Source organism: Brevibacterium sp. S111 (assembly GCF_004745075.1).
Taxonomy (GTDB): Bacteria; Actinomycetota; Actinomycetes; order Actinomycetales; family Brevibacteriaceae; genus Brevibacterium.
Genome location: NZ_RHFH01000013.1, coordinates 1 through 101,844, shown reverse-complemented (window position 1 = coordinate 101,844; position 101,844 = coordinate 1). Strand labels below are relative to the sequence as shown.

The following is a 101,844-nucleotide window of genomic DNA, read 5'->3' as shown; positions in this document are numbered from 1 at the left end:
GCACCTGAGAGGTGCCCCTTTCTTGAACGGGAATGTTGACGTTAGACATCATCATTTTCCCAGTTCAGGAGGGGCATTTCCATTTCACACGCGGCTTTGAACAGCTACCCGCATCGGTGGATCAAGGGTAAGGGCCCCGGCGCGGGTGCGAGCACGGGCACGGGGACGGACCCCAGCACGGGCACGAGCACGGACACGGGCACGGGTAAGGGTCCCGGCACGGGCGCGGACCCCAGCACGGACCCCAGCACGGGTACGGGCACGTTAGATTGGTGGCATGGCCGAAAGCGCACACGATCGTCCCGAAACGCTCACGCATCCCCTCTCACCGAGGTGGCTGGAGCGACCCGACGGCTACCGCCATTTCGAGACCGCGTACTTCGTCGGGCACGGGAAGGACACCTTCGAACGCTGCGCCGAGGAGCTGCTGCATTGGGAGGTCAAGATCCGCAGCGGCTTCGACATCGACATCGGTGAGCGCGAGGCCGGCAGAGCAGGCGTCGGTGAGTGCGGAGACAGTGGGGGAATCGGTGGTGGCTGTGTAGATCGGGCAGGCAACAGCAGAAGTGCGCCGCCGCGGGTCGAGGCAGGACAGGAACCGACGATCCGAGTCCGCTTGGGCCCTTTCCGGCTGCCCGAGCCCTCCCGTGTCCTCGATGTGTTCGAGGCGACCGATCGGTGCGGTTTCACCTACGGCACGAAGCCGGGTCATCCGGTCACCGGGGAGGAGTCCTTCATCCTCGTGCGCACCCCCGATGACAGGGTGTTCCTCGTGCTGCGCTCGGTCTCACGGGCCGGAGCGGGCATCTGGCGCCTCGGCGAACCGTTCGTCAGGTTCGCGCAGGTGATCTATAGGCGCCGCTACGGCAGAGCACTGCTGCGAGGCTGAGCCGGGTGCGCGTCACGGCTGAAGCGCGGGCGCAGGGGCGGGCGTCCCGGCCGGGCCGGGTGGCCCGCTTCCAGGGGTTCGTGCCGCGGGTCAGTTGTCCTTGATCGACTGGCGGGCCGGGGTGTACTCCCAATGCCAGGGCTCGTACATACTCGACTTCGCCCAGTCAGGATTCTCCCAACCGTATTCGTCACCGTGCTCGACGAGCCAGCTCCAGGCGCCGGACTTCGATTCGACTCCGCCGCCGAGGTCGAGGGCGATTCCCCAACCGTGCAGCGATGTCCCCGGCTTCGCAGCCAGCCCCGGCTTCCGGCCGGCCACCGAAAGCTGCCCGGCCATGTCGCGGTAGGAGTCGGTGATCTGGAATTCCTTGCCGGTGTCCTTCTTGTAGGCGGCGTTCATCTTCGCGAAGGAGACCGCGGCATCGGCACGCAGGCGGTGGTCTTCCTTGCCGAGGTCGCACAGCCATTCCTCGGGCAGTTCGCCGTTGCCGGCGGATCGGTTGAAGTTCTGCTTCGCATCGCAGCCGGGCAGAGCGCTCTTCTCGACGGCGCGGGAAGCGGCTTCGACGTTCTTCTGCTTCGCGCTCGGGGCGCCGATCTCGACCGACGACTTCCCCTTCGACTCGGGGATCTCGGCATCGACTTTCTCCGGGCTGACCGCCGCAGGCTCTCCGGCGGCCGTGGGGTCGGTCTTGACCTCGGCACCACCGTTGAGATTGGTGACCAGCATCGTCACCGCAGTGGCGGCTCCGGCGACGGAGACGGCTGCCAGGGTCGAAACCGTCCGCACCTTCCGTCTGCGCACGGACTTGAGCAGGACACCGTCCGAACCGCGATGTTCTGCGGCTCCTGCGCTGACTCGACGAGCGGCAGGAGTCGTGGACGAGCCGAGGCTCGTGTGTGCTGCAGCGGATTCGCGGGCCCTGGCGGCCCGGCGCGGAGAGACGCCGGCAGCCTGAGCCTCTGCGGCCATTGCCGCACGGCGTGAGGGCAGGGGTGCGGAAGACGCACGGTGCTCGGCGGTCGTCGGGGTCGTGGCGGCCGTGTGCGTCGACGCCGCTGCCGTCGAGGTTTCGGTCAGGTCGGCCGGCGCCGAGACGCTGCGAGCGCTGGCGCGTCCGCGTGAGAACCGGGACTTCCGCCGGTGCAGATCGCGTCGACGCAATGGTGCCTCTGCGCTCGAGGGTGACTCTGACATAACTCTCCGTATGTGTCGCTGACTCGTCGAAGGCTGTCGGCCGATCCGACCGCTTCAACACAACATCACAAAAGTGTAACGGTCATGTATAGAAACTGTCATATATTCGTGATGAGTCGCACTCATGGTGATCGAGGCGACTGCGCGAAAATCCGGCAGGAACAGGGCGTCATCCCTGGTGAGCAGCTCAGAAGCGGGGGAGGGCCGCCTCGGCGAGGTTATTCTCCTGTGCTGTCGATGTACTGTCTCAGCGCGCGATCCTGGGCCTCTTCGTCGGGGAAGATCGCTTCGGTGCGGGCGCCGCCGGTGACGGAATCGTTGCTGAAGATCAGCGTGATGCCGAGCAGGCGGGCCTGGCCCTGAGCGATGACGAGGCCGAGGCCCATGCCGCCGCCTCCGGCAGAGACGAAGCGGGTCGGGCCGGTGTTGACGATGTCGGGCGGATAGCCGGGGCCGGAGTCGGTGATGACGATGCTGCGGGTGGAGGTCTCGAGGCGGATCGGGTCGCCGCCGTGCTTGATGGCGTTGACGAGCAGGTTCGAGATGATGCGTTCGAAGCGGCGCACATCGGTGACCAGCGTCGAGTTCAGCGCCGCCAGGTGGGTGTCGATCGTGTGCCCGGCCAGGGCTCCGGAAGCGTCCATCGTGCCGAGCAGGGAGCGGATCGCCTGATCGACGTCGACGCGGGTGAACTCGGGGTTCGCCCGCCCTGCGTCGAGTCGGGAGACCTCGAGGAGATCCTCGACGAGGACCTGCATCCGCTGCACTCGGTCCTTGACCAGTTCGGCCGGGCGGGAGTCCTCCTCGAGCAGGTTCGCGGCATTGACGAGCCCGGTCAGCGGGGTGCGCATCTCGTGCGCGAGGTCGGCGGTGAAGCGCTGTTCGGAGTCGATGCGTTCGGTCAGCCGGGCCACCGCGGTGTCGACGGCCGTGGCGAAGGCCCACACCTCCTGATCGGATTCGTCGATGACATCGGCGATGCGGGTCGAGGTGTCACCGCCGGCGATCTTGCGGGCGGCCTGCGCGCCGAGGGTGAGCCTGCGCGAGATGCGGCCGGCGACGATCGAGCCGACGCCGCCGACGACGAGGGCCGAACCGATCATGCCCACCAACAGCGCCTGGTCGATGCGACCGATGAGCACCTGGCTGTCTTTCGTCGAGGCACGCACGGAGATCACTTCGGTGTAGGAGCCGACCTCGATGGGGGCGGCCGCCCACACGATCTCCTCGCCGTCGACCTCGGACCGGATCGTCACGCTCTGGCCCTTGAGCGCCGAGCTGCGGGCGTCTTTGGGCAGCTGCGGGTCATCGATGCGGGCGTTGAGGGTGAGCACCCCGGTCTCGGAGAAGATGGCCGTCGCATTCGTCAGCTGCTCGGTCACGGTCGAGCGCATCCGGTCGTCCTCGGCGCGGGCCGCAGACTGGCGGAGCACGATCGAACAGGACAGGACGGCGATGATCACCGAGGCGACGATGAGCAGAGAGATTTTCCAGCGCAGCGACATGCGATCAGCCTGCGAAGCGGTAGCCGAATCCGCGAACGGTTTCGATCATGCTCGCCCCGATCTTCTTCCTCAGCCGCTGGATGTGGACGTCGACGACGCGGGAATCGCCGGCCCATTCGTAGCCCCACACTGTGAACGCGATCTTCTCGCGGGAGTAGACGTGTTCGGGCTGTTCGGTCAGCAGCAGGAGGACGCGCAGCTCGGTGGGAGTGAGGTGGACCTCCTCGCCGTCGATCTCCACGGTCAGGCGGCCGGTGTCGAGGACGAGGGAGCCCAGCCGGGTCCGGAACGGGCCCAGCCCGTCGTCACCGGTCGATCCGGGCTGCACGGACGGAGCGTCGCTGGGCCGCGGAGGAACCCCGGCGTCACCGCCGATGGCCTCTGCGTCCTCAGCCGCCTCGGGGGCGGTGGTGAATTTCCCGCCGGCGCCGAGGTAGGTGTCATCGGATTCGAGCTGCGCCCGCAGCCGATCCCGGGTGTCCATTCCGGGGCTGGCGCCGAGGACCTCGGGGATGCCGTCGCCGGTGACCATGCCGCCGGGACCGATCACGGTCTCCTCGGGTTCGTCCGCCTCGGGGGAGGGGGAGTAGCCGAACCGGTCTGTGCCGGTGGTGATGAAACGGCGCACGACGGCGCGGATCCGAGCGTTGAGGACCTGCATGTCGAAGGGTTTGGTGAGGTAGTCATCGGCTCCGGCTTCGAGGGCCTGGACGATGTCGATGGCATCGGAGCGGGCGGAGATGATGATGATCGGGATCGTCGAGCGCTCACGCACGGCGCGGCAGATGGAGGCGCCGTTCATCGTCGGCAGCATGAGGTCGAGGAGGAGGACGTCGGCACCGTGAGCGGAGACGAATTCGTACCCCTCGCGGCCGTCGGCAAACGCCGAGACCGTGTAATCGAAGCGTTCGAGCCCGATCTGGGTCGTTTCCCGGATGACCTCGTCATCCTCGACCAGAACTATATGCATTACGTTTCTCCATTAAGCCGCGTGAAGCGTTGACCTGGTTCAAACCTACCGTCGTGCAGGCGGAACACCTGCACCGACCAGCCTGACGGGCAGCAGGCGTCGTCCCCGTCTGCGAACATCGCCTCCTGCACCACCAGTGTCCCATTCTTGCCGGGACTGAGTTTGAGCTGATTTCCGGTGGCGATGAGTTCGAGCCGGGGTTTGCCGTTGTGTTTGCTGATGACCGCGCCCGCGATGAGCTCGTCGCGCTGCTGAGGGTTCGCCACCGTCACCACCTGGAACTTCTGATCGTCGCGGTGGAACGGAGTGGAGAACTTCAAGCACTCCTCGCAGTCGGCGACGACCTTCGCCGTCTCGGCGGCGCTGCCGGTGACCGCGACTCCCGAGGCGTCGACGATGGTCTTGCGGATCGTCTTGAGGGAGAACGGTTTGTTCGGCGGTCCGGCATCGGCGCTGTCGGGGGCGAAGAGGGACGGGGAGGGATTGCCCTCGGGTGAGACCTTGAGGCCGCGGTCGGGCCCGCATGCGGTGAGGGTGACCGCCATGACTGCGACGAGCATGATGGCGGCGAAGGCGCGAAGGGCGGTGCGGGGGCGCGGGGTGACGGCGATGTTCGGGGCGCCGGAGGAGTTCGTGTGGGGGATGTCCGGGGCGTGGGGGATGTCAGGGGTGCCGGTGACGCTCGATGTGCCGGTGTGCGCGCAGAACTCGAGACCAGGCCGGGCCTGGCCGGAGTGAAATGGGCGCAACGCCTCCCCGGAGGCGTGTCTGGAGGGGACGGACACATGCCTATTTTTGCCTGTTCTGAACTCGTAGTCCACCTGATCGTCTGGACAGGCGAGTCGGACCCGGCCGGGATGACCAGCGGTGGGACTGCTCTCGCACGGTTCAAGGTGTCTTGAAGCAACCTCGGTGAGGGTGGGAAGGGCGGTCGCGGTCCACCGCCCCGGGGCGGGAGCGGAGTGAGGGCGAGAGGGTGCCGCTCCGGGGCGGGAGCGGAGTGAGGGCGAGAAGTCGCGTGGGGATGACCTCGGTTCCGGGTGGGGTCGACTCTCAGGTCGGGCGGGTAGAATAGAGGGCATGGCGCCAACGAACACCCCGAAGAAGAAGTCCACAGGCGGCAAGCCGACGAGCACCGTGTCGTATAAGGACGCGATCAAGGTCGGCGTCGTCTGCGGGATTGCGACTCTGATCCTCGCGATCATCGTCACCCGATCCTGGCAGGACCCTCGTGCCTTCGGCTACGCATTCATCTACGCCGGTGCCGCATTCGTGGTGGTCGCCGGCTTCGCGAGCTACCTCAACTGGGTGATGCGCAAGGACACGCAGAACCAGAATCAGTCCTACCCGGTCCTCAAGTAGGACTCCTCAACTCGACGTCAGACAGGTCGGTCGGTGTTGGAAGCTTCACGGCTTCGACACCGACCGACCTGTCTGCATGTGTCGGGCGACTGAGCCGACGGCGTGTGCCGGACGACTGACCAGCCTGCGTGTGTCGGGCGACTGCGGCGGGAGCATCCCTCACCGTTAGCGGCTTGTCCTACGGTTGCTCCCGACTCGAACCGTCAGCGCCTCAACCACCCGGTGCTGCAGGAGGTTGTGACGCTGACGGTGACTGATGCCGCCTGAGGCCTGCGTCCGGCCACTCGCCACCCGGTGCGGTAGGAGGTTGTGACGCTAATGGTGACTGATGCCGCCCGCCCAGCCACCCGCTGCCCGCCTCGCCGCCCGGCCACCTGCCGCACAGCCCCTCGGGATCATTTGAAGCGGAGGAGGCGGAGACTGTTGAGGACGACGAAGACTGACGAGAACGCCATCGCGGCACCGGCGATCATCGGATCGAGCAGACCGAGGGCCGCGATCGGGATCGCCGCCGTATTGTAGGCGAAGGCCCAGAACAGGTTGCCCTTGATGAGCCCCAAGGTTCTGCGCGAGAGCCGGATCGCCTGCGGGATCTGGCGCGGATCGGATTTGACCATGGTGATGTCCGAAGCCGCCATGGCGGCATCGGTGCCCGAGCCCATCGCGATGCCGAGGTCGGCCCCGGCCAGAGCCGCGGCATCGTTGATCCCGTCGCCGACCATCGCCACGGCTCGGCCCCGTTCCTGGAGTTCGGCGACCACAGCGACCTTGCCTTCGGGGCGGACGTCGGCGCGCACCTCGTCGATCCCGAGGGACTCGGCGACCACCTGGGCGGCCTGCTCGTTGTCACCGGTGAGCAGCACGGTGTCGAGACCGAGCGAGTGCAGCTCGGCGATGGCATCGGCGGCCGAGGGCTTGGCCACGTCGGAGACGAAGCTCAGGCCCCGGAAGTCACCGTCGATGGCGAGCGCGACGATCGTGGCACCGCGCGGGACGGACTCGGCTGAGTAGTCGAGGCTGATGCCGTGCTCGCGGAGCAGCCCCGGGCGACCGGCGAGGACATCGGAGCCGTCGATCGTGGCCCGCAGGCCGCCGCCGGGAATGTTCTCGAAGTCCGTGACCGCACCACCGGATGTGACTGCACCACCGGATGTGACCGTGCTACCGGATGCGGCTGCCGCACCGGGCGTGGCTGCCGCATCGGACGTGACCGGATCATCGGACGCGACTGCCGCGCTCGCCGAGGCGGCCGCATCCGTCGCGCTGTATGTTTCCGTCCCGCCGGACGCCTCCGTGCCGGCAGCTTCGGATGAGGCCCCGACGGCCTCGGATGAGACATCAACGGCCTCGGGTGAGGCCCCGACGACCTCAGGTGAGGCAGCGACGATGGCACGCGCAATCGGATGCTCGCTGCGCGATTCCAGTCGCGCGAGGACCTCGAAGTCCGCCGGCGACAGGTCGGTTCCGACCAGACTCATCACGCCGGTGGTCAGGGTTCCGGTCTTGTCGAGGACGACCGTATCGATCCCGCGCGTGGACTCGAGCGCTTCGGGGCCGGAGACGAGGATGCCCAACTGCGACCCGCGCCCGGAGGACACGGCCAACGCGGTCGGGGTGGCCAGGCCCAGGGCGCAGGGACAGGCGATGATGAGGACGGTGAGCCCGGCGTGCAGGCCCGCGGCCCAATCGCCGGTGGTCAGTCCCCAGGTGAGTAGGGTGAGCACGGCGATGCCGAAGACGATCGGCACGAACACCGCTGAGATCCGATCCGCCAGACGCTGCACGGCCGGTTTGCCGGTCTGCGCGCGGCTGACGAGGTCGGCCATGGCTGCCAGGGTCGTGTCCGAACCGACTCGCGTGGCCCGCACCTCGAGTACCCCCGAGGTGTTGATCGTGGCTCCGGTGACGCTGTCGCCGGGCGCGACCTCGACCGGTACGGATTCGCCGCTGAGCATCGCCTCGTCGATGGCTGAATGTCCGGCGAGGACCTCACCGTCGGTGGCGATCTTCTCGCCGGGACGGGCGAGGAACACATCGCCGACGGCGAGTTCGTCGATCGGCACCTGTTCCTCGGTGCGGGTGCCGCCCGTCCTCTCGCGCAGCACCGTCGCCGACTTTGCGCCGAGGTCGAGCAGGGCCTTCAGCGCGGCGGTGGCCCGGGACTTCGCCCGATCCTCGGTGAGCTTGCCGATGAGCAGGAACACCGTGATCGCCGCGGCGGCTTCGAACCACACATGGTATTCGCCGGGCACATTCCAGCCGTGGCCGTCGGCCACCGCCCGCCCGAGCGTGAAATAGGAGTACAGGCTGGCCACGGTGATGCCGACGCTGACGAGGGTGTCCATCGTCGTCGACCCTCCGCGGGCGGCCTTGAACGCCGCCGAGTGGAACGGCCACGCACCCCACGTGACCACCGGCAGGGCCAGCAGACCGGCCACCCACTGCCAACCGGCGAAGTGCCAGCTCATGACCATCGAGATCGCCACGATCGGTGCGGCCAGGACGAGCGAGCCGAAGAATCGCGGCCGCAGGTGCCGCGGGTCGTAATCGACGATCTCGGGACCGGACCCGCCCGACGGGGAGCGCACCGTGGCACCGTATCCGGCCTTTTCGACGGCGGCGGTGATGTCGTCGTCGCGCAGCTCGGATTCGATGATCACGTGCGCGGTCTCCAGCGGCAGGTTGACCTCCGCGGTGACCCCGTCGAGGCGGGTGAGCTTCTTCTCGATGCGGGCCGAACAGGATGCGCAGGTCATCCCCGTGATGTCGAGATCGACCTCGCGTGACATCACTTCACCTCGTAGCCGGCCTCATCGACGGCGGCACGGATCGCCGCATCGTCGAGGGCATCCGCCGAGGTGATCGTGACCGGGGAATCGCCCCCGGCGTTGAGTTCGATGGAGACGTCGCTCACGCCCGCAAGGGCCCCGAGCTCTTCCTTGACAGCGGCTTCGCAGTGTCCGCAGGTCATGCCCGAGACGGTGATGTTCGTGGTCGTCATCTTTTCTCCTATCAGCGGTGAATGGTGCCCGAAGCCTGCAGCTTTCGGCGTCGTCCGGCTCCCGAGGAGCGGACGCGGCCCAGAGGCTCAGCTCTTGATGAGTCGGGCGATTGCGGCTGATGCCTCCTCGACCTTCTTCCGCGCGGCTTCGTCGTCGCCGGATGAGGCGGCGTCGACCACGCAGTGAGCGATGTGCTCTTCGAGGAGGTTGATGGAGACCGCGTGCAGCGCGGCTGTCGCGGCGGAGACCTGGGTGAGGATGTCGATGCAGTACTTGTCGTCATCGATCATCTTCCCGATGCCGCGGACCTGTCCTTCGATCCGCTTCATCCTCCGCGCGAGAGCGTCCTTCTGCGGGGTGTATCCATGGTGCTCAGTCATGCTCACACCGTATACCCCTATAGGGTATAAATCAACGGCACCCCTCGCCGAAGCGGCCCCGCCGTCCCACCCCGCCCCGTGCCGGCCGGGTGGGCGGAGTCCTACAATCGAAGACATGCGAGTTGCCAGACTGTTCCGTTTCCCCGTCAAGGGATTCCCCGCCGAAGAGCTCACCGAAGCCCGTGTGGTCAAGGGACACGGAATCCGCGGCGACCGCGTCACCGCGTTCACCAACGGCAGCCTCGACGTTCCCGATGACGCCTGGCACTCCTATTCCGCCTTCACGGTGCTCAAGAACGACCCCGAACTGCAGAAGTGGGGCGTGAGTGCCACCCTCGCCGAGGAGGCTGCCGGCGATTCCGCGAACGCCGATGACTCCGAGGGCGGCGGTCGCGCGGAAGAATCCGCGACCGTGACGCTGACGTCGCCGGCCGGGGAGGCGACGACGTTCGCCACGGACGACGCGGACAGCCGTGCCGCCTCGGCGGAATTCCTCTCGAAGCGCATACCCCCTCAGGGTACATTTCCGCGGTCTCTGGCGGTCGCGGAACAGGGGATGTTCGACTCGCAGAAGTCGGGGATCTCGATCATCAATCCGGCCTCGGTGGAGGCGATCTCCGCGACCGAGGAGGGAATCGAGGGCCTCGACCTCGATCCGCTGCGCTTCCGCGGCAACGTCCTCGTCGAGGGCCTCGCCCCGTTCGAGGAGTTCGCGCTCATCGGCTCGATCGTCCGCCTCGGCGGGGTGCGACTGGCGATCCGCTCGTCGATCGAACGGTGCCCGGCGACGACGGTCAACCCCGTGACGAAGGCCGTCGACGTCAACGTCCCGCGGCTGCTCAACTCCGCGTGCGGTCACCTGCACTGCGGCGTCTACGGCGAGATCCTCGACACCGGCGATGTCGCGGTCGGCGATGAGATCGGCGTCGAGGGCCGGGCCCCGCGCGAACTCGTCAAGACCGCGCGCACCCCGCGATTCATGACGGTGGTCGGCAAGCAGCAGATCTGCAATGACATCGTCGAGGTCTCCCTGCGCGATGATCTCGGCTGGATCCGCGAATTCGACGAACCGGGCATGAACCTGCGCGTCCACCTCGAACTCGGTGCGCCGTTCTGGCGCACGTACACGATCACCGACGTCGTCGACGACATCGTGCGCATCGCCGTGCGCACCCAGGGGCGGGGATCCCGCGCGGTCGCCTCCCTCGAGGACGGGGAGCGCATCCTCACCTCCGGTCCGCACGGAACCATGACCGCCTCCCGCGTCTTCGGAGGGACGACGGCCCTGGTCACCGCCGGAATCGGGATCACCCCGAGCCTCGGACTGCTGCGCGTTGAGGGGCATGGCGAACTGCCCGAGACCGACCGGATCAAACTCTTCCACATCGACCGCGACCACCGCACCGCGTGCCTGTGGAACCGACTGCAGGACCGCGCCACCGGCGGTCGGATCCCCGTCGAAGCCCACCACCGCGACACCGCGACCGCCGGGCGACCGAGCCACCGCGAACTCGTCGACTGGGTGGCCGGATGCGACAACGTCATGGTCTGCGGGCCCCGCGACTTCACCGCCGCCGTGCTCGCGGCAAGCGACGAAGCGGGAGTCCCCGCCGTCCACCAGGAGACCTTCGCCTCCCCGAACACGGGCATGAGCGAGACCATCGCCGCCTGCCCGCCCGCCGAGGTGACGCTGGAGAATTCCGGCACGAGCTTCATGTGGCAACCGCAGGAGGGCACCCTGCTCGAATCCCTGGAAGCCCGCGGGTTCCAATCCGCGAGCTCCTGCCGCGGTGGATCCTGCGGAACCTGCGCGGTGTCCCTGACCGCCGGTTCCGTGCTCTACCCCATCGAACCGGTCGCCCAGGTCGACACCGACGAAGTGCTCGTGTGCTCCGCGATCCCGGCCGGACCGATCAGCCTCCGCCTCTGAGCCCGAACTCGGACGGCCGCCTCGGCGAGGCGGTTCCGCCTTCTTCGCCCCACCGGACGGCGGTGAGACGGGTGGCACAATGGTTTCCATGCCCAGAAAGAAGCGCTCCGTCCTGACGACGGCCACCACCGGACCGGTGGGCCGTCTGAGTCGGTGGGTCCGCCTTTCCGCGGCCGGACGGATCATGTTCGCGAACTCGATCATGCTCGTGGGCATCATGGTGCTCACGACGAGTCTGCTCTACCTCCAGCTCTCCCAGCTGAACACGAAGCGCGAACAGGACCTGCTGCGCTCGGCCGCCGACAACATGTCGCTGTCGCTCGGGCTCGTCGGCACCGGTGAGGCCGGCAGCGACGACTTCCTCGACGCGGAGTCCCGCGCCGATGTCGAGACGATGCTCGGCAACGTCATCAGCCAATACGGGTTCGACATCGCCGCCGTCGTGCCCATCGACTTCCTCCTCACCCCGCCGACCCTGGGCTCTCCTGACCGACAGCAGGCGCTGGAGAAGAAGGCCGCCTCGGCGAATTCCGGCACGATCCCCGAGGACTCGATCGATCAGCTGGCCCAATCCGTCGACGAGGAGTCTCTCGAGAAGGGGCGGACGACTGTGCGCTTCATCGACGACGGCGGGCCCGGCGACGGCACCATGTACGTCGTCACCCCGGTCTATGCCGAACACCTCGGCGCCGACGGCGTGGGACCGGACACCGTGGTCGGGGCTGTGATCGTCGGCAGCTCCGCCGACTCGGTCCGCGAAGGCTTCCTCGCGCAGGGCAAATGGCTCATCGGCATCGCGGTGCTCACTCTGCTCCTGGGCATCGGCTCGTCATGGGTGACCTCCCGCGGGCTGCGCCGGGTCACCGGCGACTACGGAGCCGACGAACTGCGCAGCATGCTCGACTTCTACTCCTCCGTACTCAAAGCGGTCTCCGAGGGCCTGCTCCTCGTCGACCGGCTGCGGGGGATCGTGCTCATCAACGCCGAAGCCCGCGAGCTGCTCGGCCTGCCGGCGGCCGCAGACGATGCCGACCCGGCCCGCGCCTCGACGGAGGAGATGCCCTTGAACGGCGTCGACCTGCCCGAGGCCCTGCATGACCTGCTCGCTTCCGGCCGCTGGGCCCGCGACGAGATCCACTACACCGATGACCGGGTGCTCGTGGTCAATCAGCAGCCCACCGAGGCGGCCAGCGACACCTGGGTCGTGACCATGCGCGACCACACGGAGCTGGCCGAACTCTCCGGCGAACTCGTCTCCGTGCGCTCATTCTCCGATTCCCTGCGGGCCCAGACCCACGAATACGCGAACCGGCTGCACATGGTCGTGTCCCTGCTCGAGACCGGGCACGTCGACGAGGCCATCGACTTCGCCGCCAAAGACCTCGACGACCTCAACCGCGTCAACGGAGACGGGTCGATGACCTTCGACCACCCCGTCCTGTCCGCCCTGCTGCTGTCGAAGATCGCCCAAGCCGCCGAGGTGGGGATCGAGATGACGGTGGACACCGCGGGTCTCACGGGCCGCCTCAGCGGGGACGACCGGGATCTCGCGACGATCCTCGGCAACCTCATCGACAATGCCTTCGACGCGCTGGGCAGGCAGGACGTGCTGCCCGAGGACAAGCGAGTCCACGTCGAACTGTCCGGCTCGGGTGGATCCGGAGGGTTCACGATCGAGGTCAGCGACGATGGTCCCGGCATCGACGAGGAGCACCTCGATGCGATCTTCGAACGCGGATGGTCGACGAAGCACGACGGCGTCGAGACCGACCAGGGGCAGGGACGTCAGCAGACGGGCACCCGCGGAGTCGGGCTCTCGCTGGTCGTGCAGGCGATCCGCCGCCTCGGGGGAGCCGTGGACGTGCAGGGCCGGGGTGAGGACTGCGACCGATTCAAGGGCGCCGTGCTCACGGTGTGGCTGCCGGACCGCCTCGGCGCCGTGGCCGCGGCGGGGGCCGCAGCGGACGCAGGCACTCATCCTGACCGGGAGTGAGCCCGAGCCTGTGGCCGTCATGGAACAGCGATGTGCCCGGACTGCAACACGATCGGGGTCGCTGTCAAACGGCTGAAGCTAGACTGACAGCATGTCGGATACAACTGCCCCAGGGTCGAGCATCGGTGTGCTCGTCGTCGAGGACGAGATGGTCGCCGCCCGTGCCCACGCGAAGTACGTCGACCGCCTCGACGGCTATCACGTTGCGGGGGTGGCGAAGAACGCCACCCAGGCGATGGCCGCTCTGACCGGACAGATCTGCGGTCTCGACCCCGCCGGCATCCACCTCGTACTCCTCGATATGAACCTGCCCGACGGCCACGGGCTCCAGGTCTGCCGAGCCATCCGCGGCCAACGTGTCGACGTGGACATCATCGCCGTCACCGCCGCCAGGGACATGCAGATCGTGCAGGAGGCCCTGTCCTACGGGGTCGCCCAGTACATCATCAAGCCCTTCACGTTCCCCGTCTTCAAATCCAAACTCGAGGCGTACTCCTCATTCCGCAACCGCCTCGGCGGTGATTCGAATGACGGCGAAGTCACGCAGACCGAGGTCGACAAGGCGATCTCGGCACTGCGCACCCACACCGTGGCCGCGACCGCGAAGGGCGTGCCCGATGCGGTGCAGGACGAAGTCCGCGTCCTGCTGAATGAGAATCCCGGACAGTCCGCCGCCGAGGTGGCCGAAGGCCTCGGAGTCTCGCGTGTCACCGCTCGCCGCTACCTCGAATCCATGGCCGACGCGGGCATGCTCGAACGTCGTCCCCGCTACGGGGCGACCGGCCGCCCCGTCCTCGAATACACCGTCGTTTTCGACGCCACCTGACCGCACCGTCGCGGCGGGCGAGGGGATCAGCCGACCGCGACGCTTCGGGGTCCGGCGATGGACATCGCGAACACCTCGGTGGAGGATGGTTCCATGTCGAAGAAGTCGCAGGTCTGGTTGGCCACCGTCCTTGTCCTCATCCTGCTTCTCGGTGCTGGTGCCTTCGCGATCTTCCGACTCCCCATGCTCAAGTCCACCGCGGCGCAGGCCGCCGCCCACGATCTCGCCGAGGGGCAGCTGACCTCGGACATCTGGCATGAGAAGGACCTCGCTCAGGGCCTGTTCGACCGGGTCACGAAATCCTTGGGCAAGCGGGTCGATCTGCGCTCGGTCACCGTCGAGGACATCACCGAATCCGAGGGCCGGACCGTGGCGAGACTCGACTGGACTTGGGCGAACCTCGACGGTGAGGCCTGGAAGTACAGTTCCGAACTGCCGCTGGAGAAGAAGGGCCTCTTCTGGTGGGCGGGCCTCACCGAGAAGTCCATCCACCCGAAACTCGCTCGTGGCGGCAGCTTCGCACTGCGCGCGAACCCGGGCAGACGAGGAAAGATCCTCGGCGCCGACGACGCAGTGCTCATGGAGGAAGGGAAGGTCGTCGATATCGGCCTCCACCCGAACCGCTTGGAGCCCGACACCCTCGGCAGACTCGTCGACGCGCTCAACAAGGACGTCGACTCCCTCGACCTCGACGTCGGGGACCTCGAAGACGCGGTCGACGAGGCGGAGGGCAACCGACTCGTCCCCGTCGTGACCCTGCGCGAAGACGACTACGCACGGGTCAAGGACGCCATCCACGACCTGCCGGGGGTCCTCTTCTCCGAAGACAGTCAGACGCTCACGCGAAGCCGCGGATTCGCACAGGCCACCCTCGGCTCGGCCGGGCCCGCCAGCGCCGAAGACATCAAGAGTTCCGACGGTGAGGTCATCGCCGGAGACATCGTCGGACGCACCGGTTTGCAGAAGACCTTCAACACCCGACTCAGCGGCCCCGGCAGCGTCGAAGTCTTCGCCAAAGGCGATGCGACCGATGACAAAGGCGGCACGACGAAGCTGACGAGCCTGCACGCCTTCGAGCAGAAGGACGGCGAGGACGTCGAGACCACCCTCGATGTGAAGACCCAGAACGCCGCAGACAAGGCAGCCGCCACGGGGAAGAAGCCGACCGCCGTCGTCGTCATCCGGCCCAGTGACGGTCGCGTGCTGGCCGTGGCCAACCACGATCCGAAGGGCGCGGCCTGGGACCGGGCGCTGAGCGGGCAATACGCTCCCGGTTCGGTGTTCAAGATCGCCTCGGGACTCGCGCTCCTCGAATCCGGGGTGAAGCTCAGCGACGATATCGCCTGCCCGCAGACCGTGACGGTCGGTGGGAAGAAGTTCAAGAACGCCGAGGATGAGGTCCTCGGGAAGGTCACCTTCGCCGAGGATTTCGCCCACTCCTGCAACACCGCCTTCGTGTCCTCGGGAGAGAAGGTCAGTGGCGATGACGTGGCGGACGCGGCCGCCCAGCTCGGCATGACGCCCGGGGTCGGGACGGAGGAAAGCGGCTCCGGCAAGGACGCAGACGACTTCAGGAAGAACACAGCCGGTGCGGGAGCCCTGGGCATCGGCGCGAAGATGGCCTCGGTGCCGGCCGACGGCGACGAGGTCACGCACGCCGCGCAGATGATCGGCCAGGGCAAGGTTCAGGCGAGCCCGCTGGCAGTGGCGACGATGGCCGCCTCGGTGACGGCCGGCGAGACTGTGGCCCCGCAGCTCATCGGCGGCGATGCCCGCGATGATGCGAACGCGGACGACGAGGGCACAGATGGTGCCGCCGAGGACGCTCCCACACTCGATGGGGACGCGGCGAAGGAGCTCTCGGACATGATGCGCGAAGCTGTCACCGACGGCACCGCCACCGCGCTCAAGGACGTTCCCGGCGATCCCGTTCACGGCAAGACCGGCACCGCCGAATACGGTGACGAGACCCCGCCGCGCACACACTCGTGGTTCGCCGGATTCCAAGGGGACCTGGCCGTGGCGGTCCTCGTCGAGGACGGCGGATTCGGCGCCGAGGCGGCCGTGCCCGTCGCGCACGAATTCTTCGACCGCATCAACTGAGTTTGCACCGACCGAGCTCTACCGGGCCAGCTTGGGCCGAAACATAGGTCGCAATCGGACAACCGGGCAAAAACATAGGTCGCAATCGGACATTTTCTGACGACAGAAATGTCCGATTGCGACCTGGATTTGGGGAAGTGTCCGATCGCGACCACATCTGGCCGAGCGCGGCGGCGAAGAGTGCTCCGAAGTCGCAGCGGCGAGGCGCGGGTCGCTTCGCCGCCGGTGGTGCTGCTCCCCCGGCTGCCGCTACTTCATGCGCAGGGCCCGCATCGCCGTGAGCGCACCGGTCATCGCCTTCGCGAACGTCCTCTGATCCACGGGGCCGGCCGGGGCGATCGGGTGCAGCCGCTGTTCGGCGATCGTGTGCGTGTGCATGAACTGGTGGATGCCTTCGGCTCCATGCCGGTGGCCCAGCCCCGAGGCTCTGACCCCGCCGGCCGGGGCGTCGACGGACCCCCAGCTGGCCGGGTAGACCTCGTTGACGTTGATCATTCCCGCTTGGAGCTGCCGGGCGTACTCGCGTCCGTGGGAGCGGGAGTACAAGGCGGCCGAGAGTCCGTATTCGCTGTCATTGGCCGCCGTGACCGCCTCGGCGTCGGAGGAGACCGGGTAGACGGCGACGACGGGACCGAAAGTCTCCTCACGATGCAGATCCGCCTCGGGGGGAACATCGGTGAGCACGGTCGGGGCGTAGAAGTACGGTCCGCGTTCGGGCACCGCGTGGCCGCCGGCGATGACCGCGGCACCGACGCTGCGCGCCTGCTCGACGTGGGCGCTGACCCGCTCGAACTGCTTCGGCCCGGCCAGGGACCCCATTCCCGGGCCGTACTCGAAGTCGGCGCTCAAGGTCACGGCACGGGCCGCCTCGGCGAAGTGGGCGCAGAAGGCGGGGTAGAGGTCCTTGTGGACGTAGATGCGTTCGATCGAGATGCACAGCTGCCCGGCCGAGGAGAACGACCCGCGCACGGCCCCCTCGACGGCCTTCGGCAGGTCGGCATCCGAGAGCACGACCAGGGGGTTCTTGCCGCCGAGCTCGAGCGCGGTCGGCAGCAGACGGCGTCCCGCTTCGGAGGCAATCGACCGTCCCGCGGCCGTCGAACCGGTGAATGACAGGCCGTCGGCGCCGCTGAGCAGCGCGGGTCCGACCGCGTCGACGGTGCCGGGCACGAGCTGCCACACCTCGGGAGGCAGTCCGGCTGCGATCGCCAGGCGACGCATGAAGATCGCGGTCAGGGTGGTCGTCGAGTCGGGTTTGTGGACGACGGCGTTGCCGGCGGTCAGGGCCGCGAACAGGTCGGTCGCCCCCAAGGTCAGCGGGTAGTTCCACGGCGTGATGAACCCGATCACGCCCAGCGGTGTGCGCGTGACCTCGGTGCGGGTGAGGCCGGGAATCGCCCCGCGCCGACGTTCGGGGCGCAGGTAGCGGGCAGCCATCACCCCGTAGTGGCGCAGCACATTGAAGGTGTCGAGAACCTCGTCATAAGCGTGGATGCGAGCCTTGCCGGTCTCGAACTGGACGATGTCGAGCAGCAGATCCTCGTGCCGACGCAGCGAGGCATGCAGGCGCGTGAGCACCTTCGACCGGTGTTCGACGGATTGGGCGGCCCAGGCGGAGGCGGCGATGCGGGCGGTGGTGTAGGCGGCTTCGACATCGGCGGCGGTGTTCCGGGCGAACCGGTCGACGGCCTCACCCGTGAACGGTTCGACGCCGCGCTCGCGCTCACCCGACCCCGAGGCTTCGGCGTACGGATCGGTGTCGAGGAACTCACGCAGAGCCGCTGTGACGTGGTCAGATGCGGCTTGGTTGGAGATTGTGACGGCGGTTTCTGATCTCATCGGCTGCCTTCTCATGTGACGTGGGTCATCTGCGGGATACAATACCGGTCATGGTATCGAGTGATCTTCGGCGTGCGCTGAACGGAACCGGAGACCCCACTGCAGTGATCGACCTCGACGCCTTCGACGCGAACCTCGACGCCTTGGCCGAGCGTGCTCGCGGGCTGCCGATCCGGGTCGCCACGAAATCGCTGCGGGTGCCCGCGGCCATCGATCGGGCTCTGGCCCATCCCGCCTGCGCCGGGGTGCTCTCCTATTCCGTGCCCGAGGCGCTCATCCTCCACTCCCGCGGCGTCCGCGACATCGTCATCGGCTATCCGAGTCTCGACCGTCAGGCGCTGGCCCGGATGTTCGCCGAGGCGGGAGCGCTGGACCAGATCACCGTGATGATCGACTCCGTGACCCACCTCGACATCATCGACGAGGTGAGACGATCCGTCGCCGAGGCGTCCGCTGCCTCGGTGCGGGTGTGCATCGACGTCGACTCCTCCTTCCGTCCGGCCGAGGCCTGGTTGGGCGACCGGATCCATATCGGGGCCAGGCGATCACCGGTCCGCGATGTCGACACCGCCGTGACCCTGGCCCGGCAGGTCGCCGCTCGACCGGGATTCGAGCTCGTCGGGCTGATGTTCTACGAAGGGCAGATCGCCGGCACCGCCGACGCCGGACGCTCGGCCAGACAGGTCGTCGTCCGCGCCATGCAGAAGGCTTCGATCGCCGAACTCGCCGAGCGCCGGGCGGCCGTCATCGCCGCCGTGCGGGAGATCGCCGACCTCGAATTCGTCAACGGAGGCGGCACCGGTTCCTTCGAATCGAGTGCCGTCGAGGGCACGCTGACCGATCTTGCCGCCGGCTCCGGACTCTTCTCCCCGGGACTCTTCGACGGCTACACGCACTTCCGGCACCGTCCCGCCGCCTTCTTCGTCACCCCCGTCGTGCGCAGGCCAGCACCCGGCTGGGTGACGGTGTTCAAGGGCGGCTTCATCGCCTCCGGCGTGCCCGGGCCCGACCGTCTGCCGACCATCGCCTGGCCGCCCGGGCTCGAATACTCGAGTCTCGAAGGTCCCGGTGAGGTGCAGACACCGCTGACCGGACCCGGTGCCGACGATGTGGGCATCGGCGACCTCGTCTGGTTCCGTCATGCGAAGGCGGGAGAACTGGCCGAACATTTCAACGAATTCACCGTCGTCTCCCACGGCCGGATCACCGACAGATGGGCGACGTACAGGGGAGAGGGGCTGGTGCTGTGAGCGCAGCGAAGATCGTCCGCGGTCGACAGACGGGACGGGCCCCGACGCGGGGCTCGGGTCGGGGCCGGCAGCCGTTCCGGAACTGGTCCGGGCATGTCCACGCTCATCCGCACACCTACTCGAGTCCCGCCTCGGCGGACGAACTGTCCGGAATCGTCGCCTCCGCGGCCGCAGAGGGGGAGCGGCTGCGCGTCGTCGGGGCCGGACATTCCTTCACGCCCGTCGCCGCGGGCAACGATGTCATGGTCAACCTCGATGCGCTGTCCGGGATCGTCGCCGTCGACGAATCCCGCAGGCGGGTGCGCTTCGGGGCGGGAACCCGGCTGCGGGACATCCCCGCCCTGCTCGAACCCTTCGGCCTGGCGCTGGAGAACCAGGGCGACGTCAACCCGCAGTCCCTGGCCGGGGCGATCTCGACGAGCACCCACGGCACCGGACTCGGATTCACCGGATTCGCCGGCACCGTCACGGGGCTGAGTCTCATGGGGCCCGACGGGCGGGTCCGGGAGCTCTCCGCTGACGCCGAACCGGAGACCTTCGACCTCGCCCGGGTCAGCCTCGGCGTGCTCGGAGTCATCACCGAGATCGAACTCCGCTGTGTGCCCGCCTTCGATCTCATCGCCGAGGAGAAGGTCGCGGGATTCGATGAACTCCTCGACGGGCTCGAGGAGCGGATGCGCGGTGCCGACCACTTCGAGTTCTACTGGTTTCCGCACACCGAAACGGTGCTGACGAAGACGAACACCCGTGTCGACCCGGGGGCGGCCGGGACCGGGAATCTCGCCGAGGCGGGGGTGCGCAACCGTTGGGCGACCCTCCTCGACAAGGAGATCGTCGAGAACGGGGCCCTGCGCCTGGCCGTCGAGCTCGGGGCCAAGGTGCCGGGCATGGTGCCCTCGATCAACCGCATCGCCCAGTCCGTGGTCGCGGATCGGATGTACCGGGCACCGGGCTATGACGTGTTCGTCACTCCGCGCCGAGTGAGATTCAATGAGATGGAGTATGCGCTGCCCTTCGCCGCCGGCACCGAGGCGATCCGGGAGATCCGAGAGACGATCGAGTCCAAAGGGTGGCAGATCTCGTTCCCCCTCGAGGTTCGGTGCGCGGCCGCCGATGATGTGCCGCTGTCGACGGCGACGGGACGCGAGTCGATGTACATCGCCGTCCACCGGTTCATCAAAGAGGACTTCGCCGAATACTTCCGGGTCGTCGAGCAGATCCTGTGCCGCCACGGGGGACGACCGCACTGGGGCAAGATCCATACGCGCACAACCGCTGATCTGCGCGGACTCTACCCGCGGTTCGATGACTTCTGCGAGCTGCGCGCTCGCCTCGACCCGCAGGCGATGTTCGGCAACCGCTTCACCGACTCGCTGTTCGGGCTCGACGCCCGGTGAAGATTCGGGTGCGGTGACGTCTGAAGTGCGGTGACGTCGGGCGGGATGGGGTGGTCCATCGAGCGGTCGGCCGAGTCGCAGGAAGCGGAGCGTGCCGTGTTCGAGCCGTCAGTGCGGACCGCTGGCCGCCGTTTCGAGCCAGTCGAGGATCTCCGGCCAGGCCGCCTGACCGAGTGACCGGCGGAGGAGGCCGTGATGGCCGATGCGCTCGACGCCGAGCTCGGTCGGGGTGAAGGTGCGGCGAGTCACCGGTGCCAGTCGCAGACGATCGACGAGTTCATCGATCTGCGCGGGATCGGCCCACGGGTCATCGGAGGCGCCGACTGCGAACACGGGCGTGGCCAACCGGGCCACGCGCGCTCCGGCCCCCAGTGTCGGGTCGTCGAAGAAGTACTCGGGCAGACGCAGCCACCGCGTCCACTCGAACAGCGCGGCCTGGGGAATGTCCTCGCCGAGGCCGAGCGCCCTGCCGGGCATGTACCCGAGCACCCGGGTGGCCAGGGTGCCGAGACCGCCGAGACCGAGTCCCACGCGCAGCCGCTCGCTGCGCGACACGATGTCCCGTGTCGATGCCCGGTGTGAGGCGACGGTGACGATGCCGGCCAGCGCCTCACCGCCGTAGCCCTGGACGAGGGCATGCCCGCCGATGCTGTGGCCCATCGCGACATGGGGCAGATCGGGGAAGGCGGTCGCCGCCCACTGTGCCGCGGCGGGCATGTCCTCGGCCATCCAGTCGCGCATGCGCACCCGCCGGTGCGCCCGAGCCTCGGCTCGGTCGCCGACTCCGCGCAGACCATAGGTGAGCACGATGAATCCCCGGGCGGCGGCCGCCTCGGCGAAGGAGAAGTAGAAGCGTTCGGGGGTCGCGGTGGCGGGGTGGATCGTCAGCACCGCCAGCGGTGTCCCAGCGGGGTGGAGGACGTGGCCGTCGATCTCGCTCGGGCCGTATCGGCTCGGCACTGGGATGCGCAGCTGTTCGTGGAGGGGAGTGTCCATAGGAGTCAGCGTAATCAGCAGAACACCGATTCGCTACCGATCGGTAATACAGATTTCAGGTGCGGTCGAGTCGAAAGCTGATGTCCGGGACGGCGTCCGGGTGGACTGGTACGCTCGGCGCATGACCGAGTCCGATCGGAACAGTCCCGCCACACCTTCTGAGGCAGCCAGCCGAGACCGGGAGAGAGGCCGCCGCCGGTCGATGTTCGTTGCGGCGTTCGGCACCGTCGTCGAATGGTACGACTTCTCCATCTTCTTCTATGTCGCCACGACCCTGACCAAGGAATTCTTCGGCGATCAGACGGATTCGCTGCTGCTCACCCTCGGGGTGGGGGCCGCCGGCTTCCTCTTCCGGCCCTTGGGTGCGATGGTCTTCGGCCACCTCGGCGATCGGATCGGACGCCGGTCGACGCTCATCATCTCTGCGGTCCTCATGGCGATCTCGATGCTCGGGATCGCCGTCATCCCGAACTACGAGACGATCGGCATCTGGGCGGGTGTCCTCATGGTCACCCTGCGGTGCCTGTCCGGGTTCTCCGTCGGCGCCGAATACACCGGCATCATGGTCTTCCTCATGGAATCGGCGGCACCGGGCAAACGGGGACTGGCGGCGAGCTGGGCTGCGGCCAACAGTGAAGTCGGCGCCCTGCTGGCGGTGGGCTCCGGTGCCCTGCTGGCGAATACGCTCAGCCCCGAGGCGATGGATTCCTGGGGCTGGCGGCTGCTGTTCGTCCTCGGCGCGGTGCTCGCCATCCTCATGGTGCCGCTGCGATCGATGATGGAGGAGACCGAGACCTTCAAGCGGCTGCAGCAGGCGGAGAAGGAATCGAAGGACGTCGCGCTCAAACGCTCCCCGCTCATCACCGCCGTCCTCGAGCAGCCGCGGGCGATCCTCGTCGCCTTCCTCATCTCCTCGATCGGTTCGGTCAGCTACTTCCTCAACATCACCTATGTGCCGACCTATATCGAAGAGGTGGCGAAGGTCCCGAACTCCGGCTCCCTGGCCCTGGGCACCGTGGCCGCCGTCGTCGCCATCATCGTCACCCCGTTCTTCGGGCTCGCCTCGGACAGGTTCGGGCGGAAGCCGGCCCTGGCAGCGCTCATGGTCGTCTTCGTCTTCACGACGATTCCCGCCTATGTGCTGCTGAGCAATCAGTCCGCGGGCATCGCGGTCGCCGGTTCCGCCTTCCTCGCCATCCCGGCGGCCGGGTGGAGCGCAGTAGCTGCGGCGATGGTGCCCGAACAGTTCACCGGCACGAGCCGCTTCTCCGGCATGGCGATCGGCTACAACGTGGCCACCGTCCTCTTCGGCGGACTCTCCCCGCTCATCGCCACGGCGCTCATGTCGTCGACGGGCGTCACCCTGGCCCCGGCGATCTATGCGACCGTCGTCATCGTCGTGGCCGGCGTTCCGACGCTCATCCTCGCCCGGAGCATGGGAAAGAAGACCCTCGCCGAGGTGGACGCGGACAGGCATCTCGTCCCCGCTTGACGAGTCGGGGCGGGTATCTCATCCCCGGCCGACGGACGGTCCCCACCTTAAGGGGCAGGGCAGATATTTCGTTCCACCTTAAGGGGCAGGGCAGATATTTCGTTCCGCCTTAAGGGGCAGGGCAGATGTTTCGTTCCGCCTTAAGGGGCAGGGCAGATGTTTCGTTCCGCCTGAGGGGAGGGCAGATGTTTCGTTCCGCCTGAGGGGAGGGCAGATGTTTCGTTCTGTCTGAAGGGCCAGGATGGGCGCGTGCGCCCGATTGATGACAGTCGTGTCCGATCTGCCACACGCAGGACATATCTGGAGGCCGCGGCACCCATAAGTTGGTTTCATGACAGGCATTCGGGCACACAGATCCCGGGTGCGAGAATCCGAACAGGGGATCACCATGAAACGCCTGAACCGCGCCACACTCACCGCCGCAGCCCTTCTCACCTGCACACTCGCCTTCTCCGGATGTTCGCTCATCGACCAGGTCACACCATTCGATCAGGACGGACAGTCCGGTGAACAGGCCGGGGCCGATGGCCAGCAGCCGCCGGGGTCGGGCAATACCGACCAGGAGTCGGGAACCGATGACAACACAGCCGATCAGGGATCCTCGGCTTCTTCGGACAGCGGAGCATCCTCGAACGGCGGTTCGTCGGACAGCGGCACCACGGGCACCGACGACGGCACCACGGGCAGCGGAACCTCGGGTACAGATGGCGGCTCGTCGGATTCGGGTGCGGCGGCCTCGTCGGGGAACCAGGCTGAAGTCTCGGTCGGGAAGAGCTTCACGGACCCGCAGATGGATGACGACATCGAGGTGCTCTCTGCCGTGCGCAACTTCGAATCCAGCAAGAAGGCCACCACGATCGAGCTCGGCGGTGAGGTTGTGCTCCTCGAGGTCAAGATCACTCCGGGAAAGAAGTACAGCGGCCTTATCCAATCCGGAGCCTTCAAGATCTCCAATGACGGCGGTGCCGACTATCGCTATGACCAGACCACCGGAGTCGAGGCCGAGATGGAGGCCGCCGGGTACGAACCCTTTGAAAACGTCACCCGCCGTGACGGTGGAACTCACACGGGGTGGATCGCCTATGTCCCCGATAAAAAGAAGGACACGTACACGATCCGCTACGAACGCGGAGCCGGCAAGGTCATGGGCACCGACGAGAAGATCCCCGAGTACACGAAGACCTTCGATATCCCCGCAGCCTGAACGACGCATCGAGGCCGGTTTCCGAATTCGGAAACCGGCCTCGATGATGTCTCGTGACAGCGGCGTGAATCAGGCTTCGCTGTAGGCCATCCAGTCGGAGACCGCGGACTCGGCGAGCTGGGCGGCCACACCGGTGTAGGTCGCGGGGGTCAGCGCCTTGAGCAGCTCGGCGCGGTCCTCGGGCAGCCCGAGGCCGTCGACGAACTCCTGCAGATCGGCCTGGTCGATGCGCTTGCCGCGGGTGAGTTCCTTGAGCGTTTCGTACGGATTCTCCATGCCGGGCACGCCCTGGAGACCCGCGGCACGCATCACCGACTGGATCGCCTCGCCGAGCACCTCCCAGTTCGCATCGAGATCGGCGGCCAGCGCCTCCTCGTTGATGGCGAGGGCGCCGAGGCCCTTGACGAGGTTGTTCAGCGCCAGCACCGAGTGGCCGAAGGCGACGCCGATGTTGCGCTGCGAGGTCGAGTCGGTGAGGTCGCGCTGCATCCGGGAGGTGACCAGGGTGGAGGCGAGCGAATCGAGCAGGGCACAGGAGAGCTCGAGGTTCGCCTCGGCGTTCTCGAAGCGGATCGGGTTGACCTTGTGCGGCATCGTCGACGACCCGGTCGCCCCCGCCACGGGGATCTGTTTGAAGTAGTTCATCGAGATGTAGGTCCACATATCGGTGGCGAGGTTGTGCGCGATCCGGTTGAACCGGGCGACGTCGGCGAAGAGCTCGGCATCCCAGTCGTGGGACTCGATCTGCGTGGTCAGGGCGTTGAAGCTCAGGTCGAGACGGTCTTCGACGAAGGTCTGCGCGATCTGCGGCCAGTCCGCTCCGGGTACGGCGGCCAGGTGCGCCGAATAGGTGCCGGTGGCGCCGTTGATCTTGCCGAGGAACTCGGTGGCAGCGATGCGCTCATACTGGCGGCGCAGCCGGTGGATGAAGACGGCGAGCTCTTTGCCCATCGTCGTCGGCGTCGCCGGCTGACCGTGGGTGTGCGCGAGCATCGGAACATCGGCCAGCGCCGAGGCGGATTCGGCGAGGGCGTCGATGAGTGCCTTCGCGCGGGGCAGCCACACCTGTTCGGTGGCACCTTTGATCCCGAGCGCCCAGGACAGGTTGTTGATGTCTTCGGAGGTGCAGCAGAAGTGGACGAGTTCGCTGAGATCCTCGGCCCCGATCTTCACTAGGGCCTCTTTGATTGTGTATTCGACGGCCTTGACGTCGTGGACGGTCACGGCCTCGTGGGCGGCGAGCGTCGCGATGGTCTCGGCATCGAAGTCGGCGGCGAAGTCCCGCAGACCGTCGACCTCCTCATCGGTGAGGCGTCGCACCCCCTCGATCACGGAGCTCTGTGCGAGGTGGATGAACCACTCGACCTCAACGGTGATGCGGTTGCGGTTGAGTGCCGCCTCGGAGAGGTGATCGACGAGGTCAGCGGTGTCTTTGCGGTAGCGACCATCAAGCGGTCCGAGGGCGATGGCGGGCGAGATTTCGGCAAGGGAAACAGTCGGCATACCCCTATTTTCTCATGAGCGCCCGCGCGGGGCGGAACCCGACCGTCTGGAACGGACGCCTGCCCGCGGCGAGATCGCCGGGCGGAGGTGACTCGGACACGGGCGCCTGTGGATCCGGAGGTGACTTCGACGCCGGAGGCCTGTGGGTGCTCGAGGCTCGTCCCCAAGCCGACGAGCGGGGGTTCCCTGGCCCGTTCGGAGCTCCCTACAGTCAGGCAGACAGTCAGGCAGATCGAGCGTGGAGCCGATGCGACGAGTGGGAGGAGACACGGATGATCACGGACGAGTTGGCGCGCAATCGCGACCAATGGCTGCGGCGAGGTGATCTGCTGCGTTCGGTGGCTCAGTGCTGTCGGCAGATCGACAGTTGGGACTCGCCGGCCGGGCACCTCTTCGAGGACCGGGTGACGTCGAGCGCGACGTCGATCGACCGGCTCGCGGAGTGCGCGGACGAACTCGCCGAGGCCTACGACCTCCACCTGCAGGTCGTCTCGGCGGGAGGGCGGATCCAACTGTGAACGCTGATTCCGCCACGGGCGCCGTTGAACAGTGGATCCTTGTCGACCTCGAGCGGATCCTGCGTCTGCCCGATCGGCTGCGGCGACTGTGGCCGCCCGAGCTGCTGCCGCACCGAAAGGGCGAGGGCCCGCCCCTCGCCCCCGCGGCAGTGACGGACCTTGACCCGGCGGCCGAGACGGGCCCGGGCACCGCCTCGGCGGGCGAGGGCACGCGCGACCCCCTCTCAACGGGAGACGCGAAGGCGGGCACCGCCTCGGCGGGAGGGAGCAGCGACGGCGCTGTCGGGACGGAGCGGGAGCTCGATGTTCTCACGGCGTGGGTGCACGGGTTCGCCTCCGAACTTGACCAGACGAGCACCCGCATCACCGTCGTGCTGTCCTCGGGCGTCGAAACCGTCCACCTTGCGCTCTGCCTCGGGGCGGGTGGCAGCCATGCGGTGGTGGCACTGGCGGGCGAAGGCCTTGAGGACTTCGCCGGCCATCAGCTTCTGCGCCGGATCGGTCCGGGCCAGGTCGGACGGGTCGTCGAAGCCCTCGCCGAACTCGTCGAACACGACTGCGTGCTCACCCTCAGCTGGGCCGGTCGGGGAGGAGCCGCCGGGTTGGAGTTCCTCCACCGCCGAGGCGGGACCTGGTTCCGCCCGGTTCTCGACCGCCGCGGCGACCGCGTCACCGTCGACGCCGATGTCGAAGCCGGGGACACGGCAGTACGGAAGCTGCTGAGCGCCGTACTCACCCGCACGCTGACGATGGGGCTCCGGTGATGGTCGACTCGACCACCCGCGGCGGTGGACGCATCACCGTCGACGAGCGCGCCGAGGGCAGCGGAGACGCACTGCAGACCGTGATGGGCGAGGTCGGCGATCTGGCTGTGGAAGGGAGCATCGCCGACTTCGACCTCGCGACCCTGCTCACCCAGGTGCCCGCCCCGATCACGGCGCTCAACCTCGACGCCCGCCGGGCCGCGTTCCACCGGCAGTTAGCCGCCGTGCTCATCGAACTCGAAGCCACACTGCTCGGCGTGCGGGCCGCCGCATTCGCCTACCGGCAGGCGGAGAAGGGCATCAGCGAAGTCTTCGGAGGACTCCTCGACGCCCTCGGCTGGGCCGCCGGACGGGCGCTGGCGATGAGCCTGCCCGTCCTCATCCCGGTCGCCCTCGTCATCGGCGGCCAGGTCATCGCGGTGGCGAAGATCCTCGACGCCACCGGACTCGATGACCTCATCGTCAGACACTGGGGCATCGACCTCGGCAAGACCAAAGCACAGGCGAAGGAAGCCCTGATCAAGCTCGTGTTCGAGAACTCCGATGCGTCCGGAGCCGTCATCGAACATGTGCTGCCGGGCATCGTCGTCGGCTTCATGGGCCTGCCGCCCGGAGCGTTGGATTCGAAAACCGGTCACGCCTTCTGGCCGCACGATTCGCAGTCGATGACGATCTGGGTGCTCGCCGGGGCCAACCGGTTCGGCCTGCTGCTGCCCTCCGACGTCGAGGTGTGGAGGGCGAAGGGACTGACCCCGCCGCATACGGAACCGCCCCGAGACGTCGAAGACCTCTATATCCGCGAGGCGAACTGCCACCTCGGTGCGGACTCCGGGCAGGTGCGCATCGAAGAGATCGTCGGCCCCGACGGCACCGTCCGCTACATCGTCTACGTTCCCGCCACCACCGACTGGTCGCCGAAGTCCGGAGACAACACGACCGATCTGACGACGAACGTCCAGGGTATGGCCGGAAACGACACCGTGATGCGCGAAATGGTGCGGCAGGCCATCGCCGATGCCGGAATCGGCCGGAGAGCGGAGGTCATGCTCGTCGGCTATTCGCAGGGAGGGATCACCGCCGGTTCGCTGGCTGCGGACCCGGCGTTCCTCGGCGATGTCAACGTCACCGCGCTCATGACGGTCGGTGCCCCGGTCTCCGACTTCCCCATCGACTCCAACATCGACGTACTCTCCATCGAACACGAACAGGACCTTGTACCCGACCTCGACGGAGGCGAGAATCCGGCAGCTGACAACTGGTCGACGATCACCGTCGACTACGACCCCGACGAACTGCGCAAGGCCCCCGGCCTGGCGAACAAGACCGATGCCGAACTCGATGAGATGTTCGCCTCGGCCGGTGCCGCGCACTCGTCCACGGCCTACGCGGCCTCGATCGCGCTGCTGCTGCGGGCAGGACATCCGAGTCTCAACCGCTTCACCGCGAAGAATTCAGGGTTCTTCACCGGCGATCTCAAACAGACCCGCGACTATCAGGGCAAGCGCCGGCGCACCTGAGCTCGCCTACCTCGTTCACGGGCCGTCCCGGTTCGGAAGCCCCGCTGCCGGCGCTGCTGAAGACGATCAGCAGTGCTCGGGGGCGCGCTGAAGACGATCAGCAGCGTTTGGGAGCGCGCTGAAGACGGGCAGCAGCGCTCGCAGGCGCGCTTGAGACGGGCGGCAGCGCTCGCCGGCGCGGGCGCCTCGGTGCTCGGACGTGCGTTTGTCGGACGATGAAGCTTCTCTGCGGAGATCGACAATTGTCCGTCGCAGGCTTTGAAACTGAGCCACATGTGTTCAAGTTTGCCCATAGTCTGTTCCTGACCTGCACTTTTGATACTCGAACCACATGGTGAGAGTGGCAAGCAGTGAGTGGATTCGGTATCGTTGGATCACCTGTGAATCAGATCACTCGAGGGCGAGTTCTCACACCCGAGGGCCTGCCCGACGGACTCGGTCCACCACTGGTCACCTCCGGTGAAGATGGACCTCGAACAAAGGAGAACTGAAATGACCTCCAACATTTCAGTGGGAACCGGCGCTGCCCACAGTCAGTCTTCGGAACCCAGAATGATCCAGATGCTCACCGAAGACGGCAACCGCGTCGAATCCGGTGAATACGATGCCTTCGCGGCAGAACTCACCGATGAGGATCTGCGCGGCTTCTACCGGGACATGGTCCTTGTGCGCCGCATCGATGCCGAAGGCGCCGCACTCCAGCGTCAGGGACAGTTGGGCCTGTGGGCACCGCTGCTCGGACAGGAAGCGGCCCAGATCGGCATGGGCCGAGCCGCCCGCCCCCAAGACTTCGTCTTCCCCACCTACCGCGAGCACGGCCTCGCCTACACCCGAGGCGTCGAACCCGAAACCCTGCTGAGCATCTTCCGTGGTCAGAACCACGGCGGTTGGGACCCGCAGGAACACCGGTTCCACACCTACACCATCGTCATCGGTTCGCAGGCCCTGCATGCCACCGGCTACGCCATGGGTGTGAGCATGGACGGCGACGTCGGCACGGGCGACATCGACCGCGACACCGTGTCCATCGCCTGCTTCGGCGACGGCGCCACCTCGCAGGGTGATGTCTCCGAAGCGCTGACCTTCGCCGGGGCCTTCCACGCCCCCGTGCTCTTCTTCTGCCAGAACAACCAGTGGGCCATCTCCGAACCCACCCATGTCCAGACCGCCGCACCTCTGTGCAAGCGCGGCGAGGGCTTCGGAGTCCCCGGTATCCGCGTCGACGGCAACGACATCATCGCGATGTACTCCGTCGCCCGTGCCAGCCTCGATTCCGTGCGTGCCGGTCACGGCCCGATGCTCATCGAAGCCTTCACCTACCGCCGCGGCGCGCATACCACGGCCGATGATCCGACGAAGTACCGTGACAAGGCCGAAGAGGAGATCTGGGAGGACCGTGACCCGATCACCCGCCTCAAGGCCTACCTCGACAAGCACACCGAGACCAGCGAAGAGTTCTTCACCGAGGTGGACGCCGAAGCCGACACCCTGGCCGCCCGCATCCGCCACAACTGCATGACGATGGAGAACCCCGACGGCATCGAGATGTTCGCCCATGTCACCTCAGAACCCCACTCCCTCGTCGACGAGGAACGCGAAGAATTCTTGGCGTATCAGGCCTCGTTCGCCGATGCGGGTGAGGCCTGATGGAGAAGCTTCCCCTCTCGAAGGCGATCACCGCCGGAATGCGCAAGGCCATGGAGGACGACCCGAAGGTCGTCCTCATCGGTGAGGACATCGGCAAGCTCGGAGGCGTCTTCCGCGTCACCGAGGGCCTGCAGAAGGACTTCGGTCCGCAGCGCGTCATCGATGCCCCGTTGGCCGAATCCGGCATCGTCGGCACCTCGATCGGCATGGCCATCCGCGGCTACCGCCCGGTCATCGAGATCCAGTTCGATGCGTTCATCTTCCCGGCCTATGACCAGATCGTCACCCAGGTTGCGAAGCTGTACAACCGCACTCTCGGCAAAGAGCGCATGCCATTGGTCATCCGCGTGCCCTACGGCGGCGGCATCGGCTCACCCGAACACCATTCGGAGAGCCCGGAGACCGTCTTCGCCCACCACGCCGGACTGCGCCTGATCACCCCGTCGAACGCCCACGACGCGTACTGGATGATCCAGGATGCGATCAAGAGCGACGATCCGGTGATGTTCTTCGAACCCAAGCGCCGCTACTGGCAGCGCGGGGACGTCGACACCACCGACCGCGGTGGTCTGGGCATGAACGACGCCCGCGTCGTCTCCGAAGGCACCGATGTCACCCTCGTCGCCTACGGACCTCTCATGCCGACCGCGCAGGACGTCGTCGCTGCGGCCGCCGACGAAGGCAAGAGCGTCGAACTCATCGACCTGCGAGGGCTCAGCCCGATCGACTTCACCACGGTCGAGAAGTCCGTGAAGAAGACCGGTCGCCTCGTCGTGACCCATGAGGCGCCGACCTTCCTGGGCCTGGGCTCGGAGATCGCCGCGCGCATCACCGAACGCTGCTTCTTCAACCTCGAAGCCCCGGTCATCCGCGTCGGCGGATACCACACCCCGTATCCCGGCTCGCGGATGGAAGAGCATTACCTGCCCGATCTCGATCGCATCTTCGACGGTGTCGACCGAGCCCTGTCCTACTGATCTCGAGGAGAGTCAAGAATGTCATTCGAATTTCCTCTTCCCGACGTCGGTGAGGGCCTGACCGAGGCCGATATCGTCGCATGGAAGGTCGCCCCCGGCGACACCGTCACTGTCAACCAGATCCTCGTTGAGATCGAGACGGCGAAATCACTCGTCGAGCTGCCCAGCCCGCAGGCCGGCACCGTCGGCGCCCTGCTCGTCGAAGAGGGGCAGACCATCGAGGTCGGCACCCCCATCATCCGCTTCGGTGACGCCGATTCCGGCGCCGAGGCGGGCTCCGCCTCCGGAGGAGCCGATGAGTCCGCATCCGGTGCCGGAGCGACCGAGGCTTCCGCCGAGGCGTCTCCCGCCTCGGCTGAGGACGCCGACGCTGGCGCCACCCTCGTCGGCTACGGCGCCAAAGCGGCATCATCGAAGCGCCGTCCCCGCAAGGGCGGACCTGTTCCCGCACCGGCATCGGCCTCTGTCGAGGCACCCGCTCCGGCAGGCTCGCCGACCCCACCCGCTCCGCCAGCTCCGGCGACCCCACCCGCTCCGCCAGCTCCGGCGGCGGCAGCACCGGCGGAGCCGGCACCCGCGTCTCCGGGCAAACCCCTGGCGAAGCCGCCCGTGCGGAAGCTCGCGAAGGACCTCGGCGTCGACCTCTCACAGGTTGTGCCCACCGGACCCCACGGGGACGTGACGCGCGAGGATGTGCATGCCGCGGCCAACCCGACCGCTGCCTCTTCGGCGGATGCGACCACACCCGCGGCCGCCTCGGCGAGTGCCTCCGGCGAACTCGAGGAGCGGATCCCGTTCAAGGGTGTGACGAAGATGATGGCCAAGGCCATGGTCGATTCGGCATTCACAATGCCGCATGTCACCGAGTTCCTCGACGTCGACGTCACCGAGACGATGGCGATGGTCCGCAGGCTGAAGTCCTCGAAGTTCCTCGGCGAGGACGTCAAGGTCTCGCCGCTGCTCATCGTGGCCAAGGCCGTGGCCTGGGCCGTGGGTCGCAACCCGCGGATCAACTCGTGCCTCGACGGCGATGACATCGTCGTGAAGAAGTACGTCAACCTCGGGATCGCTGCGGCCACCCCGCGCGGACTCATCGTGCCGAACATCAAGAACGCGCAGGCCATGGGGCTGGGAGAGCTCGCTCAGGGCATTCAGGCCCTCACCGCTCTGGCGCGATCGGGCAAGACGCCGCCGGCCGATCAGGCTGGGGGAACGATCACGATCACGAACGTCGGCGTCTTCGGCGTCGATGCGGGGACGCCGATCATCAACCCGGGTGAAGCAGCGATCCTCGCCTTCGGGCAGGTTCGGAAGAAGCCGTGGGTCGTCGGCGACGAGATCGTGCCGCGTGAGATCACCACGCTCTCGGTCAGCGCCGACCATCGTGTCGTCGATGGGGAGATCATCTCGAAGTTCCTCGCCGATGTCGGCCGCGGCTTGGAGGACCCGACCCTCCTGCTCGCCTGAGGGGCAGACATTCGGTCGCCGTTCGGAACCGTCTGTGGTCACCGAGCCGAGTGAGAATCGCCGCATCGGCTGTTTTCACCCGGTTCTGTGACCACAGATCATCGAGTGCACCGGCGCGGCCGTTCAGCTGCTCAAATCGTGTGAGGTTCCCAGGGGCGGAGACGCCGTCTCGTCACTCGTCCAGGTAGGCGCTGTTGTCCTTCGGACTGCCGTCCTTGACGAGCCGTTTGGCCAGGCAGTGGTCGCGGTCGAGGCCCCAGGACCGGCACTGATCGAGGGCCGGTTCCGGGTCGCTGTAGCCGGTGCCGATGATCGTCACCCAATAGCTGCCGTCTTTGTATGAGGCCCAGTCGCCGCTGTGGATGAGGATCGCTCCGGGATATTTGACCTTGTTGGCTTCGTACTCATTGAGGATGTCCGGAGCGGTCCAGGTCTTCCCGTCGGCTTCGAGTCCGACATTCTTTGCGCTGACCTGAGTCACCCACTGTCCCTCGAGGTCAGCGGCCTTCGCCGTGCCCTTCTCCGTGTAGGAGTCGAGCTTCTCCTCCGGGGTCTGCGAGGGCTGCACGAGATCCTCGGTGGGACTGGGCGAAGGCGTCGACGGCTCCCCGCTGCCGACGTCGACGGGCACGGTGCCCGAAGACGGAGCGAGCCACCGGATACCGAAGAACGCGACGAGCGCGAGCACGAGGACCAGGGCGATGATGACTCCCGCGGCCTTGAGGCCATTGCGGGGCCTCGAACCTCCCTGCGGAGGAACAGTCGGCGGAAACTGTGGGGGAGGGGGTGTCTGCGGAGCGTTCCCGGCGGCGAGACCGGCATCACGCCCGGAGCCCTCACCGCGCATACCGCCTGCATATGCGGATTGCTGAGGCTGCGAGGCCTGCGCGTCTCGGTCGAAGGGGGACCGGCCGGCAGGCGCGAAGACATTGCCGGAGTGCGCTTTCGAGATCGACTGTTCCCCGGTGTGCCGTTCGAGATACTCGTAGTAGGTTGAGTTGTCGAAATCGGCAGGCAAACGCCCCGCTTCATTCCCGTACGACGGGTTCTGACCAGCAGGATCGCTGTGATCCTTCTGCCAGTCATCGCTGGTCGCCGGACGAATGCGCGGCCTCTGTGGAACGTCGCTCATCAGCCCTCCGGAGTGCCAGGTGTGGTGGCAATCATCTTCTTACCTTGGCACGAGTCAAGCAGGCGTTCAACACGATCGCCGGCAGGACGCGTTGCCGACGAAAGCCTACTGTGCTTTTCCCCGAGTAGGCTTGGCCCCCGCTGGGAAAGTCCCCGCAGGCACCGATGCGCCCGGAGGCGGGCCTCACGCGCTCCCGACGGTGAGCCCTGATTCAGCCCTGACCGGAGTGACGAAGACCCCCAGGTGAACACCGGGGATGAATTTGCTCTCTGCCGTCCGATCTCAGTAGGATAGATTCTTGTTGTGTCGTACCGGAGAGGTCGATGACCGATCTGCTAAGACCAACATGGTGCTCACCCACCGCTGCACTCCAGCTTCGGCCATCTCTCACAGGCTACGGCTTCAGCGCTGGTGAGACATCTCGCCCGAACGGGCAAACCTGTTTTGGCGTACACAATTTTCACAGCGGACGTCGCGCATCGGGCCACCACTCGAGGCGGGTCGGAGCAGAATCGGTTGAGGCCGATTCGACTGCCACTGTGGTCGGGCACGCTCGACCAGGCGGCATTCGCGAGAATTTGTTGATGTCTTCCGACATCGGCGCAAGCGAGCGGGGAGAACGCGCAAGCGGTATCCCGCCTGAGCTTGTTTCGAGAGTCGGTAACTTGTGAACTGGAGGAGAGACATGGCAGCAACCTGCCAAGTGACCGGGTCAGTCCCCGGTTTCGGACACAATGTGTCCCACTCGAAGCGCCGCACGAAGCGTCGCTTCAACCCGAATATTCAGAAGAAGCGGTACTACGTTCCGTCTCTGCGCCGCAGCGTCACCCTGACCGTGTCCGCCAAGGGCATCAAGGTCATCGACGCGCGTGGAATCGACGCCGTGGTCAACGAACTGATTGCTAAGGGAGTGAAGCTCTGATGGCGAAGGCCCAGGATATTCGTCCCATTATCAAGCTCAAGTCGACCGCCGGCACCGGGTACACCTACGTGACCCGTAAGAACCGCCGCAACAGCCCGGACCGCATCGTGCTCAAGAAGTACGATCCCGTTGTCCGTAAGCACGTCGATTTCCGAGAGGAGCGCTGAGCGCACATGGCTAAGAAGTCAAAGATCGCCCGCGACAAGCAGCGTCGCGTCATCGTCGAGCGCTATGCAGAGCGCCGCGCCGCTCTCAAGCGTCAGCTGACCCACCCCGATTCCACCGACGAGCAGCGCGAAGAGGCACGCCTCGGCCTGCAGAAGCTTCCTCGCGACGCTTCGCCGGTCCGCGTTCGCAACCGTGACCAGGTCGATGGCCGTCCGCGTGGCTACCTCCGGAAGTTCGGACTCTCCCGAGTTCGCTTCCGCAACATGGCACACAACGGCGAGTTGCCCGGCGTCACGAAGTCGAGCTGGTAATCTCGAGGAAGTTCGTCATCGGAAAAACGGACCGGTGACCGACCGACTTGTCCTAAGGAGGACACTTTTATGGCTAAGAACCGCAGTGAGCTCGTTGCAGAAGTTGCCGAGAAGTCCGGCCTGACCCAGAAGCAGGTCTCGGATGTGCTCGATGGTGTTTTCGATGTCTTCTCCGACGTCGTTGCCAAGGGCGAAAAGCTCACCATCCCCGGCTGGCTCTCCGTTGAGCGCACCGAACGTGCCGCTCGCAAGGGTCGTAACCCGCAGACCGGTGAAGAGATCCAGATCAAGGCCGGCTACTCCGTCAAGCTGTCCGCTGGTTCGAAGCTGAAGGGTGCCGCCGGCAGCCCGAAGTGATCCACGCACCTGCGTCGAATGGCCCGGACCGTTTGGTCCGGGCCATTTGCTGTCACCGCGCAGGGGCGGTGCAGCTGTTTCGTGGGCGTATCCGCCCCCGTGCCGACGGCGTCCACCCTCGCCGAGGCGGCTCCCCCAAGATCTCGGCCACGGAGGACTCTCCCGGTTCGCTGAGTCTCAAGATCGAGAGATAAACTGAAGGCATGTCAGAAGGGGCGGTCCGCGCGCAGTGAGTTCTCCAATCTTCGAACCGATCACTCGGTTCGTCCAACGTGCCGCGGTCCCCATCGTGGTCTTCCTCGGTCTCATCATCGGTGTGGCCGCGCTGTTCTTCACCGGAGCCGCGAACCCCACGCTGCTCAACGACCCCGGCTCCGTCGTCCGCTTCGGCCTGCCTGCGGCGAAGTTCGTCTTCAACATCGCGATGTCCCTGACCGTCGGGGCCCTCATGTTCGCCGTGCTCATCCTCCCGCGCACAGCAGGCGGTCGCCGTCGACACAAACAGGCCGCCGAGGAGGCCCCCCTCGACCCGCTGTGGACGAAGACTCTGCGCATCGCCGAGTTCTCCTCGGTCGTGTGGACGCTTTCGGCCGTCGCCGTGCTCGTGTTCTCCTTCGTCGACACCGTCGGTGCGCAGGCCTACCTCGACTTCTCGAACCAGCTCGGCGTCTTCGTCACGCAGATCGCCTACGGGCAGCTGTGGGTGCTCATCGTCGTCCTCATCGCCATCGCCTCCACGCTGTGCTTCGGCACCCGCTCCCATATCGGCATCGCCGCCGCCGGGGTGCTCAGCGTCGGTGTGATGATCCCCTTGGCGCTCATGGGCCACTCGGCTGAGGCGTCCGGGCACACGCAGGCCGTCAACAGCCTCGGTCTGCACATCCTCGGTGCGGCCATCTGGCTCGGTGGACTCTTCGTCATCGCCCTCCTCGGTGCCGGACTGGCGAAATCCGATGGTCTTCGCGCAGTCATCCAACGGTATTCGACGATCGCGCTCATCGCCTTCGGCCTCGTCGTCTTCTCCGGCGTCGTCAACGCGCTGCTGCGCGTGCACAGCTTCGACGACCTCATGACCCCGTACGGGGAAGTCATCCTGGCGAAGGCGTTCGCGACGGTTCTGCTGGGTCTCATCGGATTCTGGCACCGTCAGTTCGTCATCGCACGATTGGGCACAGCCGCCTCGGCGACGGTGGAATTCTGGCGTCTCATCGCCGTCGAATTCATCATCTTCGGTGCCACCATGGGACTGGCCGTGGCCCTGGCGCGGTCGCAGCCGCCGGTGCCGCAGGAACCGGTCGGTGACCCCACCCCGGCCGAGATCCTCACCGGCGATCCGCTCCCGCCGAAGCCGAACCTGGAGCACTACTTCACTCAGTGGGCGATCGATCCGCTGTGGATCGCGATCGCGGTGGGCACCTCGGTCGCCTACGTCATCGCTTTCATCAACCTCCGCCGTCGCGGCGACAAGTGGCCGGTGCTGCGCCTGATCAGCTGGCTGATCGGCATGGTCTTCCTTGTCTACGTCACCTCCGCAGGGCCCCGCGTCTACGGGGAGGTGCAGTTCTCTGCGCACATGATCGAGCACATGCTGCTCGTCATGGTGGTGCCGCTGCCGATGGTCCTCGGTGCGCCGATCACAATGCTCATGCGCGGAACGAAGGCCCGACGGGACGGCTCCGTCGGTGTGCGCGAATGGGTGCTGTGGCTGGTCAACACGCCGTATCTGCGTTTCCTCGCGCACCCGATCGTGGCGAGCGTGAACTTCGCCGGCTCCCTCGTGGTCTTCTACTACTCGGGAATCATGTACTACGCGCTCGATACGCACATCGGGCACGAACTGATGATCGCGCACTTCCTCGGTGCCGGGTACCTGTTCGGGCAGGCGCTCATCGGCATCGACCCGGGCGTGAAGCGTCCGCCGTACCCTCTGCGGCTGGTGATGCTGCTGGTGACGATGGCCTTCCACGCCTTCTTCGGGATCTCGATCATGAGTTCGAGTGTCCTCATCGCCGGTGACTGGTTCGGCAACATCGGCGCCGGATGGGGCTACACCGCGATCGATGACCAACAGCTCGGCGGGGCCATCGCATGGGGAATCGGCGAGTTCCCGACCCTGTTCGTCGCGATCACGGTCGCCCTGCAGTGGGCGAAGTCCTCAGACAGGGAAGCCAAACGCATCGACCGCAACGAGGACCGCACCGATGACGCCGAGCTGCGCGCGTACAACGCGATGCTCGCCTCGATGGCCGAACGTGACGCCCAGATCGGCCAACGGCGACGTTGAGCTCAGTCGCCCCGAGGCGAAGCAGTGAGCGGCGCGGCCCAGCGCACGATTCGCCGCTGTTCATCGGAGTGCTTGCCCTCGCCGCTGTTCATCGACGTACTTGCCGTCGACGCTGACGGTGCACATCGGGTGTGCACGAATGGGCATCGGAAATTCTCGGATTCCTTCCAGGAGATTGTCCAAAAGTCTGTAACGTGACGCACACTGTTGCTTGGATGAGAAATATCCGAGCGCCGATGTGCCTGGGCTCCGACGCCATCGACAACCGCAGAGAAGCGGTCGGCGAAGACCGGACCGGTCGGGCACAGGTGCCAGTGGAAGTCGATTCGCGCATTCAACGGTGACGCGGATCGTGGAAATAAGGAGAGTCATGAGTTCTCAGAACAACACCGAGAGGAAGTCGATCCGCGCACAGCTGCGCAAGGTCGTCGTCGCCTCGATGGCCGGAACGGTTGTCGAATGGTACGAATTCTTCCTCTATGCCACCGCAGCCACACTTGTGTTCCACGTTCTGTTCCCGCCTTCGGATGATCCTCTGACTCCGATCCTGGCCGGCTTCGCCACCTATGCGGTCGGCTTCATCGCCCGTCCCGTCGGCGGCATCGTCTTCGGCCACTTCGGGGACAAATACGGACGCAAGAAGCTGCTGCAGCTCTCGATCGTCCTCGTCGGCGTGGCCACGTTCCTCATGGGCTGCCTGCCGACCTATGCGGCGATCGGCGCCCTGGCCCCGATCCTGCTCGTGCTGCTGCGCGTCGTCCAGGGCTTCGCCGTCGGCGGTGAGTGGGGCGGTGCCGTCCTGCTCGTCGCCGAGCACTCACCGAACAAGGAACGCGGGTTCTGGGCGTCCTTCCCGCAGTCCGGTGTCCCGCTGGGCAACCTGTTGGCCACGGGCGTGCTCCTTGCGCTCAATGCCGGCCTCAGCGAGGCTCAGTTCGAGTCGTGGGGATGGCGAGTGGCCTTCTGGCTCTCGGCCGTCATCGTCATCATCGGCTACTACATCCGCACCCGCGTCTCCGATGCCCCGATCTTCGACGAGGTCCAGGCCGAAGAGATCGAGGAAGGCGTGGACTACGGCGTCAAGGCCGTGTTCAAGCGCTACCCGCGTGAGGTCTTCGCCGCCATGGGGCTGCGCTTCGTGGAGAACATCCACTACTATCTCGTCGTCACCTTCTCGATCACCTACCTGTCGACCCAAGCGCATATCGAATCGGGCGAGATCCTCGGTCTGCTGCTCGGCGCACACGCGATCCATGCGGTCCTCGTTCCGCTCGTCGGTGCGGCCACCGACCGGTTCGGGCGGAAGATGCCCTACGGTGTGGGCATCGTGCTCACCGCGACCTGGGGATTCTTCGCCTTCCCGATGTACGACACCGGCAACGCGGTGATGATCTTCGTCGCCCTGCTCCTGGGCCTGGTCTTCCACGCCCTCATGTATGCCGGCCAGCCGGCGATCATGGCGGAGATGTTCCCGACCCGGATGCGCAACTCCGGCGTCTCGACCGGCTACCAGGTGACCGCGATCGTCGCGGGATCGTTCGCACCCTTCATCGCGACGGCTCTGCTCAAGGGATTCGGCTCGTCGGTTCCGATCGCGCTCTACCTTCTCGCCGCAGCGATCGTGTCGTTCATCGCGCTCCTCTACACCCGTGAGACGAAGGGCATCGACCTGCGCTCGCTCGACACCGCGGACAAGGTGCGTCGCGGAGTCGCCTGAGACAGGACCCGCCGGGGTCAGCGGCCCCACGGCACATCGACGACGAAGGAAGGACAGGCAGATGGTTGAACTCACAGGCAGACGCGCACTCGTCACCGGGGGCGCGTCGGGACTGGGCAAGGCGATCAGCGAGGCCCTCGCCGAGGCCGGAGCCGAGGTCACCGTCGCCGATCTCGATGCGGAGGCCGCGGAAACCGTGGCCTCCGGCATCGGCGGTCGAGCGTGGGCCGTCGACCTGGCCGACACCTCGGCGCTGGAGACGATCGATGTCGACACCGACATCCTCGTCAACAATGCGGGCATCCAGCGGATCCACCCGATCACGGAGTTCCCGCTCGAGGAGTGGCGGCTGATCAGCACCCTCATGCTCGAAGCTCCCTTCGTGCTGACGAAGGCCGTGCTGCCGGGGATGTACCGGCGCGGCTGGGGGCGGATCATCAACCTGTCCTCGGTCCACGGCCTGCGGGCCTCGGCGAACAAGTCCGCCTACGTCGCCGCCAAGCACGGACTCATGGGGCTGACGAAGACCACCGCCCTCGAGGGTGGGCCGCACGGTGTGACCTGCAATGCGATCAACCCCGGCTATGTGCTCACACCGCTGGTCAAGGGGCAGATCGCCGACCAGGCGAAGACGAATGGGATCAGTGAGAAGGAAGTCCTCGAGCAGGTCTTCCTCGGCCACTCGGCGGTGCCCCGGCTCGCCGAGCCCGAGGAGGTCGCGGCCATCGCACTCTTCCTCGCCGGCGATGCCGCCGCCGTCATCAACGGCAGCGCCCACAGCATCGACGGAGGCTGGACCGCCGCCTGACCCTCCCCAATTGCTACGTGACGGCGGCCCAGCAACCTCGCGCGAGGTTGCTGGGCCGCCGTCACGTAGCAATTGGGGTCAGAGGACTTCTAGGACGCTGCGGACTCCGGAATTGCGGAGGGATTCGTGGCGGACCGAGGCCCAATAGGAGACCCGTTTCGAGAACTGATCGGGCAGCACCTGCCGCAGCCGAGAGTTATGGCGGGCCAGGAAGTCCGGCAGAATCCCGATCCCGACTCCGTTGGACGTGGCGAGCACGTGTGCGTGCACCGAGGTGGAGCGGAAGAATCCGTTGCCGCGCGGCAGCGCATCGGCGGCCTCGTCGAGGTCGTCGACCTGCAGGGAGTTCTCGATGTAGTAGATCATCCGGTGCCGGGCCAGTTCGTCGAGGCTGCGGGGACGGCCATGCTCGGCGAGGTAGTCCTGCGAAGCGTAGAGCTGGAGCCGATAGTCGCGGATGTGCTTGGCGATCGACCGCGGTGCGTCCGGGCGGCCGACGACGATCTCGATGTCGACTCCGGACCGATACTGGCGCACCCGTTGGGTGGCCGTGATGAGTTCGATCTGCAGCCCCGGGTGGCTCTGCTGGAGCGCGGTGAGCGCAGGCACCGCGTACTCGAGGGCGAAGGCCTGCGGGCAGGCCAACCGGATCGTTCCGGACAGCGCCGAACTCGTGTGCGCGTCGATCCGCCCCAGGGCGGCCTCGATGTCCTCGGCGATCGGCAGCAGCTGACGTCCGGCCGCGCTGAGCTCCCATCCGTCGGGAGAGGCCACGAGCACTCGTTCGCCGTAGGCCTTCTCCAGCGCTGCGATCCGGCGAGAGACGGTCGTGTGGTTGAGGCCGAGGCTGTGTGCCGCGGCGGTGAACTTCCCCAATCGAGCGACAGCGAGCAGAGTCAGCAGATCCTCGGGGGCGATCTGCTGGCCGGAACCGCTGGGTGCATAGGTGGCCATAGTCCGTCCATTCTATCTGCGTGTACGCACATATCCGGTGCGGAAGAGGTGAGCGTTCGGACCGGGCGTGCGCCGACCGACTGGCGTACTGTGAGAGGGAACACTGCATACCAGAAGAACATGATGCGAGGAGGCATATTATGTCGACGATTGGATGGGTGGGCCTGGGAAATATGGGCCGCCCGATGACTGCGAACCTGGTCAAGGCCGGTCACACCGTCAATGGTTACGATCTCGTCCCCGGAGCCGTGGCTGCAGCCGCGGAGCACGGTGTCAACCCCGTGAATTCGATCGCCGAGGCGGTCGCCGGTGCCGATATCGTGTTCACGATGCTGCCCAAGGGTGAGCATGCCCGCACCGCGTACCTCGAGCCCGACGGTGTCCTGGCCAACGCGGATGCGAAGACCCTCCTCGTCGATTCCTCGACGATCGACTTCGACTCCGCACGCGTCCTCCACGCGGAGGCGGCCAAGGCCGGTTTCCGTCTCGTCGACGGCCCGGTCTCCGGTGGTGTCACCGGCGCCGAGGCGGGCACCCTGACCTTCATGCTCGGCGGCGCCGACGCCGATGTCGAAGAGGCCCGCCCCTTCATCGAGGCGATGGCCGGCAACATCTTCCACGCCGGTGGCGACGCCGCCGGTCAGGCCGCGAAGATCGTCAACAACATGATGCTCTCGATCAGCCTGCAGGGTGTCGTCGAGGGCGCTGTCCTCGCCGAGCGCTTCGGCCTCGACCCGAAGGTCTTCTACGACATCGCGAAGGTGTCCTCGGGCGACTCCTGGCCGCTGCGCACCTGGTACCCGGTGCCCGGTGTGACGACGACGTCGGCGGCGAACAACGACTTCAAGCCCGGCTTCGCCACCGCGCTCATGCACAAGGACGTCGGCCTGGCTCTTGCCGGCGCCGAGACTCAGGGCGTCGACCTCCCCGCTGCGTCACTCGTCCACGCACAGCTGCAGAAGCTCATGGATGAGGATCTCGGCGGCCTCGACACCACGGCCCTGATCAAGAACATCGACCCCAACGCCGAGGGACTGCCGAAGTAAGGCCGAAGAACCGGCGCCGAGGCGGCAGCGCCGTCCGCATCGAGGCACCAGCGCCGAGACCCTGGGGTCCGCACCGCCTCGGCGACCTGAAACTTCGTGCGGCTCGTGGAAGACTGGAGGCATGAGTACGACTGATTCATCCTCCTCGCTGTCCCCGGACGTCATCGCCGGAATCACCGGCAACCTCGACGAGGTGGCCGAGCGTGCCCGCGCCGCCGCCGTATCGGCGGGCCGCAGCGGTGATGAGGTGCGGGTGCTCCTGGCGACGAAGACCCAGCCGGCCGAGAAGATCCGAGTCGCCCTCGAGCACGGGTTCACTCTCATCGGGGAGAACAAGGTTCAGGAGATCACCGGCAAGGCGGAAGCGATCGCTGACCTCAACCCCGAGACCCACCTCATCGGTCCTCTGCAGCGGAACAAGGTCAACCACACGCTGCGGCATGCCAGCTGCATCCAGTCCGTCGACAACCTCCCCTTGGCTGAGAAGATCAACAATCGTCTTGGCGTGCTCGACGAAACCCTCGACTACTTCGTTCAGGTCAACACCTCCCGGGAGGATTCGAAGTTCGGTGTCGCTCCCGAGGACGCCGAGGCGCTGATCACCGAGACGAGGACGCTCGACCGGATGCGGCTGCGCGGCCTGATGACCATCGGTCTTCCCGGCAGCAGCCCCGACGTGATCCGTCCCAGCTACTCCGACCTGCGCGAACTCAGCGAACGCCTGCGGGAGTCCGGTGTCATGCCCGCCGAGGCGACCGAACTGTCGATGGGAATGAGCGGTGACTTCGAGCTCGCGATCTCCGAGGGGGCGACGATCGTGCGCGTCGGCTCGAGCATCTTCGGTGCTCGCGACTACTCCTGAGTATTTGAGCCGACCCGCGTCTCACCATCGGCGGGGCGCGAGGGGGACGGTTCGAACGCGTGGCGCAGACCGGCGATGAGTTCCACACGCCAACAGGCGAAATCGTGTCCGCCGGAGTAGACCGACAGCGAGGTGCGGCATCCGAGGTCGTGAAGAACCTCGGCCATCCGCCGGGCGCGATCGACCATGGGACCTTCACGATCTCCGACGGCGAGGTGGACCTGCTCAGCGCCCACCCCGGCCCTGGCCGTCCGTGAACCTGCTCCGGACCCGTCTGTTCGCGCACCCACTCCGGCGGCGGCATCCGGCCCCGCCCCTTCAGCCGCCCTCGCCGTATGCACATTCGCACCTGAACCCGAGGCGAGGAAACGCGCTGCCGTCCAGTCGTCCCCGGTCATCTCGGCGAGATCCGCTGGCGTCGCCGACCCGCCGGGACGCCACCACAGCGACGGAGAATGGGCGAGCACGGCGTCGAAGGTGCCGGGGCTGACCTGGGCCATGAGCAGCGCCGACAGCCCGCCGAGGCTCTGACCGCAGATGATTCGGCGGGCGTCCTCGGGCACAGGACATCCGTGTGCGGCCGCTTCGGCTTCGATCGCGGGCACCAGCTCATCGGCCACGCTGCGCAGAAACGCGTCATTGCCGGCCAGGGTGTGCGATCGCTGTTCCACCGTGCGGGTGCCGATGCCGATGATGATGAGGTCCGGCAGTCCGGCCGCGGCCACGGCCCGATCCACCCGGAGATGGTCGAACCACTGAAGCCCGTCGAAGAGCACGAGGACACCGGCCGGGGCAGCGCCGCTCGGCAGAGACACTCGCACGGGGCAGCTGACATCGCCGATCTCACGGTCGCCCGCCACGAAGAGTCGGCTGTCGCAGTCTTCGCCGAGGCGGCTGCCCGCCACCGCATCACGATCCGTATCGATGGGCGCCGGTCCCGCGTCGAAGAGCCACGTCCCGTGGTCGGGGGCGTGCGGGCCGGAGAACACCGACGAGCCCTCGCCCGGTCCCGGCTGGTCCGGGCGCGTCAGCGGCGGATCGAGGTTGAGCGGGTCGACGAGGACGGCCGGCCCGGGCCGTTGCGGAGAACCCAGAGGCTCGGGAGTCTCGGAGGCCGAGGGGCTGAAACCGTAGGAGCACCGGAGGTCGGCCGGCAGTCGCAGCGTCACGCCCCAGATCCCGGTGCCCGGGACCGGAGTCATCACGCCGGCATCCTGCCGGTGCTTATCGGTCACCCGATTGGCCGAAAGTCTCACACTGCGGATAGTGGGATCGACTGCGCGGTAGAGGAACGTGACATCGCACTGACCGGGGTCATCTTCGCAGGCGTCGACGAGAGGTGTGCCGGAGCGCGTGACCTCCTCCCAGAACAATGCCTCTCGACTTCCGAGGTCGGCGCTCTGGCCAGCATTGATGGTGGAGAACTCGGTGAGAATCTCGCTGAATCGCACGAAGCTCTCCTTCTCTGCGGCGGCTCTCTGACGGCGGTCATCCGTCCGCCTGTCCGGCCCCGCCTCGCCGCCCACATTGTGAGCAACTGTGACGGCGAGTGGACAAGCCGACTGGCAACGTTGCTAGTCTAGTCGATTAGGTTAGCCTTGCCAATGTAGGTGTCCTGGTCGCTGCTGAGATCTCCGACCCGGATCGTTGCCCGACGGCGCGCTGACTGCGACAGACGATGACGTTGCCCGCGGCGGACGGTCGTCGGGCATGACAGCGCCGGTCCACACCGTGGCCGACGTCCCTCTTGAGGAGAGCAATGAGAACAGGACTTTCGATCATCGGCGCCGTGTGCGCATTGGCACTCGCCGGCTGCGGCGGCACCGGATCCGAGGCCGCAGACGATACCCCGGCAGAAGCGGCGGGTTCCGAACTTTCGGTTCCACTTCCCGAAGGGTGGTCCCAGGTCGGCGGTACGAGCGACTTCTCCGGCATCGAGGCGGAACCGAAACTGCCTGCCACGGTCACCGACGGCACCGGCACCGAGGTGGAGGTCAAGGACATCGACAAGATCATCGTCGCCGGCGACGGCGTCGCATCGACGCTCGGCGCGCTGGGCCTGGCCGACAACATCGAGGCCGCGCCCGAGAACTCGGCGGCGCCCGAGGGGATCGATGCCCCGCAGCACTTCGAGTTCAGTAAGAGCACCGGGGTCGAAGGCCTGCTGGCGATGGACGGCGCCCTGTTCATCGGCGACAACACGAAGCGCCACGGTGACGTCGCCGGTCAGTTCCGGGACGCCGGCACCGATGCGGTGGTCATGGACGATCAGCAGTCCCAATCGGACAAACTCAAGGCCGTGGCCTCCTACGTCGGTGCCGATGAGGCGGGTGAAGAGCTCGCGAAGACCGTCGACGACCAGCTCGCCGATGCCGCGAAGACCGCGAAGGACTCGGGCAAGCAGGATCTGTCGATCATCGAGGTCACTGCCACGGGAGCCGGCGGGCAGAACGCGGTCGCCGGCACTGGGACTCCGGGCAATGAGATGATCGAGACCCTCGGCTACACGAGTGTGGGCGCGGAGTCGAAGCTGCGCGGCTACTCCCGTGAGTTCAGCAATGAGGGCATCGTCGCCTCGGCGCCGGATGTCATCGTCATGGCCGAATCCGACTACGAGAAGTGGGGCGGCGAGGACGGCCTGTGGAAGGCGTTCCCGACGCTCGATCAGACTCCTGCAGGCCAGAACTCCGCGGTCTTCGTCATGCTCGATGCTCAGCTGAAGTACTCGAGCCCTGAGATCGGAGTCGGGGCTCAGGCCCTCGCCGAGGCTGTCGCGAAGCTCCCGTGACCCCGAAGGCTCCGACTCGCACCGCCGCCCCGGGCACCGCAGGCGCCCCGGCCGGACCGGATGCCACCGAGAACGCGGACGCCACCGGCGCCTCGGCGGCGTTCGGGCGTTCGGTCGATCCTGCGGCCCCGACCGGCTCCGCTGGGCGAGGCCGCAGGGCCGGCTCGGGCACCGAGGCGCGCCACACCGTCCGCCGACTCCCGCTGCTCACCTGCGTGATCATCGGCCTGGCGGTGCTTGCGGTGCTCATGGCCGTCTCTGCTTCGGTCGGTCCGCTGCGGATCCCCCTCGCCGAGGTCGCGCGCATCGTCGGGGCCCAACTGGGTGTCGTCGACGGTGCCGACCTCAGCCAGCGCGACGTCTCCGTCGTCTGGCAGCTGCGCGTGCCCCGCGTGCTCATGGGAGTGCTCGTCGGCGCGGCCCTCGCGATCTCGGGCGCGGCGCTGCAGAGCCTGTTCAACAACCCCCTCGCCGACCCCGGGATCATCGGGGTCAGCGGCGGAGCCTCGGCGGGTGCTGTGAGCGTCATCGTGCTCGCGGGCAGCAGCATCACCTGGCTGCTGCCCATCGGGGCCTTCCTCGCCGGCCTCGCCGTCACCGGACTCATCTATGTGCTGGCGCGTCCCGGACGCAACACGGGCACCTCGCGGATGCTGCTCGTCGGCATCGCCGTGGGGTCGGGCTGTCAGGCGCTGACCGGGTTCTTCACCTTCATCGCCGACGACCAGCAGCTCCAGACGCTGACCTTCTGGCAGATGGGGTCGCTGGCGAAGGTGATCTGGCCGCACTTCTGGGCGACCCTGCCGATCTTCCTCATCGGTCTTGCCATCGTCCTGGTCAACTCGCGTGCCCTCGATGTCCTCACGCTCGGCGAACGCGAAGCCCAACACCTCGGCCTCAATGTCCGACGCAGCCGTCTGATCATCATCATCGCCACCGCACTGCTCACGGGTGCCGCAGTCGCCTTCGCCGGCGCGATCGGATTCGTCGGCCTCGTCGTTCCGCACATCGTGCGCATCATCGTCGGCCCCGGCCACCGCGGCCTGCTGCCGATCTCCGCGATCGCCGGGGCGATCCTCATCGTCGCCGCCGACTGCGCCTCCCGCGTCGTCGCCCCGCCCTCGGAGGTCCCGATCGGCCTGTTCACCGCGGCCGTCGGCGCCCCGTTCTTCCTGTTCCTCGTCGTCCGGATGAAGAAGAGCTCATGGTGAAGACTCAACACAGCCGCACCCCCGATGCCCACGGCTCCGGCCCTCAGCCGCAGGCGACCACGTCCGCCGAGGCGGTCGTCCGGGCCCAGGATGTCACCTTCTGCGTGGATGGACGGGAACTCGTCTCCGGGATCTCGTTCAGTCTCCGCCACGGTGAGGTCGTCGCGCTCGTCGGCCCGAACGGAGCGGGAAAATCGACGATGCTCTCCCTTCTGGCCGGCGACATCGCTCCGACCCGGGGCACCGTCGAGATCGCCGGCACGGAGGTGAGGTCATGGAAGTCCGGGCCGCTGGCCCGCAGGCGCTCGGTGATGCTTCAGCACAACAGTGCGAACTTCGCCTTCAGCGTCGAGGAGGCCGTCCACATGGGGCGCCTGCCCTGGGACGTCGACGTCGACCGCGATGACCGCCTCGTTGCCGAGTCGATCGCCGATTCGGACCTGTGCGGCTTCGAGGATCGTGACATCACCACGCTCTCCGGTGGGGAGGCCGCCCGCGTGTCCTATGCGCGCACGAGGGTGCAGACGACGCCGATCATCTTCCTCGACGAGCCCACCGCCGCGCTCGACCTCAGGCATCAGGAGTCACTCCTGCGCTCGGTCAGACGCCTGCGCGACGAAGGGGCGGCAGTCATCGTCGTCCTCCACGATCTCAACCTCGCTCTGCGCTACGCCGATCGGGTGCTCGTCTTCGGCGACGGTCGCCTCGTCGCCGATGGTCCCCCGGGACAGGCGCTGAGCGAGGAACTCGTCGAAGCGGTCTACGGCCAGCGCGTGCGCCGCCTCGAAGCCGAAGGGATCGACACTCCCATCCTCGTCCCCGTCTGAACCGGTCCGTGTCTGACCGGTCCGTCTGAACCGGTCCCTCGGAACCTGTCCGTCTGACCGGCCCGTCTGACCGGTCACATCGTGACACCCGGACTGCCACCTCGGCGCCGGATCTGTGAAGATGGAGGCATGAACTCCACTCCGCAGACCGCCGCCTCGCACGCCGTGAAGGTCCGGGCCCCCGAACTCGTCGGGCGCCGATGGATGAACTCCGGCGGCAAGGAGCTGACCCTGGCCGACCTGCGCGGCAAGGTCGTCCTCCTCGACTTCTGGACCTTCTGCTGCATCAACTGCCTCCACGTCCTCGACGAGTTGCGTCCCCTCGAGGAGAAGTACGCGAAGGAACTCGTCATCATCGGCGTCCACTCGCCGAAGTTCGAGTTCGAACGCACCGTCGAGGCCGTCGACCAGGCCGTGGAACGCTACCAGGTCGAACACCTCGTCCTCGATGACCCGGACCTCGTCACCTGGCAGGCCTACACCGCTCGCGCCTGGCCGACCCTGGCCGTCATCGACCCTGAGGGCTACCTCGTGGCGACGATGTCCGGAGAGGGCCACGCCGCTGGGCTCACCGAGATCATCGAAGGCCTCATCGACGAGCATTCGGCCAAGGGAACGCTGCATTCCGGTGACGGCCCCTACGTTCCGCCGCCGGCACCCGAAACAGACCTGTTCTACCCCGGCAAGGTCACTCGTCTGCCCTCCGGGCATCTCCTCGTCGCTGACTCCGGCCACCACGGCCTCGTCGAATACGATGCCGACGGCACCACGATCATCCGCCGCATCGGCACGGGAGAGCGCGGGGCCGCGGACGGCGACTTCGCTTCGGCGTCGTTCAGCGAGCCCGGCGGCATCACCGTGCTGCCCGACGACCTCGCCGCCGAGGTCGGGTACGGTATCGTCGTCGCCGACACCGTCAACCACACCCTGCGCGGGATCGATCTCGAATCCGAAACCGTGACGACCATCGCCGGCACCGGGCAGCAGCACATGGTCGGCGCCATCGACAATGTCCGCGGCAAACACGGTGAACTGGGACGATACGACGGCCCCGGGCTCGACGTGAAGCTCTCGTCGCCGTGGGACGTCCTCTTCGTCCCCTCCACCGCCGAGGTGGTCGTGGCGATGGCCGGCAACCACACGATCTGGTCGTTCGATCCGAAGGACGGAGCGATCCGCATCCTCTCGGGCACGATGAATGAGGGGCTGAGCGACGGAGACGCCGAATCCGCGTGGTTCGCCCAGTCCTCGGGCCTCGACCTCGACGCCGACGGTCAGGTGCTCATCGCCGATTCCGAGACTTCGGCGATTCGTCGCCTCGACCCCGTCACCGGTGAAGTCACCACGCTCGTGGGAGTCGGCCTCTTCGACTTCGGATTCCGCGACGGCCCCGCCGCCGAGGCGCGCCTGCAGCATCCGCTGGGAGTGCGCGCCCTGCCCGATGGGTCCATCGCGATCGCCGACACCTACAACGGGGCCATCCGCCGCTACGACCCGCACACCGAGGAAGTGACGACCCTGGCCCGCGGTCTGCGTGAACCCTCGGACATCCTCGTCGTCGACTCAGCAGCCGGCGACGGCGACTCCTCCGGCCGAGGTGATGACCCCGACGGCGGCTCCGAGTCCTCGAGTGAGGCCGAGCTCCTCGTCGTCGAGTCCGCCTCCCACGCGCTGACGAGGGTGAGACTGCCCAAGGACGCCCAGACGGTCGACGAGGGGGCGCTGACGACGAAGCGACCGTCGACCGAAATCGCCTCCGGCCCGGTGTCGCTGAGCGTGAGCTTCACGGTGCCCGCGGGGCAGAAGCTCGACGACCGGTGGGGAGATCCCACGTTCCTGCAGGTCTCAGCGACCCCGCCCGAGCTCATCGTCTCCGGCGATGGAGGAGCCGAGGGGCTCAACCGCGAGATCGTCATCAACCCGGATCTCGACGGGGGAGTGCTCCATGTGACCGCTCGAGCCGCCGCCTGTGACGGCGAGCCCGGGGGAGAGATCCCCCTGCACGCGGCCTGCCACCTCTATCAGCAGGACTGGGGCATTCCGGTCGATCTCGCGGACTCGGCACCGAACGAACTCAACCTCGATCTGCGCGGCACCTGAGACGCTCGGCCCAGCGCCGTTGGTTCAAGTGCCGTTCGCTCGGCAGCATGCGCTCAGCGCGGTACGCATCGGACGACGCCATCCGCATGAGACGACGCCGCACGCATCAGACCACGGAGACGTCACCGAGGCGGCGCGGCTCGTAGCTGACCCGGGACGACTTCACGACCACGGAGCCGCCGAGGACGAAGGAGAGCTTCTCGTCGAGGTCGTGTTCGGCCGCGGTGACGATGTCTCGATAGCGGCCCTTGACCCGCACCTCGACCGTCGACGGGGTGAGTTCGAGGTCGTTGCCCGACGAGGTCAGGCCGATCTGCGGGCTGCGTTCGAGTGACCAGGTGATGTCGCCGATGATCGTGTTGTCCGTGTCGTAGCCGAAGACGCAGCCCGAGGGCATGAGGGTCTTCGACTTCATGCAGTCCTTGAGATGGTCGGTGACCTGCTGTTCGACGGTCTCTTCGAGCTTGGCCGTCGGTTCGGGCGACAGCGTGACGGTGGGAGAGTCGCCGGGAGCGGTCACCTCGGCGCGTTCGGACTTCGACTTCAGATACGTCGCATCGAAGCCGACGAGGTAGCTGGCCGGAAACAGCACGGGCACCTTTCCGGTGCTGACCCCATAGCCGTTGATCGTCGCCGTCGACGAACCGGAGACGTTGAGTGACAGCGTCGGCCACTCCTTCTGTTCGATGGCCCACCGGTCGAAGAGCCCCGCGCTCGCGGGCAGCCGGACCATCGTCAGATCGATCGTCTGCTCCTGCGAGGAGAGGTTGAAGCTGAGGCGGACCTTCGCGTGATCGCCGTCGACGGACAGAGTCTTCGCTTCGGCTTCCCGCGGCAGATCGGGGGCCGCCGAAAGCACCTCATCGCTGAGCGCCAACGTCGAGTTCGGAGTCGGCGCGGAGAGATAGGAGAAAGCACGATTCGCGTCACCCTGTTCGAGCGCACCGATATAGGCTTCGGCGGCGCGGGCGGGTGTGTAGAGGGTGAAGTTGAGGAGAGGAACGGCGGCGACCGTGAGGACGACGACCGTCAGCGCCGAGATCAGAAGTCTGCGCGAGGTTCGCATGTCGTTCCTGATTCGATTGGGGACTGAGCGGGGACTGAGCAGGTCTCAGTCTATCTGCCGAGCCTCATTCCACCGGGTAGGCATGCAGTGCGGAGGTGTCGACCTCGACGAAGACGTGGGTGCCGACCCTGACGTTTTCACGCAGTTCGGTGATCGTGGCGCCGAGGCCGGGGTGGATGATGCCGAAACCGGCCGAGGACCGGCCGTCTGCGGTCGCGTCTCCCGCAGCCGATGGCTCCTCGTCCCCGTCCGGGGCGTCCTCCGCATCATCGGTGCCCGCAGGCCTTCGGTCCGGCACACCGGCGAGGTCGGCCAGGTCGACGTCGAGGGCGAGCCCCATCTCGGTGTCGACCGGCGAGAGCTTCGCCTGCAGGCAGGTACCGCGATCACGCAATCCGGTGACGATGGCTTCGAACACCGTCGCCGAGGTGAACGCCGGGTCGTGTTCGTCCAGTGACAGGAGGGCGGCACGCCACCCGAGGGTGACGAAGACCTTCCCGTCGAGTTCGGTGCGGGCGCGCACGGCCGAATGGCCGATGAACAGCCATCCTTTGCGGGCCAGGCCCGAATAGACGTTGACTCCGCTGAGCTCGGCAGGCAGTGAGCCCCTGGGCTCGCTGACGATCTGCTCCAGGGATCCGAATGCGACGAGCTGGTCCTTTTCGATATCGGCCACCCCCGCCTCGGCGATGGTGTGGTCGGTGAGCGAATTGGAGCTGAACACGACTCCGCGCCCCTCGTGGGCGACGAGTTCGGCGAAGCGGTTGCGCAGTCCCGTGCGCAGGTGGCTCGGGACCGAAGCGAAGGGATCGATGAACGTCAGCCACTTCGCGCCGCTCGCCCAGGCCGCGGCCAGGGCGAGGCGGGCACGATCGGTCGCTTCGAGATCCGTGATCCGGCGGCGCAGGACCTCCGGACGCAGACCGAATGCTGTCAGTGCAGCGGATTGAGACGCTGCCGATGCCGCCTCCCCAGATCCGGCATCGGCTTCACGCAGGTACTTCTTCATCCAGCTGCGCACACGCGAACGACCCGACCGGGATCCGGTCGGGAAGCGTGGCGGTGGTGCGACGTGGGGCAGGGTCGCCGCGGACAGCACCACCGCAGTGGTGCTGTCCGGGCTGCCCATGAGTCCGAGCATTGTCCCTGCTCGCAGACGTCCTAGATCGATCTCGCGTCCGTCGAGCTGCAGCCCCGCGAGGGACAATTCATCGTTCAACTGTGTTTAGAACTCCGCTGGATCATCGGAGGCGTTCATCCGCCGACGGGTGATGATGACGGCTGCGGCACCGACGGCGAGCAGGCCGACGCCCAGCGCCAGTCCGGTCATCTCGGCACCGGTGCGCGGCAGATCGCTGCCGGCAGCGCCCGAGTCGCTTCCGCCTTCGTCGACAGCCGTGCCGTTGGTCAGCACCGTGAAGCTTCCGCCCTGAGGCTCATCGAAGCTCTCGGCCTGGGCACGGACGTTGTAGGTGCCGAGCACAGCCTTGACCTTGGCCTGGACACCGAACGTGGCCTTGCCTTCGGAGTCGGCCTGCTTGGTCATCGTGTAGCGGTCGACCTTGCCCTGGGCGTGCTCGACCGTGATGGTGACCTTCTCGCCGGGCTGCGCTCCGCTGACGCCGAGCTTGATGCCCTTGTCGAGGAAGTCCTCGGAGCTGATCTCGGTCGGGTCGATGGAGAGCGACTGCTTGGCAGCGGCCGGAGCTTCCTTCTCCTCGGTTCCGGGGCTGGCCGGTCCGGTGGATTCGGATTCCTTGTCCTCGGACTTCTCGTCCTTCGGGGCCGCGGAGGACTCGTCGCCGTCGGTTTCGGTCGGCTTCGGAGCCTCGGACGTGGGTTCGTCGCTCTCGGCCTCGTCCGTCTCGGTCGGGGCCTGGGCCGGAGCCTCATCCGTCTTGTCGGTTTCGGTCGGTTCCGGCGCCTTGGTCGTGGGCTCGTCGGTCTTCGTCTCCGACGGTTCCGGAGCCTTGGTAGACGGCTCGTCGGTCTTCGTCTCCGACGGTTCCGGAGCCTCGGTGGAGGGCTCGTCGGTCTTCGTCTCCGACGGCTCGTCGGTCTCACTGGGATCCTTGATCGGACCGGTGGCCGATTCGCAGTTGTCACCGGTCGGGTCGGAATCGTCGACATCGGAATCCGAAGCGACGACCTCGAAGGTCACCTTCGACGACTTCTTCTCCGATTTGAGATCCGTGAGGTAGAGCGAGTATTCGCCGACAGGCACCTGTGCGTCTTCGGTCGCGGTGAAGAAGTAGGTGCCGGACACCTGACCCTTCTCGTCGACCGTGAGCTTCTTGGGTGGGGTGTAGTCGGTGCCATCGGTGCCGATGACGGTCACGGTGGCCTTCTCATCTGCGGTGAATCCGGTTCCGGAGAAGCCGATTCCCTTCTTGCTGTTCGCGATATCGGCCCGGGTGACCTGCGCGTGCGCAAGGGTCGCCTGAGGATCCGACTCTTCGGGTACCGAGGAGTCGGCTTCGGAGTCGCTCGATGACTGCTGGTCGCCCTGGGCGCACAGCGGTTGCTGAGGTACCGAAGCGGTGGACTCTGTCGCTGCGAACGCCGGGGCGCCAGCAAGACCTGTCAAAGCAACGGCTACTGCGGGGGCAAGCACAAGACGCGAGGTCTTCACAGTAATGCCTTTCGATTGTTGTCTACCCACGAAAGGCGATGGGACTCCCGGCATTCCTTGGCTTAAGAAGGGGAAGGCACCATCGTGCGCGGGTCCGTACAGCTCATAACTCTAAAGCATTCATCAGCGCCTATGGGGAGACACACGGGGAAAAACCAGCATAAATTGGAGTAATCGTTATCGGTTTGTGACCTACGTGCGGCGTGTCGCGCAGAGTCGGAGGGAAATTCTGAGCTGGCGAGCCGTCGGATCTCGAGCGTGAAGGGGCCGGAACGACTACCATCGGATACGTGACTCTGCTTTCCGACCGCGACATCCGCGCCGAGCTCGACTCCGGCCGCATCGCCCTCGACCCCTACGACCCTTCGCTGATCCAACCGGCCAGTGTCGATGTTTGCCTCGACCGGTACTTCCGGCTCTTCGACAACCACAAATATCCGGTCATCGATCCGAGCCTCGAACAGCCCGAACTCACCCGCTTCCTCGAGGCTGCACCGGGAGAGCCCTTCGTACTGCACCCCGGCGAGTTCGTCCTCGCCTCCACGCACGAACTCGTGACTCTGCCCGACGATGTCGCGGCACGGCTCGAAGGGAAGTCCTCGCTGGGCCGGCTCGGCCTGCTCACGCACTCGACGGCCGGATTCATCGACCCCGGATTCAGCGGTCACGTCACCCTGGAACTGTCCAATGTCGCAACCCTGCCGATCACGCTGTGGCCGGGTATGAAGATCGGGCAGCTGTGCTTCTTCCGCCTCAGCTCCTCTGCCGTCAACCCCTACGGCTCCGCTGCCACCGGCAACCGGTACCAGGGCCAGCGCGGCCCGACCGCATCCCGTTCGCACCTGAACTTCTACCGGAGGGACATGTGATCACCCGCCGCGAACTGCGGCGCCAACGCGAAGCCGCCGAACGGGCCGAACGCGAGCGTGCCGACGCCGCGCGCTACCAGGGCGGTCTCGCCGCGTCCGCGGACACCGGCCCGGCGCGCTCCGTCTCGGATGGGTCGCCGGGGCCCGCGCCCTCCGTCTCGGCTGAGGCGCCGGGGCCCGGAGCCTCCGCCCCGGCTCGGCGCCGGACCGGGATGCCCTCGACCGGTCGCCCCGGGTACGGTGATCACCGCGCATCCGCGCCGGTCGACACTCCCACCTCGGTGGATCTGCGGGGTTTCCACCTTCTCCTCCTCGACGATGCCGTCGAGATCTCCGACGTCCTCGCACTCGTCCACAACAAGCTGCCGGACCTGCACCCGCAGCTCGACGAACACGGACAGATGAGGCTGAGTCGGCATTCGCGGCTCAGCTCCGGCACGGTCCTCGAACCCGCGGATGCCGCCGCCCTCGAAGTCCCCGACTGGGCCCACCACGCGATCGTCGTCGACTGTCCCCGCGACCGTCAGCCCTCCCCGCCACCGGACTGGTTCGCCGATGCCGACGGCCTCCATGCGGCTTTCCCCGAGGGCATGCCCGACCGGGAGGAGGAGCGGGTGCTCAGCCTCCTGCTCGCCATCGCCTCCCGCCTGCACACGGGAGTCCGCCTGGCCGACGAGCCCGGACTGCCGACGCGAGTGATCATCCCCGACCCCGAGGCGAAGGTCGACCTCTACCTGTACTCGCCCTACTGGCTGGAACCGCAGGTGGCCCTGGAGTTCGTGCGCCGCCACGCCCCGCACGCCTTCCAACAGTCGCTGCCCACCCCCGACGAAGATGTGCTCGCGCAGGCGAACATCGACGACCCGCTCTTCGATCCTTCGGCCCCCGTCATCCTCGACGGCTACGCCCTGCTCGTCCCGCTCGGAGACATCGATGAGGCCGCCGGCGGCCTCGAGATCCGGGTGATGGAGGCCGAGTGGGTGCCGCCGATCATCGCCGCCCACACGGATGCCCCGCAGATCGAATACCACGTGCACTGGATGGACACCGAGTCCCGGCGCCACCAACCGAATCCGCGGCGTCGATTCCGCAGCATGCGCGCCGAGGTGGCCCGACTGACCGACGCGATCGGAGCGGAGCTCCTCGTCGGCTGCGATGGGGTGGGAGTCGACGAGAACGGTTTCCTCGTGACCAGCCGCCAGCTGCGCGAGTGAGCGTCGACGGGGCCACGGCACCCGATGGGGCCGTCGGCGCCGTCTGCGACCGTCCTGGGAGTGCGAGCGAGGACCCCGCCGGTGACTACCCCGAGGACCTCGCGAAGGACCTCGCCGATGACTGCGCCGAGGACCTCGCCGATGACTGCGAGGGCGGGCGAGAAACGGGTTCGGCCGAGTGCACGCAATTGGGGAAACTTCGTCTGTCCGTGCAAAAATAAACTCACGAACCTTTCTCACAAACAGGCATATGACGGAGGTGGCTGCCGGTGATAGCCATGACAGGTGCCTTCTTCGGCGCGTCTGTCATCGCCTACCCCCTGGTTCGTCTCCTCGGCCGCAACGCCTTCTTCTACCTCGCGCTCGTCCCCTTCGCCGGACTGGTGCTGAGCCTCTCGAAAGTTCACGACCTCTTCGGCCCCGGCGCCCATCCGCTCGTCGAAAGCATGAACTGGCTCCCGGAGCTCGGGCTCGAAGGTGTGTTCCGCCTCGACGTGCTCTCATGGATCATGACGCTGCTCGTCACCGGAGTCGGGGCGCTCGTCTTCGTCTACTGCGCCCGCTACTTCCCGCCCGACGAACCCGGACTGGCCCGGTTCGCCGGCATCTTCATGGCCTTCGCAGGCATGATGTACGGACTCGTCATCGCCGACGACCTCCTCATGCTCTACCTGTTCTGGGAAGGCACCACGGTCTTCTCCTACCTGCTCATCGGACACAGCCAGTCCCGGCGCCGCTCGCGTCAGGCGGCCCTGCAGGCGCTCATCGTCACCACCGCCGGCGGTCTGGCCATGCTCGTGGGCATGGTCCTACTCATCACCGCCACCGGCACCGGCCGGATCTCGACCCTGATCGACCGGGCACAGCTGGGCATGGACACCGGCGGAGTCATCATCTCCGCGATCATCCTCATCCTCATCGGCGCGATCTCGAAGTCCGCGCTCATGCCCTTCCACTTCTGGCTGCCCGGCGCCATGGCCGCCCCCACCCCGGTCAGTGCGTACCTGCACGCTGCGGCCATGGTCAAGGCCGGCATCTACCTCGTGCTGCGCCTGGCCCCCGGCTACAACAACATCCCCGGCTGGTCCGAAGTGCTGCTCACCCTGGGCCTGCTGACGATGTTCATCGGCGGCTGGCAGGCGCTGAAGCAGACCGACCTCAAACTGCTGCTGGCCTTCGGCACGGTCTCCCAGCTGGGCTTCCTCACGACGATGGCCTCCTTCGGCACTCCGGACATCACGAAGGCGGCACTCGGGCTGCTCATCGCCCACGCCCTGTTCAAGTCCTGCCTGTTCCTGTGCGTCGGCATCATCGACCACCGTGCCGGCACCCGTGACCTCACGAAGCTCTCCGGCGGCTGGAAGGCATTCCCCGTCGTCGCCGTGTGCGCGACGATCGCCGCCGCCTCGATGGCGGGACTGCCCCCGCTGCTCGGCTTCGCCGCCAAGGAAGCCGCCTACTCGACCCTCCTGTCCTCACCGGACAAGGCCTCGGTCATCGGCTTCATCGGCATCATGATCGGCTCGATCCTCACCGTCGCCTATTCCGCCCGCTTCGTCTGGGGCGCTTTCTCCTCGAAGCCCGGCGTCGACGACATCGCCCGCCGCGATGAGAAGCTCGGCCTCGTCTTCTCCCCGATCATCCTCACCGCGCTCACCTTGGCGCTGGGCCCGGGCGCCGGACTACTTGACGGATACTTCTCCGCCTGGACCGCCGAGCTGCCGATCGTGGCCGCCGAGGACGGGCACTACCACCTGGCGCTGTGGCACGGCTTCGAACCGGCGCTCGCCTTCACCGCCGTGACGGTCGCCGTCGGCGCGGCCCTGTTCTTCCTCCGCCACCCGTTCGCGAGAGTGCAGTCGACTCTGCCCTCGGGCATCGATTTCCACGAGCTCTACCGGCGGCTCATCAGCTGGATGGAAGCACTGGCGCTGTGGGTCACCGCCCGCACGCAACGCGGTTCGCTGCCGTTCTACCAGGGTGTGGTCTACCTCGTCCTCGTCGCCGGAGTGGGCCTGGCCATCATCGCCAACGACACCTGGAACATCGACTTCCGCCTCTCCGACACCCCTCTCGACTTCATCGTCGCCACCGTCCTCATCGTCGTCGCGATCGGTGCCACCCGGGCGAAGAAGCGCTTCACGGCCGTCGTCGTCACCGGCATCTCCGGCTATGCGATGGTCGCGTACTTCGCGTTCGTCGGCGCCCCCGACCTGGCCCTGACCCAGGTGCTGGTGGAGACCATCACGATCGTCGTCTTCGTCCTCGTCCTCCGCCGTCTGCCGGCCCGGATCGGCGAATCCACGGGGCGTCTCACTCCCGCCTGGCGGGCGATCATCGGCGGTGCCGTGGGCATCACGGTGATGCTCGTGGTCCTCATCGCCGCCGGGGTGCGCGTGGCCGACCCGGTCTCGACGGACTTCGGTCAGCTCGCCTACGAACTCGGCCACGGCCAGAACATCGTCAACGTCACCCTCGTCGACATCCGCGCCTGGGACACGATGGGTGAGATCTCCGTGCTCGTGGCGGCGGGAACCGGTGTCGCCGGACTCATCTTCGTCCGCGGCCGCGAAGGCCACCTGCACCGGTTCGAGAGGAAGAAGGACGGCACCGAGGCGGCCGGCCGGATCCGCTTCCAACCCGTGTCCGAGGACGTCGTCGACCTCCACCATCCCGGGCGGGAGGACCTGTCCCAGAAACGTGTGTCCTGGCTCATCGCCGGCCGCACCCTGGCTCCGCGCAACCGGTCGATCATTCTCGAGGTCACCGCGCGACTGATCTTCCACGCCGTCTTCGTCTTCTCCGTCTACCTCCTCTTCGCCGGCCATAACGAACCCGGCGGCGGTTTCGCCGGCGGCCTCGTCGCCGGTCTCGCTCTCGTCGTGCGCTACCTCGCCGGAGGCAAGTACGAACTCGCCGAGGCGGCCCCCTTCACTCCCTCGGGAATGCTCGGCACCGGTCTCGTCACCGCGATCCTCACCGTCGTCGGCGGTTGGGTGTGGGGCGATACCGTCTTCGACTCCGTCTACCTCGAAGGCGATCTGCCGTTGCTGGGTCATCTGTCCTTCGGCACGTCGACGTTCTTCGACATCGGCGTCTACCTCATCGTCATCGGCCTCATGCTCGACATCCTCCGCTCGCTCGGAGCCGAGGTCGACCTGCACCAGGAACGTGACGAAGCGATGCTCACCCACCGCATCCACGACAACGTCAACTTCTCCGAGAACATGGGATCGACCGCCGAACACCGCGCCGTGTCCGAGATCATCCACCGGGTCAATGAGCTCGACGTCGACAACGGTGCGGAAGGAGGCCGCCTATGAGCATGCCCTTCATCATGGTCCTGGCCATGGGTGTCCTCTTCGCCTCCGGCATCTACCTCATGCTCGAACGCTCCCTGACCCGCGTCCTGCTCGGCTTCATCCTGCTCGGCAACGGGGTCAACCTGCTCATCATCCTCACCGCCGGACGCGGTTCGCCGCCCCTGACCGACGGGAAGGACCTGTCGACCGAGGGCATGTCCGATCCGCTGCCGCAGGCGCTCATCCTCACCGCCATCGTCATCACCTTCGCCGTGACCGCGTTCCTGCTGGCGATGATCTACCGCTCCTGGAGGCTCATGCGCGCCGATTCGCTGCAGGACGACGACACCGACCTCCAGGTCGCGATCACGAAGGTCATCGACTCCGAAGCCGAGGCGAGCACGGACTACGACGACACCGAGTTCGGTGACGAGGCCGAATCGCCGATCGTCGGCGCCGTCGACCTCGATGACGACGGCACTCCCGAAGAGCGGGAGGAGATCGCCGAGGAGATCGAGGACGCGGAGACCCCGACTGAAGCCGATGACATCGCCGAGGCGGTCGTGGAGTCCCAGACGCAAGCGCACAGCGCCGCTGAAGCGGAGGCCGCAGAAGCGGCCCGAGAAGAGACAGCGCCGGATGACGAGTCCGGGAACACGGAGCCGGATGACGAGCACGGGAAGGGGGACCGGCCATGATCGATCTGCTGCCCGTCCTCGTCCCGCTGCCGGTGCTGCTGCCGCTGCTCGGCGCCGGCATCGCCCTCATCCTGTCCAAGCACACACGGATGCAGAACCTCGTGTCGGTCGCGATCCTCGTGGCCGTCATGGTCATCGCCACGATCATCCTCTTCGGCGTCGACATGCACGGTCCGCAGGTCGTGGCGATCGGCGGTTGGCAGCCGCCGGCGGGCATCGTGCTCGTGGCCGACCGGCTCTCCGCCCTCATGCTCATCGTGTCCTCGCTGGTCACTCTGTGCGTGCTCGTGTACGCGCTGAGCCAGGACGCCAACGACGATTCGAACGAGACCCCGATCTCCGTGTTCAACCCCAGTTACCTGGTGCTGTGCGCGGGCATTGCGAACTCGTTCCTCGCCGGGGACCTGTTCAACCTCTACGTCGGCTTCGAGATGTTCCTCGTCGCCTCCTATGTGCTGCTCACCCTCGGAGCCACGGCCGAGCGCATCCGGGCCGGAGTCACCTATGTGATCATCTCGCTCGTCTCCTCGGTGATCTTCCTCGCCGCGATCGGCATCATCTACGCAGCGTGCGGAACCGTGAACATGGCGCAGCTGTCGCAGAGGCTCTCCGAGCTGCCTGCCGATGTGCAGATGATCCTCCACGTGATGCTGCTGCTCGGCTTCGGCATCAAGGCCGCGATCTTCCCGCTGTCCTTCTGGCTGCCCGACTCCTACCCGACCGCTCCGGCCCCGGTGACCGCAGTGTTCGCGGGTCTGCTGACGAAGGTCGGCATCTATGCGATCATCCGCACGGAGACCCTGCTCTTCGCCGAATCCTCGCTGCGGGTGCCGCTGCTCATCGCGGCGGGGCTGACGATGCTCGTGGGCATCCTCGGCGCCATCGCGCAGTCGGAGATCAAGAGGATCGTGTCCTTCACCTTGGTCTCCCACATCGGCTACATGCTCTTCGGCGTGGCCTTGGGCACCAGTGTCGGTCTGTCCGCGGCGATCTACTACACGGTCCACCACATCATCGTCCAGACCGCGCTGTTCCTGGCGATCGGGCTCGTGGAAATGCGCGGCGGGTCCACCTCGACGCGGTCCCTGGGTGGTCTCATGGTGCTCTCGCCGGTGCTGACGATCATCTTCTTCATTCCCGCGCTCAATCTCTCGGGCATTCCTCCGTTCTCCGGATTCATCGGCAAGGTCGCCCTGTTCCTCGCCGGATTCGACGATCAGGCGTGGCTGCCCACCGTCCTCATCGTCGCGGGCACCGTGACGAGCCTGCTCACGCTCTACGTCATCGGCCGTACCTTCAACCTCGCGTTCTGGCGTGATCCGGCCGATGTGGAAGAGCCCAACGAGGACCTCGTCGAGGAATTCGCCGACCGGAAGAAGACGCTGCTGGCGGGGAAGAAGTGGCAGTCTCAGATCGGCGTGCCCCCTGCTATGGTGGTGGCCACCTCGGTGGTCGTCATCGCCTCCCTCATCCTCACGGTCGCGGCCGAACCCCTGTGGGTTATGGCGAACCGCGCCGCCGAGAATCTGCAGACGCCGATCGACTATGTCACGAACGTGCTCGGAGGTGACGACTGATGAGTCCGAACCGGGCACGGATGAGCCGGGGCCGCGGAATCGTCCAGCAGTTCGTGCTGCTCGTCTCGCTGGTCCTGCTGTGGCTGATGCTGTGGGATTCGATCACCGTACTCACCGTGGTCTCCGGGATCGTCCTCGCCTTCCTCGTCACCCGTATCTTCTACCTCCCGCCCGTCGTGCTCTCCGGTCGGTTCAACGTCTGGCACGGCGCGGTGTTCGCCCTGTGGTTCCTCTACTCGGTCCTCCACGCCTCGATCGAGGTCGCCTGGTATGCGTTCCGTCGCCGTGCCGTCGGCGCCGGTTCGGTCATCGCCTGCGATCTGCGCACGAGCTCCGATCTCGTGCTCACCCTCATCGCCGACACCGCCAGCCTCATCCCGGGATCGATCATCATCGACAGTGATCGCGCGATGGGCATCCTCTACCTGCACTTCCTCGACTGCGATTCCGAGGAGAAGCTGCATCAGGCGAAGGCGCAGGTCTACCACATCGAGGAGCTGCTCATCCGCACCCTCGGTTCGGCCCGCGACCTCGGGGCACTGCGTGCCCGCCCGGATCCGCTGGGCGAAGTCGAGGGAGGACGCGCATGAGTCAGATCGTCTTCGACCTCCTCGTCATCGCCGGGTCGGTGCTGTTGGCCGCCTCGGTGTTCATCGCGCTCTACCGGATCGTCCGCGGCCCCTCGATCCTCGACCGGATGATCGGCACCGATGTCGTGCTCGCCTCGATCATGTGCGGACTCGGCGGGTACATGGCCCTGGCCGACCGCACGGATCTGCTGCCCGTTCTCATCGTGCTCGCGATGCTCGGCTTCGTCGGCTCCGTGAGCGTGTCGCGATACGTATCGAAATCCGATTCGATGACGCCCGGCTCCGAGTCGGGAGCGCTGTCGGACTTCTCGGCATCGGATTGGCACATGTCCCAAGATGCTCAGGACGACGATTCCGCCGAGGCTGCTGCCCGGAGAGCAGCGCCAGGGCCCGGTTCGGTCCCGGTCTCCGATGAGGTCACCGAGATCTCGGACCCGACTTTCGACGCACACGCTGATGCCGGCGGGGAAGGCGAGGGCACCGGACCCGATCCCGGACCCGACGACGCCGAGCATATGTTCACGGGCCGCGGTGATTCTGCCCCTGGCCGAGACGATTCCGCCCCTGGCCGCAATGATTCCGCCCCCGGCCGCGGCGAAGGGAGCACCCATGGTTCTTGACATCATCTCGGCCGTGCTCATCCTCCTCGGCGCTGTGCTGTCCCTGGCTGCGGCGCTCGGTCTCGTGCGGTTCGGGGATCTCCTCTCACGCATGCACGCGAGTGCGAAGCCCCAGGTCCTGGGGCTGATGCTCGTGGCCGTGGCGGTCGCCATCCAGTTCCCGACCTGGGCGACGGTGACGACGCTGGCGATCGTCATCTCCTTCCAGCTCGTGACGATCCCCGTCGCCACCCATATGGTCGGCCGCGCCGGCTATCGCACCAAACACCTGCGTCGTTCTATGCTGTATCGAGATGAACTCGCCGAGGCGGTCGACCGTGCCGAGGCCCGAGAAGTTGCCTGGGAACGCCAGAGAGGAACCGGAACTGAGCACCATGACGGCTGACAATCACACCGAGCCCCAACCACTCGTCTTGGTTGCCGACGACGAGCCGGATGTGCTCGGTGCGGTGGTGCCCTTCCTCGAGCGTTCCGGATTCCGGGTCCTGCCGGCCAGTGACGGCCTGCTGGCACTCGACGAGATCCACCGCCACAAACCCGATGTCTGCGTGCTCGACGTGCTCATGCCCGGAGCCGATGGCCGGCAGGTGCTCCGACGCCTGCGGCAGGAGGAGAACTGGGTCCCGGTGCTGCTGCTGACGCAGGTCGGTGAGGGTGTGGAACGGGCGATGGCGCTGGAAGAGGGCGCCGACGACTACCTCAACAAACCCTTCGATCCGCACGAACTCGTCGCCCGCATCCGGGCGGTGCTGCGCCGGACCCGCAATGACGGGCCGCCCTTGGCCACCGCACCGGTACTCGTCTCGAGCTTCGGCCTGCGCGTGGACCGGGTGGGGCGGCGTGCCTGGCTGGGACAGCGCGAACTCGTCATCACCCCGAAGGGCTTCACCCTGCTCGAATACCTCATGGTACACAAGGACGAACTCATCGAACGCTCCCGCCTGCTCGAGGTGCTGTGGGGGTTCGAAGAGGCCGTGGGTACCCGTGCCGTCGATTCGCGCGTTGCCGAACTGCGACGCGTCCTCGGAGAAGACGCTGCCGAACCGCGGTGGATCGCGACCGTCCAGGGGCGCGGATACCGCTTCGTCGGTGAGGTCCGCGGTGAGGACGGGCAGAGGCGTCTATGACGAACTTCCTCGTCGTCGAGATCCAGGTCTGGCTGTTCCTGCTCCTGCTCGTCCTCGTGCTCGCGGGGCTGGCTGTCGGCGCCTGGTTCGGATGGCGGTATCTCAAGAGGCGCGAGGCGCAGCTGCGGGAATCCATCGAGACGGCCGCGGCAGAGGACTCGATGACCAAGCGCAACCGCATGCTCATCCGCCTCGACCATGAGCTGAAGAACCCTTTGACCGCGCTGCGCACATCCGCGGCGAGCATCCGCGAAGTCGTCCGCGACGGAGGCACCCTCACCGAGGTCGAGCCCGCCGCCAAACAGGTCGACGTGTCCTCCCGTAGGGTCGCCCGACTGCTCGCTGACCTGCGCAAACTCGCCGATGTCGAAACGCGCATCATCGAATATGCCCGCGTCGACCTCGACGCGCTCATCCATCAGGCGGTCGAGGACGCCTCGACCGCGCCCGGCGCCGAGGATCGGATGATCGTGGCCACGGTCGCCCGTGCTCCGTGGCGGCTGCCCGATGTCGCCGGGGAGGAGGATCTGCTGCTCACCGCGATCCTCAACCTGTTGGGCAATGCGCTCAAATACTCTTCGCAGGCCGAGGTCGTCGAGCTGCGCGCGAACGAGCAGATCATCGATGGACACCGGTGGGTCGTCGTCGAGGTCGCCGACACCGGCAGCGGCATTCCGCTGGCCGAACAGGAAGCCGTCTGGGACGAACTCTCCCGCGGTTCCCGGGTGCGGGCGGTCGCCGGTTCGGGGATGGGACTCTCGCTTGTCCGGGCCATCGTCACCCGGCACGGCGGTTCCGTGCAGCTGTTCAGCCAGGAGGGTGTGGGCACCTCGGTGCGCATCGTCCTGCCGGTGCTCGCCGATGCCGCGCCCGTCACGGTTCCGCAGATGTCGGAGCATATGGATCGGGTCGCCGCCGGTTCGCACCCGGTGCAGCCGATGCAGCAGGCGGATTCGCGGCGGTCTCCCGGGTTCCTTCCCCCGAGACAGCCGAACGAGGCCGAACTGCAGGGCCGGATCCTCGGCACCCCGCGGCGGACTTCGAAGCGTCGCCTCGAACGGGTCGACGGAGCTTTGGTCAACCGCACCACCGGAGAGTCCGTCTCCGGTGGATTCCCACCCGATTCCGGGCAGCATTCCCAGTTCAAGCCGCCGCGGTCAGGGCCGGGCGCACAGAATCTTCCTGAGGGCGGACCGCCCGTCGGCAGCCAGCCGGGCCAGCAGCACGGGGGCCAGCAGAACTTCGGCCAGCCGGACAGCGGACCCCAGAATTTCGGGCAGTCGAACTCCGGGCCGCACGGGTACCAGCAGCCGAACGGCGGGCCCCAGAATTTCGGGCAGTCGAACTCCGGGTCGCAGGGGTATCAGCAGCCGGACAGCGGGCCCCAGAATTTCGGACAGTCGAGCAGCGGGCCGCAGGCAAACAGTGGCCCCCAGCAACCGAACAGTGGACCCCACGGGCCCCAGCAGCCGAACAGCGGACCGCAGCCGCCGTACCGCCGAGACAACGGTGAGCAGCCGTGAGCTCGGTGTCACCGCTGCGCCTCGCGGCAGCCGGGACGCTCGCGCTGACCGTTCTCCTCAGTGGCTGCTCGGTCCTGCAGATCCGCACCGAGGACAAGGACGCCGGCCCCGTGCGCGTGGGCGTGCAGAAGACACCGGGCCCCGAACCCACGGACAAGCCCACCGATGCGGGCATCCCCGAGGGGATGTCGAAGAAGACGATCTCGCTCGGCGATTCCTGTCCTGTGACCATCTCCTTCGCTCTCGGCGACGACTGGACGGGCGGCGCCGGAGACACCGACAAGTTCCGGGTGTTCCATCGCGGTTCCGACAGTCGGGATTCCGACGTCATCCTCATCAACTGCTCCGAGGACTTCGGCGGCAGCGCGCAGGCGATCATCGATTCGAAGCGCAAATACACCTTCGACGGCAAGGGCTCCCAGGTTCTGTCGGAGACGACCGGTTCCCTCAACGCCGGCGAGTATTGGAGCTTCCAAGGCGAGCTGGGGTCGTCTGAGATCCTCGCGATCAACAGCCAGCCCACACTCATGTACGGGGTGCAGACCGGATACACGATCAACGGCAGACTGGTGAATCTCTCCATCGAGATGCGCGCTGTGAAGGAACACGCGAACGCGGACGAGGACTTCAAGAAGATGCTGCCGACGGTGACGATCGGCGGGCAGAAGGTCCCGGCTCCGACCTTCCGCTAGAGGCGGTCGCGCTCAAGCGATTCTCCTTTCAGCGCCCCCTTGTCCGAGTTGCGAACTAGGATGAGGCCATGACGACCCACGACGCAGTGACCCGACTCCTCGACGCCCGCCGCCTGCAAGGCCTCCTGACGAATCAGAGCGGCCGCGTCATCGCCCAGTACTCGTTCCTCAACTCCGAGGGCAGCTCCTCCCTCAGCCACCTCGCCGATATCAGCGGCGAAGTGCCCCGCCGCATCACTCGCGGAGACCAGTCCATCGGCCCGGCCGCTCTGAGCGATAACGGGACGATCGTCTTCGCCGCCAAACGCAAGGGCGAGGACGGCAAGGACGCCGAGAGCCCGAGCCTGTGGGCGCTTCCCGACAACGGAGAGGCCCGCAAACTCGCCGACCATGAGGGCGGGTTCACCCGGATCGAGATCAAGGGGGAGACCCTCATCGTCGAGTTCCCCGTCCACACCTGGGCCGCCGATGAGAACGACCATCAGGAATTCAGTGCCGAACGCAGCGATGCCAAGATCAGCGGCATCCTCCACACGGGGTTCCCGATCCGGCGGTGGAATCAGGATCTGGGGCCGGGCCGGCAGACCCTGGCGGTAGCGAAACTCGACGAGGCTGCCGCCGACTTCCCCGAGGTCGCCGATGAGCTCAGCGCTCCGGCGGGCCTGGACTTCCGCTACCTGTCGCTGCCGTCCGGCCGCCTCATCGACTGGGCCGTCGACGACGATGCCCGGTTCGCCCTCGTCCAGCTCGAGAGGCCGATCCCCGGCCAGCTCGAAGCCAGTGAGATCTGGCGCGTCGACCTGGAGGGTGAGCCCGAGCTGCATCGGCTGACGAAGCCGGCCGCCGATCACTGCTTCGGCATCGAAGCCATCAGCCCGGACGGGACGAAGGCCCTGGTCAGCCGCGAACAGTTCTGGACTCCGCAGGCAAACCTCGCCGTCGACCTCATGGTCCTCGACCTCGAGACGGCCGAATTCGCTCCCGTGTGGCCGGACGCCGATTTCTGGTTCTCACCGATCTGGGTCGACGACTCGACGATCGCGGCGGCCGCCGACGATCACGGTCGCGGCAGCGTCTTCATCGGCGATCTGGCCGATGCGCAGCCTCGGCGCCTCGTCGGCGGTGTCGAGCAGAAGTATTCGTTCTCCGGTCTCGCACTGCGCGGGGACACGGTGGTCGCGACCGCCTCGGCGATCGATGTCGCGCCCATGCCGATCTCGATCGATCTTGCTACCGGGGTCATCAGCGAACTCGCGAACCCGGCGACGGCGCTCGACGAGGAGGGCACCCTCACCGAGGTGGAAGCCACGGCCGAGGACGGCACCCCGATCCGCGCGTGGCTGGTTCTGCCGGAGGGCGAGGGGCCGCACCCGCTCGTCGTGTTCGCCCACGGCGGCCCGTGGGGGTCGTGGAACGCATGGACATACCGGTGGAACCCTGCGCCCTTCGCCGCTGCCGGCTATGCGGTGCTGCTGCCGGATCCGGCGATCTCGACCGGGTACGGTCAGGCGATGATCGATCGCGGTCAGCAGCAGCTGGGTGGGACCCCGTTCACCGACATCATGACGCTCACCGAGACGGCCGGGGCGCGGGCGGACATCGACGCCGAACATGTCGCGTTGGCCGGAGGTTCCTACGGCGGCTACATGGCCAACTGGGTCGCCGGACACACGGGAAGCACGTTCAAGTGCATCGTCACCCACGCCTCCCTGTGGAACACCACGTCGATGGGGCGGACGACGGACAACTCCTCGTGGGACGAGGCGATGCGCGAACAGTCGGCGGAATACTCGCCACACCTCTTCGCCGATCAGATCGAAGTGCCCATGCTCGTCATCCACGGCGACAAGGACTACCGGGTGCCGATCGGGCAGGGACAGGAGCTGTGGCTCGACCTGCTCACGCAGTCGAAGACTCCGCTCAACGCCGACGGCGACACACAGCACCGATTCCTGTACTACCCGGATGAGGGGCACTGGATCCTCGGCCGCGGCAATGCCGAGGTCTGGTACCGCACGGTGCTGGCATTCCTCGACACGCATGTGCTCGGCATCGACGCGAACCGGGTCCGCACCCTGGGGTGAGCGAGAGCAGAGCGATGGAAGGACCTCGATGACACAGACCGAGCAGATCCCCGCCGAGGCGGTCATCCACAATGCGTGCATCCTCGACGGCGATCGGGCGACGTTCGCCGAGGAGACCGCGGACACGTGGATCGCGATCGCGCAGGGATCGGTCACTGCACGGGGCCGCGGGGACGGCTGGAAGGACAGGGCCGCCTCGGCCAGCGGTGACGTCATCGACGCGGCCGGCGGATTCGTGGCTCCCGCGTTCGTCGATATCCACTGCCACGGTGCCGGCGGAGCGAGCGCCGAGGACGGAGCAGGCGCTGAGGACGAAGCAAGCGCCGAGGACGGAGCAAGCGCTGAGGACGGAGCCGACGCGATCGACGCGATCCTCGACGTGCATCGTGATCACGGCACCGGCAGGCTCGCCCTGTCATTCGTCTCGGACACGATCGACGGGCTGTGCCGGTCTCTGCGTGCCGGGGCCGGGATCGTCCGCGATCGGGCCATGGTCACGGGCCTGCATGCCGAAGGTCCCTTCCTGTCCCCGGATTTCAAGGGTGCGCATGCACCCGAGGTGCTCACGTCGCCGACTCCTGAGGCGGTCGAGGCGCTCCTTGAGGCGGCCGCTGGAACGCTTGCGCAGGTCACCATCGCCCCCGAGCTGCCCGGTGCCCTCGACGCGATCAACCGGTTCACCGCGGCCGGGGTGCGTGTGGCCATCGGGCACACGGCCGCTGACTTCGAATTGGCCGCTGCGGCGTTCGACGCCGGGGCGAGTATCCTCACTCACGCGTTCAATGCGATGCCGGGCATCCACCACCGTGCTCCGGGGCCGGTTCTTGCCGCGGCCGAGGCCGAGCATGTCACCGTCGAACTCATCAATGACGGTGTCCACGTCGTGGCTCCGGTCGCACGCATGCTCCACGAACTCGTGCCCGGGCGCCTCGCGCTCATCACCGATGCCATGGCGGCAACCGGTCTGCGCGATGGAAATTATCACCTCGGTTCGCTCCCCGTCGAGGTCACGGATTCGGTAGCTCGCCTGGTCACCTCGGACGGCTCTCCCGGTGCCATCGCAGGGTCCACGTTGACGATGGACGAGGCCGTGCAGCGGGCCGTCGCCGAGGTGGGTCTCAGCCCGTTCGACGCTGTGCAGGCCGCGAGCCTCGTTCCTCTGCGAGCAGTGGGCGGTGCCGATGCAAACAACCTGCTGGCGATCGGGATGCCGGCGGACCTTCTGCTGCTCGATGACGATATGAACATCCGAGGCTCGCAGATGGGCGGTTGAACTCGGCTGAGCCCTGATGGCTGCTGGAAGCGATCGTCCTCGCACAGCGGCTGGACCAAACCGATCTCGGACGGCGGCTGGGCGAGACCATGCCGGGAACACGGCCGTACTCGGCTCTGCCCGGAAAATGGGCACAGTCGTCTCCTGCAAGCTGGGGGAGCTATTCGTCGAACAGAGAGTCGACGATGTCGTCTGCGATGAAGCGGGCGTGGAGGATCGGCGTGCGAGAGGGGTCTTTTGCGGCGGGCGGAATGTACGCCGGCCGTCCGTCGAGGAGCATCAAGGTGTCCCAATCGGAGCGATCGAGCAGGTGGTGATGATAGCTGCAGAGCAGTGCGAGATTGTTGACCTTGGTCTTGCCGCCGCGTGCCCAGGGCACCACATGGTTGGCGTCGCACCAACCGGGAGGAGCGTCACAGCCTGGGAAGGTACACCCTCGATCGCGAGCGGTGATCACTGACAGCTGTTTCCGATTGGCGAAGCGCTGCTCGGTTGCCACCTGCATGGTCTTGGCCTTGTCGCTCATGAGATGGAAGAACACCGAGCCGTTGAGGCCGTCAGCCATGAGTTCTTCGATGGGAATGGGGTTGTCAGCGCCTGTGGTGCCGTGCCCCTTGCCGCTGGCCAGATCCTCGGCCTTGGCGGTGACGACGAGGGCATACGGCGCTCCCGCGGTCGTACGCTGCTTGTCGATCGTAGAGACCAAACCGGCGAATCGCTCATAGATCCATTCCCGTGCTGAGGGCTGCTCGGCACTGACGTCGACGATCTCGCCGTTCTCGCGGACACCGACGCCTGGGGTATCGGACGGATTTCCGGCCGAGCGAACTGCAGCGAGGTTGGGCTCCGGTACGCGCTTGGCGTCATACCGCTCGCCGGAGAGCACCGCGTCGACGATCTCGAGCAGCTCTTCATCGGGAAGCGGAGCAGCTGTTCCCTCGGGTTCAAAGCCTTCGGTGTCGGATGCCAGATGCCCATCGGCAGCACACGAAGCACCTGCGATACCGGCCGCCGAGTCAGCCCCGTCAGTGTCAGGAGCATCGATGGCAGTCTTGTCGCCTTCACCGGCGGACTGAATCCGAGAGGTCAGCAGCCCGTTGAGGGTGCCGCCGGTGACGGGATCGAGCAGTCCCCGCACCTCCCAGTCGCCATTGGCCTTGGCGCGCATCGACATGCAGTACGCAGCGCGGTCAGTCGAGTCTTTCGGCTCCTCGCCGTCCGGGTCGATGTATCCCATGAGCTTGCCGAAGATCTCCCGCAGGTCCTTGAGGCGGACCTTGGGCGCGTTGCGGACCAGGCGCGACTCGACATCGGTGCGGATCTCTTGGCTGACCCAGTTGGGCAGCTTCCGCATGCAGTCTTCGATGACGGATGCCTGGGCGGCGGAGATGGTGCCGGCATGGAGCGCATCCGCGACGAGAGGGTAGAGCGGCGGCAGTGCCTGTCCGGCCATGTCGACGCGTCCGCCGAGGTTCTTGGCCATCTCGGTCCGGCGATTGGCCTCTGCGCCGGTGAGGTTGAACCGATTCTCGATGAGCGATTTCGTCGATTTGGCGCCGAAGTCACTGGGGGTGCCGACACGTTCGCAGACGGAAAGCGCAAGCGTCGACAGCGCTTCATTGATGCGTGTGATCGCCTCGACTCCGTCGGCGAGCATGATGGCCTGATCCGGTCCCATGGGGCGATCGAAGGTGCGCAGCTCATCCTTGAGGCTCATCAGCTGGGTGATGGCGGAGGTGACTTCCGGAGCGAAGCGACTGAGATCTGCCCACTCTTCGTCGGCCAGCAGGGGGTGACCGCTGGTCTGAGGGGAGTTGTCGGCATTCCGATCGGAATGATCGGAGCTGCGTTCGGGAGTGAGGGTCATGGGGATGATTTCCGTTCACCAACATCGTTGTTGTTGAAGTCCAGTGTACTCTCATCGCTCAGAGAACGCCATAGAGAATCGAAAAATATTTCGAACAATCTTCTGATGTTCGCAGATGTTCGGCGATAACGGCAGGTAAGTTTGTGTTATAAATTTGAGCCTGCTGTCAGTGGTGATCGATGGGGCCATCGCCCGCTCGCTGTCTGTGGTGATCGGCACGGCTACCGCCCGCTCGGCCGCTGTGCGAGCCGTACTGCCAGCCGCTGTGCGGGTGGCAGTGCCGGCCGCCGGGCCAGCCGAGTGCACCTGTTCGACTCGCCGGCCCACCCGCCGTCGGCCCGCCGCCGAGATCCCTGCCGCCACGCCGCGGCTTTCGCAGTCGCGAACTCGGCAGTCCGGTCCCGGCTTCGAATGCGTCACCCGGACGTGGCACGATTGGGGGTATGGATGCCCTGCTCCTCATCGACACCGACGACGCCAGCTATCCCAGTGATGACGCCATGGAGACCCTCGGCGACATCGTCACTCGCACCCGAGCCGTGGGCGGTGTACTCATCTTCGCCTCCACGAAGGAGGGCCTCGCCGACACTCCGGACGAGGAGGTGAGCATCTTCGTCCCCGACGAGGAGGATCTGGTGCTCCGCTCGAATGGTCCCGATGTCTTCGAAGGTGTCGACGATCTCGCGGCCGGTCTGCACGATATGGCCGTCGACCGGATCATCATCGCCGGCGCCGACGACACCGCGGAAGCTCCCAGCGCCAGCGCCAGCGCCAGCGCCAGCGCCGATACCGATGCCGATGCTCCCGCCGATGCTGATGCCGATGCCGATGCTCCCGGTGCGGTGTACGCCTCGGCGATGGCCGCGCTCGTGTGCAACTTCGATGTCATCGTCCTCTCCGATTCCACCACCGATCCTCACGGCGAACTCGTCACCTGGACCGATGCCGCCGAGTCGGCCGGAGCCATGATCAAGAAGACCGCCGACACCTGGCTGCGGATGTAGCTTTCGTCGCGCCCATGTTCACGGGGTCGATGAAGCGCCATCCGAGGTCACAGCGCTGCGAAGAAGAGCCGTGGTGCCGATTCGAGGCTCCCGCCGCCCGCAAGTTTCTACTTTGAGTAGAATGTGTGAATGGGTTGGGAATTCCACCTTCGTCCAGGCACCGATGGCACACGCATGTCGGTGCAGAGAGGCGAACTCGGGGCTGCATCAGAGGAGGAGCCATGACCGGATGGACGAAGTCCGTTCGCGCGCTCTTCGCTGCCCTCATCACGACCCTGCTGGCCCTGCTCATGCACCTCGGTGCCGGCGGCAGCGCCTCGCTCCTGGGCACCGGCGTCGTGTTCGTCCTGGTGCTCTGGGCGGCGATGATCCTCGCCGGCCGACGCCTCGGGTATCTCACTCTCACCGCTCTCCTCGGCCTCGGACAGGTGCTCATGCACCTGACGATGAGCTGGTCGGTGAACGCACACTCCGGAGCCCATGCGGGCGCACCTCCCGCCTCGGCGGGGGAGGGATCCGCCGGAGCCGCGATGAGTGCTCATGCGGGACACATCGTCCCTGCCCCGGGCACCCTCGACCTCGGATCGGCCGCCGCGGCCGCTTCTCATGCGCACGGCGGCACTTCGCCCGGGATGATCCTTGCCCACATCGCCGCGGTTCTCATCACCGCCGTGATCCTCAAACACGGTGAGGACATCGTCCTCACCATTCTGCAGCTGGCTCTGGGTCCGGTCGCCGGTGCACTGCGGGCCCTCGCCGAGGCGGCCGGCATTCTGGCCGACCATCCCTACCGGTCCGTGCTCGTTGCGTTCCGGCTGCCGCAGCCGATCGCTTCGGCCGTGGTCGGACCGAACTATCGCCGCGGCCCTCCTGCCCTCGTCTGACACCTCACTGCGACGGCGAAAACCGCCGTCACACCAACCCACCGAATGGTGGCAGTCGAAGACACCCGCGAACCAACACCGCTGCGAACCGGAACTGCCGCAACCCGGCACCGATGCGCCCCGATTCTGCCGCGGTTCGCCGCACCTGCACGACCAGCAGCGCACTCGATTGCACGAGCGGCCGCACACTCAATCGGACGTGCAGCCGCGAGCTCGAGCGCGTCAGCGGTGCCCCGATCGGACCGTGCACGCAGCGGCCCGTACGCGGCGGTATTCGACTGCACCGAAACACGAAAGTGCAGACATCATGCGAAAGAACATCACCCTGGCTATGGCCCTGCCCATCGCCGTCGTCATCGGCCTCTCCGGCTGCGGCCAGTCCGGCAGCCAGGCCGCCGATTCCTCGCAGCCTGAAGCGAGCGACTCGGCGTCGAACAGCCCCGCCTCCTCGCAGGTCGACGCCGATGCGCTCAGCCTCGACGACGCCTGGGTCAAGGCCGCTGAGGACGGAATGACCGCGGTCTTCGGCGAAGTCCGCAACAACACCGATCACGACATCAACCTCATCGAGGCGAAGTACCCGGACGCAAAGATGGTCGAACTCCACGAAACCTCTGAGGACGGCTCCGGCGGAATGTCGATGCAGGAGAAGGAAGGCGGCTTCGACATTCCGGCCGGGGAGAGCCTCAGCCTCGAACCCGGCGGCGATCACATCATGATCATGGGCTTGAAGAAGGCGATCCGACCCGGCGAGGAGATCACTCTCGACCTTGTCACCGCCGATCATCAGAGCATTGAGGTCACAGCAGTGGCGAAGGAGTACTCCGGGGCCGAGGAGAACTACGCCCCCGGGGAAGCCGAGGGCGCCGAATCCGGCGACGACCACGGCGATCATGGAGACCACGGCGACCACGGAGACCACGGCGACCACGGCGACCACGGAGACCACGAGGACTCCGATCATGGAGACCACGGTGACCACTGAGCAGTCTCCCTCCGGGTTCAGCCGCCGAGGTCTCATCACCTCGGCGGCCGCCGCCGGCAGTGCCGGTCTCCTCGGCGCAACCGCGGGATTCGGGCTCGGCCGGACCGGTCTTGGGTCGTCGGCGGCCGACGACAGCGGAGGATCGCCTCGGCGAGACCTGGACGGAGCGAACGGGGCACAGGTCGAACCGTTCTACGGCACTCACCAATCCGGCATCGAAACCCCGCCGCAGGCGTATGCGCATTTCCTTGCGTTCACGATGCGACCGGAGATCACCGCCGCCGAGGCGGTCCGCTGGCTGCGTCTGCTCACCGCGGATGCGGCCGCACTCACCCAGGGCACGGCCCCGCTGGCCGATTCCGAAGCCGAACTGGCTGCCGATCCGGCCCGTCTGACGGTGACCTTCGGGTTCGGTCCCGGGCTCGTCGCGCTGGCGGGCAAGGAGCACGTCCCGGACTGGCTGAAGCCCTTGGAGAAGTTCGGCATCGATCGCCTCGACCCGAATCGCTGCAAGGGTGACCTGCTCCTGCAGATCTGCGGCGACGACCCGCTGACCTTGGCCCATGCCCGGCGCATGCTGTTCAAGGATTCGCGATCGTTTGCAGAGGTGACGTGGCAGAGGGACGGGTTCCGTCGCGCCTACGGCAGCGCGGGGGAGGGGACGACGCAGCGCAACCTCTTCGGTCAGCTCGACGGCACGGCGAACCCCGGCCCGGGGTCCGAGGACTTCGCGCGGATCATCTGGGGTGCCGGAACCGATACGACCGAACCGGTGTTCTCGGCACGGGGAGAGCCTCCGGCCGACCTCGGCGCGCACCTGCCCGGATGGCTGCGTGGAGGCACGACGCTGGTGCTGCGCGACATCGCTATGAACCTCGACACGTGGGACAAGGCCGACCGTCCGGCTCGGGAGTTCTCGACGGGACGGACCTTGGACACCGGGGCCCCGCTGTCGGGAACCGACGAGTTCGACGTTCCGGACTTCGCCGCCGTCGACAAGCGTGGGCTGACGAAGATCTCGAAGGCCTCGCATGTGGCTCGGGCCCGTGACGGGCTGGGACCCGAAGTGCAGATCCACCGGCGCACGTTCAACTACGAAACCGGTGCCGGAGAGGATTCGGGGCTGCTGTTCGCGTCCTTCCAAGCCGACATCGAGCGTCAGTTCCTGCCGATCCAGCGCCGACTCGCCGAGGTGGATCTGCTCAACGAATGGACGACGCCGATCGGGTCGACGGTGTGGGCGATCCCGCCCGGAGCCGAGGAGGGAGGATACGTCGGGCAGTCGCTGTTCGAGGGGTGAAGCTCAGCCGGTGAGTGCGGTCCGCGTCAGAACAGCGGCTGCGGCAGCGCATCCTCGAATTCGAGCAGGCGACGTTTCGTGTCGAGTTCGTGCCCGGGCAGTCCGCCCGAATAGCCGCCGAGTCCGCTTCCCGCGACGACTCGGTGGCAGGGCACGATGATCGGGATCGGATTCAGTCCCATGATGCCGCCGACGGCACGCGCGGGGATTCCGGTCCCACTGGCCTCGGCGAGCTGCCCGTAGGTCACGGTGGCCCCCGCCGGCACGTCCTGGGCCAGTGTTGTGAGCACCGTGCGAGCGACGTCGGAGACCTCACCGAAGTCGACGGGCAGATCGAAATCGGTCCGACGGCCGTGAAAGTACGCACGCAGCTGGGCGACCGCCTCGGCGAGGAGTCGATCGTCGGGTTCGGGGGTGGGCACGGTCGCCTCGGTGCGGGTGAGCCACTCGAGACCGACGACAGACCGGCCGTCGCCGGTCACAGCGAGGGGACCGACGAAGGTGTCGATGATCGCCGAACTGTTCGTCATCTGGTGTCCTCCGGTCGGCCGAGTCTCTCAGACCACAGCCAGCCTATGACAAAGGCCCGGTCGAAGACTCGACCGGGCCAACGTCATCAGGCAATCACTTGGCGAGTTCGCCCTTCTTCAACTGATCGACGAAGTCCGGGTTGTCCTTCAGCCATTCAGCGACAGCCTTCTCATGATCGTCGCCTCCGTAGTGCTCATCGGAGAACATGAGGTTCTCGAGGCTGGCCAGGTGGTCATCGTCGAGAACGAGGTTCTGCAGCAGCTGCGAGACGTAAGGATGCTCATCTGCAGCTTCCTTGCCTGAGAAGCTGAAGATGCGCTCGGCATCGCCCATGGCACCCTTGGGGTCTTCGAGGTCGCGGACCGGGAAGGCGTCATAGGCCCAGTGCGGACGCCACAGAGTCACTGCAATGTTCTCATCGGCATCGGTCGACTTCTTCAGCTGCGCGAGCATCGCCGGGGTCGAAGAGATCTTGAAGTCGAGGTTGTCGAGCCCGTACTCCGGGATCGCCTTCTCCTTCGTGGTCTTCGTCAGACCGGCACCGGCGTCGATCCCGTACAGGATGTTGTTGTACTCGTCACCCATGTCCTTGAGATCGCCGATGGACTTGGCCGGGGAATCCTCGTTGACGGCGATGGTCAGCTTCGCATTGTCGTACCAGCAGCCGTGGTCGACGAGATCGTCGCCGTACTGTTCGAGGTAGCTCTCGTGAGTCAGCGGCAGCCAGCCGTCGGTGAAGAAGTCGATGTCGCCCTTGGCCACACCGGTGAACATCGGACCGGCATCGAGCTCCTTGGTGTCGACTTCATAGCCGTCTTCCTCGAGAATGTTCTTCAAGAGGTAGATGGTGGCGTACGACTCGTCCCAGCCGCTGAAGATGCCGAGAGAGACCTTCTTCTCGTCGTCCTCGGTGTCGGCGACGTCCTTCGAACCCTCACCGGGCTTGCACGAGGACCAGTCCTGTCCGCCGGCATTGGTCTCATCGTCACCGCCGCCGGCGGGCTCGCCACCGGAGTTGGACGCGCCGCATGCCGAGAGGACAAGCGCGCTGGCGGCGAGGATGCCGCCCAACTTGGTCAGAACTGACGTTTTCATATGACTCTCCTTTGGTAGTCGTTTCGGTTAGTTGAAGATTAGGCGGCCGCGGCCTTGCGAGCTCGCTCGATCGGGGTCTTCCTGCCCAGAGCAGCTGTGACGCGATCGAGGAAGATTGCGATGACCACGACGGCCAGACCGGCTTCGACGGCCAGTGGCACATCGACGTTCTGAATGCCGCCGACGACAGCACCACCGAGGCCGCCTGCGCCGACCATACCGGCGAGGACGACCATCGACAGGGCCAGCATGATGACCTGGTTGACACCCGCCATGATGGTCGGCATCGCCAGCGGGATCTGGATCTTCGAAAGAATGTGACCCGAGCTGGCCCCGAAGGCCTGACCGGCCTCGACGACTTCGGTGTTGACCTGACGGATCGCGAGTTCCGTCAGTCGCACTCCTGGAGGCAGAGCGAAGATGATCGTCGCCACTGCACCCGGCGTCTGGCCGATGCTGAACATGAGGATGGCCGGGACCAGGTAGGCCAGAGCCGGCATCGACTGCATGAAGTCGAGAACGGGTTTGACGACAGTCGAGACCCAACTCACCTTGGCAGCGAGGATGCCGAGTGGGATCGCAATGATGAGCGCGACGAGCACTGCCACGATGACAAGAGCCAAGGTCGACATCGTGTTGTCCCATTGGTCGAGGGCACGCACGAAGTAGAACCCGATGAGGGTGAATAGAGCGACCTTCCACCCCGCGGCGAAGAACGCGATCGCGGCCAGGATGATGATCATGACCAGATAGATCGGCGAGGAGAAGACGAGATAGAGAACCTCGTAGAGGCCGCTGAGAATGAAATTGATGATGTCCAGCAGCCACTGGAACGCTCCGATGAACCAGGTGAGGAAGTCGTTGACCCAGTCACCGACCGGAAGGCGCGGATTCATGAAGTCCATCAGTGCTTACCCCTTTCAGCGTCGGTGGCGCCTCGTGTGGCGGCACCGGTTCCCTCATCCGCACTGCCGGCGGCGGATTCGACGTCAGCCGAAGCGTCCGCCACTTCCGTCGGAGTCGCCTGTTCGTCGGTGAAAGCGGCGCCGTCTTCGCTGTCCGACTCAGCGGCACTCGGCGAGACGACGACCGGTTCCGAGGCTTCCTGCACAGGCGGGATCTCCCCGGTTGCGGGACCCGGATCGGCCATCGAGTTCAGCAGCGCCACGCGCGGCACGATGCCGAGCAGTCGCTGATTCTCATCGATGACGGTCAACGGAACCTTGGCCGCGGAGCTGGGCGCGAAGAGCTCCGAGATCGGAGTCTCGGGACGAACCGTGAACAGGTCTGTCTTCTCCACGATGTCGGCGATCGTCTGCTGCCCTTCGCGGGCGGCTCTGACCACGTTGCGGTCGCTGACCATGCCGAGCACGGTGCGATTGTCGTCGAGGACGAGCAGGCCCGAGGAGTTGCTGTCCTCGAGCGTGCGCATCGCCAGACGAGGGCCCGCTTCGATGCTGATCGTGGCCTTGGTCTCGCGCATGATCGAGGCGGCTGTGAGCACACGAGTGCGGTCGACGTCCTGAACGAACTCGGCGATGTAGTCATCGGCGGGCTGAGTCAGGATCTCCTCGGAGGTGCCGATCTGGACGATGCGTCCGTCACGCATCACCGCGATGCGATCGCCGAGGAACATCGCCTCGTTGAGGTCGTGCGTGATGAAGATGATGGTCTTGTTGAGCTTGGACTGAAGCTCCACGAGCTGTTCCTGCATCTCGCGGCGGATCAGCGGGTCGAGTGCGGAGAACGCCTCATCCATGAGCAGGATGTCGGTCTCCGCAGCGAGTGCGCGTGCCAGGCCGACACGCTGCTGCATTCCGCCGGAGAGCTGTTGCGGATATTTGTCGCCCCAGCCGTCGAGCCCGACGGCCTTGAGCCACTCCTCCGCCTTCTCCAGGCGCTGATTCTTCGGCATTCCCTGGATCTCCAGGGAATAGGCTGCGTTCTCACGCACCGTGCGGTGCGGCAGCAGAGCGAAGTGCTGGAACACCATCGACACGTGTTTGCCGCGGACCTTCCGCAGGGTCGACGAGTCCGCCGTCGAAATGTCCGTGCCGAGCACTTCGACGGACCCCCCGCTCGTATCCCAGAGTCCGTTGAGAGTACGGATCAGCGTCGACTTTCCCGAGCCCGACAGGCCCATGACGACGAAGATCTCGCCTTCCTCGACTTCGAAGCTCGCATCGATGACGGCAGCCGTGCCGAGCTTCGTGAGGTCCTTCCGGTCGGCCCCTTCTTCGAGCCGTTTGATCACTTCATTCGGCCGCTTGCCAAAGACTTTGTAGACATGTGATGCCTTGACGACAACGCTCATGTGCTTCCTCCTTGCATTCTTGGCTCTCCGCAAGAACGAGAGGCTTCACCCCCGTTTGCACGGTTCGGTGCTCGCAGATCCGATTGGTTCAATTGCGAACACGCCTCACCGCACACGGATATCTGATCCACCATTGTAGTTTTGTTCAGGAATTTCGGTAGATCTTTTATTGTCAATACTCGGTGTGGCGGCCTTGACTAGTGCTCTGACCTGGGGAAACGCAGGGTGCGACGTTACTTGATTGTTATAATCGGCAGTTGAGGCAGGTAGTTGTGACCTAAATGGATTTGCTGGCGAATGTGATTTCTTGATGGTGAAACGGAGCTTGCTCTTTCGCCTCGCCGGCGGCGAAGTCAGGAACGAGGCAGCGATTCGCTGAGGAAGCGGACGACAGCAGGCGTGACCACCTCGGCGAATTCCTCGAAGAATCCGTGCCTGCCTTCGGGGAGGATGAGCATCTGCGAACCGGCGATCCGCTCGTGGAGGATGTGCGCGTTGTCGACCGGGTTCATTCGGTCGTCGTCGCCGTGGACGATGAGCGTGGGCGCACTGATTTCGGGCAAGCGGTCCCAGGCATTGTGACCGGCGCTGATGCGCAGGTGGGCCGCCGATTCGGCAGGCGTCATCGTGTCATCGCCGAGCAGCTTGCTGTACTCCGACGGCACCGTCCATGCCGGAGTGTAGAAGAGATCGAAGAGGTAGCGGGTGTGCTCCTGGCCGCGCAGACGGGCGAGTGACTGTCCGACCTTGCGGGGGCGCTTGACCGAATGTGGGCCGCCCGGAGTCGTGCACCCGAGCACAAGCGCGCTGACCCGTTCGGGGAAGTCCAGGGCCAGCATCTGTGCGATCCGCCCGCCCATCGACGTGCCGTAGGCGGCGGCGCGCTCGACACCGAGGCGGTCGAGCACCTCGGCGGCATCGGCGGCGAAGCTTGTGGTGGAGAGTTCGCCGAGTTCACCCCGGCTGCCGCCGGTGCCCCGGTAGTCGAAGGTGATGGTGCGGAACTGCGGGGAGAAGTCCTCGCGCAGCTCAGCCCACCATTCGTGCGAGTTCGACTGGCCTTGCAGCAGGAGCAGCGCGGGGCCGTCTTCGGGCCCGCTGACCTGGATCGCGAGCGGAAATCCATCGCGTGTGCGGATCGTGTGCTCCCGCATCGTCTCCACTCGTGTCCTCCTGCCCGCGGGCGTGAGGTGAACGCCTACGCTTGAATCATGAAACCACTGCCGTTCCTCAATCCTGCCGCAGGATCGCCCGCCGTGCGCAATCCCGTCCGGCCGGCCGTGATCGTGCCGACCCAGGCCGTCGACGCCGAAGAGCTGACCGCGCAGTGCGCTGCGGCCGCGGCGACGGGCGCCGTCGATGCCATCGAATGGCGCATCGATCCCCTGCTCGCGCAGACGGCTGTTGCCGAGGCGGCGATCGGTGACGGTGCACACCCCGAGGACCTCTTCGCCGAGGCGGCCACCCGCACCGAGGAGGTGCTGCGGCTGCTGCCGCACGCGGCCGCGGCGGGGCTGCCGATACTTCTCACCGTGCGCACCGCGTTCGAAGGAGGCCTGGTCGAGATCACCGAGGGCGCCTACGCCGAGGTGCTGCGGCGTCTCATCACCGGTGTGACCGGAGCGGAGGCGGGCCCCGGCGGTTCCGCAGCAGCAGATGGGGCCGGAAACGCAACTGTGCCCGTGGCGATCGATGTGGAGATCGACCGGGCGGAGTCGCGTGCGCTCATCGCCGCGGCGAAGGAGAACGGCGTGCCCATCGTCGCGTCCCACCACAACTTCACGGCCACCGACCCGCTTGAAGAGCTGCGCGCGACATTTCGCACCATGGCCGAGGCCGGAGCCGATGTGGCGAAGGTGGCGATGATGCCGCAGACTCCTGCCGATGTGCTGCGTCTGTTGGACGCGACCGCCGAGGCGGCTGCGTCCTCGAGTCACCCCGTGCTCGGGATCTCGATGGGCCCATTGGGGCGGACCAGCCGAATCATGGGGTCAGACTTCGGCAGCTGCGCCTCGTTCGCGCAGCTGGGCACGGCTTCAGCGCCCGGTCAGATCGATGCGGTGGATCTCGCCGAGGTCTATGACCGGATCTACCGCTGAAGGGTCAGTCGAAGCTCTCTTCGATCTGCTTGCGGAACTTCTTCGGCAGGGCCTCCTCGCCGAAGTTGTTGCGCACGGTGTTCGCGGCGATGCGCTGCACCACGAGCTGTGCCACGGCCACACCGACACCGGAGACGATCGTCCAGGCGAGAGCTTCGGACATCGAGATCTCGTCATCGACGGGGTTCGACGGCGCCGGACGCTTCGTCGACTTCTCCCAGGCGACGGTCAGGGTCTTGCGAGCGACGAATGCGGCTGCGATGGGTGCTCCCACGCCGATGATCTGCCAAGCGAGCTTTCCCATGCTCGTGTCCTTTCCTTGAAGCTCAAACCCACGGCGACGCTGCGCCGTGTGAACGAAGTCCGTCCGAGACAACACTAACGCAGGACGGTGCCGGCGAAGCCAGGCGGCACGTCCCCCGATCGCGCAACATCACCGACTCGGGTGCGCGAGACCGATGTTCTCGGAAGCAGAACCCCTCCTTCTCGAGGGCCTCGGGGTCTCCGCCGCCTCGCGACAACGGCGCTGATCGCAGAAAGTCTCTCCATCTCATACTTTTGGGGGATGTGCGAATGACCTCGGCCGGGATAGCTTGAGATGACGATTCGGTGGGACGCGGGAAGGTCCGTGCCGAATCGTGACGAGAAAGGCGCATGATGCTGAGGAAGTGGAAGACGAGGATCGTCACCGCACTGTTCGTCTGTGGTGGCCTCGGATTCCTGCTGGTGCTGCTGCCCGGCCTGTCCGGTGTTTTCTGGCCGTTGTGGTTGGCCAGCTGCACCGTCTGCATCCTCGGGCTCGTGCTCGCCTTCACCCTCCCCTCGTCGGCACCCGCCGACACCCTGCCCCGGGCCTGAGGGTCCGGGGCAGCGCATCCCTGCTTGCCTCCCACCCGCAATGCCGACCGGCGAGACCCGCGGATCATACGAACCGTCGGCCGAGAGTCTCAGCCGAAGAGCCTCGCCGAACTGCCGGCTTCAGCCCGCGCGGACGATCGCTTGGAACCTCGCGGTGAGCTCCTCGTCGACGGGAATCGCATTCCCATCGAGTTCGCGCAGTGCCACGGCCGTGCGCATCGACGAGACGAACCACGCCGCATCGGCGGTCTTGACGTCTTCGAGGCGCAGATCGGCGTACTCGGCGCGCAGCCCCACCTCTTCGGCGCGATCGAAGATCAGCCTCTGCGTCGTACCGGCGAGCAGACCCGCTTCGGGGTCCGGGGTGAGGAGGCGGTCGCCTCGGCGGATGATGAGATTCGCGGTCGGGCCCTCGAGGACGATGCCGTCATGGGAGACGAAGAGCGCCTCTTCGGCGCCATGCGCCGCGGCATAGCGGCCGGCTGCCTGGTTGACGGCATAGGACAGGGTCTTCGCCCCGATGAGCAGCCACGGGGCCTTGCTGCCGATATACGCGTCGAAGCCGCGGTCGAGGCTCACTGCCGTGACGCCCTGCGCCCGTGCGGAGCGGATGTGGTCGTCCACGGGCACCGGGAACGCCCACCCGCGGGGCCGGAACTGTCCGTCAGCGCCCTGCTGGCCGCGGGACATCGCGTAGCGGATCCCGAACTCGCTGATTCCCGGCTCGGCGTCGGCCACCTCGGCGATGATCGCGTCGATGACCCGATCCCACAGCCCCTCGTCGGGATCCGGCAGCTCCAGCGCCGAGGCGGAGCTGCGGAACCGTGTGAAGTGCCGTTCGCGATTGACGACGGTGGCACCGTCGACGCCCATGCTGACGAGGACGGTTTCGAAGATTCCGTCCCCGCGATGGGCGGAGTGATCGGTGACCGGCAGCTGCGCGGCGGCCAGGTCGGCGAATTCGAAACTCGCGGTGGTGGGATCGACGAGGACGAGCGGATCGCTCATGCGGTACCTCCGAAGAACAGGCCGAGGATGTAGGTGATGGCGGCGGCCCCGAAGCCGATTCCGAGCTGACGCAGCGCGCGCGGTCCGGGGGACTTGCCCGAAAGCAGACCGACGATGCCGCCGGTGAACAGCAGGGCGATGCCGACGAGGCCGGCGGACAGGAATACGGCGGGCAGCCCGGACATGCCGAAGATATAGGGCAGGATCGGGATGAGGGCACCGGAGGAGAAGAAGCAGAAACTTGAGACGGCGGCGCCGAGGCCGGTGCCGAGTTCGTCGCGATCGACCCCGGAGTCGACGGTCGGCAGCTTCGGCGCCCGCTTGTTCTTCGCTGCCGCGATCGTGCGGTTCGCGCGCGCTTCGGCCTCCCGGGCGTCCATGCCGCGAGCACGGAAGACGAGGGCGAGCTCATTGGCGTCGATGTTGAGGTCGGCCAGAGCGTGCCGCGACTCGGGATCCGGGGTCGAGGCTTCGAGGAGTTCGCGTTGAGAGCGCACGGAGATGTACTCACCGGCACCCATCGACAGGGCTCCGGCGAGCAGACCGGAGGCGCCGGTGAGCAGGATGACCGTGTTCGACACGCCGGCCGCGCCGACGCCGAGGACGAGCGCGAGGTTCGAGACCAGCCCGTCGTTGGCGCCGAAGACGGCGGCACGGAAGTTGCCGGACAGGCGGGCTCGGGAGCGGGCGGCCAGGGCCCGGACCACCTCGGCGTGGATGCGTTCGTCGGCCGCCATCTCCGCCGAAGCCGCCTCGTCGTCCTCATAGGGAGAGCTCGTCTCGGACTGCTGTGCCAAGGCGAGGACGAAGACCGAACCGAACATCCGGCCGAGGAAGGCGAGGCAGCGGGTGACGAGGTCGGCGGAGCGACGCTTCTCCGCATGTTCGCCCAACAGCGTGATCCAGTGCTCCTGGTGGCGGGATTCGGCGGTGGCGAGGCTGAGGAGGATCTCGCGGTCTTCGCCCGTGCGGCGTTCGGCGAGGTCGCGGTACACGCGTTCCTCGAGCCGTTCGTTGGCGAGGTAGCGCTGCCAGCGGCGAATGGTCCGTCTGTCAGGTGAGGCGGGCTGCTGGGCCCCACCGACGGAGTCGTTGGTCGTCACTGGCCCGAGTCTAATCCGGCGCGCGGGGTTCGGTACAGGCGGGTGCCGGCGGGCTGCGTGGTCGCGCTCCAGTGCGCATGAAATCAACGAGTGACCGGTTGTTATCAATTCGTGACATTAAACCCGGCGAATGTCGACTAGATTAAAGCCCAATGTGAGTTGTGTCACCGTTTCGTTATAGAAGAATGTGATTCGTTACCAACGGCGAGTCATGACGGAACGTCAGAATCGAGCTTCCCCGCAAGCGCAGTCGTGGAGGCCGCCACCGATATGGACAGCCATGTCGGAGCGGTCGATTCCGGCGCGCCTTCCCCAGCGATTCCTCGGGCACAGACGAAGGAGCGAAAGGAACTCCATGAAGTTGCGCACGAAGAGCTGGCTGGCGATCACCGCCTCGGCCGGCCTGATTCTGGGCGGGGTGAGTCCGGCGCTGGCCGCAGGCCCCGCCGGCCCGACCGAACACACCGACATGGGCGTCAACGGTGACGCCGTGATGGATCATCTGCAGAAGCTCTCCGACATCTCGACCTCGCATACGGACGAAGGATTCCGTGCGTTGGGCACCCCCGGCTACGAAGAGGCCGTGGAATACGTCGAGGACACCCTCGAGGCCACAGGCGCCTTCGACGTCACTCGTCAGGCCTTCCAGCATGATCAGCAGAAGTTCCCCACTGTCGCGGTCAGCGTCGACGGGGAGGAGCTCGAGGTCGTACCCGCCGAGTACACCGAGGGCACGACCGAACCGCTGACCGACCTGCCCATCGTGCTGCCGGTCGATGACGACTACAGCGACCTGGCAGGCGGACAGCTCGGCTGTGAGGCCGGCGACTACGACGACAGTGCCGAAGGTGCGCTCGTGCTCGTCGTCCGCGGGGAATGCGCCTTCGGGGAGAAGACCCAGGCCGCCACCGATGCCGGAGCCGCCGCAGTCCTGCTCTACAACAACGACGAAGAGAACCCCGACGATGCGCTCAACGCCACCCTCGGCGAGCGCACGGAGGGCAATGCTCCCACTGTGGGGGCGAGCTTCAACATCGGCAACGATGTCCTCACCCAGGTCCAAGAGGCCGCCGAAGACGAGGCCCCGACCGCGGACTTCACCCTGGAGACCGAGTTCACCACCTCGACGACCTGGAACGTCATCGCCGAGACCAAGGCGGGCGATCACGACAACGTCCAGATGCTCGGTGCTCATCTCGACAGCGTCGAAGAGGGCCCCGGAGTCAACGACAACGGTTCCGGCTCCGCAGCCCTCCTGGCCAGCGCCGAGGCGCTCGCTCAGCAGCCGTCCGACGTCGACAACGCCATCCGCTTCGGGTGGTGGGGAGCTGAGGAGGAAGGCCTCGTCGGCTCGACCCACTACGTCGAGAGCCTCGACGATGCGGAACTGGGCAAGATCCAGTCGTACATGAACTTCGACATGATCGGCTCGGACAACTTCATCGTCGGCACCCTCGACTCCGACGGCTCCGATGTGCCGATTCCCGACGACGTCAACGTCCCCGAAGGCTCGGCCGAACTCGAGAAGATCTTCACCGACTACTTCGCGGACATCGACCAGCCGAACGTCGGCACCGATTTCTCCGGACGCTCGGACTACCAGGCGTTCATCGACAACGGCATTCCTGCCAGCGGCCTGTTCTCCGGCGCAGACGGCACGAAGACCGCCGAAGAAGCCGAGATGTTCGGCGGCACGGTCGGGGCGAAGCACGACACGAACTACCACCAGCCCACCGACACGATCGAGAACGTGAGCAAGGAGTCGATCGACATCTTCGCTCCGGCGATCGGATTCGCCGTGCACACGCTGGCCTACGAGCTCGTCGACGCCCCGACGACCCCGCCGACGGATCCGCCGACGGATCCGACCGATCCTCCGACCCAGACCCCGACCGACACGCCTGCCGAGCGGGCGCTGAGCATCGATCCGACGACGATCGAGGCCGAGGCCTTCGTCGGTGACAAGGGAGTCCAGGTCACGGCCACCGGCTGCACCGCCGACACCACGGCGACGATGAACGTCGACCCGCAGAACGGGAAGATCGAGAAGTTCGAGCAGACCGCGACGGTCGACGCGGACAGCACGGCACGCTTCGGAGTGCGCGGACTCGATGACTCGATGGTCGACAGCTACATCGGCACCTATGCCGTCACCGTCGACTGCGACGGGGGCGAGCCGCTGACCGGATCCTTCGAAGTCGTCGCCGCCGAAGACGGCTCCGGTGGCGGTGGCGGGGGAGACCTGCCCCGCACCGGCAACGAGGCCATGCCGCTGATCATCTCGGCCGGAGCGCTCATCGTGCTCGGTGTCCTGATGACTCTGGGCTCGCGTCGTCGCCGCGACTGAGAATCACACACCCACGGGTCGGTGACCGATGAGGTCGCCGACCCGTGTGGTCATTCACCCGGCGGAGCTGCGGGCATTCGACTCGCTGGCGTGGGGTCGCCGCCGTACGGATGCTCGTTTCGCCGCCGCGGGGTCGTTCGCTCCGCTGAGACGAATCCGCTCGGTCGGCGGTCTTCAGCTCACGTCCAACCCGACCAGGGACAATGGACTTCTGTGACTCCAAAACGTTTCTTCACATTCTTCGCAGTGGCCGAGACCGTCACCTGGTCTCTGCTCATCATCGGCATGATCCTCAAGTACGTCACGCACACCACCGAGGTGGGGGTGCGGATCGGCGGGGGCATCCACGGCTTCATCTTCATCTGCTTCGTCATCGCCGTCATCGGCGTCGGAACCTCGCAGCAGTGGAGCAAGCGGCGCATCGCCACGGGGCTCGGCTCGGCGATCATCCCCTACGCCACCATCCCGTTCGAGCGATCCGTCGAGAAGACCGGATCCCTCGAGGGCGAGTGGGGGCTCGGCCGCCGCGGTCGCGCGCCGGTCGGCTGGTTCGAGAAGCTCACCTCGTGGTGCATTCGGTACCCGTGGTGGGCCATCGGCATCGGCGTGGTCTTCGTCATCGTCGTCTTCTCGGGTCTGCTCGTGGCGGGCCCGCCCTGGGAATGGGGCAGATGATCGGCAGGTCCGCCCTGTTCTGTGTCGGTGGGCTCGCTTAGGATGAGTGGGGTCGGCCGGTGATCGGCCGACGGCACACCCCACTGCGATGAAAGGCCCACTGATGGACCTGCTACTCGGCGCCGGAGGAATCGGCGTCCTCGTCCTCGTCATTCTGATCGCACTGTTCGTGATCCTCCGCTCCTACAAGATCGCCTCCCCGTCCGAGGCGCTCATCATCACCGGGCGGAACGCATCGGGCGCTTCGGGCACCGGTCGCATCGTCATCGGCGGTCGCTCTGTCGTCTATCCGATCGTGCAGAAGGCGTTCATCCTCTCGCTGTCCTCGCGGCAGATCTCCGTCGAGATCGACGGCATCTCCATCAACGGCATCGCGCTGCGGCTGCGCGGCGTGGCGCAAGTCAAGGTCGGCGGCACCGAGGACGATGTGCGCAGGGCCGCGCAGCGCTTCCTCGACCAGCAGGATCAGATCGACCACTATTCGAAAGAGATCCTCTCCGGCACGCTGCGCGCCGTGGTCGGCACGCTCACGGTCGAGCAGATCATCCAGGACCGGGCCTCCTTCGCCGCTCAGGTGCAGGAGGAATCTGCGCACTCGATGAACAACCAGGGCCTCATCATCGACACCTTCCAGATCTCGGCGGTCGAGGATGAAGGCAGCTACCTGCGCGACTGGGGCCGTCCGCAGGCCGCCGAGGTGGCGAAGAACGCCGCCATCGCCGAGGCGAACGCCGGCCGCGCCTCCGCTGTTGAGGAAGCGCAGCAGAACGAAGAGACGCAGAAGCAGCAGGCGCTGACCGACCAGGCGATCGCCGAACAGCAGCAGCAGCTCGCGCTGCGTCGTGCCGCTCTGAAGGAAGAAGCCGATCAGCGTCAGGCCACTGCCGACAACGCCGGCCCCTTGGCCGCTGCGGCGGAGAAGCAGAAGCTGCTCGAACGCGATCGCGTGGTGGCCAAGGAGGCCGCAGAGCTGCGCGCCGAACAGCTCGACGCCGAAGTGCGTCGTCCAGCCGATGCCGAGCGCTATCGGCAGCAGGCGACCGCCGATGCCAGGGCCTACGAGATCGAGGCGCAGGGTCGGGCTGAAGCCGCGGCCGAGCTGCACCGTCGGTCGAAGGACGCCGAGGCGATCCGGCTCGAGGGCGAAGCCGAAGCCGATGCGATCCGGGCGCGCGGTGAAGCCGAAGCCGAGGCGCTGCAGGCGCAGGCCGAGGCGTACAAGCAGTTCAACGATGCGGCCGTGCTGTCGAAGGTGCTCGAAGTGCTGCCGACCGTGGCCGGCGAGCTCGTGGCGCCGTACGCGAACATCAAGGATCTTTCGATCGTGTCCACCGACGGAGAGTCGAAGCTGGCGAACTCCGTGTCGAACAACCTCGCGCAGGTGCTCGAAGTGGTGCGGGGCACGACCGGTGTCGACCTCACCGATCTCGTGGCCAAGGCGAAGGGCTCCGGCGGGGCGGGTTCGGCAGGATCGGACGATTCCTCGTCGCCCGAGGGCGGAGGACCGGCCGATTCGTCTGCGTCCTCGGGCGAGGGAACAGATGAGGTTGTCGATGGGGTCGTCGCGGACGGTCCGGCGTCTGCTGGGCCGCGGGCGAACCGCACGAGCTTCGACCCGAAGTCGTTCCTCGATGACAGCGGCGTCGACCTCGACCGGATCGGCGATGAGGTGAAGAAGGCGACCGGCTTCGATGTGCAGTCCTATATCGACGAGGCGAAGCGCCGCCTCGACGAGCGTGGAGCGGCCGGCGGCTCCGGAGAGGATTCGGATTCAGACACGGATTCGGGCTCGGACTCGGATCCGGACTCGGACGAGGGCGATACGCGTTCCGAGGACTGACTGGCTCAGCGGACCCTGTTGTTGATTCAGCGGGCCCCGGTGTACGCGGCACGGGCACCGATCAGACGATCTGGTCGGTGCCCGCTGCCGTTCCCGGCCCCTTCTGTGCGGGTGAGCAACGTCACCGCAGGCACTGTATATAAACGCATGTGCATATGTTAATGTGTTGAGTCGGGAGGTTCATATGGCTCATGATCATTCGCATGGTTCGGGATCGCGGCGTCAGCTGGGAATCGTTTTCGGCATCGTCGCTGCGATCTTCGTCTTCCAGCTCATCGGCTCCGTCATCACCGGCAGTCTCGCGCTGCTCGTCGACACCGGCCACAATGCCGTCGACCTCATCGGCATCGGCATCGCACTCTTCGCGGCGACGCTGGTCAACAAACCGGCCGGTGGGCAGAAGACCTGGGGATTCAAGCGTGCCGAAGTGCTTGCCGCGGGTGCGCAGGCGACTCTGCTGTTGGGCCTCGGCGTCTACAGCCTCATCGAGGGCGTCCGCCGATTCTTCGCCCCGCCTGAGGTGCCCGGGCCGGGCCTGCTGCTCTTCGGGGCCATCGGTCTGGTCGGCAATCTCGTTTCGATCGCCATCCTCAGTTCCTCGAGGGAGAATTCGCTCAACCTCAAAGCGGCATTCCTGGAAGTCATCGCCGATGCGCTCGGGTCCGTGGCCGTCATTCTCGCGGCGCTGTCGATCTGGCTCTTCGGCTGGGAGCGCGCCGACGCGGTGGCGGCGCTGGTCATCGCGGCCCTCATCGTTCCCCGGGCCTTTTCGATCCTCCGAGAGACCGGGTCGATCCTCCTCGAGGTCGCTCCGAAGGAACTCGACCTGGACAAGGTTCGGGAGCATCTCGAATCGGTCGAGCACGTGCAGGAGGTCCACGATCTCCACGTCACCCGCATCGATTCGAACCTGCCGGTGCTCACGGCTCATGTGGTGCTCGCCGACGAATGCTTCTACGACGGACATGCTCCGCGCATCCTCAAGGCTCTCCAGGAGTGCCTGGCCGAGCACCACAAGATTGCGATCGAACACTCGACCTTCCAGTTCGACCGCGCGAAGGATGCCGCTGAGGAGATCCACACCCACGAGTGAGGCGGGGTTCCTTGCCAGCGGTGTCTTGTGGGTGCGAGGACCGCTTTCGACTGCCTGCTCAGGCTGCCACGGTCTCTTCGGCGTTGATGGCTTCGAGCTGAGCAACGATCGCCTCGGTCATCTCGACCGTATTCGACTCGCCGCCCGGGCCCCGAAGCAAGATCCCGGCCCCGGTTGCGTTCTCAGTAGCCCGGCCTACGCGGTCGGCCTCTGCTGCCAGGCCGAACTGGTCGAGCATGAGCGCGGCTGGGTCGCCTTCGACTTCACCGGAACCGTCCTCATCGTGGCACTGGTGCGGGTGATGATCGGAGTCGTGGGTCTCGGGCAGTAGGCAAGGGGCCCGGGGCATCAAACGTTGCTGAAGCGGGTCGTCATTTTGGGTCATACTCGAAATTCATAGTGAAAAAAGACAGAACACTTGTAGGATCAAAGTCACTGGCGACGTAGTTGATCAATCGGGAGACTCCATCGATGCACACCACGAGACTTGCTCCGAACGAGGCCGCAAATGCTGCGGATGGCCTTCAGAATCGTTTTTTGAAGGGGTCTTCGGACGCCAGCAGGAAATTGGCCGCCTTGAAACGTGCACGATCGCAGTGGAACGACGCCGAGAACGACTTGTCTGGATCCGCCGCGCGTACACGATCTGTTCTCAATGCGCACGCGACGCTCGCCGAAGATCTCAAATTTTGGCTACAAGAGAGGCTGTCGGGATCCGATCGGGCATGGTCCGTCCTGACGAAGCTTCATCAGGACGGAAACATACAACCCCTTGAGGTGCCTTACAGACAGAGCGGGCAAGGCGGCATCGATTTCGACTTCTCCAGGATCGACCAGTTGAAGGATGACATCGTCCTGCTCCGTCGAAATCTTGACTTGGCTCGAATTTTCACCGGTGGCGTAAGCCGACGTCTCACGCTCAGCCTTTCATCGTTCGAGGGTGCCCGATTGCACTGCATCGCTATGGCACACGAAACCGCGGAGATGCTCGCTTCGGAGATGGGGCACTTCGACGCTGTCACAAATGAAAACCTTTCGAAGTACCGAGCGCAATTGGCGGCTATCGGCGCAGAACTCAGCAACGAGGTCGACGACGTCCACGGATCTTTTCAGACAGTGATCCGGTCAGTCGGTCCTGGAGCAGTCGGATCTTGGGAAGATGCGGAGCTGCAGAAATGGGAACCACCGGAAAGCGTCGTCCCTCAACACATAGCTCAACTGCGGTATGACAATCCGGAGTTGTCGGAGATCACCAGAACTTCCTTGCAAGTGCCCCTTCTCAAAGACATCAGGAAACTGGGCAATGTTCTTCACCCCTATTCGGGAAAGGCGACTGACCGAGAAGCGTTGGACGCAGTCGTTCGGAACTTCCTCGCTCGAACTATGTGCTCATTTCCTCCGAAGAATCTCAGGGTCGGTGTGATCGACCCGCTGGGCATGGGAAACGCTGTCTCACGATTCATTCGATTGGGCGATTACAATCCGGAGCTCATCTCGGGCAAGGTACGCAGCAATACTGAGTCAATCAAAGACCTGCTCAATACGTTGACTGCACATATCGAAGTCGTGGTGCAGAAGTATCTTCGTGGGACATACCGCTCTTTGGCTGAATACAACGACGACGCAGGCGAGGTTGCCGAGGCTTACCGGCTCTTGATCGTGCAGGACTTCCCTAAGCTGTTCGACGACGACATGCTCCACCAACTGCAGAGGATCATCGAGCATGGACCGAAATGCGGAATATTCACCCTTGTGACCGCTAACACCGATTCGGACGCAGATGACTTTCGCCGTATCGATATCAGCCATTTGCCACGGGATTCTATGGCTGTCACAAACGCGGATTTTGCGCCTGGCTCTGCCTCTCAACTCGGCGACTCGGCGTGGCTGACGGAACTGAGCAACGATCCGATCAGCGAGCTCGGCGAAGAGTATGGAGGCACTGTAATCGACCAGATCGTCGACAAGATTGGTTCGAGCTCCAGGACCCTCGACATCGATACTGCGATCGAAAAGACATTTTCCAAATTCAGCGAAGTAGTTGCAGGAGGCACGAAGTCGGAACTGAGACCGGATTTGAAGGTCCCTGATCTGAGCGACTCTGAAACTTGGTGGCAGAACCGTACGAGTGAGAATGTGGTCGCTCCATTCGGCCGGTCAGGAGCTACGGAAGTCGCTACTCTCCGGCTTGATTCAGGTAATCTCACTGGAGCACTGATCGTTGGCCGCCCTGGATCTGGAAAGTCGACGCTGATCCACACGGTTCTGGCGGGCCTGACAACTATGTATGGGCCAGACGAACTGGAGCTGTATCTCCTCGATTTCAAAGAAGGCGTTGAATTTGCCGACTACGCGGAGCACGGGTTGCCACATGCTTCTTGCATAGCGGTGGAGAGCGAACGCGAGTTGGGAATGAACGTTCTCCAGTCACTTGAGCATGAGCTCAAGCACCGAGCGGACACTTTCAAAGCCACCAAGGTACAGAACATCGGCGGTTATCGCGCCATCGGTCATGAGATGACGAGAATCGTGGTGTTTTTTGACGAATTCCAAGTGCTCTTCAATGATGATGACCGGATTGGACAAGCTGCCGCCAAGTCTTTGGACCAGATCATCAAGCAAGGACGCAGCCACGGAATCCATATAGTTTTGAGCTCCCAGACTCTGAGCGGCATGATCGCAATCAACAAGCAATCCCTCCAACTGCTCAACGTGAGGGTGCTGCTGCCCAGCTCCACAGAAGATGCGATGACTGTGATGGACGATCACAACCCTGCACACCGACTCATCTCGTCGCGAGGTGAAGGAATCCTCAATAACGAGTCGGGGCGCGAGTCTGCCAACGTTCATTTCAAGGGGGCATACGAGGACGCGACTGTCCGGAAAAACAGGCTGGACGTTATGAGAGCCAAGGCCGAAGATGAAGGATTCACTCGAAAGCCCCGCATCTTCGAAAGCGGTACGCAAGCCCACTTGGAAGAGGCCGAAATGGGCCGTTTCACACCTGGCTCGACCGAGGATCCGCAGAGCCAAAGCAAGCCTGTCGTTCTTCGTCCCGGAGACGCTTTCTCACTCCACTCCGACTACTACGTCGAGCTGAAACGGGAAGCCGGCAGCAACATCATTCACGTCGACCGCAATGTCTCGCACCAGCTTGTCGGAACGTTGACTGCTCTGTGGCTTTCTGCGCGGGCGTCGAATCCGTTCATGACGCACGAGATCATCGCCTTCTCTCACATTCTTCCCGCTCTTCAGCAGGTCATCAACGGGCTCGTCGATCAAGGAGTCGCAACGCAGTATTCGAGCAAGAATGCCGAAAGCGCGCTAGCATCCGTAGCCGCAGAGATCGACAGACGGCAAGAAGAACAGGACTTCTCCTCCGCCCCCATCCTTCTCACGCTCTATGGACTCCAGAAGGCCCGTGACCTCGACCCCAACAGCTTTTCCACTTCGATGAGCTTTGATGACGAACCAAGCGTCTCCTTGCACGAGCTGATCGAAAGAATCGCATCTGAAGGGCCAGAAGTCGGAGTGCATATCGTCGCAACAGTGGATACGGCTCAAGGACTTGAGAAGAGGCTCAGCCGCAAGGTTCAACACGAATTCTCCTTTCGGCTCATCGGCGCAATGTCGAACGAAGACATCGGCCAACTCACATCGGCGACCGTTCGTGTCCGTCCTGACCAAGGACAGATGCTTTACTACGACCTCGATACCGGAGAAACGAAGAAGTATCTTCCGTACGTACTGAACGATACGGACTGGGTGGCGAAAGCCCTGACTCTAGGAGAAACGATATGAGCGACCGTGTCCACGCCAATGCCCCCGAACTCGAGGCCTTCTCACGACGGCTCCGCAGCAACGGCGAGAACGTCGTCAAACTCGCCAAGGAACTCGAGTACACGCTTCGCACGATCGACTGGAATGATCGGGTCAAAGACCGCATTGATCACGATGTCCATGACGCGACTCTTGGACTGAAGAAGTTGGCCGAGAGTCTGTTTGACCATTCTCGCGAAGTCGATGCCAAGTCCCGGCAACTCAGGGACTTCCTTGGGCGATGAGTTCTGAGAAAGTCAGCTCCAGCCATGGAGCCTTGAGCTCGCTGTCGACGAGTTTGCTGGCATTCCGATCCGGATTCGACTATTCGGCCCGCAATGTTGATCGCTCTCTGCAGTCAAGTGCACACGATGCCGATCAAGCAGTGTCGGGTCGTCGGAGAGATCTCGATGCCGCTGTCGGCGACCGAGTGAAGGCACAAGCTCGTTTATATTCAGCGGAATCCGAGTTGTCCGCGGCAGAGAGCGAACTCGCCGACGCTCTCGATGAGGACCCGCGTTACAGTGGGAATTCTGTGGGATTTGCTCGAACACGGGTGGCGAGAGCGGAGAGCGAGCTTCGCGCCGCGTCCGAGAATCTCCGGGAGGCAGAGGAACGAGAACGCGAGACACGTCGGCTGTTGGAGCGAAGTGAAAACGCACGACGGCGGATTCATTCGGCGCTCGATGAGTATCGCCAATCATTCAGCAGCGCGAGAGCCGCTGAGACGGCCATCGCCACGGCGGCTTTGACGAAACTGTCTATTCTCAAGGGAGTTCTCGGCGCCTATCTGAGCAGTTCTTCTTCGAAGTCTTCAGCATTTCGGTCGGGTTCGACTGGAGTGTCTTCAGTGCCGTCTGCAATGTCAGGTGGTGTCTTAACCGATTCGGATGCCGGGCCCGACTGGAGCGCCTACCTGTTGAGACCAGACACTTCACAGATTCAAGTCGCACCGCTTGATCAAAGTCTGCTCGAAGTCCTAGACGCAGGAGCACTCAAAACGAGCGAGTCCGAAACAGCCGCCTTTGACATGCTCATCAAGCGCTGGGACAAGGGAGGGGCCGCGATGTTCAGGCGCAATCCGTCTTTGGAAAACTTCAGGGCTCGAGATGCACGTGAGGGGCTGAGCGGCACAGATTCGTACGAGGCAATGTTCGACCTGATCACAGCCGACCCTGTCACCGTCAACCCGATTACGGGAGCCGTTCGGTCTGGCCACCTGCTGCTCCGAGCCTTGGTGAACGCAGGAGCTGACATGATTCCGATGCGGTTCGAAGGCGTCGATAGTGATGATTGAGGACACGGCTCTTACGTTGAGGAAGTCGATGCGCGATATCAAGCTCAATTGGAACGACTCACAGGCGGACAAAGTCGAGTCAGAATTGATCGTGCCTCTGATCGCGAACGCCATGAGATTGAGTCAGCAAGCCGATGATGCGCTCGCAACAGTTGCCCGCGCACGAGAAGAACTGTAGAGGAAGTATATGAATCTCCCTGAATTCGGCCTCCCCGAACGGCTTAATGTCCCGCCTTTCGGCGAGCAGCAGTCTCGGTTGGGGCGGCAGATCCTCCTCGGTGTGAAAGTGGCCGCGATACTCTTCGTTGTCTGGTTGATCATCTTCGGGATCACCTCTTGCATGAACGCGATCAACGACATGATGAGCCTGCCGACCGGCGGAGGTGTGGAATCCCCAATCCGCGTTGAAGCTACATCTCTTGAATCACTGCCCGGGCAGGATCTCCACTGAATCGGTGCGGAAGCGTTCGAGCTTTTCCGGGTCGATCGAGACGCCGAAGCCGACGCCGGTGGGGACGTCGACCTTGCCGTCGTACATGACGATCTCCTCGGTGATGTCCTCGCGGAAGAAGCGGTTCGAACCGGAGATGTCGCCGGGCAGGGTGAAGCCCGGCAGAGAGGCCAGGGCCGCGTTCGCCGCCCGCCCCAGACCGGTTTCGACCATTCCGCCGTGCCACACGGCGACACCGTGAGCGGCGGCGAGATCATGGATCTTCTTCGCTTCGATGAACCCGCCGACCCGTCCGGGTTTGATGTTGATCACCGAGGTGGCTCCGAGCATGATCGCGTCGGCGGCCGCCTCGGCGGAGACGATGGACTCGTCGAGGCACATCGGGGTGTCCATGAGCTTCGCCAGTTCAGCATGCTGCCGGATGTCGGCCTCGCCGAGGGGCTGTTCGATGAGCAGGAGCCCGAATTCGTCGAGGCGGCGCAGGTGGGCGGCATCGACGAGGGTGTAGGCGGCGTTCGCATCGACCTGGAATCCGAAGTCATCGCCGAAGGCCCTGCGCACAGCGGCCACCGGGGCAATGTCCTTGCCGGGTTTGATCTTCAGCTTGATCCGGGCGTAGCCCTCTTCGAGGTAGCCGCCGATGACGTCGACGGTCTCCTCGACGGAATCCTGAATGCCGACCGACACACCCGAGGGCACCGAGTCGACGACCCCGCCGAGGTAGTCCTTGAACGACTGGTCGTTGAGTTTGAGCTGGGCTTCGATGACAGCCATCTCGAGAGCCGACTTCGCCATCGGATGACCGATGACATGACGCAGATGCCATGACACCGTCTCCGCGGTGAGGTCCTCGACGTCGAAGAGCAGCGGGGCCAACCAGCGACGAGTGACGTCGATGCCGGCGGCGACGTATTCGGAGGAGTAGAGCGGGGAGATCATCGCCACGGACTCGCCCCAGCCGGTGATCTCACCCTTGGCCGTGTCGAACACCGCTTCGACGAGGTAGCAGTCCTTCTCAGTCTCCCGCATGAACGAGGTCTCGAACGGTGTCACGAGCGGAATCGAGACCTGGTGAAGGGTGACTGACTTGAGTTTCATGTGCCGGGCTCCTAATGCGCAACTCTGCGGGTGGGTCTTCGCCTCCACCTTATGCCAGGCTCTGGAGCGGTGGTGCGGCGGTTGATAGTGTGAGCGAAAGTCGTCCTGTCGGCAAGGGGGCCATCGTCATGAAAGACCACCTGAGGACGCTCACCGCGCGCAGACAATCGTGGTTCGGGCTCAAACTGCCCGTGAAGAAGGCGCTCGCCCAGCCGATGCTCCACCCCCTGCTGCGCACGGTCGCGCCGCGGCTCAGAGGTGTGAAGATCGGCCGTCTGCCCGCTCCGATCGAACTCACCGAGGTGCGCGGACGTGCCGGTGGAACCGACTTCATCCTCGTCGAGCCCTTTCGCTGCGAGATCGCCAAGGAGTTCTACTGGGGGCGCGGCCGACGCACCGAACCCGAAGACGCCTTTGCTCTTGACCTCATGGTCGCTCTCAGCGCCGACGCCGAGGCGTTCCTCGACATCGGCGCCTACACCGGGGTGTTCACGATGGCCGTCCTCGCCGCGAATCCGCGGGCCCGCGCCCATGCCTTCGAGATCATCCCCGCAGTGGTGGCGGGGATGGAGAAGAACATCGCCCGCAACGGACTGAGCGACCGTGTCACCGTCCACCCCACAGGGGTCGGCAGTCCCGACACCTGGATGAAGGTGCCCCTCGGTGACGGGGGATCGGCCCTGCCGTCGTTCTACTCCGCCGACATGAGCTTCGACTCCGACGCCGAGGTGCGCTTCACCTCCCTCGACGCACTCCTGCCCGATCTGCTCGAGGAGACGCACAGGGCGGGCGTGGGCGAAGACTTGACGGTGACCATGAAGGTCGACGTCGAAGGCGGTGAGAACGATGTCTTCGCCTACGGGCAGGAATTCCTCGCCGCCTTGCGCCCGGACATCCTCTGCGAAGTCCTCGACGACCGAGCGAAACCACGGGAGCTCATGCGCCACCTCGGCGGGCACGGCTACCACTACTACCTCGTCGGGGAGGACCGGCTGTTTGCCCGGAAGACGATCCGGCCGGACCCGCAGCTGCGTGACTGGCTGTTCACATCGAAGTCGCCCGAGCAGATGCGCTCGGCCGGTTACCCCGTCGACTGAACGCACCGGTCCCATCGCCCGGACGCGGCCGGCGGGCACCCGCGACAAGGTCCGGCCGGTGCCGCGACACGGGCCTACCGGCACTCATGACAAGAGTCGGCCGGCCTCTCGCGCAGTCGTGCGCGCGGCGTCGACTCAGCCCTTGAGCTGATCGGCGATGAGAGCCGCGAGGAGTGCGGTGCGGGGTGCGATCTCGTCGATGACGGCGTGCTCATGCTCGGCATGCGCCCCATCGCCGACGGCACCGAGACCATCGAGCGTGGGAATGCCGTCACCGGCGGTGAAGTTCCCATCCGAGGCCCCACCCACGGACACGCCCTCCGGTGTGCGAAGCCCGAGCTCGGCCGCCAGAGAGGTGGCGCGGTCGAACAGCGCCGCCGACTGCTCGGGTTCGAACGGCGGCCGGTTGATCCCGCCGAGCACCTCGGTCGACGAGCCGTCCACCTGCGGGTTCGCAGCCAACTCGCGGATCTGCGCATCGACGCGTTCGAGTTCTGCCGCGGTTCGGGCGCGCACATCGATGTCCACCCGCGCCTCGGCGGGCACCGTATTCGACGTCGTTCCAGCACTGATCACGGTCGGGACCACCGTCGTCCCGGCTGAAGCGTCGGCGAGATCGGCCACGAGCGGCAGGGTCAGGGCCAGGGCCATCCCCGCGTTGATCCCCTTCTCCGGTTCGAGTCCGGCATGCGAGGCCCTGCCCGAGAACTTCAGTACGTAGTTGCTCGTGCCCTTGCGTTCGAGTTTGAGCGCACCATTCGCGCTCGCCTCCATGACGAACACGGCCCGTGCTTCGGCCGCCTCGGCGCGGATGAGCTCCGACGACGTCAGCGAACCGATCTCCTCATCGCCGGTGATGAGGATCGACAGGCCCTCCAGCGCGCCCTCGCCGAGGAGGTCACGCAGGATCGCGGTCGCGTGCACGCTCATGACCGCCCCGGTGAGCATGTCGAAGCTGCCGGGCCCCCGCAGAATCCCGTCGGCGGTGGAGAAGGGGATGCGCTCGAGCGTGCCGTGCGGCCACACTGTGTCCTGGTGGTTGAGCAGGACGACGCGTGCCGGACCGGTGCCGAAACGCAGCCGCAGGTGGGCGGTGCCCTCGACCTCGAGCAGCTCCGCCTCGGCGCCGAGGCGGTCGCGCAGCAGTGCGGCGAAATCCCGTGCCCCGGTGGCCACGGCCTCCTTGTCGCTCGAAGGAGTCTCAATCGAGATCACACGTTCGATGTCGGCGAGGATGTCGGGCAGACGGTGGTCCGCCTGAGCGACGAGTTCAGTGGGCTGGAATCCGGATGCAGGGGTCGAAGTCATAGCTCGATTCTACGGAGAGCCCGTTGTCGCTTTCGGCGGTGTCCGGATGGTGTGACCGGGGTCGACCTGCGCCGTGACCGCTCCCTGACCGCATCGTGACTGAACGCCGAGGCACATCACCGCCCACAAACCCCGCCGACTGTGGTTTGCTAGTTCCATGGGTGAGGCAGTCAGCTCGAAGCGGTATACGCCGGAAGAACGCACACTGTATCGGGAGAAGCTTGCAGAGAATCTCGAGCTCTTCGATACCTACCTTCGTCATGCGGATTTCAAATCGGCGGGCACGATCGGGCTCGAACTCGAGCTCAACCTCGTCGACGGTGAGAACCAGCCGAGCCTGCGCAACAAGGACGTGCTCGATCGCCTCGACGACGACTATCAGTCAGAGATCGGCGCTTTCAACCTCGAGCTCAACCACCCGGTGCTGCAGGTGGCCGGGCGGGGGCTGAAGACCCTCGAGGCCGGTGTCGCCCACCGTCTGGAGAAGGCGCAGAAGGCCGCTGAGGCGGAGGGACTGAGCATCGTGTCGATCGGGACCCTGCCGACGCTGACCACGCAGTTCCTCAGCGACGAGAGGTGGATGACCGAAGAGAACCGCTACGAAGCGCTGAGCAACTCGGTCATCGATGCGCGCGGCGAGTATGTGCGCATCGAACTCGGCCGGGACGAACGGTACAGGGCGGAGTTCGCCGATATCGCCCCCGAATCCTCATGCACTTCGATGCAGCTGCACCTGCAGGTGGCCCCGAACCGGTTCGCCGATGCGTGGAACGCCTCGCAGGCGATCGCCGCGGCGCAGGTGGCCATGGGCGCGAACTCCCCGCTGTTCGTCGGTCGCAAGCTGTGGCACGAATCCCGGATCCCCGTATTCTCCCAGTCCATCGACACCCGCACTCCCGAGCTGGTCAACCAGGGGGTGCGCCCACGCGTGTGGTTCGGCGAACGGTGGATCACCAGCGTGTTCGACCTCTTCGAGGAGAACGTCCGCTACTTCCCGCCGCTGCTGCCCGAGATCAAGGACTTCGTCGAGTTCCGGGCCGCGGATGCCCCGAAGCTCTTCGAACTCAACCTGCACAACGGTACGGTGTGGCGGTGGAACCGGCCGATCTACAACTCCGGTGACAACGGCGCCCACATCCGAGTCGAGAACCGTCTGCTGCCGGCCGGTCCGACCCCGGTCGACATGGTGGCCGACGCCGCTTTCTACTACGGACTCGCCGAATTCCTCGTCGGAGAGAACCGCCCAGTGTGGTCGCGGATGTCGTTCGCCGAGGCGGAGGAGAACTTCTTCGCCTGCGCCAAGGACGGCATCGAGGCACGTGTGACCTGGCCGAAGATCGGGCGCATCGGCGTCGCCGACCTCGTCACCGATGTGCTCGCACCCCAGGCCAGGCGCGGTCTGTCACGACTGAACATCGACAATGACGTCATCGACGAATACATGTCGATCATCGAGGGCCGCGCCGAGAGTCGCATCAACGGTGCGACCTGGCAGCTGCGCATGCTCGACCGACTGGCGCCGGGCAGCGCCCCGGGGTCGACCGAGCGCAGCGAGGGACTGAAGGCGATGATGGACGCCTACTTGGCCAACCAGGCGACGGGAGCCCCGGTCCACACCTGGGACATCCCCGACTGAGGGCGCTTTCTGCCGAGAAATGGTCGCAATCGGACACTCTGCGCCAAATGTAGGTCGCAATCGGATACTTCTGGCGCTTCGAAGTATCCGATTGCGACCTATTTTCTGAGCCTGAACTCGAAATCGCGCGACCGCAGCCTCAGAGGCGTTCGATCTCGACGAAGACGACGTCGGCGCTGCCTCCGGGATTCGAGACCTCGTGTTCGGAGCCGGCGGGGCGGGTGTAGGAGATGCCGGCCTCGAGCTCGGCGCGGATCTCGGTGCCGTCGGAGTTGCGCACAAGCATCGTGTCGGTGACCATCGGCACCACGACGTACTCGTACTCATGTCTGTGCATCGGAATGACGCCGTCGGGCCTGATCGTCCACTTCGTCACCCGGAACACGCCGTTGTCGAGCTGGACCTCTCCTGCCGAACCGGTGTCTGCTGCGGAGCTGTCTGCGGTCATTGCGATCTCCTTCGATGCGTGAGCGGATGCCTGAACGGACGTGATTACGCCACTGTATCGCCCGGCAGCCCGCACTTCGGCGACTCGCCCCGAACCGATCCACCCGGGCTAGCATGAGGGGTATGCGATACCCGCGTGAGAAGAAGTGAGATGATGACTGCCCGCACCCCCGCCGAGGCGGCAGGAACGGACGCGGCGGGAG

At 65.8% G+C, this 101,844-nt stretch carries 89 protein-coding genes; 60 read left to right on the top strand and 29 right to left on the bottom strand.

The features are described 5' to 3' along the window. The first annotated feature begins 277 nt into the window (after positions 1 to 277). Positions 278 to 889 (top strand): DUF1990 domain-containing protein, encoded by a 612-nt coding sequence (locus EB836_RS14705; RefSeq protein ID WP_135541717.1) that lies wholly within the window; start codon positions 278 to 280, stop codon positions 887 to 889. Positions 890 to 979: 90 nt separating this feature from the next. On the opposite strand, the gene EB836_RS14700 is transcribed toward EB836_RS14705, so the two are convergent. From EB836_RS14700 to EB836_RS14685, 4 genes are all read right to left on the bottom strand, one after another. Next, entirely contained in the window at positions 980 to 2,089 is a 1,110-nt protein-coding gene (locus EB836_RS14700; RefSeq protein WP_135541715.1) for a M15 family metallopeptidase, read from the bottom strand. 218 nt (positions 2,090 to 2,307) lie between these two features. After that, positions 2,308 to 3,594, bottom strand: coding sequence for a sensor histidine kinase (locus EB836_RS14695; RefSeq protein WP_135541713.1), 1,287 nt, complete (start codon positions 3,592 to 3,594; stop codon positions 2,308 to 2,310). A 4-nt stretch (positions 3,595 to 3,598) separates the two neighbouring features. After that, the gene (locus EB836_RS14690) at positions 3,599 to 4,564 is read right to left on the bottom strand and encodes a response regulator transcription factor (protein ID WP_135541711.1); all 966 of its coding nucleotides are present in this window, start codon (positions 4,562 to 4,564) and stop codon (positions 3,599 to 3,601) included. Continuing rightward, on the bottom strand, positions 4,564 to 5,349 hold the full coding sequence (locus EB836_RS14685) for a hypothetical protein (protein WP_240690019.1): 786 nt from the start codon (positions 5,347 to 5,349) through the stop codon (positions 4,564 to 4,566). Before EB836_RS14685 ends, EB836_RS14690 begins: the two co-directional genes overlap by 1 nt. A gap of 295 nt (positions 5,350 to 5,644) precedes the next feature. Here EB836_RS14685 and EB836_RS14680 point away from each other — a divergent pair, with 295 nt between their 5' ends. Further along, a complete protein-coding gene (locus tag EB836_RS14680) occupies positions 5,645 to 5,926 on the top strand; it encodes a hypothetical protein (RefSeq protein WP_135541709.1) in 282 nt (93 codons plus the stop codon). A 395-nt stretch (positions 5,927 to 6,321) separates the two neighbouring features. Here the strand turns inward: EB836_RS14680 and EB836_RS14675 are convergent, their stop codons facing one another. The 3 genes from EB836_RS14675 to EB836_RS14665 form a co-directional block, all read right to left on the bottom strand. Then, positions 6,322 to 8,715, bottom strand: a complete 2,394-nt coding sequence (locus EB836_RS14675) for a heavy metal translocating P-type ATPase (RefSeq protein ID WP_135541707.1) — start codon at positions 8,713 to 8,715, stop codon at positions 6,322 to 6,324. Further along, a complete protein-coding gene (locus EB836_RS14670; protein ID WP_135541705.1) occupies positions 8,715 to 8,927 on the bottom strand; it encodes a heavy-metal-associated domain-containing protein in 213 nt (70 codons plus the stop codon). The genes EB836_RS14675 and EB836_RS14670 overlap by 1 nt, the downstream gene beginning before the upstream one ends. Positions 8,928 to 9,014: 87 nt before the next feature. Then, on the bottom strand, positions 9,015 to 9,308 hold the full coding sequence (locus tag EB836_RS14665) for a metal-sensitive transcriptional regulator (protein WP_135541704.1): 294 nt from the start codon (positions 9,306 to 9,308) through the stop codon (positions 9,015 to 9,017). A gap of 115 nt (positions 9,309 to 9,423) precedes the next feature. Here EB836_RS14665 and EB836_RS14660 point away from each other — a divergent pair, with 115 nt between their 5' ends. The 4 genes from EB836_RS14660 (at position 9,424) to EB836_RS14645 (ending at position 16,160) form a co-directional block, all read left to right on the top strand. Continuing rightward, a complete protein-coding gene (locus EB836_RS14660; protein ID WP_135541702.1) occupies positions 9,424 to 11,238 on the top strand; it encodes a 2Fe-2S iron-sulfur cluster-binding protein in 1,815 nt (604 codons plus the stop codon). Positions 11,239 to 11,326: 88 nt separating this feature from the next. Then, on the top strand, positions 11,327 to 13,231 hold the full coding sequence (locus EB836_RS14655) for an ATP-binding protein (RefSeq protein ID WP_135541700.1): 1,905 nt from the start codon (positions 11,327 to 11,329) through the stop codon (positions 13,229 to 13,231). A 91-nt stretch (positions 13,232 to 13,322) separates the two neighbouring features. Further along, positions 13,323 to 14,057 (top strand): response regulator, encoded by a 735-nt coding sequence (locus EB836_RS14650; RefSeq protein WP_135541698.1) that lies wholly within the window; start codon positions 13,323 to 13,325, stop codon positions 14,055 to 14,057. Between the two features lie 93 nt (positions 14,058 to 14,150). Beyond that, positions 14,151 to 16,160, top strand: coding sequence for a penicillin-binding transpeptidase domain-containing protein (locus EB836_RS14645; protein ID WP_135541696.1), 2,010 nt, complete (start codon positions 14,151 to 14,153; stop codon positions 16,158 to 16,160). Positions 16,161 to 16,409: 249 nt separating this feature from the next. Here EB836_RS14645 and EB836_RS14640 read toward each other — a convergent pair whose 3' ends face one another. Continuing rightward, complete coding sequence (locus EB836_RS14640) at positions 16,410 to 17,999, bottom strand: succinic semialdehyde dehydrogenase (protein WP_135541694.1); 1,590 nt, start codon at positions 17,997 to 17,999, stop codon at positions 16,410 to 16,412. 50 nt (positions 18,000 to 18,049) lie between these two features. Between EB836_RS14640 and EB836_RS14635 the strand changes: the two genes are divergently transcribed. Beyond that, positions 18,050 to 19,249: an amino acid deaminase/aldolase gene (locus EB836_RS14635; RefSeq protein ID WP_135541692.1), complete on the top strand. Its 1,200-nt coding sequence runs from the start codon at positions 18,050 to 18,052 to the stop codon at positions 19,247 to 19,249. Then, on the top strand, positions 19,246 to 20,646 hold the full coding sequence (locus EB836_RS14630) for a D-arabinono-1,4-lactone oxidase (RefSeq protein ID WP_240690017.1): 1,401 nt from the start codon (positions 19,246 to 19,248) through the stop codon (positions 20,644 to 20,646). The genes EB836_RS14635 and EB836_RS14630 overlap by 4 nt, the downstream gene beginning before the upstream one ends. Positions 20,647 to 20,754: 108 nt before the next feature. On the opposite strand, the gene EB836_RS14625 is transcribed toward EB836_RS14630, so the two are convergent. Next, positions 20,755 to 21,642 (bottom strand): alpha/beta hydrolase, encoded by an 888-nt coding sequence (locus EB836_RS14625; protein ID WP_135541688.1) that lies wholly within the window; start codon positions 21,640 to 21,642, stop codon positions 20,755 to 20,757. 121 nt (positions 21,643 to 21,763) lie between these two features. Between EB836_RS14625 and EB836_RS14620 the strand changes: the two genes are divergently transcribed. Further along, the gene (locus EB836_RS14620; protein ID WP_135541686.1) at positions 21,764 to 23,134 is read left to right on the top strand and encodes an MFS transporter; all 1,371 of its coding nucleotides are present in this window, start codon (positions 21,764 to 21,766) and stop codon (positions 23,132 to 23,134) included. A 388-nt stretch (positions 23,135 to 23,522) separates the two neighbouring features. After that, positions 23,523 to 24,338 (top strand): transcriptional regulator, encoded by an 816-nt coding sequence (locus EB836_RS14615; protein WP_135541684.1) that lies wholly within the window; start codon positions 23,523 to 23,525, stop codon positions 24,336 to 24,338. 69 nt (positions 24,339 to 24,407) lie between these two features. On the opposite strand, the gene purB is transcribed toward EB836_RS14615, so the two are convergent. Further along, positions 24,408 to 25,841 (bottom strand): adenylosuccinate lyase, encoded by a 1,434-nt coding sequence (gene purB, locus EB836_RS14610; RefSeq protein WP_135541683.1) that lies wholly within the window; start codon positions 25,839 to 25,841, stop codon positions 24,408 to 24,410. A 272-nt stretch (positions 25,842 to 26,113) separates the two neighbouring features. On the opposite strand from purB, the gene EB836_RS14605 reads away from it, so the two are divergent. The 6 genes from EB836_RS14605 to EB836_RS14580 all read left to right on the top strand — a co-directional run bounded on the left by EB836_RS14605 (position 26,114) and on the right by EB836_RS14580 (position 32,731). Then, positions 26,114 to 26,359, top strand: coding sequence for a hypothetical protein (locus EB836_RS14605; protein WP_135541681.1), 246 nt, complete (start codon positions 26,114 to 26,116; stop codon positions 26,357 to 26,359). Further along, positions 26,356 to 27,123: a hypothetical protein gene (locus EB836_RS14600; RefSeq protein ID WP_135541679.1), complete on the top strand. Its 768-nt coding sequence runs from the start codon at positions 26,356 to 26,358 to the stop codon at positions 27,121 to 27,123. The genes EB836_RS14605 and EB836_RS14600 overlap by 4 nt, the downstream gene beginning before the upstream one ends. Next, positions 27,123 to 28,640, top strand: coding sequence for a hypothetical protein (locus EB836_RS14595; RefSeq protein WP_135541677.1), 1,518 nt, complete (start codon positions 27,123 to 27,125; stop codon positions 28,638 to 28,640). Before EB836_RS14600 ends, EB836_RS14595 begins: the two co-directional genes overlap by 1 nt. Before the next feature lie 552 nt (positions 28,641 to 29,192). Continuing rightward, positions 29,193 to 30,287 (top strand): pyruvate dehydrogenase (acetyl-transferring) E1 component subunit alpha, encoded by a 1,095-nt coding sequence (pdhA, locus tag EB836_RS14590; protein WP_346763093.1) that lies wholly within the window; start codon positions 29,193 to 29,195, stop codon positions 30,285 to 30,287. Then, complete coding sequence (locus EB836_RS14585) at positions 30,287 to 31,264, top strand: alpha-ketoacid dehydrogenase subunit beta (RefSeq protein WP_135541674.1); 978 nt, start codon at positions 30,287 to 30,289, stop codon at positions 31,262 to 31,264. Before pdhA ends, EB836_RS14585 begins: the two co-directional genes overlap by 1 nt. Positions 31,265 to 31,282: 18 nt before the next feature. Then, positions 31,283 to 32,731, top strand: coding sequence for a dihydrolipoamide acetyltransferase family protein (locus tag EB836_RS14580; RefSeq protein ID WP_135541672.1), 1,449 nt, complete (start codon positions 31,283 to 31,285; stop codon positions 32,729 to 32,731). Positions 32,732 to 32,903: 172 nt separating this feature from the next. On the opposite strand, the gene EB836_RS14575 is transcribed toward EB836_RS14580, so the two are convergent. Further along, on the bottom strand, positions 32,904 to 33,863 hold the full coding sequence (locus EB836_RS14575) for a protein kinase (RefSeq protein ID WP_135541670.1): 960 nt from the start codon (positions 33,861 to 33,863) through the stop codon (positions 32,904 to 32,906). Between the two features lie 685 nt (positions 33,864 to 34,548). Between EB836_RS14575 and rpmB the strand changes: the two genes are divergently transcribed. From rpmB to EB836_RS14540, 7 genes are all read left to right on the top strand, one after another. After that, positions 34,549 to 34,785 carry a 50S ribosomal protein L28 gene (gene rpmB / locus EB836_RS14570; RefSeq protein ID WP_135541668.1) on the top strand — a complete coding sequence of 79 codons (237 nt, stop codon included), beginning with the start codon at positions 34,549 to 34,551 and terminating at the stop codon, positions 34,783 to 34,785. Continuing rightward, complete coding sequence (rpmG, locus tag EB836_RS14565; RefSeq protein WP_205683381.1) at positions 34,782 to 34,952, top strand: 50S ribosomal protein L33; 171 nt, start codon at positions 34,782 to 34,784, stop codon at positions 34,950 to 34,952. Before rpmB ends, rpmG begins: the two co-directional genes overlap by 4 nt. Before the next feature lie 6 nt (positions 34,953 to 34,958). Further along, entirely contained in the window at positions 34,959 to 35,264 is a 306-nt protein-coding gene (gene rpsN, locus EB836_RS14560) for a 30S ribosomal protein S14 (protein WP_135541664.1), read from the top strand. A gap of 69 nt (positions 35,265 to 35,333) precedes the next feature. Next, positions 35,334 to 35,621, top strand: a complete 288-nt coding sequence (locus EB836_RS14555; RefSeq protein WP_135541662.1) for an HU family DNA-binding protein — start codon at positions 35,334 to 35,336, stop codon at positions 35,619 to 35,621. A gap of 229 nt (positions 35,622 to 35,850) precedes the next feature. Continuing rightward, on the top strand, positions 35,851 to 37,905 hold the full coding sequence (locus tag EB836_RS14550) for a cytochrome c oxidase assembly protein (RefSeq protein WP_135541660.1): 2,055 nt from the start codon (positions 35,851 to 35,853) through the stop codon (positions 37,903 to 37,905). A gap of 370 nt (positions 37,906 to 38,275) precedes the next feature. Beyond that, positions 38,276 to 39,622: an MFS transporter gene (locus EB836_RS14545; protein ID WP_135541658.1), complete on the top strand. Its 1,347-nt coding sequence runs from the start codon at positions 38,276 to 38,278 to the stop codon at positions 39,620 to 39,622. A gap of 61 nt (positions 39,623 to 39,683) precedes the next feature. Beyond that, entirely contained in the window at positions 39,684 to 40,430 is a 747-nt protein-coding gene (locus tag EB836_RS14540) for a 3-hydroxybutyrate dehydrogenase (RefSeq protein WP_135541656.1), read from the top strand. Positions 40,431 to 40,508: 78 nt separating this feature from the next. Here the strand turns inward: EB836_RS14540 and EB836_RS14535 are convergent, their stop codons facing one another. After that, the gene (locus EB836_RS14535; protein ID WP_135541654.1) at positions 40,509 to 41,384 is read right to left on the bottom strand and encodes a LysR family transcriptional regulator; all 876 of its coding nucleotides are present in this window, start codon (positions 41,382 to 41,384) and stop codon (positions 40,509 to 40,511) included. A 140-nt stretch (positions 41,385 to 41,524) separates the two neighbouring features. Between EB836_RS14535 and mmsB the strand changes: the two genes are divergently transcribed. Then, on the top strand, positions 41,525 to 42,430 hold the full coding sequence (gene mmsB / locus EB836_RS14530; RefSeq protein ID WP_135541652.1) for a 3-hydroxyisobutyrate dehydrogenase: 906 nt from the start codon (positions 41,525 to 41,527) through the stop codon (positions 42,428 to 42,430). Positions 42,431 to 42,551: 121 nt separating this feature from the next. Continuing rightward, positions 42,552 to 43,292, top strand: a complete 741-nt coding sequence (locus EB836_RS14525; RefSeq protein WP_135541650.1) for a YggS family pyridoxal phosphate-dependent enzyme — start codon at positions 42,552 to 42,554, stop codon at positions 43,290 to 43,292. On the opposite strand, the gene EB836_RS14520 is transcribed toward EB836_RS14525, so the two are convergent. Beyond that, positions 43,283 to 44,743 (bottom strand): alpha/beta hydrolase-fold protein, encoded by a 1,461-nt coding sequence (locus EB836_RS14520; protein WP_167854471.1) that lies wholly within the window; start codon positions 44,741 to 44,743, stop codon positions 43,283 to 43,285. The two genes, EB836_RS14525 and EB836_RS14520, sit on opposite strands and share 10 nt — an antisense overlap. A gap of 308 nt (positions 44,744 to 45,051) precedes the next feature. Here EB836_RS14520 and EB836_RS14515 point away from each other — a divergent pair, with 308 nt between their 5' ends. The 4 genes from EB836_RS14515 (at position 45,052) to EB836_RS14500 (ending at position 50,218) form a co-directional block, all read left to right on the top strand. Further along, positions 45,052 to 46,080: an ABC transporter substrate-binding protein gene (locus EB836_RS14515; protein ID WP_135541646.1), complete on the top strand. Its 1,029-nt coding sequence runs from the start codon at positions 45,052 to 45,054 to the stop codon at positions 46,078 to 46,080. After that, positions 46,077 to 47,291 (top strand): iron ABC transporter permease, encoded by a 1,215-nt coding sequence (locus EB836_RS14510; protein ID WP_240690016.1) that lies wholly within the window; start codon positions 46,077 to 46,079, stop codon positions 47,289 to 47,291. The genes EB836_RS14515 and EB836_RS14510 overlap by 4 nt, the downstream gene beginning before the upstream one ends. Then, positions 47,285 to 48,118: a heme ABC transporter ATP-binding protein gene (locus EB836_RS14505; RefSeq protein ID WP_135541644.1), complete on the top strand. Its 834-nt coding sequence runs from the start codon at positions 47,285 to 47,287 to the stop codon at positions 48,116 to 48,118. The genes EB836_RS14510 and EB836_RS14505 overlap by 7 nt, the downstream gene beginning before the upstream one ends. 129 nt (positions 48,119 to 48,247) lie before the next feature. Further along, a complete protein-coding gene (locus tag EB836_RS14500) occupies positions 48,248 to 50,218 on the top strand; it encodes an NHL domain-containing thioredoxin family protein (RefSeq protein ID WP_135541643.1) in 1,971 nt (656 codons plus the stop codon). A 106-nt stretch (positions 50,219 to 50,324) separates the two neighbouring features. Here EB836_RS14500 and EB836_RS14495 read toward each other — a convergent pair whose 3' ends face one another. The 3 genes from EB836_RS14495 to EB836_RS14485 form a co-directional block, all read right to left on the bottom strand. Then, positions 50,325 to 51,284 carry a hypothetical protein gene (locus tag EB836_RS14495; protein WP_135541641.1) on the bottom strand — a complete coding sequence of 320 codons (960 nt, stop codon included), beginning with the start codon at positions 51,282 to 51,284 and terminating at the stop codon, positions 50,325 to 50,327. Positions 51,285 to 51,348: 64 nt separating this feature from the next. Further along, positions 51,349 to 52,503: an ABC transporter gene (locus EB836_RS14490; RefSeq protein WP_135541639.1), complete on the bottom strand. Its 1,155-nt coding sequence runs from the start codon at positions 52,501 to 52,503 to the stop codon at positions 51,349 to 51,351. Positions 52,504 to 52,509: 6 nt separating this feature from the next. Beyond that, entirely contained in the window at positions 52,510 to 53,871 is a 1,362-nt protein-coding gene (locus tag EB836_RS14485; protein ID WP_167854470.1) for an LPXTG cell wall anchor domain-containing protein, read from the bottom strand. Positions 53,872 to 54,206: 335 nt separating this feature from the next. Here EB836_RS14485 and dcd point away from each other — a divergent pair, with 335 nt between their 5' ends. The 14 genes from dcd (at position 54,207) to EB836_RS14415 (ending at position 69,485) form a co-directional block, all read left to right on the top strand. Beyond that, a complete protein-coding gene (gene dcd / locus EB836_RS14480; protein ID WP_135541635.1) occupies positions 54,207 to 54,785 on the top strand; it encodes a dCTP deaminase in 579 nt (192 codons plus the stop codon). Next, positions 54,782 to 55,999: a hypothetical protein gene (locus EB836_RS14475; RefSeq protein WP_240690015.1), complete on the top strand. Its 1,218-nt coding sequence runs from the start codon at positions 54,782 to 54,784 to the stop codon at positions 55,997 to 55,999. Before dcd ends, EB836_RS14475 begins: the two co-directional genes overlap by 4 nt. Further along, complete coding sequence (locus EB836_RS14470; protein WP_135541633.1) at positions 55,996 to 56,220, top strand: hypothetical protein; 225 nt, start codon at positions 55,996 to 55,998, stop codon at positions 56,218 to 56,220. The genes EB836_RS14475 and EB836_RS14470 overlap by 4 nt, the downstream gene beginning before the upstream one ends. Before the next feature lie 57 nt (positions 56,221 to 56,277). Continuing rightward, positions 56,278 to 59,322 carry a Na+/H+ antiporter subunit A gene (locus tag EB836_RS14465; protein WP_135541722.1) on the top strand — a complete coding sequence of 1,015 codons (3,045 nt, stop codon included), beginning with the start codon at positions 56,278 to 56,280 and terminating at the stop codon, positions 59,320 to 59,322. Next, positions 59,319 to 59,999, top strand: coding sequence for a Na(+)/H(+) antiporter subunit C (locus EB836_RS14460; RefSeq protein ID WP_240690013.1), 681 nt, complete (start codon positions 59,319 to 59,321; stop codon positions 59,997 to 59,999). The genes EB836_RS14465 and EB836_RS14460 overlap by 4 nt, the downstream gene beginning before the upstream one ends. Next, positions 59,996 to 61,576, top strand: a complete 1,581-nt coding sequence (locus EB836_RS14455) for a Na+/H+ antiporter subunit D (RefSeq protein WP_135541631.1) — start codon at positions 59,996 to 59,998, stop codon at positions 61,574 to 61,576. Before EB836_RS14460 ends, EB836_RS14455 begins: the two co-directional genes overlap by 4 nt. After that, positions 61,576 to 62,166, top strand: a complete 591-nt coding sequence (locus EB836_RS14450; protein WP_135541629.1) for a Na+/H+ antiporter subunit E — start codon at positions 61,576 to 61,578, stop codon at positions 62,164 to 62,166. Before EB836_RS14455 ends, EB836_RS14450 begins: the two co-directional genes overlap by 1 nt. Then, positions 62,163 to 62,786: a monovalent cation/H+ antiporter complex subunit F gene (locus EB836_RS14445; protein WP_135541627.1), complete on the top strand. Its 624-nt coding sequence runs from the start codon at positions 62,163 to 62,165 to the stop codon at positions 62,784 to 62,786. The genes EB836_RS14450 and EB836_RS14445 overlap by 4 nt, the downstream gene beginning before the upstream one ends. Further along, positions 62,776 to 63,171, top strand: coding sequence for a monovalent cation/H(+) antiporter subunit G (gene mnhG, locus EB836_RS14440; protein ID WP_135541625.1), 396 nt, complete (start codon positions 62,776 to 62,778; stop codon positions 63,169 to 63,171). Before EB836_RS14445 ends, mnhG begins: the two co-directional genes overlap by 11 nt. Beyond that, positions 63,161 to 63,913 carry a response regulator transcription factor gene (locus EB836_RS14435; protein WP_135541623.1) on the top strand — a complete coding sequence of 251 codons (753 nt, stop codon included), beginning with the start codon at positions 63,161 to 63,163 and terminating at the stop codon, positions 63,911 to 63,913. The genes mnhG and EB836_RS14435 overlap by 11 nt, the downstream gene beginning before the upstream one ends. After that, the gene (locus EB836_RS14430; RefSeq protein ID WP_135541621.1) at positions 63,910 to 65,436 is read left to right on the top strand and encodes a HAMP domain-containing sensor histidine kinase; all 1,527 of its coding nucleotides are present in this window, start codon (positions 63,910 to 63,912) and stop codon (positions 65,434 to 65,436) included. Before EB836_RS14435 ends, EB836_RS14430 begins: the two co-directional genes overlap by 4 nt. Beyond that, positions 65,433 to 66,128: a hypothetical protein gene (locus tag EB836_RS14425; RefSeq protein ID WP_240690011.1), complete on the top strand. Its 696-nt coding sequence runs from the start codon at positions 65,433 to 65,435 to the stop codon at positions 66,126 to 66,128. Before EB836_RS14430 ends, EB836_RS14425 begins: the two co-directional genes overlap by 4 nt. A gap of 68 nt (positions 66,129 to 66,196) precedes the next feature. After that, positions 66,197 to 68,212, top strand: coding sequence for an alpha/beta fold hydrolase (locus EB836_RS14420; RefSeq protein ID WP_135541619.1), 2,016 nt, complete (start codon positions 66,197 to 66,199; stop codon positions 68,210 to 68,212). Between the two features lie 28 nt (positions 68,213 to 68,240). After that, positions 68,241 to 69,485, top strand: coding sequence for an amidohydrolase family protein (locus EB836_RS14415; protein ID WP_135541617.1), 1,245 nt, complete (start codon positions 68,241 to 68,243; stop codon positions 69,483 to 69,485). A gap of 160 nt (positions 69,486 to 69,645) precedes the next feature. On the opposite strand, the gene EB836_RS14410 is transcribed toward EB836_RS14415, so the two are convergent. Continuing rightward, positions 69,646 to 71,352: an HNH endonuclease signature motif containing protein gene (locus EB836_RS14410; RefSeq protein ID WP_135541615.1), complete on the bottom strand. Its 1,707-nt coding sequence runs from the start codon at positions 71,350 to 71,352 to the stop codon at positions 69,646 to 69,648. A gap of 443 nt (positions 71,353 to 71,795) precedes the next feature. On the opposite strand from EB836_RS14410, the gene EB836_RS18225 reads away from it, so the two are divergent. From EB836_RS18225 to EB836_RS14390, 4 genes are all read left to right on the top strand, one after another. Then, a complete protein-coding gene (locus tag EB836_RS18225; protein WP_167854469.1) occupies positions 71,796 to 72,356 on the top strand; it encodes a hypothetical protein in 561 nt (186 codons plus the stop codon). A 221-nt stretch (positions 72,357 to 72,577) separates the two neighbouring features. After that, positions 72,578 to 73,240, top strand: coding sequence for a hypothetical protein (locus tag EB836_RS14400; protein WP_135541611.1), 663 nt, complete (start codon positions 72,578 to 72,580; stop codon positions 73,238 to 73,240). A 307-nt stretch (positions 73,241 to 73,547) separates the two neighbouring features. Next, positions 73,548 to 74,225 carry a copper chaperone PCu(A)C gene (locus EB836_RS14395; RefSeq protein WP_135541609.1) on the top strand — a complete coding sequence of 226 codons (678 nt, stop codon included), beginning with the start codon at positions 73,548 to 73,550 and terminating at the stop codon, positions 74,223 to 74,225. Beyond that, positions 74,134 to 75,525 (top strand): Dyp-type peroxidase, encoded by a 1,392-nt coding sequence (locus tag EB836_RS14390; RefSeq protein ID WP_240690009.1) that lies wholly within the window; start codon positions 74,134 to 74,136, stop codon positions 75,523 to 75,525. Before EB836_RS14395 ends, EB836_RS14390 begins: the two co-directional genes overlap by 92 nt. Before the next feature lie 26 nt (positions 75,526 to 75,551). Here EB836_RS14390 and EB836_RS14385 read toward each other — a convergent pair whose 3' ends face one another. The 5 genes from EB836_RS14385 to EB836_RS14365 form a co-directional block, all read right to left on the bottom strand. Continuing rightward, the gene (locus EB836_RS14385; protein WP_135541607.1) at positions 75,552 to 76,055 is read right to left on the bottom strand and encodes a methylated-DNA--[protein]-cysteine S-methyltransferase; all 504 of its coding nucleotides are present in this window, start codon (positions 76,053 to 76,055) and stop codon (positions 75,552 to 75,554) included. Between the two features lie 94 nt (positions 76,056 to 76,149). After that, entirely contained in the window at positions 76,150 to 77,151 is a 1,002-nt protein-coding gene (locus tag EB836_RS14380; RefSeq protein ID WP_135541605.1) for a glycine betaine ABC transporter substrate-binding protein, read from the bottom strand. Between the two features lie 38 nt (positions 77,152 to 77,189). Then, positions 77,190 to 78,047: an ABC transporter permease subunit gene (locus EB836_RS14375; RefSeq protein ID WP_205683379.1), complete on the bottom strand. Its 858-nt coding sequence runs from the start codon at positions 78,045 to 78,047 to the stop codon at positions 77,190 to 77,192. An 8-nt stretch (positions 78,048 to 78,055) separates the two neighbouring features. Continuing rightward, positions 78,056 to 79,465, bottom strand: a complete 1,410-nt coding sequence (locus EB836_RS14370; protein ID WP_135541601.1) for a glycine betaine/L-proline ABC transporter ATP-binding protein — start codon at positions 79,463 to 79,465, stop codon at positions 78,056 to 78,058. Between the two features lie 353 nt (positions 79,466 to 79,818). After that, positions 79,819 to 80,619: an alpha/beta hydrolase gene (locus tag EB836_RS14365; RefSeq protein ID WP_167854472.1), complete on the bottom strand. Its 801-nt coding sequence runs from the start codon at positions 80,617 to 80,619 to the stop codon at positions 79,819 to 79,821. 57 nt (positions 80,620 to 80,676) lie between these two features. On the opposite strand from EB836_RS14365, the gene EB836_RS14360 reads away from it, so the two are divergent. Next, positions 80,677 to 81,564, top strand: coding sequence for a type I 3-dehydroquinate dehydratase (locus tag EB836_RS14360; RefSeq protein WP_135541597.1), 888 nt, complete (start codon positions 80,677 to 80,679; stop codon positions 81,562 to 81,564). 4 nt (positions 81,565 to 81,568) lie between these two features. On the opposite strand, the gene EB836_RS14355 is transcribed toward EB836_RS14360, so the two are convergent. Continuing rightward, entirely contained in the window at positions 81,569 to 81,868 is a 300-nt protein-coding gene (locus EB836_RS14355) for a DUF4235 domain-containing protein (RefSeq protein WP_135541595.1), read from the bottom strand. A gap of 350 nt (positions 81,869 to 82,218) precedes the next feature. Between EB836_RS14355 and EB836_RS14350 the strand changes: the two genes are divergently transcribed. Beyond that, positions 82,219 to 82,422, top strand: a complete 204-nt coding sequence (locus EB836_RS14350; protein ID WP_135541593.1) for a hypothetical protein — start codon at positions 82,219 to 82,221, stop codon at positions 82,420 to 82,422. Between the two features lie 120 nt (positions 82,423 to 82,542). Here EB836_RS14350 and EB836_RS14345 read toward each other — a convergent pair whose 3' ends face one another. Both EB836_RS14345 and EB836_RS14340 read right to left on the bottom strand, forming a co-directional pair. Continuing rightward, positions 82,543 to 83,430: an aminotransferase class IV gene (locus tag EB836_RS14345; RefSeq protein WP_135541591.1), complete on the bottom strand. Its 888-nt coding sequence runs from the start codon at positions 83,428 to 83,430 to the stop codon at positions 82,543 to 82,545. After that, positions 83,427 to 84,533 (bottom strand): VIT1/CCC1 transporter family protein, encoded by a 1,107-nt coding sequence (locus tag EB836_RS14340; protein WP_135541589.1) that lies wholly within the window; start codon positions 84,531 to 84,533, stop codon positions 83,427 to 83,429. The genes EB836_RS14345 and EB836_RS14340 overlap by 4 nt, the downstream gene beginning before the upstream one ends. Positions 84,534 to 84,888: 355 nt before the next feature. Here EB836_RS14340 and EB836_RS14335 point away from each other — a divergent pair, with 355 nt between their 5' ends. The 4 genes from EB836_RS14335 (at position 84,889) to EB836_RS14320 (ending at position 90,488) form a co-directional block, all read left to right on the top strand. Continuing rightward, positions 84,889 to 86,880 (top strand): M28 family peptidase, encoded by a 1,992-nt coding sequence (locus EB836_RS14335; RefSeq protein WP_135541587.1) that lies wholly within the window; start codon positions 84,889 to 84,891, stop codon positions 86,878 to 86,880. Between the two features lie 213 nt (positions 86,881 to 87,093). Next, a complete protein-coding gene (locus EB836_RS14330; RefSeq protein ID WP_135541585.1) occupies positions 87,094 to 87,555 on the top strand; it encodes a DUF3817 domain-containing protein in 462 nt (153 codons plus the stop codon). A 103-nt stretch (positions 87,556 to 87,658) separates the two neighbouring features. Next, a complete protein-coding gene (locus tag EB836_RS14325) occupies positions 87,659 to 89,395 on the top strand; it encodes an SPFH domain-containing protein (protein WP_135541583.1) in 1,737 nt (578 codons plus the stop codon). Between the two features lie 184 nt (positions 89,396 to 89,579). Further along, positions 89,580 to 90,488, top strand: a complete 909-nt coding sequence (locus EB836_RS14320) for a cation diffusion facilitator family transporter (RefSeq protein ID WP_135541581.1) — start codon at positions 89,580 to 89,582, stop codon at positions 90,486 to 90,488. Between the two features lie 58 nt (positions 90,489 to 90,546). Here EB836_RS14320 and EB836_RS18290 read toward each other — a convergent pair whose 3' ends face one another. After that, the gene (locus tag EB836_RS18290; RefSeq protein WP_205683378.1) at positions 90,547 to 90,837 is read right to left on the bottom strand and encodes a hypothetical protein; all 291 of its coding nucleotides are present in this window, start codon (positions 90,835 to 90,837) and stop codon (positions 90,547 to 90,549) included. Positions 90,838 to 90,959: 122 nt separating this feature from the next. On the opposite strand from EB836_RS18290, the gene EB836_RS14310 reads away from it, so the two are divergent. From EB836_RS14310 to EB836_RS14295, 5 genes are read left to right on the top strand one after another with little or no spacing between them, the layout of a single operon-like run. Beyond that, entirely contained in the window at positions 90,960 to 94,289 is a 3,330-nt protein-coding gene (locus EB836_RS14310; RefSeq protein ID WP_135541579.1) for an ABC transporter ATP-binding protein, read from the top strand. Then, the gene (locus tag EB836_RS14305) at positions 94,286 to 94,552 is read left to right on the top strand and encodes a hypothetical protein (RefSeq protein ID WP_135541577.1); all 267 of its coding nucleotides are present in this window, start codon (positions 94,286 to 94,288) and stop codon (positions 94,550 to 94,552) included. Before EB836_RS14310 ends, EB836_RS14305 begins: the two co-directional genes overlap by 4 nt. A 32-nt stretch (positions 94,553 to 94,584) precedes the next feature. Then, complete coding sequence (locus EB836_RS14300) at positions 94,585 to 95,604, top strand: hypothetical protein (protein ID WP_135541575.1); 1,020 nt, start codon at positions 94,585 to 94,587, stop codon at positions 95,602 to 95,604. Positions 95,605 to 95,632: 28 nt separating this feature from the next. Further along, positions 95,633 to 95,782 (top strand): hypothetical protein, encoded by a 150-nt coding sequence (locus tag EB836_RS18220; protein WP_167854468.1) that lies wholly within the window; start codon positions 95,633 to 95,635, stop codon positions 95,780 to 95,782. A gap of 9 nt (positions 95,783 to 95,791) precedes the next feature. Further along, positions 95,792 to 96,055: a hypothetical protein gene (locus EB836_RS14295; RefSeq protein WP_135541573.1), complete on the top strand. Its 264-nt coding sequence runs from the start codon at positions 95,792 to 95,794 to the stop codon at positions 96,053 to 96,055. On the opposite strand, the gene menC is transcribed toward EB836_RS14295, so the two are convergent. After that, entirely contained in the window at positions 96,029 to 97,153 is a 1,125-nt protein-coding gene (gene menC, locus EB836_RS14290) for an o-succinylbenzoate synthase (RefSeq protein ID WP_135541571.1), read from the bottom strand. The two genes, EB836_RS14295 and menC, sit on opposite strands and share 27 nt — an antisense overlap. 128 nt (positions 97,154 to 97,281) lie before the next feature. Between menC and EB836_RS14285 the strand changes: the two genes are divergently transcribed. After that, positions 97,282 to 98,250, top strand: coding sequence for an FkbM family methyltransferase (locus tag EB836_RS14285; RefSeq protein ID WP_135541569.1), 969 nt, complete (start codon positions 97,282 to 97,284; stop codon positions 98,248 to 98,250). A 135-nt stretch (positions 98,251 to 98,385) separates the two neighbouring features. On the opposite strand, the gene EB836_RS14280 is transcribed toward EB836_RS14285, so the two are convergent. Next, positions 98,386 to 99,558 carry a M20 family metallopeptidase gene (locus EB836_RS14280; protein ID WP_135541567.1) on the bottom strand — a complete coding sequence of 391 codons (1,173 nt, stop codon included), beginning with the start codon at positions 99,556 to 99,558 and terminating at the stop codon, positions 98,386 to 98,388. 157 nt (positions 99,559 to 99,715) lie between these two features. Here EB836_RS14280 and EB836_RS14275 point away from each other — a divergent pair, with 157 nt between their 5' ends. Continuing rightward, complete coding sequence (locus EB836_RS14275; protein ID WP_135541565.1) at positions 99,716 to 101,194, top strand: glutamate--cysteine ligase; 1,479 nt, start codon at positions 99,716 to 99,718, stop codon at positions 101,192 to 101,194. 139 nt (positions 101,195 to 101,333) lie between these two features. Here EB836_RS14275 and EB836_RS14270 read toward each other — a convergent pair whose 3' ends face one another. Continuing rightward, entirely contained in the window at positions 101,334 to 101,642 is a 309-nt protein-coding gene (locus tag EB836_RS14270) for a cupin (RefSeq protein WP_096161862.1), read from the bottom strand. Positions 101,643 to 101,844: the final 202 nt, after the last annotated feature.

Bases quoted from the DNA above. Each gene is read 5' to 3' on its own strand.
- EB836_RS14575 (WP_135541670.1), bottom strand. From the start codon at position 33,863: ATGAGCGACGTTCCACAGAGGCCGCGCATTCGTCCGGCGACCAGCGAT.
- purB (WP_135541683.1), bottom strand. From the start codon at position 25,841: ATGCCGACTGTTTCCCTTGCCGAAATCTCGCCCGCCATCGCCCTCGGA.
- EB836_RS14605 (WP_135541681.1), top strand. From the start codon at position 26,114: ATGATCACGGACGAGTTGGCGCGCAATCGCGACCAATGGCTGCGGCGA.
- EB836_RS14430 (WP_135541621.1), top strand. From the start codon at position 63,910: ATGACGAACTTCCTCGTCGTCGAGATCCAGGTCTGGCTGTTCCTGCTC.
- EB836_RS14690 (WP_135541711.1), bottom strand. From the start codon at position 4,564: ATGCATATAGTTCTGGTCGAGGATGACGAGGTCATCCGGGAAACGACC.
- EB836_RS14525 (WP_135541650.1), top strand. From the start codon at position 42,552: ATGAGTACGACTGATTCATCCTCCTCGCTGTCCCCGGACGTCATCGCC.
- EB836_RS18220 (WP_167854468.1), top strand. From the start codon at position 95,633: ATGCGCGATATCAAGCTCAATTGGAACGACTCACAGGCGGACAAAGTC.
- EB836_RS14620 (WP_135541686.1), top strand. From the start codon at position 21,764: ATGACCGAGTCCGATCGGAACAGTCCCGCCACACCTTCTGAGGCAGCC.
- EB836_RS14305 (WP_135541577.1), top strand. From the start codon at position 94,286: ATGAGCGACCGTGTCCACGCCAATGCCCCCGAACTCGAGGCCTTCTCA.
- EB836_RS14350 (WP_135541593.1), top strand. From the start codon at position 82,219: ATGATGCTGAGGAAGTGGAAGACGAGGATCGTCACCGCACTGTTCGTC.
- mnhG (WP_135541625.1), top strand. From the start codon at position 62,776: ATGGTTCTTGACATCATCTCGGCCGTGCTCATCCTCCTCGGCGCTGTG.
- menC (WP_135541571.1), bottom strand. From the start codon at position 97,153: ATGAAACTCAAGTCAGTCACCCTTCACCAGGTCTCGATTCCGCTCGTG.
- rpmB (WP_135541668.1), top strand. From the start codon at position 34,549: ATGGCAGCAACCTGCCAAGTGACCGGGTCAGTCCCCGGTTTCGGACAC.
- EB836_RS14595 (WP_135541677.1), top strand. From the start codon at position 27,123: ATGGTCGACTCGACCACCCGCGGCGGTGGACGCATCACCGTCGACGAG.
- EB836_RS14545 (WP_135541658.1), top strand. From the start codon at position 38,276: ATGAGTTCTCAGAACAACACCGAGAGGAAGTCGATCCGCGCACAGCTG.
- EB836_RS14390 (WP_240690009.1), top strand. From the start codon at position 74,134: ATGGAGACCACGGCGACCACGGAGACCACGGCGACCACGGCGACCACG.
- EB836_RS14670 (WP_135541705.1), bottom strand. From the start codon at position 8,927: ATGACGACCACGAACATCACCGTCTCGGGCATGACCTGCGGACACTGC.
- EB836_RS14535 (WP_135541654.1), bottom strand. From the start codon at position 41,384: ATGGCCACCTATGCACCCAGCGGTTCCGGCCAGCAGATCGCCCCCGAG.
- EB836_RS14285 (WP_135541569.1), top strand. From the start codon at position 97,282: ATGAAAGACCACCTGAGGACGCTCACCGCGCGCAGACAATCGTGGTTC.
- EB836_RS14275 (WP_135541565.1), top strand. From the start codon at position 99,716: ATGGGTGAGGCAGTCAGCTCGAAGCGGTATACGCCGGAAGAACGCACA.
- EB836_RS14450 (WP_135541629.1), top strand. From the start codon at position 61,576: ATGAGTCCGAACCGGGCACGGATGAGCCGGGGCCGCGGAATCGTCCAG.
- EB836_RS14325 (WP_135541583.1), top strand. From the start codon at position 87,659: ATGGACCTGCTACTCGGCGCCGGAGGAATCGGCGTCCTCGTCCTCGTC.
- EB836_RS14410 (WP_135541615.1), bottom strand. From the start codon at position 71,352: ATGACCCTCACTCCCGAACGCAGCTCCGATCATTCCGATCGGAATGCC.
- EB836_RS14345 (WP_135541591.1), bottom strand. From the start codon at position 83,430: ATGAGCGATCCGCTCGTCCTCGTCGATCCCACCACCGCGAGTTTCGAA.
- EB836_RS14615 (WP_135541684.1), top strand. From the start codon at position 23,523: ATGAAACGCCTGAACCGCGCCACACTCACCGCCGCAGCCCTTCTCACC.
- EB836_RS14660 (WP_135541702.1), top strand. From the start codon at position 9,424: ATGCGAGTTGCCAGACTGTTCCGTTTCCCCGTCAAGGGATTCCCCGCC.
- EB836_RS14655 (WP_135541700.1), top strand. From the start codon at position 11,327: ATGCCCAGAAAGAAGCGCTCCGTCCTGACGACGGCCACCACCGGACCG.
- EB836_RS14650 (WP_135541698.1), top strand. From the start codon at position 13,323: ATGTCGGATACAACTGCCCCAGGGTCGAGCATCGGTGTGCTCGTCGTC.
- EB836_RS14500 (WP_135541643.1), top strand. From the start codon at position 48,248: ATGAACTCCACTCCGCAGACCGCCGCCTCGCACGCCGTGAAGGTCCGG.
- EB836_RS14645 (WP_135541696.1), top strand. From the start codon at position 14,151: ATGTCGAAGAAGTCGCAGGTCTGGTTGGCCACCGTCCTTGTCCTCATC.
- EB836_RS14700 (WP_135541715.1), bottom strand. From the start codon at position 2,089: ATGTCAGAGTCACCCTCGAGCGCAGAGGCACCATTGCGTCGACGCGAT.
- EB836_RS14310 (WP_135541579.1), top strand. From the start codon at position 90,960: ATGCACACCACGAGACTTGCTCCGAACGAGGCCGCAAATGCTGCGGAT.
- EB836_RS18290 (WP_205683378.1), bottom strand. From the start codon at position 90,837: ATGCCCCGGGCCCCTTGCCTACTGCCCGAGACCCACGACTCCGATCAT.
- EB836_RS14270 (WP_096161862.1), bottom strand. From the start codon at position 101,642: ATGACCGCAGACAGCTCCGCAGCAGACACCGGTTCGGCAGGAGAGGTC.
- EB836_RS14400 (WP_135541611.1), top strand. From the start codon at position 72,578: ATGACCGGATGGACGAAGTCCGTTCGCGCGCTCTTCGCTGCCCTCATC.
- EB836_RS14415 (WP_135541617.1), top strand. From the start codon at position 68,241: ATGACACAGACCGAGCAGATCCCCGCCGAGGCGGTCATCCACAATGCG.
- EB836_RS14640 (WP_135541694.1), bottom strand. From the start codon at position 17,999: ATGAGATCAGAAACCGCCGTCACAATCTCCAACCAAGCCGCATCTGAC.
- EB836_RS14505 (WP_135541644.1), top strand. From the start codon at position 47,285: ATGGTGAAGACTCAACACAGCCGCACCCCCGATGCCCACGGCTCCGGC.
- EB836_RS14370 (WP_135541601.1), bottom strand. From the start codon at position 79,465: ATGAGCGTTGTCGTCAAGGCATCACATGTCTACAAAGTCTTTGGCAAG.
- EB836_RS14320 (WP_135541581.1), top strand. From the start codon at position 89,580: ATGGCTCATGATCATTCGCATGGTTCGGGATCGCGGCGTCAGCTGGGA.
- EB836_RS14635 (WP_135541692.1), top strand. From the start codon at position 18,050: ATGGTATCGAGTGATCTTCGGCGTGCGCTGAACGGAACCGGAGACCCC.
- EB836_RS14695 (WP_135541713.1), bottom strand. From the start codon at position 3,594: ATGTCGCTGCGCTGGAAAATCTCTCTGCTCATCGTCGCCTCGGTGATC.
- EB836_RS14455 (WP_135541631.1), top strand. From the start codon at position 59,996: ATGATCGATCTGCTGCCCGTCCTCGTCCCGCTGCCGGTGCTGCTGCCG.
- EB836_RS14705 (WP_135541717.1), top strand. From the start codon at position 278: ATGGCCGAAAGCGCACACGATCGTCCCGAAACGCTCACGCATCCCCTC.
- EB836_RS14365 (WP_167854472.1), bottom strand. From the start codon at position 80,619: ATGCGGGAGCACACGATCCGCACACGCGATGGATTTCCGCTCGCGATC.
- EB836_RS14375 (WP_205683379.1), bottom strand. From the start codon at position 78,047: ATGAATCCGCGCCTTCCGGTCGGTGACTGGGTCAACGACTTCCTCACC.
- EB836_RS14355 (WP_135541595.1), bottom strand. From the start codon at position 81,868: ATGGGAAAGCTCGCTTGGCAGATCATCGGCGTGGGAGCACCCATCGCA.
- EB836_RS14435 (WP_135541623.1), top strand. From the start codon at position 63,161: ATGACGGCTGACAATCACACCGAGCCCCAACCACTCGTCTTGGTTGCC.
- EB836_RS14385 (WP_135541607.1), bottom strand. From the start codon at position 76,055: ATGACGAACAGTTCGGCGATCATCGACACCTTCGTCGGTCCCCTCGCT.
- EB836_RS14295 (WP_135541573.1), top strand. From the start codon at position 95,792: ATGAATCTCCCTGAATTCGGCCTCCCCGAACGGCTTAATGTCCCGCCT.
- EB836_RS14335 (WP_135541587.1), top strand. From the start codon at position 84,889: ATGAAGTTGCGCACGAAGAGCTGGCTGGCGATCACCGCCTCGGCCGGC.
- EB836_RS14540 (WP_135541656.1), top strand. From the start codon at position 39,684: ATGGTTGAACTCACAGGCAGACGCGCACTCGTCACCGGGGGCGCGTCG.
- EB836_RS14665 (WP_135541704.1), bottom strand. From the start codon at position 9,308: ATGACTGAGCACCATGGATACACCCCGCAGAAGGACGCTCTCGCGCGG.
- mmsB (WP_135541652.1), top strand. From the start codon at position 41,525: ATGTCGACGATTGGATGGGTGGGCCTGGGAAATATGGGCCGCCCGATG.
- pdhA (WP_346763093.1), top strand. From the start codon at position 29,193: ATGATCCAGATGCTCACCGAAGACGGCAACCGCGTCGAATCCGGTGAA.
- EB836_RS14515 (WP_135541646.1), top strand. From the start codon at position 45,052: ATGAGAACAGGACTTTCGATCATCGGCGCCGTGTGCGCATTGGCACTC.
- EB836_RS14625 (WP_135541688.1), bottom strand. From the start codon at position 21,642: ATGGACACTCCCCTCCACGAACAGCTGCGCATCCCAGTGCCGAGCCGA.
- EB836_RS14360 (WP_135541597.1), top strand. From the start codon at position 80,677: ATGAAACCACTGCCGTTCCTCAATCCTGCCGCAGGATCGCCCGCCGTG.
- EB836_RS14585 (WP_135541674.1), top strand. From the start codon at position 30,287: ATGGAGAAGCTTCCCCTCTCGAAGGCGATCACCGCCGGAATGCGCAAG.
- rpsN (WP_135541664.1), top strand. From the start codon at position 34,959: ATGGCTAAGAAGTCAAAGATCGCCCGCGACAAGCAGCGTCGCGTCATC.
- EB836_RS14465 (WP_135541722.1), top strand. From the start codon at position 56,278: ATGACAGGTGCCTTCTTCGGCGCGTCTGTCATCGCCTACCCCCTGGTT.
- EB836_RS14680 (WP_135541709.1), top strand. From the start codon at position 5,645: ATGGCGCCAACGAACACCCCGAAGAAGAAGTCCACAGGCGGCAAGCCG.
- EB836_RS18225 (WP_167854469.1), top strand. From the start codon at position 71,796: ATGGATGCCCTGCTCCTCATCGACACCGACGACGCCAGCTATCCCAGT.
- EB836_RS14580 (WP_135541672.1), top strand. From the start codon at position 31,283: ATGTCATTCGAATTTCCTCTTCCCGACGTCGGTGAGGGCCTGACCGAG.
- EB836_RS14280 (WP_135541567.1), bottom strand. From the start codon at position 99,558: ATGACTTCGACCCCTGCATCCGGATTCCAGCCCACTGAACTCGTCGCT.
- EB836_RS14495 (WP_135541641.1), bottom strand. From the start codon at position 51,284: ATGCGAACCTCGCGCAGACTTCTGATCTCGGCGCTGACGGTCGTCGTC.
- EB836_RS14420 (WP_135541619.1), top strand. From the start codon at position 66,197: ATGACGACCCACGACGCAGTGACCCGACTCCTCGACGCCCGCCGCCTG.
- EB836_RS14380 (WP_135541605.1), bottom strand. From the start codon at position 77,151: ATGAAAACGTCAGTTCTGACCAAGTTGGGCGGCATCCTCGCCGCCAGC.
- EB836_RS14445 (WP_135541627.1), top strand. From the start codon at position 62,163: ATGAGTCAGATCGTCTTCGACCTCCTCGTCATCGCCGGGTCGGTGCTG.
- EB836_RS14460 (WP_240690013.1), top strand. From the start codon at position 59,319: ATGAGCATGCCCTTCATCATGGTCCTGGCCATGGGTGTCCTCTTCGCC.
- EB836_RS14675 (WP_135541707.1), bottom strand. From the start codon at position 8,715: ATGTCACGCGAGGTCGATCTCGACATCACGGGGATGACCTGCGCATCC.
- EB836_RS14395 (WP_135541609.1), top strand. From the start codon at position 73,548: ATGCGAAAGAACATCACCCTGGCTATGGCCCTGCCCATCGCCGTCGTC.
- EB836_RS14555 (WP_135541662.1), top strand. From the start codon at position 35,334: ATGGCTAAGAACCGCAGTGAGCTCGTTGCAGAAGTTGCCGAGAAGTCC.